The sequence below is a fragment of the Streptomyces decoyicus genome (genome assembly GCF_019880305.1).
Lineage (GTDB): Bacteria > Actinomycetota > Actinomycetes > Streptomycetales > Streptomycetaceae > Streptomyces > Streptomyces decoyicus.
Genome location: NZ_CP082301.1, coordinates 1,710,780 through 1,826,122, shown reverse-complemented (window position 1 = coordinate 1,826,122; position 115,343 = coordinate 1,710,780). Strand labels below are relative to the sequence as shown.

General features: G+C 67.0%; 95 protein-coding genes and 7 pseudogenes (2 of these 102 cut by a window edge). 59 read left to right on the top strand and 43 right to left on the bottom strand.

Annotation, left to right across the window (positions count from 1 at the left end; all coding sequences use genetic code 11):
* Window positions 1-1,026, bottom strand: the start of a protein-coding gene (locus K7C20_RS08025) for a SpoIIE family protein phosphatase (RefSeq protein WP_053208415.1). The gene continues 1,482 nt to the left of window position 1, outside the view; 1,026 of the gene's 2,508 nt are visible here — the first part of the coding sequence; it begins with the start codon at window positions 1,024-1,026; the stop codon falls past the left edge of the window.
* A gap of 195 nt (window positions 1,027-1,221) precedes the next feature.
* Between K7C20_RS08025 and K7C20_RS08020 the strand changes: the two genes are divergently transcribed.
* Complete coding sequence (locus tag K7C20_RS08020) at window positions 1,222-2,418, top strand: methyltransferase domain-containing protein (protein WP_078952787.1); 1,197 nt, start codon at window positions 1,222-1,224, stop codon at window positions 2,416-2,418.
* Between the two features lie 22 nt (window positions 2,419-2,440).
* Here K7C20_RS08020 and K7C20_RS08015 read toward each other — a convergent pair whose 3' ends face one another.
* A complete protein-coding gene (locus tag K7C20_RS08015; RefSeq protein WP_053208414.1) occupies window positions 2,441-3,370 on the bottom strand; it encodes a GNAT family N-acetyltransferase in 930 nt (309 codons plus the stop codon).
* A 295-nt stretch (window positions 3,371-3,665) separates the two neighbouring features.
* Between K7C20_RS08015 and K7C20_RS08010 the strand changes: the two genes are divergently transcribed.
* The 5 genes from K7C20_RS08010 (at window position 3,666) to K7C20_RS07990 (ending at window position 8,143) form a co-directional block, all read left to right on the top strand.
* The gene (locus K7C20_RS08010; RefSeq protein WP_053208374.1) at window positions 3,666-4,055 is read left to right on the top strand and encodes a GntR family transcriptional regulator; all 390 of its coding nucleotides are present in this window, start codon (window positions 3,666-3,668) and stop codon (window positions 4,053-4,055) included.
* 35 nt (window positions 4,056-4,090) lie between these two features.
* Window positions 4,091-4,867 (top strand): dimethylargininase, encoded by a 777-nt coding sequence (gene ddaH / locus K7C20_RS08005; protein ID WP_030078685.1) that lies wholly within the window; start codon window positions 4,091-4,093, stop codon window positions 4,865-4,867.
* Window positions 4,868-4,936: 69 nt separating this feature from the next.
* Window positions 4,937-5,899 carry a pirin family protein gene (locus tag K7C20_RS08000; protein WP_030078687.1) on the top strand — a complete coding sequence of 321 codons (963 nt, stop codon included), beginning with the start codon at window positions 4,937-4,939 and terminating at the stop codon, window positions 5,897-5,899.
* Window positions 5,900-6,289: 390 nt separating this feature from the next.
* The gene (locus K7C20_RS07995) at window positions 6,290-7,045 is read left to right on the top strand and encodes a hypothetical protein (RefSeq protein ID WP_150127150.1); all 756 of its coding nucleotides are present in this window, start codon (window positions 6,290-6,292) and stop codon (window positions 7,043-7,045) included.
* Window positions 7,046-7,171: 126 nt separating this feature from the next.
* Window positions 7,172-8,143, top strand: coding sequence for a reverse transcriptase family protein (locus K7C20_RS07990; protein ID WP_078952785.1), 972 nt, complete (start codon window positions 7,172-7,174; stop codon window positions 8,141-8,143).
* Window positions 8,144-8,206: 63 nt separating this feature from the next.
* Here the strand turns inward: K7C20_RS07990 and K7C20_RS39240 are convergent.
* The 3 genes and pseudogenes from K7C20_RS39240 to K7C20_RS07980 form a co-directional block, all read right to left on the bottom strand.
* A pseudogene (locus tag K7C20_RS39240) lies at window positions 8,207-8,799 on the bottom strand (hypothetical protein); the annotation flags it as partial.
* Window positions 8,800-8,922: 123 nt separating this feature from the next.
* Window positions 8,923-9,801, bottom strand: a complete 879-nt coding sequence (locus K7C20_RS07985) for an aminoglycoside phosphotransferase family protein (RefSeq protein WP_048829061.1) — start codon at window positions 9,799-9,801, stop codon at window positions 8,923-8,925.
* Window positions 9,798-11,066 (bottom strand): helix-turn-helix domain-containing protein, encoded by a 1,269-nt coding sequence (locus tag K7C20_RS07980; RefSeq protein ID WP_048829062.1) that lies wholly within the window; start codon window positions 11,064-11,066, stop codon window positions 9,798-9,800. Before K7C20_RS07980 ends, K7C20_RS07985 begins: the two co-directional genes overlap by 4 nt.
* Window positions 11,067-11,701: 635 nt before the next feature.
* Here K7C20_RS07980 and K7C20_RS07975 point away from each other — a divergent pair.
* The 15 genes from K7C20_RS07975 (at window position 11,702) to K7C20_RS07905 (ending at window position 25,941) form a co-directional block, all read left to right on the top strand.
* Entirely contained in the window at window positions 11,702-12,163 is a 462-nt protein-coding gene (locus K7C20_RS07975) for an ATP-binding protein (RefSeq protein ID WP_048829063.1), read from the top strand.
* A 76-nt stretch (window positions 12,164-12,239) separates the two neighbouring features.
* Window positions 12,240-12,686 (top strand): helix-turn-helix domain-containing protein, encoded by a 447-nt coding sequence (locus tag K7C20_RS07970; RefSeq protein ID WP_030078700.1) that lies wholly within the window; start codon window positions 12,240-12,242, stop codon window positions 12,684-12,686.
* Window positions 12,683-14,551: a glycosyltransferase family protein gene (locus K7C20_RS07965; RefSeq protein WP_053208373.1), complete on the top strand. Its 1,869-nt coding sequence runs from the start codon at window positions 12,683-12,685 to the stop codon at window positions 14,549-14,551. The genes K7C20_RS07970 and K7C20_RS07965 overlap by 4 nt, the downstream gene beginning before the upstream one ends.
* Window positions 14,548-15,504, top strand: a complete 957-nt coding sequence (locus K7C20_RS07960) for a thymidylate synthase (RefSeq protein ID WP_048829064.1) — start codon at window positions 14,548-14,550, stop codon at window positions 15,502-15,504. The genes K7C20_RS07965 and K7C20_RS07960 overlap by 4 nt, the downstream gene beginning before the upstream one ends.
* An 8-nt stretch (window positions 15,505-15,512) precedes the next feature.
* A complete protein-coding gene (locus K7C20_RS07955; protein ID WP_053208413.1) occupies window positions 15,513-17,231 on the top strand; it encodes a carbamoyltransferase family protein in 1,719 nt (572 codons plus the stop codon).
* The gene (locus K7C20_RS07950; protein ID WP_030078712.1) at window positions 17,228-18,280 is read left to right on the top strand and encodes a glycosyltransferase family protein; all 1,053 of its coding nucleotides are present in this window, start codon (window positions 17,228-17,230) and stop codon (window positions 18,278-18,280) included. The genes K7C20_RS07955 and K7C20_RS07950 overlap by 4 nt, the downstream gene beginning before the upstream one ends.
* 96 nt (window positions 18,281-18,376) lie before the next feature.
* A complete protein-coding gene (locus K7C20_RS07945) occupies window positions 18,377-18,889 on the top strand; it encodes a P-loop NTPase family protein (protein ID WP_030078714.1) in 513 nt (170 codons plus the stop codon).
* A 31-nt stretch (window positions 18,890-18,920) separates the two neighbouring features.
* On the top strand, window positions 18,921-19,766 hold the full coding sequence (locus tag K7C20_RS07940) for a class I SAM-dependent methyltransferase (RefSeq protein WP_245170925.1): 846 nt from the start codon (window positions 18,921-18,923) through the stop codon (window positions 19,764-19,766).
* Complete coding sequence (locus K7C20_RS07935) at window positions 19,763-20,527, top strand: phosphotransferase (protein ID WP_053208372.1); 765 nt, start codon at window positions 19,763-19,765, stop codon at window positions 20,525-20,527. Before K7C20_RS07940 ends, K7C20_RS07935 begins: the two co-directional genes overlap by 4 nt.
* Complete coding sequence (locus K7C20_RS07930; protein WP_053208371.1) at window positions 20,524-21,180, top strand: histidine phosphatase family protein; 657 nt, start codon at window positions 20,524-20,526, stop codon at window positions 21,178-21,180. The genes K7C20_RS07935 and K7C20_RS07930 overlap by 4 nt, the downstream gene beginning before the upstream one ends.
* Window positions 21,177-22,013 carry an aminoglycoside phosphotransferase/kinase family protein gene (locus tag K7C20_RS07925; protein ID WP_053208370.1) on the top strand — a complete coding sequence of 279 codons (837 nt, stop codon included), beginning with the start codon at window positions 21,177-21,179 and terminating at the stop codon, window positions 22,011-22,013. Before K7C20_RS07930 ends, K7C20_RS07925 begins: the two co-directional genes overlap by 4 nt.
* Before the next feature lie 37 nt (window positions 22,014-22,050).
* Window positions 22,051-23,046 (top strand): NAD-dependent epimerase/dehydratase family protein, encoded by a 996-nt coding sequence (locus tag K7C20_RS07920; protein ID WP_245170924.1) that lies wholly within the window; start codon window positions 22,051-22,053, stop codon window positions 23,044-23,046.
* 27 nt (window positions 23,047-23,073) lie between these two features.
* Window positions 23,074-24,195: an adenosylhomocysteinase gene (locus tag K7C20_RS07915; RefSeq protein ID WP_030078730.1), complete on the top strand. Its 1,122-nt coding sequence runs from the start codon at window positions 23,074-23,076 to the stop codon at window positions 24,193-24,195.
* A complete protein-coding gene (locus K7C20_RS07910) occupies window positions 24,192-24,785 on the top strand; it encodes an NUDIX hydrolase (protein ID WP_107083310.1) in 594 nt (197 codons plus the stop codon). Before K7C20_RS07915 ends, K7C20_RS07910 begins: the two co-directional genes overlap by 4 nt.
* Before the next feature lie 424 nt (window positions 24,786-25,209).
* Complete coding sequence (locus K7C20_RS07905) at window positions 25,210-25,941, top strand: DUF6461 domain-containing protein (protein ID WP_053208369.1); 732 nt, start codon at window positions 25,210-25,212, stop codon at window positions 25,939-25,941.
* Between the two features lie 62 nt (window positions 25,942-26,003).
* Here K7C20_RS07905 and K7C20_RS07900 read toward each other — a convergent pair whose 3' ends face one another.
* Complete coding sequence (locus tag K7C20_RS07900) at window positions 26,004-27,338, bottom strand: NucA/NucB deoxyribonuclease domain-containing protein (protein WP_150127149.1); 1,335 nt, start codon at window positions 27,336-27,338, stop codon at window positions 26,004-26,006.
* An 869-nt stretch (window positions 27,339-28,207) separates the two neighbouring features.
* The gene (locus K7C20_RS07895) at window positions 28,208-28,621 is read right to left on the bottom strand and encodes a pyridoxamine 5'-phosphate oxidase family protein (RefSeq protein WP_030078736.1); all 414 of its coding nucleotides are present in this window, start codon (window positions 28,619-28,621) and stop codon (window positions 28,208-28,210) included.
* A gap of 452 nt (window positions 28,622-29,073) precedes the next feature.
* On the opposite strand from K7C20_RS07895, the gene K7C20_RS07890 reads away from it, so the two are divergent.
* Window positions 29,074-29,874: a hypothetical protein gene (locus tag K7C20_RS07890; RefSeq protein ID WP_150127148.1), complete on the top strand. Its 801-nt coding sequence runs from the start codon at window positions 29,074-29,076 to the stop codon at window positions 29,872-29,874.
* A gap of 316 nt (window positions 29,875-30,190) precedes the next feature.
* Here K7C20_RS07890 and K7C20_RS07885 read toward each other — a convergent pair whose 3' ends face one another.
* Window positions 30,191-31,564 carry a helix-turn-helix transcriptional regulator gene (locus K7C20_RS07885; RefSeq protein WP_160328688.1) on the bottom strand — a complete coding sequence of 458 codons (1,374 nt, stop codon included), beginning with the start codon at window positions 31,562-31,564 and terminating at the stop codon, window positions 30,191-30,193.
* A gap of 1,359 nt (window positions 31,565-32,923) precedes the next feature.
* Between K7C20_RS07885 and K7C20_RS07880 the strand changes: the two genes are divergently transcribed.
* The 16 genes from K7C20_RS07880 to K7C20_RS07805 all read left to right on the top strand — a co-directional run bounded on the left by K7C20_RS07880 (window position 32,924) and on the right by K7C20_RS07805 (window position 51,446).
* On the top strand, window positions 32,924-33,196 hold the full coding sequence (locus K7C20_RS07880; RefSeq protein WP_063753885.1) for a hypothetical protein: 273 nt from the start codon (window positions 32,924-32,926) through the stop codon (window positions 33,194-33,196).
* A 2-nt stretch (window positions 33,197-33,198) separates the two neighbouring features.
* Window positions 33,199-34,149 (top strand): hypothetical protein, encoded by a 951-nt coding sequence (locus K7C20_RS07875; protein ID WP_030078742.1) that lies wholly within the window; start codon window positions 33,199-33,201, stop codon window positions 34,147-34,149.
* Window positions 34,149-34,859 (top strand): ATP-binding protein, encoded by a 711-nt coding sequence (locus tag K7C20_RS07870; RefSeq protein ID WP_030078743.1) that lies wholly within the window; start codon window positions 34,149-34,151, stop codon window positions 34,857-34,859. The genes K7C20_RS07875 and K7C20_RS07870 overlap by 1 nt, the downstream gene beginning before the upstream one ends.
* A 96-nt stretch (window positions 34,860-34,955) precedes the next feature.
* Complete coding sequence (locus K7C20_RS07865; protein WP_030078745.1) at window positions 34,956-35,549, top strand: WhiB family transcriptional regulator; 594 nt, start codon at window positions 34,956-34,958, stop codon at window positions 35,547-35,549.
* Entirely contained in the window at window positions 35,546-36,568 is a 1,023-nt protein-coding gene (locus K7C20_RS07860; RefSeq protein WP_030078746.1) for a DUF2637 domain-containing protein, read from the top strand. The genes K7C20_RS07865 and K7C20_RS07860 overlap by 4 nt, the downstream gene beginning before the upstream one ends.
* A gap of 103 nt (window positions 36,569-36,671) precedes the next feature.
* The gene (locus K7C20_RS07855; RefSeq protein ID WP_030078748.1) at window positions 36,672-36,896 is read left to right on the top strand and encodes a hypothetical protein; all 225 of its coding nucleotides are present in this window, start codon (window positions 36,672-36,674) and stop codon (window positions 36,894-36,896) included.
* Between the two features lie 269 nt (window positions 36,897-37,165).
* On the top strand, window positions 37,166-37,516 hold the full coding sequence (locus K7C20_RS38115) for a plasmid mobilization protein (RefSeq protein WP_229893484.1): 351 nt from the start codon (window positions 37,166-37,168) through the stop codon (window positions 37,514-37,516).
* Window positions 37,517-37,518: 2 nt separating this feature from the next.
* Window positions 37,519-39,267: a relaxase family protein gene (locus tag K7C20_RS07845; RefSeq protein ID WP_053208368.1), complete on the top strand. Its 1,749-nt coding sequence runs from the start codon at window positions 37,519-37,521 to the stop codon at window positions 39,265-39,267.
* Between the two features lie 76 nt (window positions 39,268-39,343).
* Window positions 39,344-39,736 (top strand): hypothetical protein, encoded by a 393-nt coding sequence (locus tag K7C20_RS07840; protein WP_030078758.1) that lies wholly within the window; start codon window positions 39,344-39,346, stop codon window positions 39,734-39,736.
* A gap of 472 nt (window positions 39,737-40,208) precedes the next feature.
* Complete coding sequence (locus tag K7C20_RS07835) at window positions 40,209-40,661, top strand: hypothetical protein (RefSeq protein WP_053208367.1); 453 nt, start codon at window positions 40,209-40,211, stop codon at window positions 40,659-40,661.
* A 2-nt stretch (window positions 40,662-40,663) separates the two neighbouring features.
* Window positions 40,664-42,850 (top strand): DUF6571 family protein, encoded by a 2,187-nt coding sequence (locus K7C20_RS07830; protein ID WP_030078760.1) that lies wholly within the window; start codon window positions 40,664-40,666, stop codon window positions 42,848-42,850.
* 1 nt (window position 42,851) lies between these two features.
* Window positions 42,852-43,964: a hypothetical protein gene (locus K7C20_RS07825; protein ID WP_150127147.1), complete on the top strand. Its 1,113-nt coding sequence runs from the start codon at window positions 42,852-42,854 to the stop codon at window positions 43,962-43,964.
* 289 nt (window positions 43,965-44,253) lie between these two features.
* Complete coding sequence (locus K7C20_RS07820) at window positions 44,254-44,562, top strand: hypothetical protein (protein WP_030078762.1); 309 nt, start codon at window positions 44,254-44,256, stop codon at window positions 44,560-44,562.
* Between the two features lie 1,511 nt (window positions 44,563-46,073).
* The gene (locus K7C20_RS07815) at window positions 46,074-46,229 is read left to right on the top strand and encodes a hypothetical protein (RefSeq protein WP_160328686.1); all 156 of its coding nucleotides are present in this window, start codon (window positions 46,074-46,076) and stop codon (window positions 46,227-46,229) included.
* A complete protein-coding gene (gene mycP, locus K7C20_RS07810) occupies window positions 46,226-47,446 on the top strand; it encodes a type VII secretion-associated serine protease mycosin (protein WP_078952783.1) in 1,221 nt (406 codons plus the stop codon). The genes K7C20_RS07815 and mycP overlap by 4 nt, the downstream gene beginning before the upstream one ends.
* 10 nt (window positions 47,447-47,456) lie before the next feature.
* Window positions 47,457-51,446 (top strand): type VII secretion protein EccC, encoded by a 3,990-nt coding sequence (locus tag K7C20_RS07805; RefSeq protein ID WP_030078768.1) that lies wholly within the window; start codon window positions 47,457-47,459, stop codon window positions 51,444-51,446.
* 50 nt (window positions 51,447-51,496) lie between these two features.
* On the opposite strand, the gene K7C20_RS38105 is transcribed toward K7C20_RS07805, so the two are convergent.
* Window positions 51,497-51,679 (bottom strand): hypothetical protein, encoded by a 183-nt coding sequence (locus K7C20_RS38105; RefSeq protein WP_229893482.1) that lies wholly within the window; start codon window positions 51,677-51,679, stop codon window positions 51,497-51,499.
* 275 nt (window positions 51,680-51,954) lie between these two features.
* A complete protein-coding gene (locus tag K7C20_RS07795) occupies window positions 51,955-52,182 on the bottom strand; it encodes a hypothetical protein (protein WP_030078773.1) in 228 nt (75 codons plus the stop codon).
* A gap of 792 nt (window positions 52,183-52,974) precedes the next feature.
* Between K7C20_RS07795 and K7C20_RS07790 the strand changes: the two genes are divergently transcribed.
* Window positions 52,975-53,562, top strand: a complete 588-nt coding sequence (locus K7C20_RS07790; RefSeq protein WP_053208366.1) for an SMI1/KNR4 family protein — start codon at window positions 52,975-52,977, stop codon at window positions 53,560-53,562.
* Window positions 53,563-53,630: 68 nt separating this feature from the next.
* Here K7C20_RS07790 and K7C20_RS07785 read toward each other — a convergent pair whose 3' ends face one another.
* The 4 genes from K7C20_RS07785 to K7C20_RS07770 all read right to left on the bottom strand — a co-directional run bounded on the left by K7C20_RS07785 (window position 53,631) and on the right by K7C20_RS07770 (window position 56,674).
* Complete coding sequence (locus tag K7C20_RS07785; protein WP_030078780.1) at window positions 53,631-54,092, bottom strand: hypothetical protein; 462 nt, start codon at window positions 54,090-54,092, stop codon at window positions 53,631-53,633.
* Between the two features lie 464 nt (window positions 54,093-54,556).
* Window positions 54,557-55,426, bottom strand: a complete 870-nt coding sequence (locus K7C20_RS07780) for an SPDY domain-containing protein (protein ID WP_053208365.1) — start codon at window positions 55,424-55,426, stop codon at window positions 54,557-54,559.
* A 70-nt stretch (window positions 55,427-55,496) separates the two neighbouring features.
* Window positions 55,497-55,973, bottom strand: a complete 477-nt coding sequence (locus K7C20_RS07775) for a hypothetical protein (protein WP_048829070.1) — start codon at window positions 55,971-55,973, stop codon at window positions 55,497-55,499.
* Window positions 55,974-56,053: 80 nt separating this feature from the next.
* A complete protein-coding gene (locus K7C20_RS07770; RefSeq protein WP_053208364.1) occupies window positions 56,054-56,674 on the bottom strand; it encodes a DUF4913 domain-containing protein in 621 nt (206 codons plus the stop codon).
* Between the two features lie 111 nt (window positions 56,675-56,785).
* Between K7C20_RS07770 and K7C20_RS39430 the strand changes: the two are divergent.
* From K7C20_RS39430 to K7C20_RS39230, 3 genes and pseudogenes are all read left to right on the top strand, one after another.
* Window positions 56,786-56,998 (top strand): annotated as a pseudogene (locus tag K7C20_RS39430) (helix-turn-helix domain-containing protein); the annotation flags it as partial.
* 713 nt (window positions 56,999-57,711) lie between these two features.
* On the top strand, window positions 57,712-59,964 hold the full coding sequence (locus tag K7C20_RS39235; protein ID WP_342452548.1) for an NACHT domain-containing protein: 2,253 nt from the start codon (window positions 57,712-57,714) through the stop codon (window positions 59,962-59,964).
* Between the two features lie 15 nt (window positions 59,965-59,979).
* On the top strand, window positions 59,980-61,269 hold the full coding sequence (locus K7C20_RS39230; protein ID WP_342452547.1) for a hypothetical protein: 1,290 nt from the start codon (window positions 59,980-59,982) through the stop codon (window positions 61,267-61,269).
* Between the two features lie 215 nt (window positions 61,270-61,484).
* Here K7C20_RS39230 and K7C20_RS07755 read toward each other — a convergent pair whose 3' ends face one another.
* The 17 genes from K7C20_RS07755 to K7C20_RS07675 all read right to left on the bottom strand — a co-directional run bounded on the left by K7C20_RS07755 (window position 61,485) and on the right by K7C20_RS07675 (window position 81,236).
* A complete protein-coding gene (locus K7C20_RS07755) occupies window positions 61,485-62,543 on the bottom strand; it encodes a hypothetical protein (RefSeq protein ID WP_245170923.1) in 1,059 nt (352 codons plus the stop codon).
* Between the two features lie 215 nt (window positions 62,544-62,758).
* Entirely contained in the window at window positions 62,759-63,019 is a 261-nt protein-coding gene (locus tag K7C20_RS07750) for a hypothetical protein (protein ID WP_030078790.1), read from the bottom strand.
* Entirely contained in the window at window positions 63,016-65,667 is a 2,652-nt protein-coding gene (locus K7C20_RS07745; RefSeq protein ID WP_030078792.1) for an SUMF1/EgtB/PvdO family nonheme iron enzyme, read from the bottom strand. Before K7C20_RS07745 ends, K7C20_RS07750 begins: the two co-directional genes overlap by 4 nt.
* Window positions 65,664-66,440: a class I SAM-dependent methyltransferase gene (locus K7C20_RS07740; RefSeq protein WP_030078794.1), complete on the bottom strand. Its 777-nt coding sequence runs from the start codon at window positions 66,438-66,440 to the stop codon at window positions 65,664-65,666. Before K7C20_RS07740 ends, K7C20_RS07745 begins: the two co-directional genes overlap by 4 nt.
* Window positions 66,441-66,702: 262 nt before the next feature.
* A complete protein-coding gene (locus tag K7C20_RS07735; protein ID WP_030078796.1) occupies window positions 66,703-67,893 on the bottom strand; it encodes a DnaB-like helicase N-terminal domain-containing protein in 1,191 nt (396 codons plus the stop codon).
* 342 nt (window positions 67,894-68,235) lie between these two features.
* Window positions 68,236-70,029 carry a type IV secretory system conjugative DNA transfer family protein gene (locus tag K7C20_RS07730; RefSeq protein ID WP_053208363.1) on the bottom strand — a complete coding sequence of 598 codons (1,794 nt, stop codon included), beginning with the start codon at window positions 70,027-70,029 and terminating at the stop codon, window positions 68,236-68,238.
* A 697-nt stretch (window positions 70,030-70,726) separates the two neighbouring features.
* The gene (locus K7C20_RS07725) at window positions 70,727-71,980 is read right to left on the bottom strand and encodes a toll/interleukin-1 receptor domain-containing protein (RefSeq protein ID WP_078952779.1); all 1,254 of its coding nucleotides are present in this window, start codon (window positions 71,978-71,980) and stop codon (window positions 70,727-70,729) included.
* Window positions 71,981-72,232: 252 nt separating this feature from the next.
* Complete coding sequence (locus K7C20_RS07720; protein ID WP_160328685.1) at window positions 72,233-72,382, bottom strand: hypothetical protein; 150 nt, start codon at window positions 72,380-72,382, stop codon at window positions 72,233-72,235.
* Between the two features lie 33 nt (window positions 72,383-72,415).
* Window positions 72,416-73,186, bottom strand: coding sequence for a hypothetical protein (locus K7C20_RS07715; RefSeq protein ID WP_030078800.1), 771 nt, complete (start codon window positions 73,184-73,186; stop codon window positions 72,416-72,418).
* A 28-nt stretch (window positions 73,187-73,214) separates the two neighbouring features.
* Window positions 73,215-73,760, bottom strand: coding sequence for a hypothetical protein (locus K7C20_RS07710; protein ID WP_053208362.1), 546 nt, complete (start codon window positions 73,758-73,760; stop codon window positions 73,215-73,217).
* A 270-nt stretch (window positions 73,761-74,030) separates the two neighbouring features.
* Complete coding sequence (locus tag K7C20_RS07705; protein WP_053208361.1) at window positions 74,031-75,539, bottom strand: ATP-binding protein; 1,509 nt, start codon at window positions 75,537-75,539, stop codon at window positions 74,031-74,033.
* A gap of 21 nt (window positions 75,540-75,560) precedes the next feature.
* Window positions 75,561-76,016, bottom strand: coding sequence for a DUF6238 family protein (locus K7C20_RS07700; protein WP_030078804.1), 456 nt, complete (start codon window positions 76,014-76,016; stop codon window positions 75,561-75,563).
* A 44-nt stretch (window positions 76,017-76,060) separates the two neighbouring features.
* Window positions 76,061-77,530, bottom strand: a complete 1,470-nt coding sequence (locus K7C20_RS07695; protein ID WP_030078805.1) for an SCO6880 family protein — start codon at window positions 77,528-77,530, stop codon at window positions 76,061-76,063.
* 96 nt (window positions 77,531-77,626) lie between these two features.
* Window positions 77,627-79,015, bottom strand: a complete 1,389-nt coding sequence (locus K7C20_RS07690; protein WP_030078806.1) for an SCO6881 family protein — start codon at window positions 79,013-79,015, stop codon at window positions 77,627-77,629.
* Window positions 79,016-79,040: 25 nt separating this feature from the next.
* Window positions 79,041-79,718, bottom strand: a complete 678-nt coding sequence (locus tag K7C20_RS07685) for a hypothetical protein (protein ID WP_053208360.1) — start codon at window positions 79,716-79,718, stop codon at window positions 79,041-79,043.
* Window positions 79,718-80,065: a DUF6112 family protein gene (locus K7C20_RS07680; RefSeq protein WP_222892572.1), complete on the bottom strand. Its 348-nt coding sequence runs from the start codon at window positions 80,063-80,065 to the stop codon at window positions 79,718-79,720. The genes K7C20_RS07685 and K7C20_RS07680 overlap by 1 nt, the downstream gene beginning before the upstream one ends.
* Before the next feature lie 52 nt (window positions 80,066-80,117).
* On the bottom strand, window positions 80,118-81,236 hold the full coding sequence (locus tag K7C20_RS07675) for a C40 family peptidase (RefSeq protein ID WP_053208359.1): 1,119 nt from the start codon (window positions 81,234-81,236) through the stop codon (window positions 80,118-80,120).
* A gap of 609 nt (window positions 81,237-81,845) precedes the next feature.
* Here K7C20_RS07675 and K7C20_RS07670 point away from each other — a divergent pair.
* A pseudogene (locus tag K7C20_RS07670) lies at window positions 81,846-82,593 on the top strand (DNA-methyltransferase).
* 96 nt (window positions 82,594-82,689) lie between these two features.
* Here K7C20_RS07670 and K7C20_RS07665 read toward each other — a convergent pair.
* Complete coding sequence (locus K7C20_RS07665) at window positions 82,690-83,634, bottom strand: DUF5655 domain-containing protein (protein WP_245170921.1); 945 nt, start codon at window positions 83,632-83,634, stop codon at window positions 82,690-82,692.
* Window positions 83,635-83,753: 119 nt separating this feature from the next.
* On the opposite strand from K7C20_RS07665, the gene K7C20_RS07660 reads away from it, so the two are divergent.
* The 9 genes and pseudogenes from K7C20_RS07660 (at window position 83,754) to K7C20_RS39420 (ending at window position 94,957) form a co-directional block, all read left to right on the top strand.
* Window positions 83,754-83,912 (top strand): hypothetical protein, encoded by a 159-nt coding sequence (locus tag K7C20_RS07660; RefSeq protein WP_160328684.1) that lies wholly within the window; start codon window positions 83,754-83,756, stop codon window positions 83,910-83,912.
* Window positions 83,913-84,094: 182 nt separating this feature from the next.
* Window positions 84,095-85,294: a restriction endonuclease-related protein gene (locus K7C20_RS07655; protein ID WP_150127146.1), complete on the top strand. Its 1,200-nt coding sequence runs from the start codon at window positions 84,095-84,097 to the stop codon at window positions 85,292-85,294.
* The gene (locus K7C20_RS07650) at window positions 85,294-88,653 is read left to right on the top strand and encodes a pPIWI_RE_Z domain-containing protein (RefSeq protein ID WP_150127145.1); all 3,360 of its coding nucleotides are present in this window, start codon (window positions 85,294-85,296) and stop codon (window positions 88,651-88,653) included. The genes K7C20_RS07655 and K7C20_RS07650 overlap by 1 nt, the downstream gene beginning before the upstream one ends.
* A 7-nt stretch (window positions 88,654-88,660) precedes the next feature.
* Window positions 88,661-91,525, top strand: coding sequence for an RNaseH domain-containing protein (locus K7C20_RS07645; RefSeq protein ID WP_030078814.1), 2,865 nt, complete (start codon window positions 88,661-88,663; stop codon window positions 91,523-91,525).
* A gap of 88 nt (window positions 91,526-91,613) precedes the next feature.
* Window positions 91,614-91,790: pseudogene (locus tag K7C20_RS38100) on the top strand (XRE family transcriptional regulator); the annotation flags it as partial.
* Window positions 91,786-92,063: pseudogene (locus K7C20_RS07640) on the top strand (NUDIX hydrolase); the annotation flags it as partial. The pseudogenes K7C20_RS38100 and K7C20_RS07640, both read left to right, overlap by 5 nt.
* A gap of 507 nt (window positions 92,064-92,570) precedes the next feature.
* Window positions 92,571-94,280 (top strand): GmrSD restriction endonuclease domain-containing protein, encoded by a 1,710-nt coding sequence (locus K7C20_RS07635; protein ID WP_078952777.1) that lies wholly within the window; start codon window positions 92,571-92,573, stop codon window positions 94,278-94,280.
* A gap of 14 nt (window positions 94,281-94,294) precedes the next feature.
* The gene (locus tag K7C20_RS39425; RefSeq protein WP_052414280.1) at window positions 94,295-94,579 is read left to right on the top strand and encodes a UPF0758 domain-containing protein; all 285 of its coding nucleotides are present in this window, start codon (window positions 94,295-94,297) and stop codon (window positions 94,577-94,579) included.
* Between the two features lie 183 nt (window positions 94,580-94,762).
* Complete coding sequence (locus K7C20_RS39420; RefSeq protein WP_209443836.1) at window positions 94,763-94,957, top strand: JAB domain-containing protein; 195 nt, start codon at window positions 94,763-94,765, stop codon at window positions 94,955-94,957.
* A 9-nt stretch (window positions 94,958-94,966) separates the two neighbouring features.
* Here the strand turns inward: K7C20_RS39420 and K7C20_RS07625 are convergent, their stop codons facing one another.
* The 6 genes and pseudogenes from K7C20_RS07625 to K7C20_RS07600 all read right to left on the bottom strand — a co-directional run bounded on the left by K7C20_RS07625 (window position 94,967) and on the right by K7C20_RS07600 (window position 102,816).
* Complete coding sequence (locus K7C20_RS07625; RefSeq protein WP_150127144.1) at window positions 94,967-96,115, bottom strand: restriction endonuclease subunit S; 1,149 nt, start codon at window positions 96,113-96,115, stop codon at window positions 94,967-94,969.
* Window positions 96,112-97,614, bottom strand: a complete 1,503-nt coding sequence (locus tag K7C20_RS07620; protein WP_030078817.1) for a class I SAM-dependent DNA methyltransferase — start codon at window positions 97,612-97,614, stop codon at window positions 96,112-96,114. The genes K7C20_RS07625 and K7C20_RS07620 overlap by 4 nt, the downstream gene beginning before the upstream one ends.
* A 159-nt stretch (window positions 97,615-97,773) precedes the next feature.
* Window positions 97,774-98,373, bottom strand: a complete 600-nt coding sequence (locus K7C20_RS07615) for a type IV toxin-antitoxin system AbiEi family antitoxin domain-containing protein (RefSeq protein WP_030078818.1) — start codon at window positions 98,371-98,373, stop codon at window positions 97,774-97,776.
* 85 nt (window positions 98,374-98,458) lie between these two features.
* Entirely contained in the window at window positions 98,459-100,957 is a 2,499-nt protein-coding gene (gene hsdR / locus K7C20_RS07610; RefSeq protein WP_078952776.1) for an EcoAI/FtnUII family type I restriction enzme subunit R, read from the bottom strand.
* An 87-nt stretch (window positions 100,958-101,044) separates the two neighbouring features.
* A pseudogene (locus K7C20_RS07605) lies at window positions 101,045-102,281 on the bottom strand (IS701 family transposase).
* Window positions 102,282-102,444: 163 nt separating this feature from the next.
* Window positions 102,445-102,816 (bottom strand): VOC family protein, encoded by a 372-nt coding sequence (locus K7C20_RS07600; RefSeq protein WP_030078820.1) that lies wholly within the window; start codon window positions 102,814-102,816, stop codon window positions 102,445-102,447.
* A gap of 564 nt (window positions 102,817-103,380) precedes the next feature.
* On the opposite strand from K7C20_RS07600, the gene K7C20_RS07595 reads away from it, so the two are divergent.
* Window positions 103,381-103,566: a helix-turn-helix domain-containing protein gene (locus tag K7C20_RS07595; protein WP_052414281.1), complete on the top strand. Its 186-nt coding sequence runs from the start codon at window positions 103,381-103,383 to the stop codon at window positions 103,564-103,566.
* 173 nt (window positions 103,567-103,739) lie between these two features.
* On the opposite strand, the gene K7C20_RS07590 is transcribed toward K7C20_RS07595, so the two are convergent.
* Window positions 103,740-104,867, bottom strand: a complete 1,128-nt coding sequence (locus K7C20_RS07590) for a tyrosine-type recombinase/integrase (RefSeq protein ID WP_030078821.1) — start codon at window positions 104,865-104,867, stop codon at window positions 103,740-103,742.
* Window positions 104,868-104,990: 123 nt separating this feature from the next.
* Here K7C20_RS07590 and K7C20_RS07585 point away from each other — a divergent pair.
* Window positions 104,991-105,155, top strand: a pseudogene (locus tag K7C20_RS07585) (pirin-like C-terminal cupin domain-containing protein); the annotation flags it as partial.
* A gap of 69 nt (window positions 105,156-105,224) precedes the next feature.
* On the opposite strand, the gene K7C20_RS07580 reads toward K7C20_RS07585, so the two are convergent.
* Both K7C20_RS07580 and K7C20_RS07575 read right to left on the bottom strand, forming a co-directional pair.
* Window positions 105,225-105,521 (bottom strand): hypothetical protein, encoded by a 297-nt coding sequence (locus K7C20_RS07580; RefSeq protein ID WP_053208357.1) that lies wholly within the window; start codon window positions 105,519-105,521, stop codon window positions 105,225-105,227.
* A gap of 142 nt (window positions 105,522-105,663) precedes the next feature.
* Window positions 105,664-106,776 carry a DUF5925 domain-containing protein gene (locus K7C20_RS07575; RefSeq protein WP_030074390.1) on the bottom strand — a complete coding sequence of 371 codons (1,113 nt, stop codon included), beginning with the start codon at window positions 106,774-106,776 and terminating at the stop codon, window positions 105,664-105,666.
* A gap of 239 nt (window positions 106,777-107,015) precedes the next feature.
* Here K7C20_RS07575 and K7C20_RS07570 point away from each other — a divergent pair, with 239 nt between their 5' ends.
* The 4 genes from K7C20_RS07570 to K7C20_RS07555 all read left to right on the top strand — a co-directional run bounded on the left by K7C20_RS07570 (window position 107,016) and on the right by K7C20_RS07555 (window position 110,878).
* On the top strand, window positions 107,016-108,257 hold the full coding sequence (locus tag K7C20_RS07570) for a glycoside hydrolase family protein (RefSeq protein WP_342452546.1): 1,242 nt from the start codon (window positions 107,016-107,018) through the stop codon (window positions 108,255-108,257).
* Window positions 108,258-108,582: 325 nt separating this feature from the next.
* The gene (locus K7C20_RS07565) at window positions 108,583-109,293 is read left to right on the top strand and encodes a YoaK family protein (RefSeq protein WP_030074385.1); all 711 of its coding nucleotides are present in this window, start codon (window positions 108,583-108,585) and stop codon (window positions 109,291-109,293) included.
* 242 nt (window positions 109,294-109,535) lie between these two features.
* Window positions 109,536-110,342, top strand: coding sequence for an SGNH/GDSL hydrolase family protein (locus tag K7C20_RS07560; RefSeq protein ID WP_030074383.1), 807 nt, complete (start codon window positions 109,536-109,538; stop codon window positions 110,340-110,342).
* 272 nt (window positions 110,343-110,614) lie between these two features.
* Window positions 110,615-110,878, top strand: a complete 264-nt coding sequence (locus K7C20_RS07555; protein WP_078952773.1) for a hypothetical protein — start codon at window positions 110,615-110,617, stop codon at window positions 110,876-110,878.
* Between the two features lie 308 nt (window positions 110,879-111,186).
* Here K7C20_RS07555 and K7C20_RS07550 read toward each other — a convergent pair whose 3' ends face one another.
* A complete protein-coding gene (locus K7C20_RS07550; RefSeq protein ID WP_053208356.1) occupies window positions 111,187-112,446 on the bottom strand; it encodes a type ISP restriction/modification enzyme in 1,260 nt (419 codons plus the stop codon).
* Window positions 112,447-112,665: 219 nt separating this feature from the next.
* Between K7C20_RS07550 and K7C20_RS07545 the strand changes: the two genes are divergently transcribed.
* Window positions 112,666-114,042, top strand: coding sequence for an MFS transporter (locus K7C20_RS07545; RefSeq protein WP_053208355.1), 1,377 nt, complete (start codon window positions 112,666-112,668; stop codon window positions 114,040-114,042).
* A 595-nt stretch (window positions 114,043-114,637) separates the two neighbouring features.
* Here the strand turns inward: K7C20_RS07545 and K7C20_RS07540 are convergent.
* A protein-coding gene (locus tag K7C20_RS07540; protein WP_030086873.1) for a GntR family transcriptional regulator crosses the window boundary here: on the bottom strand, window positions 114,638-115,343 show its 3' portion. It continues 41 nt past the right edge of the window; the window shows 706 of its 747 coding nt (coding positions 42-747); the start codon falls outside the window, past its right edge; it ends in the stop codon at window positions 114,638-114,640.

Genomic DNA, 115,343 nt, shown 5'->3' with positions numbered 1-115,343 from the left:
ATAGGCGGCCGCTTCCCCGATGGCGACCACGGCCTCGGGGCAGCCCTCGCGGACGGACTGTGCTCCGGCCCGGCGCATGGTGAGCAGGTCCGCCGCATCGAGCGGGCCGGGCGCCGCGTCCTCCCTGGTGAGCAGCGCATCGAGCAGATCGACGGTGACGAAGTCGGCAAGATCCGGAACCGCCGCGTCGGCGAGCTCCTGCGCGGTCCGCAAGACATCCAGCGAGCTGCCGATGCGTTCGCCGGCCTTGTTCAGCAGCGCCATCCGCTGCCGCGCCCGGTAACTTTCCGTGACGTCGAGGACCATGTAGCAGACGCCGAGCACCTGACCGGCTTCGTCCTCCAGACGGAAGAACGATGTGGAGTAGGCGTGCTCCCGTTGCGGATCGGACTGCGGGCGCCCCAGGTATTCGTAGCCGACCGAGGGGATGCCGGTGCTCAGCACCCGGCGCATCTCCGCCTCGATGGACTCCCCGTCCAGGCCCGGCTGGATGTCCGCCAGGCGCTGCCCGAGGCGCTGCGCACGGGTGGTACCGCCCATCTCCTCCAGGGCGTCGTTCAGCCACACGAACTGGAGATCGGCGTTCACCATGGCCACACCGATCGGCGACATGCCGAGAATGCCCTCCAGGAACGAGCGGCTCGCCCCCGACCAGGGCGTCCGCGCCATCTCCGCGGCAAGCACGAGACGTGCGGAGTCCTTCCGGGCATCCAGGAGGGGCAGGACGCGGAACTCCAGGTCGAGGCGGTGCCCGTCCTTGTGCCGTACGGCCTCCAGCCCGCTCCAGCCGTCCGCGGACGCCAGCCGGGTCTGCCACCTGCCGTCCTGCTCGGGCCCGGCGCCCACCCCGGCGAAGAGGTCCGCCAGGGGCCTGCCGACGGCCTCGGAGACCGGATAGCCGAGGAGCCGCTCCGCGCCCCGGGTCCAGCCCTGCGTCACCCCCGCACGATCGGCCATCACCACGGCCGTCCGTGTGAGGTCGAAGACCCCGTCTCCGGAGAAACGGCTGCTCTGTGAGGCACTCATCTGACCGGTTCCGTGCCGGTCCACCATGCGGGCACGCGCTCTTCTCGCGGCGGCGCCATCGCTCCGGACCGGCCCTACAACGGTACTCCCTCACCCTGTCCGGGCGCCCTTCACGGCAGCCGTGGCGGGGCCGTTCGGCACGCGTCCGCAAGGCCTCCGCCCGCCGTTGTCAGTGGTCGCTGGCACCATCGGCACATGAGCACCGATGCGCCCGCCGACCCGGCCTCTCAGCCCTCCACCGGACCTGTCAACCCCCCTGCCGCCCAAGGGGAATCGACCCTGCCGACCGCCGACGCCGCCTACTGGGAAGCGGCCGCCGACTCCTTCGACGACGAGCCCGATCACGGTTTGCGCGACCCCGCGGTCCGCTCCGCCTGGGCCGTCCGGCTGCGTGCCTGGCTCCCGTCCGGGCCCGCCACCGTCCTCGACCTGGGCTGCGGCACGGGAAGCCTGGCCCTGCTCGCCGCCGAGCGGGGCCACCGGGTCACGGGCGTCGACCGTTCCCCGCGCATGATCGCGCGGGCCCGCGCCAAGCTCGCGGGCCGGGACGCCGCGTTCATGGTCGGTGACGCCGCCGAACCGCCCGTGGGGGAGCAGCGGTTCGATGTCGTCCTGGTGCGCCATGTCCTGTGGGCGCTGCCCGATCCGGTGGCCGCGCTGCGCCGGTGGGCCGGGCTGCTCACGCCCGGCGGCCGGCTGGTGCTGGTCGAGGGCCGCTGGGGGGAGGCCGAGCCGGTCGGCATCCCGGCCGCCGAACTCACCGCCCAGGTCGAGCCGTTGGCGGCGCGGACATACGTGGAGAGCCTCTCCGGCGATCCGGCGCTGTGGGGCAAGGAGGTGACCGACGAGCGGTATGTGCTGATCGCCGAGCTCCCGCGCCGGCACACCGAAGTGGTCGACGTCCACCTCGTCCTGCGCCGCGGCGAGGAGGTGCTGCTCGCCCGCCGGGCCGGTACGGGCTATGCGGACGGTCTGCTGCACGCCCCCTCGGGCCATGCGGAGGACGGTGAGGACGTCAGGGAGGCCATGATCCGGGAGGCCGCGGAGGAGATCGGGCTGCGACTGGCGCCCGAGGACCTGAAGGTCGCGCTCGTCATGCAGCACTGCGCCCCGCCCCCGGCGCAGCCCCGGATCGGCTGGTTCTTCGAGGCGGCGTACGGGGCGGGCGGCGAACCGTGGAACCGCGAGCCGGACAAGTGCGCCGAGTTGGCGTGGTTCCGGCTGGATGCGCTGCCGGACGACATGGTCGCGTACTGCCGCGCCGGCCTGGACGGACTGCGGGCGGGACACCGCTTCCTGCTCCACTGGCACCGGCCCGGCGACGCCGTCGCCCATGACCCGTCGGCGCCCTCGCGCGCGGTCACCCTGGACGGGGCGTGGCCGAGCGGGTGAACGGGCCGGTGCCGGTGGCGCGTCAGCCCCGGGCCACCTCCCGCACATACCGCCATGCCCCGGCGAACGGCCGGTAGCCGAAGGCGTGGTTGACGGCGAGCATCGGGACGTTGTCGGCGTCGTTGTGGGTGAAGGCCTCGGTGCAGCCCGCGTCGCGGGCCCGGCGGAGGGAGGCGGTCTTGGCCAGCCGGGCCAGGCCCTGGCCGCGGAAGGCGCGGCGGGTGCCGGTCATGGCCGAGGAGTAGCCGGTGCGGCCGTCGGTGGCGGCCAGTGCGAAGGCGGCGATCTCCCCGTCGACGGTCACCACCGAGGTCAGGTCCAGGTCGATGTGGGGGTGTTCCCAGGTGTGCAGCAGCCAGTCGTCGTAGGCCATGGCGTCGCAGGTGACATCGCCCGGCTCGTCCGCGGTCACCTCCGCGTCCGCCGCGTACAGCGGGTGCGGGTCGGCCTCGAAGTCCGCGCCGGTGTGCAGCCGGACGCCGGAGGGGAGGGCGGAGGGGAGCGGCGGCAGGTCTCCGGCCGTGAGGTCGAGGCGCAGGTAGCGGGCCCGGCGGGTGCGGCGGTAGCCGTGGCCTTCTGCGAAGCCCGTTACGCCGGGCTCGTCCACCGCCCAGGCGAAGAGCCGTTCGGCGCCGGCCGCGACGAGATGCTCCTCGGCCGACATCAGCAGGGCATGGCCCACACCCCGGCCGCGGTGCCCGGGACGGACCTCAGGGGTGGCCGCGGCCTGGCCGGGGACGTCGGCGTCGTGCAGCACCGCAGCCTGGACTGCGCCGACGACCCTGCCGTCCAGCTCGGCGACGAACAGCCGCAGACACTGCGCCGCGGGGGCGGTGGAAACCTCCCAGGCGATGCCCTGCGGGGTGGCGAGCCGGTACGGCACCACGGCCCGTCTGAGGTCGGCGACGGCCTTGGCATCGGCGGGGCGGAAGTCGCGCACGGTAAGCGTCATGACGGCGGACGGTACGCGCCGGTAGGCCGTTGTGCCGCTCTTTTTCGCGTGAGCGGGGTGAGAGGCGCGGGTGTCTCCGGACGGTTCGCGGCCGGCCACGCGACGGCGAGCTCCCGCGGGGCGAGATCCCCGACGCGGGGGACCTCCCGGCACGGTGGACGCTCCTGACGCACAATGGGTGCGACAAAACCGCGCACCGACGGGTACGAGTACGTCACGCATCCCCGGGGACGACCCTCCGGGAGCGGGTCGTCGTGCATCCGCCCGCCCCACCACCAGCACCAGGAGCGCCACCGTGTCCCCGCAGACCTTGACCATCACCATCGATCCGGCCGCGGATGCAGCGCCGTTCGAGCAGGTACGCACCCAGATCGCGGACCAGGCCAGGGACGGCGGCCTGCCGGTCGGTTACAAACTCCCCACCGTCCGCGGTCTGGCCGAAGACCTCGGCCTGGCCGCCAACACCGTCGCCAAGGCCTACCGCGCCCTGGAGACCGACGGCGTGATCGAGACCCGTGGCCGCAACGGCAGCTTCATCGCGGCGGCCGGCGAGGCCGCGGACAAGGAAGCCGCCGCGGCCGCCGAGAGCTACGCCCGCCGCGCCCGGCGCCTCGGCCTGGACCACCGTGCCGCCCTCGCCGCCGTCGAGGACGCCCTGCGCGCCACCTACCGCACCGACGCCTGAGCGCAGCCACCGCGCCCACGCCCGAAAGGAGCCGCATGCCCAGCAAGCAGGCGCTCGTCCGCCGTCCCGGCCCCCGCCTCGCCGAGGGCCTGGTCACCCATATCGAACGGCGCCCCGTCGACCCCGCGCTCGCCCTGCGCCAGTGGGAGGCCTACGTCCAGGTGCTGCACGACCACGGCTGGCACACCACCGAGGTCGACCCCGCCGACGACTGCCCCGACGCGGTCTTCGTCGAGGACTCCATGGTGGTGTTCCGCAACGTCGCGCTGCTCGCCCGCCCCGGCGCCGGCCCCCGACGCGCCGAGGTGCCCGCCGCCCGCGCGGCCGTGGAGGCGCTCGGCTGCTCCGTCAACGAGATCCGGGCGCCCGGCACACTGGACGGCGGCGACGTCCTGAAGGTCGGCGACACCCTCTACGTCGGCCGCGGCGGCCGCACCAATGCCGACGGAGTACGCCAACTCCGCGCCGTCTTCGAGCCGTTGGGCGCCCGTGTGGTCGCCGTACCGGTGAGCCGGGTCCTGCATCTGAAGTCCGCGGTGACCGCACTCCCGGACGGCACCGTCATCGGCCACCCGCCCCTGGTCGACGACCCGGCCGCGTTCCCCCGCTTCCTGCCCGTCGCCGAGGAGTCCGGCTCCCATGTCGTGCTGCTCGGCGGCGGCAAGCTGCTGATGGCCGCCTCCGCGCCCCGGAGCGCCGAGCTCTTCGCCGACCTGGGATATCAGCCGGTCGGTGTGGACATCAGCGAGTTCGAGAAGCTGGAGGGCTGTGTGACCTGCCTGTCCGTTCGGCTGCGCGAGCTGTATGCGTGACGGGGCATCATCCCCGGGCACCTCGTGTGCCTGCCCGGACCGTACCCCGGCCGTGCCTATCGTGGCGCCATGAGCAACCTTGAACTCAGACCCGCGCCCCATCCGTGCGGCGGCAACGGCCGTACGGGTCCGGTCCGTGATGTACAGCCCGGCAAACAGGTACCACTCGGCGAGAGCACCGTCGTCCGCAGACTGCTGCCGAACCTCGGCCGGCGGATGGTCGGCGCCTGGTGCTTCGTCGACCACTACGGCCCCGACGACATCGCCAGTGAGCCCGGGATGCAGGTGCCGCCGCATCCGCACATGGGCCTCCAGACCGTCAGCTGGCTGCGCGAGGGGGAGGTGCTGCACCGCGACAGCCTCGGCAGCCTCCAGTCCGTACGGCCGCGGGAGCTGGGCCTGATGACCTCGGGCCGGGCCATCGCGCACTCCGAGGAGTCGCCGCCCGGCCATGGCCCGTTGCTGCACGGTGCCCAGTTGTGGGTGGCGCTCCCCGGTGAACACCGTGACACCGCCCCGGCCTTCGAGCACCACACCGACCTGCCGGTGATCACCGGCGGCGGCGGACTCTCCGCCACCGTCATCCTCGGCGAGCTGGACGGCGCCACCTCACCCGGCACCACCTACTCCCCGCTGGCCGGCGCCGACCTCACCCTCGCCGCCGGCACGGACGCCCGTCTGCCGGTCGACCCCGACTTCGAGTACGCGGCGCTGGCCATCTCCGGCGAGAGCGAGGTCGACGGGGTCCGCCTGGCCCCCGGCGCCCTCCTCTACCTCGGCTGCGGACGCAGCGAACTGCCCCTGCGCGCCGACTCCGACAGCAGCCTGATGCTGCTCGGCGGCGAACCCTTCGAGGAGAAGCTCGTCATGTGGTGGAACTTCGTGGGGCGGTCCCACGAGGATATCGCAGAGGCCCGTTCGGACTGGATGTCCGGCTCCCGCTTCGGCGAGGTGCACGGTTACGACGGTGACCGGCTGCCCGCGCCCGAGCTACCGCCAGGGCCCCTCAAAGCACGCGGGCGAGTGCGCTGACCAGGTGTTATGTGCCACTGAGCGATTCGCTTCTTATTGCGGCCATGTCTACCTGGTGTGGCTGATCTAGGTGACTTGCCGCGCCTCACAGGAACTGCTCGGAGGGGGCGCCGAGAGTCGCGGGTTTGGTCTTCTGTAACCACCTCTAGTCAGCCTCATGCTGACCCAATGCTGACTTTTCTGATGGTTGGTCACCTCGGGGTGGCACTGAGCGCGCGCTCTGTGATGCATGTCCGGTCCATCAAGCCGCGGGTCAGGGAGTCGACGGCCATAGGGGCCTACCTCGCTAGAGGTTGTCCCGTATGGGTGTGAGTTATCCGGCGAGGGCCAGATTGTGGAGCCGGGAAACGCCGAGCATGGCCTGGTGAACACCATTACTCTTCTAGCCTGATGGCGCGGATGACTTGGCGGCGTTGCGGCATGCCTCATGAAAGGCTACTTGCGGTGAAGCTATTTATGGACGAGTCGGGAAACGGAAACGCTTCCCAGCCATTGATCGTAGGCGCGGTTGAGCTGGGTGACGATGCAGAAGACATCGAGGAAAGAATTCAAGATCTGTACAAACGCCTGGTCGCGAGGCGCAGCTTGACCGGATTTGGCAGCTTCGAAGATTTTCGCAAGGACGGTTTTCACAGCTCGAACGATCCGACAGAGATCTCCGTCCCATTTCGAGAGCTCATGCGGACCACCTTCTTCAGGGCGTATATGGTCGTCACTGATCGAACGAGTTTCCCCCGTAATGCCGAATCCGAGCTAATCGAGTTCATGTACGTAAAGTTGTTGAGTGATTTACTGATTCGGCATCGCCATGAACCCGAGTTTCTTTGCTACATAGAGCAGAGCGAAGAAATGGCGTCGATCATTCGCCGACTTCCCGATGCCGTCGCCAGGCGGGCCCGCAAGAAGGCCGGTAGAGATGCATCGTTGCCACGGCCGAATATTTCAATGGTCGCTAAGCGTGATTACATGTCTACGGCCATCATCGACTATGTCATGGCCGACGTAAGTAGATGGCTCCAAAAGGACCGCACCAAGAACCCGAAAGACTACGCTTATAGAGCATTCCGCGAGATTGAACCGTCCGTTTCCATGCTCTATTCGTTCGAGCTTGGTCGCATTTCCAGTCGAAAGGACCCCCTTCATTGATGTGTGATACACTCACGCCTGAGGTAGGGCCGCGGTCAACGTTGTGCGCGAGTTCGCGTGCGTTGCATGATAGCCCTTGCACGGGAGTGTGGCCCTACCTCCTGACGCGCCACCGCAGGGGGTCCAGTGTCTTTCTCGGTTGATCAGCTGGCTGAGCAAGCTGGCTTATCGGTTGAAAATCTGGAATGGCTATCCGCGCATCTGCCTGCAGGTGAAGGGCGTTTCTATGTCCAGCGGAGGCACCGCAAGAAGCACGGCGGAATACGAGAAGTATTCGAGCTGAAGTCGCCATTCAATGCCGTTAGCAAGAATTTGCATCGGAGCTTTACGGGCCGGTTCTCGTATGAAACTCCCGACCATGTTCACGGATTTGTTCGCGGACGTTCCACGATCAGTAATGCCAGTCAGCACCTTGCGAAGAGGTGTGTATTGCGCATGGACCTTGAGGATTTCTTTCCGTCCATTGGTGCCGCAACAATAAGGGCTTCATTGCGAGAGCAAGACTACGATGAGAAGGCTGCGGAACTTGCTGTCAGTCTCGTTACTATCGGCGGCAAGCTGCCAATCGGACTTAGTACGTCGCCCCTCTTGTCTAATTTGGCCTTCCTGGGCACAGACCGCTCGCTTGCCGAGTATGCGCGGTCGGAAGGTCTGACGTTTACGCGCTATGTGGACGATCTCACATTCTCCGGCGACGTTACTGACCGCCACTCGGCGGATATCGCTCGCATTCTCGACGACGCTGGCTGGTCGGTAAACACGCGCAAGACCGCTTTCATGCGCCGCGGTGGTCCGCAATACGTTACCGGTTTGTATGTCGGAGACTCGGACGGGCCGCGGATTCCGCGCAACCTAAAGCGCAAGATGCGATGGATCTTGCACGTGATATCGAAATTTGGTTATGAGGTCTATATGGCCGAGTTCGGTGGCGAGGACGAGGGGATGTATCGGCGTCGGCTATTGGGCTGGGCATGCTATATCGCCGCAGTCGAGCCAGACGTGGGCTACCCACTACTGCGAGCATTCGATGGACTAGTTCCGGAGGGGGATGACGAGGATCTAGAGGGGTACGAAGAGGATCTATACGACCTGCTCTAGAGGTGAACGCCGTCGCCCTTGAGCCGGCAGTCCCGCAGAATCTTCCAGTTCTTCAGCCGTGACAGGGCGTGCTCGCAGGTCGTGGAACACCTCGATCAGCCCGTAGAAGGTGTCCTCGTCCCATGACTCCGGTGCCAGGGGCCACAGGTCAGGGATGCCGAGGCGTCTGTCGATCACCTCGGAGCGGTCGGACAGGTCACAGGGATCGTCGGCGCACTCCTCGCCGAACACCTCGACCAGGTACCCGTTGTCGGCGAATTCGTCGATGATCCGTGCAAAGTCGCGCCGGGTACTCGCCTGGCAGTGCCGTCATGGGAGAGCCCTCTGCCGTGACGTTGCGGCCAGTATGGCCGCGGCGCTACCGAATGCCGGAGCTCGGACGCACGGTTGATGAGTTCAGCGAACCAGGCGGTCTTGTCCGGCCCGGCGCTTCTGGCAGTTGCCCAAGCATCGGTTTGCCAGTCGTCCGCCTCCTTGAAGTCCGCAACGACGGTTGTGCCGGCCAGCGCCTCCGTCATGAGCCATATCGCGCGGTCCTGCCAGGCGCGGTCGTCGCTGGCCGTTCGGAGTATGCGCTCGCCCTCAGAGACGAATAGCGAGGTTGGCCAGCGGAGTTCGTAGTTGCTCAGGTCCAGACTCACAGCATCATCACCCATCCACTGTCTTCCCTGGCCCTGAGGCGTGGAGGACGGGTATTGATGCGGGCTGTCGGGTGCGTGCTCTACGCGCTGCTTGTCCACCGGCGTCGCGCAGATGACGACGTTGGGCCCTCACACAGATCAGTGGACGACCCAGCTCTTCGTACGGTCGCCGCGTTTCAGAGTGTCCAGCCGGAAGGCGAGCTGGGCAGCCGCCTCCAGGTCACCCAGGTCGGCCCGGCGGATGAAGGAGCCGAGCGTGTGGAGGTCCCGTAGCTCGGTGAGCACCGGGAGCCCTGGCCAGTCGGTGAGGTCGTAGCCGTATGCGTAGGAGAAAGCGCGCAGCTGGTCGGTTGTGCGACCGAAGCGGACGCCCTGGAAGGTGTTGGCGAGGTCGGTCTCGCGGGGGCCGATTGCTGCCTCGTCCCAGTCGCTGAGCCTGGCGGCGGAACCGTCCCAGAGGGTGTTGCCTGGGTAGGCGTCACCGTGGATCAAGCCCTGGCCGAGGGGGAAGTCGAGGTGCGCGTAGGCGTCCAGGAGTTCGTCGGAGCGGCCGAGTATCCACTCGCGGTCGCTGGGCGTGAGGGTGGTGCTGGACTCGACGACGGGGCGCAGAGCCAGGTGGGGGCGATAGGCGGGCAGCTCGATGGGGGGCTCGGGGAGCCGGTGCAGCCGGCTGAGCAGATGGCCCAGGTGCTCCGGGCCGGGAGGCGGGCCGTCGGGCTGCGGGTAGTGCTGCCACACGGTGATCGCGTATCCGTGGACGTCCAGGGGCTGCGATACGTCGAGTGGCTCGGTGACCTCAAGTCCGTGGCCGGCCAGCCACCGGGTGAGGGCGATGGCTCGTTGCATCGAGTCACGCTGTTCGTTCCGGCTTACTCGGACAACAGCGTCGGCGTGGGGGAGTAGATAGACGGAGGTGGCGTGGGTACGTAGGGGCGAGAGCCCGCGCGCCGAGAGCCCCCAGACCGTGCAGGCCCGTTGAGCGGCACCCTGGGGCGTAAGAGATGTCGTGGTCATCGCTCTGACCGTAGCGCGGCCGTGCCGTCGATGACCTGGTAGCCGTGGATGAGGTCCGCCAGCTGCCCGATGGTCCGGTCGCCTTTGAGGTCGGTTCGGCGCATGAGGTTGCCGAGGCGATCCATGGCGCTGCCCAGCTGGCGGATGCGCATCTGCGGCGGCAGGTCCAGGACATGTTGGAGGGCGGTTGTCGCCCCGTCGGAGTCTCCCTGGAGGATGCCGGCGGTGATCAGGTCGATATGGGCCAGAGCCTCGTCCCCGTACGAGCGTTCTTCTCTTGGGCCGCTGCGGTACGCGGCGATGGCGGCGGTGGCGTGCCGGTGGGCCTCCTCGTACTTCCCGAGCAGTGTGTAGGTGCCGCCGAGGTAGTAATCCTGCTTCGCGAGGGGAAAGGTCAGCAGACCGCCGAACTGCTCGACCTCGTCATGGAGCGGTGTCTCCTCCCTGGCCTGCCGCATCCGGTCGATCGCGGCCAGTGCCAGCTCGTGATCGCCGATTCGGGCCGCCGCGCGGGCTTCGATCGCGGCGACGCGGATACGGGCCTCGCCTGCCGGGGCGAGCTGGGCGGCGTGTTCCGTCAGCTTCAGCGACATCCGATTCTGTGGCGACCACTCGGTGATCAGTGCGGCCGTGCCTGCAGCCCACGCCCGCAGGCCGGTGTGGTCCGCCTGCTCGGCGCACAGGCGCGCGGTACGGATCTGTGCCAGCGCTGATGGCTGTTCGCCGAGGTTCTGTGAAGCGTGCGCGAGCAGCAGGCAGGCCGTCCCCGCGAGCATGAACAGCTCGCGGCTCTGCTGGGGGCGCTGGCGGCCTTGCAGGCGGTCGAAGAGTTGATCCCGTACCGCGACGAGCTCGGTGAACAGCGGGAGCAACGGTGCGTGGACGTAGTCGGTGGCGATGCGGGCGAGCGTGAATCCGAACTGCTCCAGCTCGTCTGTGCTGACGTTGCTTGACGAAATGAATTCAGCGAACGCGTTGGAGGACTGCGCCGCTCCGGTGGCAAGCGAGCGCAAATGATCGGCTTCCTCACGCTCGGGCTGCGGCGCCTCGTGCACAGGCGTACTGCCGGAAGCGAGCGGACGGAGCTCGACCGGCACATCCAGCGCGTCCAGGAACGCCTCGGTTTTGTCGAGACGCGTCAGACGTCTGGCTCCGGATTCGAGCTGGGACAGGTAGCCCTGGCTGAGTCCGGTGAGGCGGGCGAGGTCGTCTTGCCGCAACTTGGCGTGTTGCCGTAGGAGACGGCTCACCTGCCCGAAGTCCATTTCCCGGAGGGCTTCTTGGATCCCGGGGTCCGCCCAGATACGGGCCGGAACGGAGCGTGGCTCGGGCGCGGTTGAGGTTGGCGCGGCTCGTGCGCACGCCCCACACAGTTCCCGTTCGTCAGCGTTGTAGCGGCTGAGGCGACACCCGCACTTCAGGCAACGTCGCTCACCGCTCACTGCCCCTCCCGACCTCGGCCGACCGATACGGACGCATGGTGCTCATGCTGGCATTGCAATTGCCATATTGCAGCCCAATTCCCTTATCACTCGGGCGATATGCGATCTCTCACGCCTGGTGGCAGCGTGATCCGCCAGCCGTTGCCGAGACGAACTGACCTCGGCGTGGCAAGGACCTTGGGAGGTATGTCCATGACGGCGAACCACCAGATCGCGTTCAACATTCTCCGTGGGGAAGCGGCGGTTGCTGAGGCTCGGCACCGTGCTGGCGTGGATCCGCATAGCACTGCCAAGCGTGAGCAGCACCCCTCCGCCCAGGCCCGCGCCGTCGCGAAGCGAGCTGCTGCTGCGATGCTGGTGCTGAGGGAGACGGCTCAATGACCGGCCGATCTCCGGCAGGCACGGCGGCCGCAGCCGAGTCCTTGATGGGGTCCGGCGGATGGCGTGAGGGGGCCGGCATGAAGACCACCGCCCTGGCCCTGGAAGCCGTCATCGAGCACGCCGAGCTGCAATCGAGCATCTCACTGTCCTCCGACGACCTGGCTCCCCGCCGGGCCCGGGTATTCACCCGGACGAAGCTCGCCGAGTGGAGCCTGGACGTTCTCGCCGATCGCGTACTGCTCATCGTCAGCGAACTCGTCACGAACGCACGTTGCCACGGAAGAACCAAGCCTGAAGGCCTGTCGGAGGAGATCACACTGAAGATCTCCTACCAGAACGCCGTTGTGGGGATCGAGCTGGAGGACAACTCCCGCCAGCTCCCGGTGCCACGTGAGGGGCCGACCGGCGCACTCGATGGCCGGGGCCTGTGCCTTGTGGCCGCCGAGGCGGACGCCTGGACCTCACGCCTCAAACCGGACGGCACCGGCAAACGGGTCCTTGCCTTCCTGCGCTGGCCATCGACGCCGTCGGCCGTCTGACCGCAGCCAGCGCTCACCACTCCACGCGCCCGATCACATCCTGGAGCTTTCCGTCATGCCCGCACACTCACCGCCTGTGCCGCTGGTCCGTTTGACACCAAGGGAATCCGAGATCCTGGGCCTCGTCGCTGATGGCTTGGGGAACAGCGAGATCGCGGCCCGCATCGGCTTGGCCGAGGACACCGTCAAGACCAACCTCCGCAGTATCCGAACCAAGCTGGGCAGGAGCCGCCGCCCCGCCCTCGCCGACATGGCGTGCCGAGCAGGCCACGTAGCCCGGCCGAAGGGCGTGGAGGCAGCGCGGCCGGAGATCTCTGACGAGGAGACGACCACGCTCAGGCTGCTCGCCCAGGGCGCGGGTGCAAGAGAAGTCGCGAATGCGCAACTCATGTCGCACCACACCGCCAAGAAGCACATCCGCCGGTTGCTGGACAAGATGGGCGCCTCCGACGCCGCGCACGGAGTAAGCCTCGCCTGGAGCTGGCACATCCTCAACAGCGACGAAGGAGCGCGATCCCGATGACGGCGTCCGGCCTCAGGAGTGCCCTCGGCCTCGTCCGCACATTCGTGGGGGAGCAGACCGTGTGGGCGCTCGTCGGGGAAGCGTCCCTGCGGTGCACGACAGCTGCCCGCATCACCACACAGGACCTTGAGGCTTTGCCTATCGACAGAACGGCGGCGGATCGGCACGTCGCGGACATCATGTCCGCCTTGGAGGCGTACAGCTCTCGACGAGCCGAGACTCCGGGCGGCGCCTCGTGGTTGTACGTACAGCACGTTCCCGTACGGCGTCTGGTCACCCAGCTGGTGCGCAAGCTTCTGGCGCTGAGCGCGTGGCCCGAGTTCGCTGAGACCCCCGGGCTCGTGACCGTTGCTCCGTACGAAGGACTGCTCGGGCTGCGGGACAGCAGCTCACGAGAGTACCGCGCGTATACCGTCACCTGGTCGGGTGTCGCGTACGCCCTTGGTGCGCCGGCGCCGCACAATCCGGCGCGCTCCGCCCGGTTGCGCAAGCTCACAACGCTGCACCCCGACAGACGACTTGCACGTGCGCCTACGGCTTCCGCCGCACCCACGGCAGAGATCGTGGCGCTGTCTTGGTCAACCCGGCATGCGCAGACGCTGCTACCGGTGCTGGAAGAGCTCGCAGACGAAGGCCGATCCAGCGTGCTGGTCGACCTCGCCACCGACCCGATGGAGCGCTGTTCTGCTCCCGCGGGCGAGTCCATCACCCTGTGCCGAGCGCCCGCCAAGGCCCTCACCGCCTCGGGCACGGTTCCCGGGCTGCGTCTGGATACCGAAGACCCCGACGGAACCGAAGGCACGGTCCAAGTCGGCGTTCACACTGTTCGGTTGGACCGGCTGGAGCGTCTGGCGGCCGCGCTGCTGGAAGGGGGCGCTGGGTGCACCCAGCCGTCCTGGCGATCCATAGTGCGAGTGGAGGAGTGGCTTCACGAGCTACTCGATGCGGTACGCCCGCACACCGTGCTGCTGAGCAACGACATCAGCCCGCTCGGGGCTCTCGGTGCGCATGCCGCAGAGCGGCATGGTGCCACTACCGTGAACGTCCAGCACGGGGCGTGGATCCCAGGTGCGGTCGCTTGGCCCGCGCTCCACAGCCGTCACATCGTTGTGATGGGTGACCGAGATGTCGCCCCGGCAAGGGCATGGGTTCGGCACCCTGATGCGGCGATCCACGTCCTGGGGCAGCCGCGCTTCGATGCCCTTGCTGGCCTCGGACAGGAAGCACAGCGTCGCTATCTCCAGAAACTGTTCGGAGCGGATCGCGGTCCGGAGCGGATCGCGGTGTGGGCCTGCCAGCCGTTCGGTCCTGAGCGCCTCCAAGCTCAGGCGGACATCATCCTCGACGGCCTGAAGGAGGCCCAGGGACTCTGGGGGCTGGTCATTGCCCCGCACCCAGCCCAAGGGGGTCACCTCTTCGAACGCCTGCTGCGGCGGGACGGAGAGCCGCCAGTGGCCGTGGCCGACCTGTCCGTCGGAGCGCGCGGCTGCCTGGCGGGTGCGGACGCTTTGGTGAGCGTGTCCTCCACGTGCGGCATCGAAGCCGTACTCCTCGACGTACCTCTCCTCGAACTGGACCGCGCCGGTGACCGCACGCTCGGCCTTGCAGAACACGCCATCGCGCACCGCTGCCGTACGGCTGCCGATGTCGCGGATGCGCTCGACCTGGTGAGCAGGGGGAGCGCCCGAGTACCGCGAGAAGCGCGCGATGCGGTCTGTCGCTGGCGAGGGCACAGCGCGGACGACATCGCGCAGCTCATCGTCCGCCAGGCCGAGGCCGGCATCTCGCGCACCGACCCAATCGACCACCACCCCGAGTGCGCCGAGTCCGGCATGCCCGAGGGCGAGGGAGCCACCATCCGATGACGAACCTGACCGCCGACAGCGTCGCCGAACTCTTCACCTGTGCCGTGATGTTGGCCAAGAGCGGAGAGAAGGTCAGCCCGCGCGGGATGGCCACCCGAGAGGTCCTCGACCTCACCATGTGCCTGACCCAGCCCCGTGCACGGCTCCTCTACGCGCCGCCCGCCCGTATCGTGAACCCCGCCTTCGCGGTGGCCGAGACCGTCTGGCACCTTTCCGGCTCCGACGCCCCGTGGATCTTCGGCTACAACGGACGACTGCGGCAGTACGCCGACGATGGCGTTCTCCGCGGTGCGTATGGGCCCAGGATGCGGAACTGGGGCGGGGAGGTCGACCAGCTCCACCGCGTCGTGGAGATCCTCAAGGACGACCCCGACTCCCGGCGAGCGACCATCCAGCTCTACGACCCGGCGCGGGATACCGCCGGCCACAAAGACGTCCCGTGCACACTCGGCTTCCGCTTCCACCTGCGCGGCGGACGACTGCACATGTCGACCACGATGCGCGGCCAGGACGTATGGATCGGCATGCCGTACGACCTGTTCTTCTTCACCACGCTCCACGAGCTGGTCGCCGGATGGCTGGACGCCAGCATGGGTGAATACCACCACCACGTCGGTTCCCTCCACATCTACGAGCGCGACATCGAGAAAGCTGATGCGCTGACCGGGGTGGCAGCGAGCCCGCTGATGCCTGAACTTTCCACGCCATGGGAGGGGTTCGAGAAGCTCCTCGACCGGGTTGAAGTCGGTGGCGAGACGGGGCACCCGGGTTGGGATGCCGTGGCCGAGACGATGCGCAGCTACCGCCTGTGGAAGGGCGGACAGCGCGAGCAGGCGTGGCGTATCGCTGACGCCATCGACGGGCCGCTCGGTGAGGCCCTGACTGCCTGGTACGCCCAGCTGACTCGTCGCGTTGGCGGCACGCCGGCTTCCGCACCGGTGGGGACGAGGTGACGACCGTCGTGGACCACGTTCCGTCCGTTGTCCTGGGCGTGTGCTCCTTCACCCACGACTCCGCTGCCGCTCTCCTCATCGACGGCGAGCTGGTGGGCTTCGTCGAGGAGGAGCGCTTGTCCCAGCAGAAGCACACCCGTGAGTACCCGCGTCAGGCCATCGGGTGGCTGCTGGGGGAGGCCGGCATCACGGCCGGTGACGTCGATGCCGTCGCGTACAACTTCCAGCCGATCCGCTACCTCGCCGAGGCGCCCGCAGCCCTGCGGATGGTCTTGTCGGGCACGACCCGCGCACGAGCCATACCGCGTGCGGCAGGATTCGCCAAGGTCGCCGTGCGTACCCGGCGTCGCCTGCAACTCCTCGCGCAGGGCTTCCCCGACGCCCGCGTCACCCCCGTACTGCACCACCGCGCGCATCAGCTGGCCGCGTTCACCGCGTCGGGCTGGGAGGAGGCGGCTGTTCTCGTCGTCGATAGCCTCGGCGAGCGCCAGACCACCACCATCGCCCACGCTCACCGCGGCGCCCGCCCGCGGGTCCGCATGATGGAGGCGCTCACGGACCCGGCTTCGCTGGGCTACGTGTATGGAGCGGTCACCGAGCACCTCGGCTGGCGCCGCGGCGACGAAGAAGGCACTGTCATGGCCCTCGCAGCGCTCGGCGACCCCGCTCGATTCCGACCCATCTTCACCCGCGCAGTCCGCACCACAGCCACCGGCTTCGTCGTCGACCCGGCGTACTTCCCACCCCGCGTGCTCACCTCCGGCTACCCACGCACCTCCCCTCGGTTCGTCGCCGCGACCTGCCCGCGGCGCCATCCGGACGAGCCGGTCCAGGAGATCCACCAGGACCTGGCCGCCGCCCTCCAGGAGCGCACCGAGCAGATCATGCTGCATCTCGCGCGACGAGCCCGTCTCCTGAGCGGTTCACGTCGGCTGTGCGTGGGCGGTGGCGTGGCCACCAACTGCGTCAGCATCGGACGGATCATCGACGCCGGCATCTTCGACGAGGTCTTCATCCCGCCGGCCCCCGGCGACGCAGGCACGGCGATCGGCGCCGCGGTCGCCGTGCACACCGACAGCGGCAGCCAACGGCCGCTGTCCGGAATCGCCCGTACCTGCTACCTCGGCCCGTCCTTCCCGGAACCGGAGCTGGACCTCACCCCGTGGCCCGGACTGAAGCAGAAGCTCCTCGGCGCGGATGCCGCGGAGCTTCTCGCGGACCAGCTGGCCCACGGGATGATCGTGGGGCTGTTCCAAGGCCGCGTCGAGGCCGGCCCCCGCGCCCTGGGGAACCGTTCGATCCTCGCCTCGCCCCTCGAAGCCGGGGTGGTCAAGCGCCTGAACGCCACGGTGAAGTTCCGCGAGCCCTTCCGCCCTTTCGCCCCCATGGTCACCTCCGCCCGCGCCCGGGAGTTCTTCTCCCTCGGCCAGGACGCCCCGTACATGTCCATGGCCTCCCAGGTGACCGACGCTGCCCGTGAGCGCATCCCCGCGATCGTCCACGCCAACGGAACCGCCCGCCTCCAGACCGTCACCGCGGCACAGAACCCGTTCATGCATGAGGTCCTGGAGGCGTTCGCCCGCCGTACGGGAGTGCCCGTCTTGATCAACACCTCGCTCAACGTCAAGGGAAAACCCATCTGTGGCACCCCGGAAATGGCGTTGGACTGCCTCGCGAACTCCGGGCTCGATGCTCTGCTGCTCGAAGGGCGGTGGATCACCAAATGAAGATCGGATACAGCTTCTGGGGCTTCCTCGGAAACGGAGTCATGGACACCCCCGACGGAGGCCGCAGCCACCGGCGGCCGCTGATCGACGCGCTCCTCGGTCGCGGCCACGACATCGTGTTTCTCCAGGCCGACCGCGATCGCCTCGAAGCCGGAGACGACCTCGGCGGCGCATACACCTTCGACGCCGGCATCCCGGACATCGACGTGCTGTTCCTCGAATGGCGCTGGTCCATCGAAGGACGCAACACCACCGCCTGCGGCACCCAAGGACACACCTGTGATCTCCACCGCCAGGCAGAGCTGCTCCAGCACTACACCGTTCGCCGCCGTACCCCCACGGTGATCTGGGACAAGGACCGGCAACTGCGCGAGGACAGCATCTGGCGACGGACCCGGAACGTCGAGGTGTGCGAGGCCGCTCTCACGCCCACTGCGGGTGCCCACCGTCTGCTCTTCCCCGTGGCCGACGCGCTCCTGGACGGCGCCGACCCCATCGCCCTGGCCAGCGAGGACCGGAGGACGCCGCTCGGTTACGTCGGCAACCAGTACGACCGCGACGACGCATTCGACGGCTTCTTCGCTCCAGCCGCCGCCCGCTTCGAGCACCAGGTGGGCGGCAAATGGACCGACACCGCGCGCTGGCCACACGTCACCTTCCTCGGCCGAATCCCGTTCAACGCCGTCTCCCGGCTCTACAGCAGCACACTGGCTACGATCCTGCTCCTGCCTGAGCGGTACGCCGCGGTCGGACAGATGACCCAGCGGATCTTCGAGGCAGTCCTCGCCGGATGCCTGCCGCTGGCGCCGGACAGCATCCGGCACGTCGAGCGGTTCCTCCCCGAGGACCTGATGGTCAGGTCCGGCGACCAAGTGATCCAGCGGATCGAGGCCCTCCAGAAGATCGCTGGCAGCCACCAGCACGCCGAACTGATCTCGGAGTGCATCGGCCGACTGGAGCTGTTCCGCCTCAGCCACCAGGTCGACGCGCTGGAGACCGTGCTGGCCGTAGCTACCGCCGCAGCGTCGCCGAGGCAGGGAGCCGCGTGACGAACCGCCTGGTACGGGCCAGCAAGCCCCGACCATCCGTATGTGTTCCGGCGGCCGAGCCGCCCGGGCACCCGAACACCTCTAGGCTGGAGCACCATGAAGAAGGTTGCCATCGTCGGCTGCGGAGGCAGCGGCAAGTCGGATCTTGGCCGCAAACTGGCCGAGATCCTGGATGCTCCGGTGACGCACCTGGACGCCGCGTTCTACGACGACGAGTGGAACGCCCTGCCCATGGAGAAGTTCGCCGAGGTGCAGCGCGGCCTGGTCGCGCAGCCGACGTGGGTCATCGACGGCAACTACAACTCCACGCTGCAGATCCGGCTCGAAGCGTGCGACACCGTGGTGCTGATGGACGTCTCGACACCGGCCGCACTGTGGGGGATCTTCTCCCGGCAGCTCCGGCACGGCGCCGGGCACAAGGGCAACGGTGTGCACAATCGCATCACCTGGGGCGTGATCAATTACGTCGCCACGTACCGGCGCAAGATGCGACCGCGGGTCATGGCCAAGATCGAGGAATTCGCCGCCGGCCATGCCGAAGTGGTGCTCCTCACCAGCCGCCAGCACACGCGACGCTGGCTCCAGCAGGTCGCCGCGAAGCACATCTGATCGTTCCGCGCCCCGAGCGGGGGTGCGGCTCGTGATCAACAACCCGTTTCTCGACCCCGGCCGCCAGGGCGAGCTATACGGCAAAACCGCCCGACTGGCCCGCCGCTCCAGCGCACTGATGCGGGCCAAGATCGCAGGACGGCCCGTCCCCGAGACGATCGTCCAGCTGGCCCAGGCACACCGAACCGAGTCCGATCGCCTTCCCGGCCTGGTAGCGGACATCGGATGCGGCCGCGGAACCAGCAGCTGCGTCATTGCCGAGCAGCTGAAGCCGCAGCGGCTCGTGGGTATCGATGCCTCTCCCGCCTTGCTGAATGCCGCCCGAAGCCGCGCCGGCCGTTACCCCGGAACCCAACTTGCGTTCCTCCAAGGGGACTTTCACCACCTACCTCTGCCCGATGACTCGTGTGAGCTGGCCGTTGCGGCGTTCTGTCTCTACCACTCACCAGCCCCCGGGCGGGCAATCGCGGAAATCGCCCGCACCCTGGCCGCAGGCGGACTCGCCGTGCTGGTCACCAAGGCGCTCGACAGCTACAGCGACATGGACGCCCTCATCACCGCCGCCGGTCTCGACCCGCACGCCGACCGGCACGAGAGCCTTTACGCCACCGCGCACGGAGGCAACCTCGCCGATCTGGCGCAGTCGGCCATGGACGTGGTGACGGTCGAACACGAGGAGCATCGCTTCGAGTTCTCCGGCCTCGACCATGCCGCCGAGTACCTCGCCACCAATCCCAAGTACGACCTCGCACCAGGCCTGTACGGCAACCCGGGCGCCCTGGCCGCCGCGCTCCATGAGTGGCACCCGGACAAGCCGATCAGCAGCACCTCGGTTATCACCTATGTCGTGGCCCGGTCGGCGGGAGGTCGGACGTGACCCCCTTCTACTTCACCAAGCACTACGAGACCCCGGCGAAGGCGACTGCTGCCGCCCACAACTACGGGTGGCTCGCCACCCACGTGAAGCCACTACGGCAGCCGGCGCTAACTGTGATCGGGCCGGCCAGTCTGACCTTCGAGCACATCGACGGTCGTCATGCGCAGGAGGAGGACTTGCGGTCCCTGGCCGCGCTCCTGGGCGATGCGCACGGTGCTGCCTGGACGAGCGACCTGCACGAAGCACGGCTGGACGTGTCGCACGAATTTCGGGACGGCAGCCTTCTCGCGGGTTTCCGGTCCTGTCGGGAAGTAGCCCTGAGCAAGCGGCTGGAGCAGGGCTTTCTGCCCGACACAGCCGCATTGCACGCGATGCTGACGCTGCTGGAGCGCTCCACCGAAGGGCCTGCCGCCTTTTACAAGGACAGCAACCCGCGGAACTTCCTGATCACCAAGGACGGCACGGTCTTCTGCGTCGACACGGACGACCTCACCCTCGCGCCGTTCGGATACGACCTGGCCAAGTTGATCGCGACGCTGATCATGACGCACGGCCCGATTGAGCCACCCGATATCGAAGCGGCCCTGAACAGCTACAACCATGCCGCTGCCCGTCACGACGCCCAGTTGGGGGCGACAAGCCGAGAGCGCCTCGGCGATTTCCTCGCACTGCATGCCGTGCTGACCGCGCCCTATGCCGGGCGTCACGGCTACCGCTACGGCTGGCTGCATCAGCGCCCACAATTCCAAGGCACCTCATGATCACCACAGAACTCGTCTTCGTCCGCCACGGCGAGGCCCGGTGCAACGTCGACGGCCGCGTCGGCGGACCCGCAACCTGCACCGGGCTCACCCACCTCGGGTACCTCCAGGTCCAGCGGGCGGCAGCCCAGCTGGCCGCCGAGCACCGAGGCCAGCCCTTCACCGCGCTCTACGCCGGCCCCCGCCTGCGCCTCCAACAGAGCGCACACATCCTGGGACACGCTCTCGGCCTGGAGCCACTTGTTGAACCCGGCCTCGATGGACCGGTTCACGGTGAGGCCGACGGCAAGCCCTGGCACTACGTGAAGACCGCAGCCAACGGCGGACCGCACGCTCACCCAGACCAACCGTGGGCCACAGGATCCGACACCTGGAACGGCTACCTCCAGCGAGCCGAGGCGTTCCTCCACGACCTCATCACCCGCCACGAGGGGGGCCGACTCCTGTTCGCCGCCCACGGCGAAACGGTCCTCGCCGCACACGCCCTCCTGCTGGGACTCGGGCCGATGACGGAAGCCGGCTTCACCGTCTCCCACGCCTCCGTCACCCGCTGGCAGCACCACCACAACCGGCTCGGCCAGCGCCGCTGGATGCTCGACCGGCACAACGACACCGCCCATCTCGCCGCATTGGCGGCCGGAGCGACGCCATGAGCGAGGCTCACAGCGATCCGCGCATCCAACTCGCGTGTCAGACGATCGGAGCTGTCAGCGTCGTCGCCGACCGGACGCTCCCGCCCCACCTCCTGCAGCTCATCGACACCCGGGGCAACACCTACTTCGCAAAGCAGCACAGAAGCCAGGCGCGATACGGCCAAGAGACGCACGCCTACCTGCGGTGGAGACGCCATCTCCGCAACCAGGCCCCTGAGTTGGTCGGCCGCCAGGACTCGACGCACACCCTCCTGCTGACCGCGGTCTCCGGTCGGAGCGGCGACGCACTGCCACCCGGTTCGGCCGAGGAGGAACGAGCGCACCACCACGCCGGAGCTGCACTTCGCACTCTCCATCACGCAACGAACCGTCGTAGCACCGAAGACATGGGAGACGAGCTGGCAGGCCGTCTCCGAAGCTGGGTTGCCAGGGCCGATCTTGCGGAGCTCCTATCAGGAAGCGAGCGGCACCTCCTCCTGCAGACCGCGGACGAGCTGGCCGGCACCTGCATGGACAGCGCCATCTGCCACCTCGACTACCAACCCAGGAACTGGCGCGTCGGAGACGGGTTCTGGACCTTCGACTTCGAGCACATGCGACGCGACGCCCGCCTCAGGGACTTCGCCCGCCTCGAATTCCGCCACTGGCAGGCGGCCCCTCAACTGCGCGAGGCCTTCTTCACCGGATACGGCAGTCGCCCCACGGACACCGAACAACGGCTCCTGGAGCGCTTCGGCGCCATCGAAGCCGTCACCGCGCTCGTCCGCGGCCACGAACAGGACGACGTCCTCCTGAGCGCCCACGGCCGCACCGTCCTGTCCCAACTGAGCTGACCACCACCCACCCGCCAACCCACCTCTGGAGAGTTCCGTGTCAGACAGCCCCTCTGCCGCGACCACATCGAGCCCTCGGCGCGCGCTGGTGACCGGCGCGTCCGGCTTCATCGGATCCCACCTCGCCCACGCCCTGCTCCAGACAGGAACCACCGTCATCGGCGTCGATCGCCGCGACCCCGCAAGAGATCAAACGGCCGCCGCCAACATGGCCGCGCTGCACGGTCTCCCTGGCTACATGCACATCACTGCGGACCTCCTCACCTGCGCGATCGATCCGCTCCTCATCGACGCAGACGTTATCTTCCACCTGGCCGGCATTCCCGGCGTACGACCCTCGTGGGGACCGCAGTTCAGCGAGTACGTCAACTCCAACATCCTCGCCACTCAGCGGCTCATGGACGCCGCCACCCGCATGCACGTCCCCCGGCTCGTCGTAGCCTCCTCCTCCAGCGTCTACGGCCCCACCAACGGCGGCCCCAGCGTCGAAGGTGATCACCCCCGCCCGGCCTCCCCGTACGCCGTCACCAAGCTCGCCGAGGAACAGCTCTGCCTCGCCCACGCCTCCCGAACCGACTGCCCCACCAGCGTCATCGCCCTGCGGTACTTCACGGTCTACGGCCCCCGCCAGCGCCCCGACATGTTCACCCACCGCGCCCTCCGCGCCGCCATGAGCGGGCAGCCACTGCGGCTGTACGGAGACGGCCACCAGCGCCGCGACTTCACGTACATCGACGACGCCGTCGCGGCCACCATCGCGGCCGCCGGTGCCCCGATCGACACCGGCATCGTCAACGTCGGCGGCGGAGCCAACGCCTCCTTGCTCGACGTAATCAACATCGCCAACCGCCTTGCCGGCCGAGAAATCCAGATCCACGCCGACAACGCCCGCAACGGAGACGTACTGACCACCCGCGCTGACCCTCGCCGTGCCCAGGCCGTGCTCGGCTGGCAGCCGACGGTCGACCTGCCCACCGGCATGCGCGCACAGATGCAAGCCCTGACCCAGCCCGCGTATCGAAAGGCCGCCTAACCACATGGCGACCAGAGAGGAGTTGCTGTGGAGAGCCCAGAAAGGGCCCGGCTGGACGCCTTCTTCCGACGAATTACCGAACGCTTCCCCGCCGCTGGTCAGACCACCTCACTGATCATTACGCACCTGCTCCCCGAACGCCCGGCGTTCCTACGCGCGATGGCTCGCACGACCACCGTCGCCGCCGTTCTCCCCAAGCCGAAGTCCGTGACCGCGGAGGCCCTGGCAGAGGTCCGCCGCACACACGCCGTCCATGCCCTCACCCGTGAACTGTTTGCCGATCCGACCAGCGCCCTGGAGTACCTCGAAGACACCGCGCCCGGTCGCGACGTCATCCTCCTCGACATCGGCGGCTACTACGCCCCCAGCCTCCACACCCTGGTCGACAAATTCTCCGGCCGCATCCTGGGAATCTTCGAGGACACCGAAAACGGCCACCAGCGGTACGAGGCGCTCGGCCAACTGCCTTGCCCCGTGTTCTCGGTGGCGCGCTCTCCGCTGAAGGACTGCGAGGACCACCTCGTCGGGCGATCCATCGTCTTCTCCACGGACGCCCTGGTCCGCACCCGAGGCGACATCCTCACCAGCCGCGATGCCTGCGTCATCGGATTCGGAAAGGTCGGCCGCAGCATCGCCCAGACCCTGCGAGCCCACGACCTGCGCGTCGTCGTCTACGACAACGATCCCGTCAAGCAGGTGCAAGCCCACGCCCAGGGCTTCCGCACCACCGCCACCTGTACGGAAGCGATCCGCGAGGCCGGCCTCGTACTGTGCGCCACCGGCAACCTGGCCCTGCGTCAGAGCGATTTTGCCGCCCTGCAGAACGGCGCGTACGTCGCCTCGGTCACTTCCTCCGAGGACGAACTCGAACTCGACGCGCTCGACGACCTCTACCGACGCACCCCGACTGGGGACCAGCTGACTCGCTACGACGTGACCGGCCACTACTTCTACGTGCTTGCCAACGGCAACGCCGTCAACTTCCTGCATGGCGCGGCCGTCGGCACCTACATCCACCTCGTCCAAGCCGAGATACTCGCCGCCACGTCCGCCCTCAGCCGGGGCGCGCACGACCCGAGCCTCCACGAAATGTCCGCAGACGACCGCCAGGCCATCGCCAGCGCCTGGCTCGACCACTTCGCCAGGTGATCCATATCCCCCCGTCCCGCAGCTACATCCACCACACCACCGAGGCATACCTCAGGCGCCACCCCGAGGAGCGGAAAGGGCTCGCGCCTCTCCTGGACGCCCTTTCGCATCCCGAGGACCCGACCAGCCGCAAGACCTACCACGGCCACATCACCTGCGGCGCCATCGTGATTGACCGGTACGACCAGGTGCTGCACATCCACCACAAGATCCTGGGGAAGGACCTCGTGCCGGGTGGCCACATCGAGCCTGACGACGCCGCTCTTCCCAGTGCCGCCCTGCGCGAACTCCAGGAGGAGGCCGGCATCCCGCACAGCACCGTGGTGCCACTGGCGGGCTACGAAGGCATCCCGCTCGACATCGACGTACACGACATCGCGGCCAACCCCGATAAAGGCGAACCGGCGCACCAGCACTACGACTTCCGGTTCGCTTTCCGGCTCCTCGGCGAGCGGAAGATCCACCTCCAAGCGGAGGAAGTCACGGACTACCGGTGGCTGCCCGTCGCCAACGTCACTGCACCGACCATCGCCGCCAAGCTCGCTGATGCGCGTCTGCGCTGCGAGACGGGGCGACGTGACCGATCCTGAAGCGACACAACCACCGGGGCATGCTCCCGGCGGGGGCGCCACCGCCGCGGGGCACCACGTCGGCGCAACGCTGGTCTGACCGCAACCTCGGCCACGGCGGTTGCGGCAAGGCAGGGTTCCTGCAAGGGGAACCAGGGCAGCGAAGTCACGAAAGCCAACCTTCCTCGCCGCCCGCGCGCGTAAGTCCGGCTACTCATACTCCCGGGCCTGTCACCGAACCGGAATCAAGATCGCTCCGTGACCTCTGGTTCCCCTCCCTACAAGCCCGCAGCGTTTCCGCCGTTCTCACTCTGGTCCCACAGGGCGCTTGAAGCGGGATCTCTGAGAGTTTGTGCAGCGTTGTCTCTGCTAGGGGCCACCGGTCTGTCCTGGCAGCGGTCGCGTCCAGACTTCGTTACTCACCGGCGCAAATTCGAGGAGATGCATGACAGGCGTGAACCCGCTGGCCTGGATCGCTGACGGTTACCCCGCTCACTGTTTAACGCTGGCCCGCGACCTGACCGGGCGAGACCTCCTGAAGTGCTTGGGAGCCAAGGACGAGGAGATGTTCTTCCCTGCCGACGAGGTGGAGGCCGATGAGTTCGTGTGGGCAGGGATGGAGGACTACTGGGCTTGGGGGGCTGCACGCGCTGGAGAGGCCGGCGGGTGGGCGTTCGCACTGGAACCGGCCAGCCTCTGGGGCAGTATTCCTGAACGGCTCCGACGCGCGTCCACCGGTACGGAGGCGATCTGCTGTGCGAAGGCAGACGGCATGGTGAGCATCGCCTACTGGCAGAACGGGGCTCTGGTCACCCGGTTCGAGGTCACCGTGCCGCAGATCAGACCGGAGGGCGCCGGGCCGGCCTTCGACCGGCTTGTGCAGCAGATGGAGCTCGTCGGTTTCGACGATGATGCCGTCCCCGCTGGTCATCGTGGGCTGGCCCTGCTGTACGAGGTGACCGGTGCTGCCTTGTCGCTTGAGCAGACCGTCTCAGCCGTATCGGCCAAACTGCCGGCTCAAGGACTCGGTCCGGAGGGCCCCCATCCGGCCACAGGTCCTGCGCCTTTGGCTGATAACCCGTTCGGCACGGCGACAGGTGGGGCGGTCGGAGTGCCGTCGGCGCCTCGGGCTGCCGGTTCAGCCAAGACCGTACCGGGCGCCGGCGCTGCTGGCTGACGGAGCATCAGCGCGCAAGCGGCCGTCGGCCCCGGAAAAAGGGGCCGACGGCATCGTGCCGATCAGCGGACGGCGAGCCAGAACTTCTCGTCATCCAGGACGCGGTTGTTCTGATAAAAGATGGACAGTGATCCCCCAACGGAGCCGTTTTCTCCGTTGGGGACGTGCCCGATGGTGCAGCGTCGGTTGGCGGTGTTGTTCACGTAACTGACCGTCCAGCGCCCGTTGGCCGGCAGGTCGGGCCGTATCTGGGCGCAGTCCTTGCCCGTGAGCCCCAGCTGGGCACCGCTCTGGTTCGTTGCGGCGAAGGGGAACTCGTCGCAGCTGTCATCGGGGACCGTGGCGTCCTTGGTGAAGGTGCTGTCGCAGACCTTGCCGCGGTTGTCGTTGATGACCGAGTCGTTTGCCTCTCGTGTCAGCGGGCTGCCCTTACCTTCCCAGCCCCAGTGATCGGTCAGGCTCTGCATCGACCAGGCGACATTGACGTGCCCGCGGTGGTTGAGCGGCAGTTCCAGGGTGGGTGTGAAGGACGGGAAGACGCAGCCGACGCTCTTACCGCTCGCCACGCTGTCGCAGCGGATCGTCATCTTGCCTGGCGGCGTAAAGGATGCCGGATACAGCAGGATCTGGCCCGCTCCGGTGATCGTCACCGTCGTCTTGGTGTTGAAGCCCTGCGTGCTCTGCCCGGCCTTCCAGGTGTGCGTGGTGGTGCCGTCGAGCACCTTGCCCTTCGCGATGGGCAGGGAACCGCTCCATGCACTACTGGCCCCGCATGCACCGTTGGTGCATTCGGTCTTCCACGCAGCTCGTAGCCCCTTGGCCGCGCCCCAGGCCGTGTTGAGCGTCAGAGAATCGGCGGTGTGCCACACACCGCTCCTCGCAGCCAGCTGGATCTCCTGGTTGGCTGTGAAGGTGGCCCCGCCGATCGTCTTCTTCGTCCGTGTGTCGAAGACGTCATACTTCAGCTGGAGCGAACCGCAGGCATCCAGGCGGGTGTAGAACCACTGGCCCATCGTGACCTTGCACCCTGGTGCCGCGCTCAGCTGCTCTTCCACCGCGCGTGCGGATACAGCCGCTTTCACAGCGGACCGCGCCGCTCGCTCCGTCGACTGGGGTGCTTCGACGGGCTGTTGCTCAAGGCAGGAAACCGAGTCGATGCCCTGGGCGGCATAGCCGTCCAGTTCCTGCTGGACGCTGTCACAGCTCGGCTGATCGGCCAGCGTGACCGCGCCGGCCGACTTGGGTGTCGGGGCCTCCCCGGCCGGCCCCACCGTCTGCAGCGGGCCTGAGCCTGAGGGGGCTGGTGCCGCGGGTGCCGAGGCCGGCGCCAGAAGCGCAGCGGCTAAGGACAGCCCTGCTCCGGCTGCTGCCAGGGCTATGCGTCTGCTGGTGTGCACGTACTTCCTTCCATTCGGCGCATATCGCCCCATGCGCCATCAAGGCAGTAATAGAGGTATATGCGGATTGACACGTCATGTTCCCCTGGAACATTTCATTCCGTCAAAAGTGATTCCAAAAATGGCCAATACTGATCAATCGATCGTCACAGGGTGTCCGGTGCGGCGGCAGCGCGCGGCCTTGACGCCGCCTCCAACTGTCATGCCATGGGGGCTAAGACCGCAGCTCAGTCATGTGCGCTGAGGTGCCGACGTCCCGAACTCCCGCCATCAAGCTGGCTGATTTCCGCACCGAAGGTGCGCTGGCCAACTGGCGCCGGTCACGCCGGAGTTCACCAGGCCCTCTGTTCAATGGGGGCAAGGTCACCGAAATCCATCCCGAGTGGGTCATCTGGATGGCGTGCGACGTGTTCGCCTACCTCTCGTCGAACGAGACGTCGCATGAGGCTCGGTCGGATATCCAGGGCGTCAGCCAGGCCGGGCCGGCTCGGCCGCACGGCCTCCGCCAACGACCAAGACCTGGCCTGGTTCCTCGAAGCACTGAACCGCGGAGGCTCACGCTCCCGCAGGACGAGCCGGGCCCCAGAGCCACGAACTGCCCCTCTGTGTAGAGGTCGCCGACTGGCTCGCCTCCCGCGCAGTCCGTAGCGCGGAGCAACTGCAGCGAGCACCGCCGAGGGCCCGTACTCCGCAGCTCCTGTACGCGCAGGCCTCGGTCATGCGGCTGGAGCCGTGGCCCGACGAGCTGGGCGCCAGCCCGGATGCGCATACGCCAACGATCGACGGCGGGCGGATGCGCCGTGTGGCGGTCGTAGTTTCGGTGCCCGGAGGGGAATGCCGCCGTCTGCGGCGGCTACTGGTGGTTGGGGTCACCAGCCCGAGGGCTTCGCTGTGCCCATAGCCCGGGTGACCGTGATCTCGATGACTACGCGTTCAGGGTTGGGCCGCGGTTGCTTGTACCGCTGGGTGTAGCGCGCTTCGGCGTCTGCGACGGATTGCGGGTCGTCTTTGATGACAGCGGTTCCCTCCAGCGTCGACCAGCGGCGCCCCTCGGCCTGGCTGACCGCAACGGTGACGTCCGGCCCGGCGGCAAGGACGTTGCGGACCTTCCTGCTGGTACGGCTGCTGATGACGCGGGCGATGCGAGTCTCCGGGTCGTACATCACTCCGACCGGGACGAGGTGCGGGGTGCCGTCGGGCCGCGGAGTGGTGAGGAAGCAAATGCGGCGTTCCTGCCAGAAATCCAGCTCGGTGTCGGACTGTGAAGGAGGTGGTGCAGCCATACGGCCATCTTGCCTGGTAGCGCCGACGTGGTTGGCCAAGGGGCAGCGTGCGCGACGCCTGTGGCGCTACTCGACGCGACGGCGCACGTGCACCTTCTCTCCAGGCTCCGAGACCTGGCCTTCGGCCACTGGGACTGACCCCGGGGAGGGGGCTTCAACCTCTCTCGGTGGCCCATGTGGCAAGCACGCGATGCAGCAGCGGAAGCCTGTTTCCTCCTGCATCCGTGACCGTAGGGCTGCTCCCCACAAACAGCGTCCCGCGGTGTCCGTGGCCAAGTGATCGAGTTCCGGCTGCAGCTCGATCTCGCACCCCAACATCAACAGCACCACCATCGCGTTGCTATTTATCACTTTTCGGGCAAAGTGGACTTATGTGCGCGTCGGGCGTCAGGGAGGCAGGCGATATAGCGGAGCGCCTGCACCGGCGACCTGCGGAAAGTGACTTCCGGCGCTTGCCAATCACGGTGCGTGAATATCGAGCGGGATCGATGACGCCGGCGCAGCGTACCGATGCCGCTCGCGCGGTCCTGGAAGTGGTGGTTGACCGGATCGGACTGCCGACGCTGTACGGCGGAGACGCGTATGGGCCGAACATTCGCTGGCGTACGGATGAGCGGACACTGCTGCTGAACCATGGTGTGGAGGGCTTGCAGTTGTCCGTCCGTCGTACGGCGGAGTTGGAGCAGGCGGAGTTCGCCCGCTTCGAGCGTGGCGTGGGTGACGGCCCTGAGCAGGTTTCGTATGCCAGCAGCCTGCCGTATCTGTGGCAGCTCTACCGCTCTGGTCCCGGCAGCCCTCCCGAGGTCTACCCCGCGGGCTACGTGACGCCGGACTGGGAGCGGCTGGAGGAGGCGCTGGAGAGCCTGCTGCGGGCGTGGGGCGAACAGCTGCCGGCGCAGGTCGGGGATGACACGGCTGCGTTCAATATCGTCAATGGGGCCGACAACGGCCGCGCTGTGGGGCTCCTCTGTGGACGTACCGAAGGTCTGACGGTGCTCGTCGACGACCGTGGCGTGCCCGGCGGCACTCCGCCGGACGAGATGGAGGGCCGGGGCTGGCAGGTGCCCCTCATGGGGTGGTGGGAGGCGAATTTCGCGGAGCTGGGGTGGGAGAGTGCTGCGACAGCGGCACAGATGGCGGTCGCAGAGCTGCGTTTCCGCGGAGCGCGCTCTCCCCGGGAGCTCGGCCTGGATGATGTCAGCTGTGCTGATCGAGGAGTGCTGACCTTGCCTGGGCTGGGCATAAGCGGTTGAGGCGGTCGTCAGCGGCACCGATCGAGGCCGCTGTGGCCACGTGGCGGACAGCCAGCTGGCGCTCCCGACGGCCGGAGGATCCTCTCTGGGCTGCCACACTTGTGAGTCCGGCCTCCTCGCGCGTGACGCCCACTGCGGGTCATCCCTCACGGTCGAAGGTGACCCTCGCGCTCGCCGCGACGCGGAGGGATTCCTCAAGGCAGGCGTAGGCGCAGGCCGCTCCGACGAGGGTGCCGCGCACGGTCACCTGCTGGGTCCCGCTGGTGGACAGAGCGTGGGCCTGGGGGAGGCCCCCAGCGGGAGCCGCACCGGCTATCTAGATCTCGTCGACCGGGTGCCAGGTGTAGGGAACCCGGTCGCGGTCGGCTTCCCACTCGTCGCGGTGGATCTCTTCCAGAACCTCGATGCGCCGGCGCAGCTGCGCGGTCATCTCCTGGATGCGCTGTACCGCGTCACTGGAGTCGATGGGCAGCAGAGCCCGAGTGAGCAGCTTGTACTCCTCGGAGGCCCCCTTGACGTGGATCGCCTGCGGCATGCGGACGATGACGGTGTACGGGTTGACCTCGGCGACGTCCCAGCGGCCGTCGTCCTGCCGCGTGGCCCAGATGACGGTGCGGGTCGAAGGACCGTAGGTCAGCCGGCAGCCGTGCCCCATCAGTTCGCTGAGGATGGGCAGGGCGACGGCACCTTCGCCGGCGTACGTCGCGGCTTCGGCGGCCGTGGCGACGCTGATCTGCCCGGGGAGCTGACCGTTTGACCTGCGTGCCAGCTCCCCGCTCTCCGGGGCCTGGCCGGACACCTCTCTGGCCTGCCGCTTGGAGTTGTCGGCGTGCAGCCAGGTCATGATGACCATGCGGCAGTCCGGCAAGGCTGCCGGGAAGAGTGTCTGAGACTCCAGCTCGACGATCTCGAAATTGTGGGCCGGCAGGGAGCCCCGGTAGTAGAAGGCCTCCCGCGCCTCGGTGACATCGCAGCGCTCTTCCCACAGCCGTCGAAGGTAGGCATCTGCGTTGATGATCTCGGCGACGAGAGCACCGATTTCGGCATCCTGCGGGTGCTGGAGTACGGAGAAGCGCAGCATCGCCAGCCACTCGATGGCGTGCTTGTTCCAGTCCACGAAGACCGTCTTCGCCTCGTCGCTGAGCAGCGACCACCGCATCAGGTTGGCACCGGGATCCATGACCCACGGGCACCAGGTCTTCATCGGGTCGTTGTACCCGACGATGTTCCACTTCGAGTCGAGAAGCCAGGCCGGATTCGTCTGCTGGTCGAGCAGGGCCTGCACCGCACGACGGGTGGGCGTATCGAACGCCGGCGCCGGACCAGCAGCGACTGCGCCACCCATGCTGTAGAGCAGCAGGGCCTGAAGCTCGTCGCGACCTAGCATGAACAGCTTTCCGATGGCCTCGCACTGCTCGCGGGTCAGCCGTGTTGCGGCGCCGGTTTCCAGATCGCGGTACCAGCGCACCGAGCGTTCGCAGGCTTCGGCAACTTCCTTCTGGGTGATCTGTCGGCCGAGCCGTTCACTGGCGACAGCTTTCCAGGCCCGCAGAAGACCGGCGAGGCCTACCAGCTGCGCTGGGGTGACTGGCTGGGTCTCTTCCTGCCCGGCCTCTGTTGCAGCCCGTTGACCGGAGGGCAGCTTGTTGCCGCTCCGCTCGGGTCCGCTCTCAGCGGTTCCCCCGCTCATCGCATCCTCCGTGCTTCGTTGCCTGCACCAGGGCCACCGCAGGCTTTCCGGCATAGAAAAGGGGGAGGCCATCGGCCTGCCCCCTCCCCTGGGTCTTCCGTACATCAACGATACGGAACTCAAATTCGATCTTGCCATCCTTACATGATCGATAGAGCTGGAATTGTGGGCCAGAACACAGTTGAGATGGGGAGTTAATTCAACGTTCTACATCACGGTCCGGGCAAGGCGGTATCTACGGCTGCGATTCGGACATGACGAGCGGCAAAAAATTGCCGCTCACGGGAAGCGGCAATTTTTTGCCGCTCGCTTTTTATGCGGTGCATCGGTAAGTGCAGGCAAGAGGGAACCGATATTCCGCTACGCGAGGATGGTTCGTCATATTGGGCTCTGGTAGGGCGAGTTGAGCTCGACACGCCCCTTGACAGGGGTATTGGATGTCCTGTTCTACGCGCATCAACTCGGGCTTATGGCTACTTTGACTAGGGGCTTAGGTGCCGCTTAAATCGCTGCACGAGTCAGTTCGGCCATCAGTTGGTCCGGGATTCCGTCAGGGGAGGAGTGGGCTTTGCAGTCATTCGCAGCGAATCGACCCGCCCGCTGTGCGCGTTTACGGCGGGGCGAGATGGCGCCACTCTCCGCGCTGTGATGGAAGCCTCAGCAGTGCTCAGCCCCCGTTCCGTCAGGGCGCCACACCGTGTCACTAGAAGCTGAGTCGTCTCGGGATCTTCATTCCAGGTGTGCTTTGTTTCTGATGCTCCGCGGGCGGCAAGTCGGTCGGATCACCACGAACGAGGAAGACGTGAGCGCTCGCCGCTCCGTTGTCTGCCTGAGCGTGATGTCAATGCAGGGAACGCCGTTCATGAATAGCCCTCGGCTCGGAATCGATGTGGGATCACCCACCCAGCAGTCCACCGGACCTTTCCGCGGGCCGCGCCGGGGTGGCCTTGGCTCACCGGGGAGTCATATGTCGAGTTGGCGTCGAAGTGGTTCAGCATCCGCTGTGCGCTGGAGTGTTGGCAGCGCTGTGCATATGTTGCTGGTCCCTCGGCGAAAGCGCCGAATCGGAGACCACATCAGGAGGAGAGTCAGAGGTAACGCCCAGCGTCAAGCCCCCAATGTTCAGGGGGAAATGAAGTAGGCGCCCAGAAGCTAGCAGCTTCCGGGCGCCGACCCCGCCACCCCGAAGGGTGCGGATTCATAACCGGGATGGGTCGGCTGACCTTTTCGACGAGAACGGCCGTCCCACCCCACCTACGAGTGAGGAATTGTTGCATGCCCAAGTTCCGAGGTGGAAGGGCACCCGCTGTCCAGTCCGCCAAGGCTGTTGAACCCACTGCCGGAACCCACCGACACCGCTTGGCTGCCCTCATCGCGGACATGATCCCCGGAGCCCGTACCCTCCGCGTCTCGCAGCGCGAGCCCGGCCGGAGCTGGCCGAGCCCCTACGCCCGCACGTACGACGCACAGGGGCAGCTCATAGCGCTCAACCGAGCCCAGGGCATGACGGCCGCACGCTGGGTGATCCGGGCCCACCCCGACGTGACCTGGGAGGAGGCGTACGACCTCGACTTGGCCACCGGCACCCTCCGGCCCGCCGGAGCATACGCCGCCACGGGTGGGGGTCGCTGACCGTGGCCAGGATCCGCACCATCAAGCCCGAGGCGTTCGCCTCCGAGTCGCTTGCCGCCGTCTCCATAACCGCCGAGCGGACCTTCTTTGGACTGCTCACCCAGGCCGACGACCACGGCCGCTTCCGCGATCAGCCCGCGGTCCTCGCCGGCCTGCTGTGGTCCCTGCGGCCTCAACACGGTCCTGTCGATGTCGAGGAGGACCTGACCCAGCTCGCCGGTGCCGACCTGATCTGCCGCTACGAAGGCGACGACGGCAAGAGGTACCTGCACATCGTCACCTGGCGGAAGCATCAGAAGGTCAACCGTCCGAGCGGCATCCGACACCCACCCTGCCCGCAGCACGACGAAGAGCAGGCCGCTCCCGGCGCACTGCAGCCTCACGGAGTGGTCACGGACTCCTCCGTGAAGTCTCACGGAACCATCAGCGAGCCTTCAGTGAAGGCTCTTGGAGGACTGACGGAACCCTCCAAGAAGTACAACGCCGCAGGTCAGAGCACACTTCCTGAGCCCTCACTGAGCCCGCACGGAGCATTCAGTGAGCCTTCCGGGAGCCCTCACGGTCCGGATCTAGGACCTAGGAACCTGGATCTAGGAACTACTCCTTCGGGGGGCGCAAGCGCCCACGTACCGCAGACCGTCTCGACCAAGCAGCTCATGGACGAGTACGCCGCTGCTTGCACACACCGCCCGCCCAGCGGCGTACTCGGCCACCTCGGGCGCGAGACCGCCAAGCTCCTCGCCGAGGGCATCGCCCCCACTCACATCCGCGCTGGCCTTGCCCGCCATCGAACCAAGGGACTGCACCCGAGCACCCTGCCGAGCCTGGTCCACGAGGCCATGAACTCCACCCCCGCTGGTTTGGTGCGGACGGAATCGCGCCCTAACGTGCCCGATCACCGGGCCTGGGCCAACCCCGCCGATCCTGCCGCCGCCTACGCCGAGGAGCTGTGATGCGCGACCACGACGCCCAGCCCGTCGGCGGCATCGCCCGCCGCTTGGCCAGCATCCTCACGGCCCGGGGCATCGACCCGGCCGCCAGGCTCACCGACCCGGCGGAGCCCATCCCTGCCCTCCAAGCGGCACAGGCCCGCATCCCGGCCCGCTACCAGGCCGCCGTCGCCGACCACCCAGCCGTCGCCGCCTGGGTCCGCGAAGTCGCCCAAGCAGGACGCCCCGGCCCGGAAGGTGCGCCGGGCATCGCCCAGGGCCGCTCGCTGCTCATCGTCGGCACCACCGGCACCGGCAAGACCCACCAGGCGTACGGCGCGGTCCGATCCCTGCTCCTGGCCGGCGTTCGGCTGCGCTGGAAGGCCACCACGGCCGCCGACCTGTACGCGGAGCTGCGGCCGCGCCCCGGGCACGATGGCGAGCGAGAACTGATCGACCTCGCCCGCTGCCCGTTGCTGATCATCGACGACCTCGGCGCGGCCAAGAGCAGCGAGTGGACCGAGGAGATCACGATGCGGCTGATCAACCGCCGCTACAACGAGATGCTCCCGACCCTGGTGACCACCAACCTCGGCATGGCCGACCTACGCCAGCACATCGGCGACCGCGTCGCCTCCCGCCTGACGGAGATGACCGACAAAGTCATCCTCGACGGTCCCGACCGCAGACGGTCCCTCGCAGCCGAGCGTCGCCGCATCGCTGCCACCGCCTGATCCCCGCCGCGACGGCCGTCACCGGCCCGCCTCCTTCACGTACCAACTCCCGGGTCACACCTGTCCGAACGCGCCCCGGGCCACTGGAGACGCCCCATGAACAACACCGACAACCAGACGCCGCGCACCCTCGGCGACCACACCTGGCACGACCGCGCCGCCTGCCGATCCACCACCCACCACCAAGTCGACCCGGACCTCTTCTTTCCCGAGCCGGACGAGATGGACCTCATCCGCGCCGCCAAGGCCTTGTGCGCGCAGTGCCCCGTCCGAGGCATCTGCCTCGACGCCGCCCTCGAAAACGGCGACCGCGACGGCATCCGCGGCGGCATGACCGAAGAGGAGCGGGACCCCCTGCACCGCAAGTTCCAGCACCGCCTCAACTACGGCCGCGTCAACGCAGCCTTGGCGGGCCGCGACATCCATCTCACCGACGCAGAGCGCCAAGCCGTCGTCCGCGCCGCCTACCAGGCCGGCACCCCGGCCGAACGCCTTGCCCGGCTGCTCAAGGTCACCGACGAACACGCCCAGAAGCTCTACCGCCGCACCCGTCGGGAGATCCGCAACCGCGCGGTAGAGCAGCAGAAGCATGCGAACAAGGGAAAGGACAAGACCAACAGGCAGTTCACGGCGATGAAGGAATCCACGGCCAACATCCCCTCCCGCGACGACCTCGGGACGGCCGCGTGAGCGACGTCGCGCCGTTGCCGACGCGGATCACCGGCTGGGACCGGGCCGCCATCGTCGCCCTTGGCGGCGCCGGGTGCGCTCTCTCGTACGACGCCCTCCAACAGATGGCCACGGCCATCCACATCCGCGGACTCCTGACGTACGTCTTCCCTCTGGTCATCGACGGCTTCATCGCCTACGGCGTGCGCGCACTCTTGGTCCTGCGCAGCGCACCGCTTGCCCCCCGCTGCTACGTCTGGCTGCTCTTCGGCACCGCGACGGCCGCCAGCATCTGGGCCAACGCCCTGCATGCCGTGCGCCTCAACCAACAGCAGCCGCAAGGTTCGGGGCTTCGGCTCGGCGACGTAACCGTCGGCATCCTGTCCACCCTCGCCCCGCTCGCCTTGGCAGGAGCGGTCCACCTGTACATCCTCATCGCCCGGCGGGTCACCAAACCCGGCCTCCCCGGACAGCAGGACACCTCCAGGGTCCGACCTGACCGGGTCACCGCTGACCGCCGGGACACCCCCGTCGGCCGGGGCGAGCACCGGCTGGCACCGGTCACCTCAGGACACCCAGCTGCGCCGTCCGCCCCGGAGACCAACCGGCCGGTGGTCAGGGCCGGCCGTGACAGTAAGGAGACGGCTGCCAGGGCCGACCTCTCCCGACAGCAGGAGGACTTGGCCGAGCCGGCGCCTGAGCACGATGGCCGCACCGCTGACCTGGGAGGACAACCGGCAACCAGATCGGCCTCGGTCACCCGCCTCCACCTGCCAGCCCTGTCCGTCGCAGAGCCGGAGAACCATCCGGACGCTGCTCCGGAGACCTCGGACAACGGCGCCCCGGACACCGGTCCGGTGACCGACAACCTCCTGCTGATCGCCCGCCAGGCGGTCACAGAGGCGGGCAAGATCACCCGCCGGGTCGTTGCCGACGCCATCCGCGGACAGAACCTCCCGCTCGCCAACGACCGACTGACCGCCCTGATGCAGCAGCTCCGAACTGAGGCCAATAAGGGCTCGGGCACCGAGACGGGCTGACGAACGAGCCACGTCGAGCGGCTGGCCCGGCCGACCTGTACCGCCGGGCCACCCGGCCCCATGCATCACACCATCGACCTCTCCAGACCGCGGAGTCATCACGATGCGCACCACATCGGCCACCCACGCCGAGGCCGACGCCTGGATCACCGTGCTGCGCGACCACGGGCACCTCCACCGCGCCGAATCCGGGCCCGACGGGAGCTGGACCGTCCAGCGAACGCCCACAGGCACACCCCGAACCCTCCACCACCCAGTCCTCGCGCTCGACTACGTCGCCGAGATCCTCCGCGACGTGCGCGGCCACACCGCGGAGACGCCCCGATGACGCCCTCCGAACCGATCGGCGCCACCCCTGAACTGCAGCATGACCACTGCCCGACCCGAGGCCGAGCAAGCTGTACCTTCCGAAACTCCTCCGCTGCCACGGGCTGCGCAGGAGTTTCGGACGGGCTCGCCCCCGCCCCAGAGGGAGCGGGGGAGGCCCGGCACCAGGGGGCACCGGGCTCTGGGATAGCGACCGAGGGCGGACCGCAGCCGGAAGGGGAACCAAACACACCCGCCGCGCCACGCACGCGTCCGCGCCTTCGCCAGAGCGTGCATCGCGACCAAGTCCGCAGCGTCCGTCTGACGCAAGACGAACTCAACACCGTCAAGCGCGCCGCCGAAGCCGTCGGTTTGAAGACCGCCGGATTCCTCGCCGACGCCGCGGTCACAATTGCCCAGGCGCAAGGAGGTCCGAAGACATGGCTGTTGGACCAGCGCGGCCGGGTGGAAGAACTGATGGCCGCCAGCGCGCAGCTCGCCCGCGCCGGCAACAACCTCAACCAGGTGGCCCGTGTCCTCAACTCCGGTGGCCAGGCTCATTACGCGGACGAGGCAGTGGCTCGAGTCCTGCGTGCGGCTGCTCGCGTCGAAGCGGCCGCCATCGAGATGGCAAGGCGTTGACCGTGGTCCCTGACATCTCCATTGGCAGCCGCACCTACGGACTGCTCAACTACCTTTACGGCCCTGGCCGCAGGGACGAACACACCGACCCACACCTGGTCGCCGCCTGGATACCGGAACTCGCCCCCGACCCAGGACGAGACCCAGCCGCCACCCTCAAGCAGCTCACCGACCGACTCGACCACCCGGTCCTCGCCCTTCCGAAGAATCGCCGACCGGCCCGGCACGTCTGGCACTGCTCCGTACGCACCGCACCCGGCGACCGCCACCTCACCGACGCCGAATGGGCCGAAGCCGCCCGCCGCATCGTCCATGTCACCGGCATCGCCGAAGACGGCGACGACAAGGCATGCCGCTGGGTCGCCGTGCGTCACGCCGACGACCACATCCACCTCGTAGCCACCCTCGTCCGCGAAGACGGACGACGACCCCGCCGCCACCAGGACGGCATCCGTGCCCAATCCGAATGCCGCAAGGTTGAAGCCGAGTTCGGCCTGCAGATCCTCAACGGCGGTGACCGCACCGCCGCACAGCGCCCCACCAGCGCCGAACGCTCGAAAGCCGAACGCATCGGCCGCACGGAAACGCCCCGCGAGACACTTCGGGAATCCGTCCGGCAGGCCGTCGCCGGAGCAGCTGACGAAGACGAGTTCTTCCGCCGCCTGGCTGAAGCCGGCCTCCGGGTGAACCGACGCCTCGCCCCCTCCGGCGACACCCTCGGATACAAGGTCGCCCTCCCCGGCGACCGCAACCGCGAAGGCGATCCCATCTGGTTCGCTGGCTCGAAGCTCGCCCCGGATCTCTCCCTGCCCAAGATCCGCCAACGTTTCGACGCCGGACCGCTCAGCGACGAGCACGAGCACACCAGTCAGCCGGGTGAACCATTGTCTTGCCCAGCCCACGCCCGCCGCGAAGCGGCGCATGTCGTCGAGCGGGCAGCAACCGTGCTTGGCGGAGATGACGACAAAGGCGCCGCAGCGCAACTGGTGGGCATGGGCGAACTGCTCGACGCGGTCGCCCAGACCTCCCCAGCATCCACCCGCAAGGAACTGGGCGAAGCCGCCCGCGCCTTCGAACGAGCCACCCGCTCCCACATCCGCGCCGAGCGCGCCGACAACCGAGCAGTGCGTTCCGCCGCCCGCGGCATCGTCCGCGCGGGCAACGCCCTCGGCAAAGGCGAAGACGGCGGCGCCACCGCCATGCTCCTGTCCACCATGGTCCTGGTGGCCATTGCCGCCGCGCGCTGGCATTCCGCCCGCGGTCATGCCCAGCAAGCAGCGGCCTCGCAGCTGGCCGTCCAGCACCTGCGCGCCGCCTACCGCGCCGCCGCCACCCTCCCCATGAACGCGATGCGCGAGCACGGCCGCCGACTCCCCGAACCCACGCGAAGGCGATACACCGGCACCATCACGACCACCCTTCCCGACCAAGCCGACCGCATCCGACGCGAGCCCGGATGGGATGCCCTCGCCGCCACTCTGGACGAAGCCAAGCGCGCCGGCCATGACCCCGACGCACTCCTCAAGGAGGCGATCGAGTGGCGAGAGCTGGACACCGCCGACCGCGTCACCGACGTACTCGTCTGGCGACTGCGACGTCTGGGCAAGCTGCCTGCGGCCGTGACCCCACCAGGTGCGCGTGACGCTCGAACGACGCCCCCGGCCGAAGTCCGCTCGGTACGGCCAACGCCGAACGTGCCTCCAACTCGTGCGGCGCAGCCCGATCCGCGTACGCGCCCGCCGAGGCGCTGACCTGCGAAGCAAGGGCTGGACACCAGACCCGGTCCCTGCTAGTGCTGATCGAAGAGGCAAGAAGGAGATGATGCGGATGCTGAGCGAGGACGTCCGAGTCCACAGAACCGTGCTGCCGCCGGCTAACCCTGACAATGATCCGCTGCTGCGCCTTCAGGCCGAAACGCAGCAGTCCGGTGAAGTACACCTCCGTTGCACTACGCACCCGGAGGAACTTGCCATCACCGGGATCACCGTCATGTGCCCGCGATGCAGTGCCCGACGGGACTGGATGGTCATCTGCGATCGCAACACCGTCAGCATTCGCTGCCGTTGCTCCCATCAGTGGGTCGAACGCGAAATCAGCCGGCAAGACTTCGAGGGGTTGATCGACTCCGGCGGTGAGTACTTCCCGAGCCTCGAAGCGGCCGCCCAGTCCGCAGGCTACGACGGCACGCTGGCCGGAACTTACCTGGCTGAGCGGCGGTAGGGCACAGGCAGAGCCACCCAGGAGCCTTTGCGCTCTCGATATCGTCGAGGCAATCAGCACTCCGGGCCGGTGCGGCGCCAACCATGCAGCTAGGTTCGTCCGTTGACGGCACTGACGACAACATCGCTCACAAGAGGCGCCATCGCCAGCCCATGCCAACAGCATGTCGGCGTCCAGGGCGCCCTGTGGAAGCCGATGAACCCGGCCACGACGTAGGCTGGTTGGGCCGCAGAGCCAAAGGGCCCCGTTGACTGGCCATCCACCACACCTCCCCCGGCATCTCGCTTCTCAGGAGCGAATTGGATCACCTTCGGTGGTAGTTGCACCCACGTCCGTTGCCGTCCTTTCCGCAGGTCAGCCCCGGTGCGGAAACAAACCGCTGGGTTGATTGCTCCCGCTCACTTGACGTCGTAGGCTCCTTCCGCTGTGTGTTCATAATGATGATTGGCCTGCATCGCCACGGGGGAAGCGCATGACCTATGACCAGGACTGGGACCGCCGGCTCAATCCCTTCCGCTACAACGCGGACGGAACGCTCACGGACGCTGCCGAGAGGCAGAACGTGACGATGGAGCTCAACTCCGCTGGTGGGGGCGCAGGCCGCGGGCATGGTGGCCGGCAGACATCGGTCCGTACGGCCGCGCTGACCAAGGCAGCTAGGGCACTGGAGGACCTACGGGGCGACACCGACAAGGTGGATCAGCACGCCCTGTCGGAAACCGATATCGCGTCGAGTGCACTGCACGGCTGGCGGACCGCCGACGCGCTGGGCACCATGCACCGGCGATGGGCAGACGAAGCAGTCAACCTCAGCAAGCTGCTGTCCGACGCCACCATGAAGCTGCACAACACCAGCAACTCGTATGACGAGACCGATCACGCCGAAAAGTCCAGGATGGACTCGCTTGACGGCGGGAGGAACTGACCATGGTGACCTTCTCCGACCTCCTCCACGCCGACCTCGGAAAGCTCCAGGCAGCGGCGGACGAGTGGAAGCTGCTGCCGAAGAAGTACCAGGGACTACAAGAGCTGTTCGAGGCCCGAGTCACCAAGCCCTTGAAGTCCGACTGGCACGGGAACGCAGCCGACCAGGCGCAAAAGTCACTCGCCGAGATCAAGAAACAGTACGGTGCCGCGGCGGAGGAGGCACAAGCCATCGCGACTCTGCTGCTCGATGCCCACGCCGAGTTCAGTAGCGCACAGAAGAAGCTCCGCCGGATCATTGATGAGGAAGCGTCGGCCGAGAAGCTCGAAGTGCTGGACGGCGGCACGGTCATCGATGCCGATCTCGACAACCAAGGTCTTACCGACGCCTATCGCGACACTTTCCTCCCGGAACGCAAGGCCAAAATCGAGGCCATGCAAAGGCGCATCGAGAAGGTGCTGCGAGATGCCACCGCAGCGGACGAAGCCGCGGACTGGGCGCTACGCCAGGACTCCAACGGCAAGAACAGCGACTCGTTCAACAAGAACATCTACACCTCCCTGGATGCGGCGCGAGGTGCCCAGAAGGACACCGCCGAGGCGCTCAGGCTCGCCAGTAAGGGTGGCGAGAACTTGTCCAACGAGGAGTTGGACAGGTTGGGAAGCATCCTCGCGAAGCGCAAGAACGACATGGTCTTCGCGGAGAAGTTCGCTACCACGATGGGACCGAAGGGCGTACTCGAATTCTGGCGTGAGGCATCAGGGCCGAACTCCGGAGAGCGGGGCAGCGAACGCAATGCCGCCCTCAAGCAGCTGCAGGCCGGCCTCGGCTCCACACTCGGCATCGCCACACAGAGCGACAGCGCGGCGATGGACGGGTGGAAAGAGAAGATGCTGGCACTCGGGCCGCAGACCATCGACCCGGGCGACAGCGGCGGCCCGAGCGCCAAGGGCTACCAGTTGATGAGTAGCCTGATGCGCAGCGGTGCCTACGACACCGACTTCCTCAACGACTACGGCCGAGACCTCGTGAAGTACGAGCAGTCCAGAAGCCCAGCGACCCCCAGGGAGCTGTGGGCTCCAGACTCCACCATGCCGCGGATCGACTACTCAGGAGACGGGCCGGGCGCCGATCCCATGACGGGGTACATGGACGCGCTGAGCACGAATCCGGAAGCCGCTACCCAGTTCCTCGACCCTGGCGAGCCTCGTGAGAACGGTAATCTCAAATACCTTGTGGATGACCGTGAGTGGGTGAAGGACGGGTTCCACGAGAAGACCGGACAGGGTTCGTTGGCCCTGGCCATCGAAGCCGGCGCCACCGGGCATCAGCCGGGTCACGAGGACGCTGTGCGCGAGCACACCGCATCGCAAGCCAGGATCATGCGCGACAGCATCAACATGCTTGACGGTGGCATGGAGAACAAGAAGCTTCCTGACGGCATGCATCGCCCGATCGCCAATGCGTTGGGTGACTACGTTGCCGATACGCATCACATTCTTACCAGCGTCAACGACAAGGCCTCTGGACACTCTGCGGAGGACAGCTCGGGCGTATGGAATGACAAGAAAACGGGTCAGTTGCGGATGGCCGTTGACAGGGGTTCGTTGATCCGGGTCATGCGCGGGGTCTCGGAAGATCCGGCGGCGTATCACGTCATTCAGTCGGCGGAGACCGTGCATGTGGCACAGCAGTTGGCTGACATCGCACCGAGTGCAAGTGCGGACGAAATCAAGGGTGTCATGTCTAATTCTGCCAAGGCGATGGGAGCTATCGACGCTGTCCAAGGTGACGTTATCCTCGACGACCGGGATGGCAAACTAGGGGCTCACAAGTGGGCTATAGGTAAGGCCGGATACCACACGACAGCGGGGATCGTTACCAAGTTCCCCGTCGTTGGCGACATCGCGGTACGCCTTACAGATGCGGGCGCTACGGCCTGGCAGGAGCATATGGATTCGGTTACCAAAGCACGCGCCGCGGAAGACATCGAGGAAAACGTCCTTGGTGAGGTCGACAAGGGCGGACAAGCCGGCGTCAATGCGATGGTGGCGAAGTGGTACGAGACGCACGGGCGCGACTCCGATGCCCCGGATGTCGACTTCGCCCAGAACGATATGCAGGGCTTTTACCAGAACGGCCGCAACAACACTCAAGTTGCCCTCGGTCGCGGCGGAGAAAACAGCTGACATGACGGAAGCAACGGAAACTCGCCGGATCGGGGATCCAGATCCCCGCGTAAAACGCTTGAACCGCAAACGGCTATTGATCACGATAGTTGTTTTGCTCATGGTTGCCGCGCCCGGAGCCTTCTATTTCAGTGGATCGTATGACCGCTGGCAGGATGGTCGCAGTCTGGCCGACACCTGCAGGGGCAGCGTGGACACCTCGGAGATAAAGGAACTGCTGGGCGGTGACCGCCTGCGAGGGCACGACATTGAAGAAGGTGAAGGCGTCAGCCCTCGTGCGGGACGTCTCCACAAGTGTTCCGTAGGTGTCCCTGATGGGGGTTCCTGGGTGTCGGTGGCGCTCGACTGGAATCCTGATGCCGCAGGCCCCCTCCACGACTTCGGCGGCTTCACACCCTATGGTGACGTGGGCATGGCGATTCCCTTCGGTCACGGCTGGCAAGGCGTGATGGACCAGATCCCCATGACCAACGACCTTGTCGCCATGGTGAACGTGCCCTGCGCAAACCGCGGCAGTGACGCACGGCATTCCTCACTGATTGTCACTGTGCAAGGGAATGCCATGCGGTCGATGGAAGAGGCTGTCCAGCGTGCCCGGTTTGCGCGTACATCCGTAAAGACTGCACAGAACGCAGCTAAGGCGTGGGGCTGCGAAGCCCAGACTGGTTCGGCGATCGACCGAGTGCCGGTGAACACCGCCCACGCTGAGGTGAAGCCAGGTGCCGCCAAGGGGACCTGCACGGGCATCAGCACGACTGTTCGCGAGAGTGCAACCGATCCGAAAGCGCCGATCGAAAACTGCTACCTATTGCCCGATTCCGGATCTTCGCACTATCGCCTCAGTGCCTTCTATGGCCCCTTTGTTCAGGCGCTGCCGGCGCAGGCAGGCTATGGAGACGAATTCGATCCGGAGCAGCCTTCCGGTCATAAAGGAAGTGCGTTCTGGGCTTCGGCCGAGTGTTCTTCCGGCGGCCCGGCGTTGTACATCGCGACCAGCGTTCCCGACGGGGATCGGATCTTGTCGCCGGATGGAAGGCTTGCCAAGACCGCCCTGAAGGAATTTGCCACCAGGTCAGCAAAGCGCCACGGCTGTACGGGTCTCAAGCTTCCGTGACGGCACTGCCGGTGCGGTGAGGGCCTCAGCTTCACCGCACCGGCAAGCGGCACATCGGTCGGCTACCGATGTGCGGGTATGCGCCCTACGGGTATGCGAGATGAGTTGGAGAGCCGTCTTCCAACGTCCCGTCGGCCAGATCCGCGTCACTTTCAGGACAGATCCGTGGCGCCTTGGCTCCCAGCAGGTAGCCGGTTGACCTGGTGTTCTGATGGAGGGTTACATGGGTCTGCTGTGGGGCTTCAGGGCCAGGCAGCAGACCTATGCGTGACACCGGGGGGAGTTACAGATGGCCGAGGAATACCGAGTCGATCTGAGCGCACTACAGCAAGCCATCACGCGGCTCAACTCGCTTGTAGACACCATGGATGGGGTCGGGACCACCGCGGAGTACAAGACGGAGCTGCCGGAGGGGTATCTCGGTCAGGGGTTCGCCGAGGAGGCCGGGCTTCGGAATGCGCACGGCAGGATGAAGCGGGAGATCGCCGAGATGGTCGCCGAGCTGAAGCACATGATTGCCGACGCCGGCAAGAAGACAAGGACCGTTCACGACGGCTACGACAGCCGTGAGCAAGAAGTCCGCAAATCCATGCGCTGAGGCGAAGTGCCGCCGGCTTGCTCACGTGAGCTGGCACAACGGGGAGGAACGAGATGGGTAGCGGGGGCGGGCACACCACCAATTTCTCAAGCCATACGCTTGAGGCACTGAAAGCCATGGTGCGCGACGCACAGCCGGACAAAGTCGATGAGATCGCCGACCACTGGATGTACGTGCATGACCAGCTGGCCGGCGATGCGCCGGACGGCAGTGTGCGGGATCTGCTCGAGAAGGCCATCGCAGATGTCCGTGAGTACTGGCATGGCGCGGCGGCAGAGGCATTCGAGGCGCGTGCGAAGGTGCTGAGCACGAGCCTCAAGAACGGCTCTCTGTACGCGAAGAATACGTCGCACACCCTGAAGTCCGCTGCGATCGACCTTCGCAATGCTCAAAGGGCTGTCACAGCCTTGCAGGACTCCGAGTCCGATTCGAAGGGCGGCAACGTCCTCCAAGCCATCGGATCGAAGATCCAGGACGGTGCGGACTGGCTGAGTGATTTCGGTGCCCGCAGCGATGACGGCCTGAAGCAGGACCTGGCCAAGGGCATGGGCACCGGCGATGCGCTGGAGAAGAACCGGGGCACGCTGTCCCGTGGGCGGGAGATCGCCTTGGAGGCGGCCGCCTATATGGAGAGGCTCGGGGCCTCGTACAACGTCAAGGCGCAGACTTTGCAGGGGCCGAGGAAGAGAGAACCGGATGCGCCTGTCGCTGCGCCGGACTCGACGGTGCCACCGCCAGATGTTGCAGCTGGCGTGATGCCGGTTGTGGCGAGCCCCCGGAAGGCCGGCTCGGGTTCGGGAGGCCGGCAGACGGTCGGCACTTCGACGTCGGCGGGAGGAGCTGCTTCGCCCCGTCCAGGCCACGTGGGTGGTGGTACGGACAGTCCCGCCGAACCGGGAGCGCGCACCTCTGTGCCGAAGGCCCCACTTCCGGGTACGGCATTGGACGGCGTCCGTGGCGGTGTGCCCACTCCGTCTATCCCTCCTGCCCCAGGGGGCGGAGGACCTGCAATTGGCGGAACCCCGGGGGAATCCGGTTCGGGCCCTGGTGGGCCAGCTATGCCTATAGGCGGCAAGCCATCGGCCGGTGGCCGTGGCCGGTTCAGCAGCAGAACAGCACGCCCTGGTGCGCCTGGCGGTCCCAGCACGCCCCCCGGCGCTCGTTCAGGGTCGGGGAAGTCCGCCATTCCAGGTTCCCCCGGTCAGCCAGGACGGGCCGGGCGACCTCCCATCGGAGGCGTCAGCGGCTCAGGGGCAGCGGGGAAGGGGGCTGCGGGTGGCCGCCAAGGAGGGCTGGCTCGGCGTCCGGGCGGTGTCATCGGTGAGCCGGGTAAGCCCGGAACACCTGGGCGCGGAGCACAGGGTGGTTCTGGCCTGCACCGTAGCCGCGGTGGCAGTCTGAGCGGCGGTTCGGGGACGACTTCTCCCGGTCGGGGCACGATAGGCGTGCCGCCCGGCGGACGATCGGCCCGGGACGAAAAGGAGAGGCGTCAGCGGTCGAGGCCTGACTACTTGGTCGAGGACGAGGAGACCTGGGTTTCGCAGCGCGACACTGTGCCCGAAGTCGTCGGGGTGACTGCCCCTGTCGAGAACGCCGAAGTTGACGTGCCTGAACAACAAGGCGGCGAGGCGGAAAAGGATCGTTCGGAAGGAAGCGGCAAGGCGTGACGTTCAAGCGAAGGATGACAACGGCGGTTGGGACGGCGCTGCTGTGCGTGGCCGGCCTCGCGCAGCTGACTCCCCCTGCAGCCGCGGATTCCATTCGCGATCGTCAGTGGGCGTTGTCGGCATTCGATGCGGACGCGATTGAGAAAGTGTCTACAGGTCGGGGGGTGACCGTCGCCGTCATTGACAGCGGCGTCGACGGCACCCATCCGGATCTCGTGGGGAAGGTGCTACCCGGTAAAGACTTCCTTGAGGGTGGTCGTGCGGACCGTGAGGGGGATAGTTCCCATGGCACCGGCATGGCTTCGCTGATCGCTGGGCACGGCCATGGGCAGGGAGGCACTGCGGGCATCAAGGGTCTGGCGCCGGTGGCAAAGATCCTCCCACTGCGCGCCATTACGGATAGTGACCTGCAAATGGGCACCGCCAAACCGGTGTCACAGGCGATCCGCTACGCCGTCGATCACGGCGCGTCTGTGATCAACCTGTCACTGGGGGACAACTTCAAGAACCCGGACATGGCCGCCGCTGTCAGGTATGCACGGCAGAAGGACGCGGTCATCGTCGCAGCAGCCGGGAACGACGGAGTTGCGACGCCGGAGTATCCCGCGAGCTTCCCCGGAGTGATCTCGGTGGGCGCCGTCGACTCCTCTGGCAAGATCTGGGAGAAGTCCAACTACGGGTCGAACACCTTGCTCTCAGCGCCAGGCGTGGACAACTACAGTGCGGGACTGAATCACCAATACCAGCACGGTACGGGTACCTCGAGTGCCACCGCCTACGTCTCAGCCGCCGCCGCCCTTCTCCGCTCGAAGTTCCCAGACCTCACGGCTGGCCAGATTGCCAACCGCTTGGTGAAGACAGCTAAGTTGCCGGATTCCGTGAAGGGCACAAAGCTCCCGGACAAGCACTATGGCTACGGCTTCATCCGCCCCTACAGCGCTCTGACGGAGGACATCCCCGAAGGCTCGAAGAACGGCCCCCTGCCGGCGCCGTCGCAGGCGTCCGCAGCCTCAGCGGCTCCCACTGCCCCGGCCGACGGGTCCGACGCCTCCTCCAGCCAGGACCGGTCGGCGTACGTCATCTGGGGTGTCGTCGGCGTAGCGGTGCTGGGGCTGGTGACGGTGCTGGCCGTGGTCATCGTCAAGCGCCGGCGCCCCGTCGTGCCACCGCCTGCCCCGTTCGGCCAGCAGTCGCCCGGCCCTGACTTCCGGTCGTAGCCGGCGCCCCTTGGCAACCGTCACCATCAAGCGCCCTCCGCGCGCGACGCCCCCTGACTACCCCAAGGGCGAGTTGCAGCTGAAGGCGCCGCCCGCGCTGCCGGAGCACAAGAGCGAATCCGTTGTCCTGACACTGCTGCCGATGATGGCCATGGGCAGCACCGCGGTGTACTTCTTCCTCCCCGGCTCACCGCCGATCATGAAGATCATGGGCGGCATCATGCTCATCTCCGCGGCGGCCATGGCCGTGGGCCAGTTCGTCCGTGCCCGGCGCGGGTCGTCCTCAGGAGTGCGCGCAGCGCGTCAGGAGTACCTGAAGTACCTGGCCCGCACCCGCGAGGAAGCGCGGGCCACCGTACGCGCCCAGCGCCTGTCCGAACTCCGCACCTTCCCCGAGCCGGCACAACTCTGGGCGGTGATCGCTGAACGTACGAGACTGTGGGAGCGTCGGCCCGGAGACGACGACTTTGCCCAGGTGCGCGTCGGGCTGGGGCCACAGACCCTTGCGACCCGCCTCGTGGTACCGCAGCCGGGGCCTGCAGAGAAGTGGGAGCCGCTCTCCGCGCATGCGCTGCGGCGTTTCGTTGCAGCGTACGAGTACCTCGACGGGATGCCTTTGGCGCTGTCCCTGAGGGCGTTCCCACGGCTGACGATCAGGGGCGATGCGGACACCGTCCAGGGGACCGGCCGGGCGCTGGTCTGCCAGCTGGCGGCGCTGCACTCGCCCGACGACCTGTGGATCGCGGTCGTTACCGCACCAGGAGCAGCTGCTGAGTGGGACTGGATCAAGTGGCTGCCGCACGTCCGCCCAGCCCAGCGGGGAAACACCGGTAGTCGGCGCGGTTCCCGACTGCTGATCTATTCCTCGCTCGATGCCTTCGAGGAGGGGCTCGCCGAGGAACTCTCCAGCCGCCCTTCCTGGGAACGGGATGCCCAGCCTCTGCTCGACCGACCTCACGTGGTGATCCTCCTGGATCCCGGTACCACTACGGCCTTCCTGTGGCCATTCGACCGAGACGAATTTCTGGGCGTGACCGTCATCGAGCTCGAGTCGGCCATCGCCTCAGACCATCAGCGCCGTATGCGCGGAGGCGGGCCTCATGGACTGGATCGCCGACCGGGCCTGGCTGTCGAACCGAATACCCTCAGCCTGGTCTCCAACTCCGGCTCCGTCTACACAGGCATGCCGGACAACCTGACCGCCGTTGAAGCCACGGCCCTCGCTCGCGCCCTGTCACCCTTGCGGACCAGCGACGACGAGGACGAAGACCCGCTGTTGGGCAACCTCGGATTTACCGACCTGATAGGTATCGACGACCCAACCACCTTCGATCCGCCCTCGACGCAACGAACTCCGCATGATCGCCTGCGGGTCCCACTCGGAGTGGACAAAGACGGCAACGCCGTCGTCCTCGACCTCAAGGAAGCGTCCCAGGGAGGAATGGGACCCCACGGTTTGTGCGTCGGCGCCACCGGATCCGGCAAGTCCGAGCTGTTGCGGACCCTGGTCCTCGGCCTCGCTGCCACTCACAGCTCCGAGACACTGAATTTCATCCTGGCCGACTTCAAGGGCGGAGCGGCATTCGCCGGCCTGGCTGACCTTCCCCACGTGGCCGCGTTCATCAGCAATCTCGCGGAGGACCTCACCCTCGTTGACCGCATGCAGGACGCTCTCGCCGGTGAACTCCTGCGTCGTCAGGAACTGCTGCGATCCAGCGGAAACTTCGCCAACATCGGCGCCTACGAGAGGGCACGGACAGCGGGGGCACCACTTCAGCCGTTGCCCACCCTGCTGATCATCCTGGACGAGTTCAGCGAACTGCTCACGGCCAGGCCCGAATTCATCGACATGTTCCTGCAGATCGGACGCATCGGACGCTCGCTCGGTGTGCATCTGCTGCTTGCCTCACAGCGAGTGGACGAAGGCCGCCTGCGGGGCCTGGACACCTACCTCTCCTACCGGCTGGTGATGCGGACCTTTTCTGCGGAAGAATCCCGCATCGCACTCGGTGTCGCCGACGCATACCACTTGCCCAACGTCCCTGGCGTCGGCCTCCTGAGCCACGGAACAGAAGCCCCGACGCAATTCAAGGCCGCATACGTCTCCGGCCCCTACCACCCCCGGCGCACCACGGACGCCAGGCATCGGATCGACCTTTCACCGGTGCTGTTCACCGCCGAGTCCGCCCTCGCAGATCTCGACTCAGCCGTCCCTGACCAAGAGGCACCTCCGGAAGACGGTGACGGAACCGGCCCTTCCGTACTGGATGTTCTGGTGGAGCGGCTCCGGGACCAGGGGCCGCCGGCACAGCAGATCTGGCTACCTCCGCTGGAAGATTCCCCTTCCCTCGGTGATCTGCTTCCCCCGCTCACCATCACGGCCGAACGCGGCCTGCAGCCTGCCGAATGGCGGGAGATGTCCTTGGTCGTTCCGATCGGCATCGCAGACATTCCGCTGGAGCAGCGTCGGGAAATCCTCAGCCTGGACTTTTCCGGTGCGCAGGGCCATGCCGCGGTCGTCGGCGGTCCGCGTTCGGGGAAGTCCACCCTGATCCGCACCCTCGTCACAGCCTTCGCTCTGACGCACACGCCTCGCGAAGTGCAGTTCTACTGCCTGGACTTCGAGGGTGGCAGCCTGTCGTTCCTCGCTGATCTCCCACATGTCGGGGGCGTCGCCACCCGGCTGGACGCGGCCAAGGTACGACGGACGATCGCCGAGATGCGGGACATCCTCGACGAGCGGGAGGAGTTCTTCCGAGCGCACAACGTCGACTCCATCCGGACGTACCGCGGGCGGAGGGCCGCGGGGCATTACGCCGATCACCTCTTCGGTGACGTCTTCCTGGTGATCGACGGCTGGGGCACCTTCAAGCGGGAGCACGAGCAGCTCATCCCGGACGTTGAAGCCATGGCCATCCGGGGCCTTGCTTTCGGAATCCACCTCGTCCTTGCCACCGGCCGGTACAACGAGATCCGCCCCGCTCTCAAAGACCAACTCAGCACCCGCCTGGAACTCCGGATGGCTGATCCCCTGGATTCCGAACACGACCGCAAACGCGCCCGCAACGTGCCAGCCTCCCGGCCCGGCCACGGCCTCGCCCGCGGCGGACTGCATTACGTGGCCGCACTCCCGCAGGCCGATGGCCCCGATGCCACGCAAGACCGTACGGATGGCGCCGCGAACCCTGCCGCCGATCTGATTGCGGCCATCGCGTCCAACTGGTCCGGCCCGGTGTGCCCGCCAGTGCGCATGCTTCCGGACCGCCTGCACGCCGATGCCCTCCCCAAGGCAAGCGAAACACCCGAACTGGGCTTCGCCGTGGGCTTCGACGAAGCAGCCCTCGCCCCGGTCTACGTCGCCTTTGACGCCGATCCGCTCCTCGTCATCTACGGCGAAGGCGAATCCGGGAAGACCGCGCTTCTTCGCCTGCTCGCCCGGCGTCTCGCCGAACGGCATCAGCCCCATGAAGCCCTGGCGATCATCGGCGACTACCGCCGTGCGTTGCACGGCCAGCTTCCTGAGGACCACGTGCTGCATTACGCCCCCGCGTCGGCATCTCTCGCAGATGGCCTCAACCGCCTCGTTCCGCTCCTACAAGCCCGGATGCCGACCGCTGAGGTAACCGCCGAGCAGATGCGCGCCGGCAGTTGGTGGCACGGCCCCGAGATCTTCGTCATCATCGACGACTACGACCTCGTCGCGCTCCCCTCCGGCAACCCCCTCGAAGCCCTGGCCGAGTTCTTTCCCTACGCCCGAGACATCGGCCTCCGGATAGTCGTCGCCCGCAACACCGCCGGCGCCGCCCGCACCTCCTTCGACCCGGTTACCCGACGCCTCAAAGAACTCGGAGCAACGGGCATCATCCTGTCCGGAGACCCCGACGAAGGACCACTCATAGGCAACACCAGGGCCATGGCCATGCCACCCGGACGGGCCCAACTCATCACTCCTCGGCAGCGGCCCCGCATCATCCAAACCGGCTGGTACGCCCCCAATTAAGTCAGTGGGGGCAGAGCCAGCCTCTCGATGGTCTGGGGGAACGGTACGGGTCAGGCATCCGCCAGACGGTTCGCGAGCTGCAACGCGTCGGTCGCTACGGACAGTGCAGCGTGAAGGCCGATGACCTCGTACACGGTGGGATGTACGGTCTGACTCCAGTCGCCCTTCAAGCCGGGCCAATTGGCCAGGACGACCTCCATGGAGACCAGACCGAGGTGGGCTGTGACGTCCATACCGCCTTCGGCAGCGGGGGCCCAGCTGAGCATGACGCAGCCAGGGCGGATTCGGTCCGGTCCTCGGTGTCCGGGAAGGCGGAGGCGCGAACTCGTGATGGGAACCCAGGTCGTGTGTAGCCCAGGGCCGGGAACCGGGAGGACCGAGCGGACGAGAGCGCCCCGCACGCCCTCGGGCATCGGGTGTCCGACAAGATCGCTCAATGCGGTGAGCCGTGGGGAACGGGCTGACGGGGCGGACCACTCCGAGGCTCGGTGTGAGCCCGCGGAGCCGGTCATACGGCCGTCCATCCCAGTTCCGTGCGGACGTTGGGAGGCAAGATGTCCTCCTGGCCGTCCTCGGCTATGTAGATCGCCGGCCCGTTCAGACCATGGCCGACGACGACGCGGCCTATGCGGTGGGCGTAGGGCCAGTCCGGATTGATGGCGAGGTACGCAGGCAGATCAGGGTCGAGAGTCTGGAGCTGGTGTATCAACTGGCCAGCCGTGATGTGTGTCGACATGTGGCCTCCTAGGCGAAAGGTCATTGGGCCGCGTGCTCCGCGGTGACAGTTATCGAGTGGAGGGGCATTCGTGACCTCCTGGTTGGACGGGCCGAGAATCGGGAACCGGCATTCGTTGGCCTCGTAGGCGCGAATCAGCCGCGGTCGCGCTGCCACTCGCGCAGCCCGGGCTTGGCGCGTGGAAGGTCGACGGGGCTTGGAAGGGAGCGCTGGCGGTGAGCGTTCACGAGCGGCAAACCCTTCTTTGACCTGCGGTGTTTCCCGGCACCCGTACGTTTGCATGGTCCTGGGCGAGGTCTCCAGTCCGTTGCTGGCGGTGTGCGTCTGCCGTGGGCGAACTGGGGGCCGCAACAGCGATTAGGAGGACGAAGGGGAGAGGAACAGCTTGTACGGCGAAGAGATCCGTACTACGACGAGGCTGCCGATGATGCTGCAAGGCTGCCTCGCTGGGCCGTTCCCGGATGGCTGACGGTCGGCGAATCGAGCTGAGCCTGGAGGAGCAGGTCCAACTGGGGACAAGGCATGGGGCCAGGAAACGGAGCCGGAGCTGGCACGGCCTAGCAGTGTGCCCCTCGGCGGGCAGGCGGACGCCGTCCGCTGCGACCTCGACCCCTTACAGCACACCGATCTTGGCGAGATCCTTCTCGCGGGGAAACCTCCGTTTAGGGCCCGTCCGATGGGTCGAGTGACCGGTCCAGCCTTCGCGTCAAGCCGCGGGGCGATGGATGTCAGACCCATGTGCTGTCGTTGACGCAGTGATGTTCGACCGGGTGCGACGCGAAAGGGCAGTGCATGAACCGCGAGCAGTGGCGGCCGTTCCTGAAACTCTGGAGCGAGGAGTGGATCGTCAGGCACGACCCCGAGCGGGACGCACCCTTGGATGACGAGGTGGTACGGGACAGCTGGCTCGGGTTCGCCCCGGCGACCCCGGACGAGGTCACGGCAGCCGAGGCCCGCCTGGGCCGGACCCTGCCGCCCTCGCTCCGCGAATTCCTGCTGGCCACCAACGGGTGGCGAGACGCGGGGTGCTTCATCTACCGGCTCGCGGGCACCTCCGAGCTCGCCTGGCTCGCCGAAACCGAGGACTCCAGCTGGATCGAGGCATACAGCGACACCGAGTTCGCCGACGAGGACGAGGGCGAAGAGCCCGAGGGCGAGATCCTCGCCCGTTCCCTGCGTCTCTCTCTTGAGGGCGACGCCGCGGTCATGCTCCTCGACCCCAAGGACATCGACGAGCGCGGCGAATGGGCCGGATACTGGCTCGCCTCGTGGTCAGGGATGGGACCGGAACGCTTCGACTCCTTCTACGACCTGATGTACGACCAGTACTCCCGGTTCCACAGACTCCGTCGGCCAGAGGCCGAGACGCGCGACCGCTAGGGGCTGTCCGACAGGGCATGGATTGATTCGCACGGTGAGCCCGTCACCCGACCGTCCGGTCAGCACATCTAGGGCCACACGGTCCGACCGTCCCGAACCCTCAGCGGATCGGGACGGTCCGCCTCGTAGAACCTGATCCAGCCGATGTGGACGGAGCCGTCGAACGGCCTGTGTTGATCACTGGCCTTGGTCGCCAGCCAGTTGAGCAGTTCACCGAGTCGGTCGTAGTCGTCCGGGTGGATTTCCTGCCGAGCGGTAAGTGCCCAGCCCTGCTCCCGGCGGACCAGCACCGAGGTGAGGGCCCCGCCCACCTTCCAAGCTTCGCCGTGGCAGCCCAGGAGCGGCGCAGGGGCGTCCTTCGTGACGAGCTCGCCGAGGCCGTTCTCCACCACGATCGGAAACTCGGGCACGATGCTCAACCGTTCCGGCTCCGGACCCAGCCCGAGATGCCATTGGAGTTCGGCGATTTCCGCCTCGGAGAGGTCGTCACGCAGGTCCATCGCAACCGAGACTTCGTAGATGTCCGCCATAAGGGCACCGTACCGACGGGGCACGGTACTTCAGCCCATGCAAGCGGTGCTGTGAGGACGACGGGGATGCCAACGGCGTTCGCGAGGGCCGGAGGGCACAGCAGTTCCCCAGCCTTTGGTGGACTGGTGCCGTTGAAGAGGCGACAGCCGAGCGTCGCCGGGTGGATCGCGAACGGGCTGCTGCAGACCGGCGGACATCGAGAGATGTGGGTACTACCGAGAGCTTCCAGAGCGTGTTGTCCTCATCCTCGGTAAGTAGCTCAGGCGAATCGGCTGCTCGATGATGTGACGAAGACGTTCCCCGTCTCGTCGTGGTGGAGGTGTCAGTCTGGTCGAGGAGAGGTTGAGGGAGGCGTCGCCAGCGTGCGTGTGGCCGGCCAGGTACACCGGGGGTTGTGTAGGTGCCTCCGTCTGGGGCGGCAGAGGTGGGCATGGTGGGAGTCCGGGACAGTGACGACGGTGTGTCAGCGCTGCCGGCGCGAGGTAGCGGGGACGATCGCTGGGGTGAGTCCCGCAACTGGTGCGTGCGGGATGACTGGGGTCTTGCCGGGGAGAGAGGCGTGAGGGCTGCGTGCCAGGGCAGCCGCGGTGCACGGGGCTAGCTTGGCACGGTGCGGGAGTTGGACGTCCACGAGGAATCGGTGACGGTTAGGGATCCGCTGTGCCTGGCGGACCACGGGGGTGGTGTCGGTGAGCGCGGCGGCCGAGGCGGCGATGAGATGCTCGGGGGTGTAGCTGCTGAAGTACGCCTGCCAGCTCGGCTCGGAGATCGGGTCTGGGCCGGCGGACATGCGCCACAATGACTTCTCGGGGTTGAGCAGCTCGTCGTACTCGTGCACCCAGCCACTGCGGATCCGGTATGCCGCGTGGCCGTCCGGGGAGACCTGCCGGTGCGGTCGGGAATCGCGAGCCGCCTCCCAGCCGTGCTCCGCGAGCATCGCGGCCGGGCTTGCGCCGGTGTGATGCTTGCCGCCGTTCAGATAGTCGGCGAAGTGGCTTTCCAAGCCCCGTACGAGGGCTCCGGTGAACGCTGCGACGACTTCGTCAGGGGTGTTCCGGTCAAAGGTCGTGATCCAATCGGGGACGCCGAGTGGGTCCTCGGCGTAGGCGATGGTCCAGCCGCCATAGTGGCTTTCCAATGGATGTGCGATGCGGACGCGTTGGCATGGGCTGGTGAAGTACGTATCGGTGCCGAAGGCGATGACTTTCGTCCATCCTTCGGCGTGGTCGAGGGGCTCCGTGACGGTGCGGCCGTCGTCGGCACCGGCGAGGTATACGGGCCCGACGAGGACTTCGGTGCCCGGTTCCAGGGCATGCGGATCGGTGGTTTCCATGCGGGGAGTGCCTTGGGTATGCGGTGGGTCACGGGCGCCCGCGTGGCTCATGCGTGAGGCTGCGGTCGCCCTACGGGCGTCGTGACAGGCAGAGGGCCCGACCGTGGCGCTCATGCTCATCGGTGCCTCGACGGGTGCCGTGACGGGAGAGAGCTTGGACGACGTCGGTAGTCCCCTTGAGACGCAGACACCCCAAGGCGTCCTCGACGCGCTGGGCTTCGGCCATCGGCTCACCGTTTGAGAAATGCGCCCGATGCCAGGCCGCGAGTGTCCGGTGGACGTTCTCTGCGCTGCGGCCGAGCGGGGATATCTCATAGATTCCGTGCCCTTGGCGATCGACGAGGCAGTCCTGGTACATACGGCTCAGTACATGGCGGACGGTTTCGATGGTGGTCCACGGCATGGCTTTGGCCATGTCTGCGGCGCGCATGTGCTTGTTCTGCTGAATGGTTTGCAGGGCCCAGGTCGTCCATCGGGGCGCCAGACGGTCGAGAGCTTGGTTGATGGACTGGGCATTGGGTGTCGCCGGGGTCATGACGTCAGGCATGGTGTGGGCTCCGTGGGTGGGACGAGCTGGGGCAGCGGGAACGCGGCGTCAGGAGACGTGGGGCGTAGCCGTTGGCCATCTCAGGCTCCGGCAGGCTCGGGTGAGGCGAGGAGGCGGTGGTTGGGCCGGCCCGGGCTGGTGGTGCACGCGCCGAACGGGCCGTCCGGCATCCGCAGCTGCATCCAGGTCGGGTCGAGGTGATCGCGGTGCCACGTGGAGGGGCCGGTGAGGCCCGCCTCAATGTCCGTGAGCTGCTGCCAGGCGAGCCAGAGCGCGTGCAGGCGGGCGACGGCCTCGGGATGTTCCTGCCACTGCCGGCACCAGGGGCGGCCGGTGGTGATCTCCCGGCCGTAGACGGGGAGCAGGAGATCGTGCACCCAGCGGGTGAGGGCTGCCAACTCCTCGGCGTACGCCTTGCCATCGAGCGCTAGGATGAAGACGGACGACGGGCCGTCGTCTTGGGAGGCCCCCAGGTCCTGGGTGTCCGCGCTCCGGCTGCTGACCGGCACTGCGCCGGGCTCGGCGGTGGGTTCCCCAGGCTCCTGCAGCTCCACGGCCGGCTGGTCGTCGGTGAGCCGGGCGAGCGTTTCGCTCTGCTTGCGGCTCGCCGCGACCAGCCGCGTGACCGTGCACACCAGGTCATCCAGATCGTGATCAGGTATGCGTACCGACTCGTCGCCATCGTGGCCGGGTCCGGACATGGCTACCCCTCCGCAAGATCGGGTGGTTAGGGGTGTCGAGGGTCCGGAAGATCTCAGGTTTGGCCCGGCCGGAAACCTGCTGTAGCAGTACCGCTCAGAGCGCTAGGTGTTCTGTCCGGGGAGGTTGTGGACGGGTGGAGCCTGCGCTGGGCCGCGGAACCCTTCCAGGTCTCGCCCACCACCGTTCAGCGATGGGCCGACCGCTACCGGGCCCTGGGCGATGCCGGTATGGCGAACCGCTCCAGCCGCCCGCACCACTGTCTCCTCCGCACCCCGACCCGCACCGAGCGGCGGCTCATCAAGGTCCGCCTGACGTGCCGGTGGGTCTGGCCCGCACCGCTCACCTGCGGCGACGAATGAGCCTACGCACAGCCATATCAGTCAGAAGCCGATCGACGAGCAGCCTTCCCGCGATGGCTGCACACCTACAATCACCACCGCGAATACACCGTGCTGAAAGGCAAACCACCCGCCAGCCGCATCCCCAACCTCGCAGAGTGACCCACAAACTGGGGCAAGCAAGATATGCACGGGCCGATTCGCGCCATGAACGAACTCGTTAAGTTGCGTTGCGAAAGCGCTGATGACAGCCACCCATTGATAGTCGCAGCTACTAGGGGGATCTCGTAGCGAACGGCTTGTCGTATTCCGTGACCGCGGCCTGGGACACTTGAGCTCGTTGATCCCGCACTCCACCGTGTGGCGCGGCACCGGCCGAACTCCCGCATCCGGTGACAGTGACATCCCCCGGGCCCCGAGTTGTCCAAGAAGTGGACGTTGGGCAGATTCTGCGCAGGCTCACAGTCGTGTTGCGGGGATCCCGGGGCGTGGTTCGATAGAAGTACATGCGCTGACCGGCGCGGACCCGAGGACGGCGCTGAGCTAAGGTTCCCGCCAGGTGGAAGCCGCTGAGCACTTGTTCACGTACACCGGGGCGGGTGCCGCACCCGGGGCGCCTTCCAACTCAGAGTGTGGGGCTCTCCGCCCGGCCGCTCACACGCATCCCCCGAGCCGAGCTGTCGGAGGGAGCAGGCACGGTGACGAAGGTCGTCCGGAACCCACCAGGCAAGGAGCGGCAGCGCAATGCCCCGAGGCTGACTTTGCCGCCGAGTCGGGCATTCGCCTGGTGCAAGCGTGGCGCCGTTTCACGCTTGCACAGACATACGATTCGTTCGGAGGCGCGCCGCAGCGCCACGCCGCCCAAGAAGTGGCGCATGTGGAGCCCTTACGCCTTCATGACGCGCATCTGGTACTTTCTGGCCATACCTCTGATCCTTTTGTTGATCATGCCTTTCCTCGAGGCACGGCTGAAGTCCAACGCGTGGTTTGACGTCCTCGCCCGCTTCGCCGGTCCGGTACTCACCGCCGGGCTCGCCGCCATGTTCTTCCTGGCCTGGTGGTACTGGTGGACGAAACGACGCTACGTCGCGAAGGCTCGGAAGCATCCAGACGAACTGGTCCTCACCGCCGGGCCGAACAACGCTCAAATCGTCGGGCGCGAGGAGGTCGCCCAGGTCATCGCCGAGCGGCTCCGTGAGCGCAGCACCCGCAGGCCGTATCTGCTGGTTGGCGGAGTGGGCGTCGGAAAGACTGCCGTGCTGGTGCGACTCACGGAGATGTTGGCCCGGCAGAAGGCCGTTCCCGTGCCCATCCGGCTGCGGGACGCTGCTAACGAGTCCGAGCTGAACTTCGAGCAGATGGCCAAGCAACGCTTCTTCGAGGAGGCGCCTCAGGGCGTCCTGGCCCGGAGCAAAAATGAGCGAGTCTGGCAGCAGCTGCTCGCGAACGATAAGGCGGTCGTCATCGCGGACGGACTGGAGGAGGCCATACTCGACGAGAAGCTTCAGGATGACCGGGACAACATCATCCGCCGTGCCATCGAGCGCGCCTACGACCAGAAGCTACCCTTGGTCATCGCTTCGCGGCCGCATACCCCCCTGGAGGGGACCCGCGCTGCGATCATCGAGCTGGAACCGCTCAGCGCGGAAGCGGCGCTCCAGTTTGTGGAGGCGCATGCCCCCGAGGCGGATGAGCGCCGCCTCGACTGGATCGTGGAGACGGCGGAGGTTGCCGAGTCCCCGATCTACCTGCAGATCGCCCGGGAACTGCACGACCACGGGGTCCTTGAGCGCGATCGCCCCCGGCAGGACGCCCAGCGGTTGGACACCCGCAGCGGGGACCGCTCCACGCTGCGGTTGTGGCTGCTGGAGACCTGGTATGACGCCTTGGTGGAGGGTCGGCTGAAGGGCGACGTCCCCGTGGCCTCGAAGGGCCGTTCTGACACTCTCGAGGTCGTCTCGGCGCTGGCGTGCATCGGACTGCTCCAGGACAAGCTCGAGGTCTCGTTCGCGGACCTGCTGGGCAAAGACGTCCATCCCGGCCTGCTGCGCCGGGCGGGGACCAAGGTCGAGCACCTCTGGGCCGAAAGGCCCGGGCCCGACCAGTACGGCAAGCGCGGGAACGTCTTCTCTGCGTGGCACCGCGAGCAGATCTGGAACCTGCTCTGCCGCAGGCTCAGGAGCGAGGCGAGCCAGCCTCTGCGCCAAGGGAGCATTGACCAGTGCCACGCCGCGCTCGCCCAGTTCGCGGGCAACGCGGGCATGCTCCAGTTGGTGGAAGGGTTCGAGGGGAAAGTTCGCTTCCCGCACAGCATCATCCAGGCGTACCTCGGCTCCCGCATGCTCGGGTACCTGGGGGAGCGTGGCGCTGGTGGGCTCATCGAACACGCACTGCGGCCGCCTGGGCCCGGCCGCGAGCTGCTCATCGCCTTGGTGCTGTTGTCCCGTCGGCAGGTGGCTCTGCGGGCAGCCGGGGGCGGCGGCGTCATGGCCGAGGTGAAGAAGGCCAGCCAGGAGCTGCGGCGGCAGAATCGAGTGAGTGGCCGGCCCCTCGCCGTGCGGCTCTGCGCTGCCGCATGCCGGCGGCCGGACCCGAAGGCTTTCGACCTCTACGCGGCTGCCCTGGAGATCGAGAGCATGGAGAACAAGCCGAGGCTGAAGACCATCACTGACGAGCTGGAAGCATGCTGGCAGAGCATCGCGGGGGATGAGCGGACGCTTGGCGCGGCGAAGCTCGGAGTGGTGAAGCAGCTTGGCGCGGCTCTGCGTGCGGCCACCGAGAAGGCCGACACCACGCCGCTGTACGAGCAGCTCTTCAAGCTGGGCATCGGGGAAGAGTCCTACTCCATCCGTCTCGCTGTCGCCCAGGAGTTCGGCAATGGCGGCGATCCAGCGTTCGCCGTGATTCGCGATATTGCCAAGATCAACATCGACCCGGTAGAGGAATATTAAAAAAAGATCGAGAGGATGAAGTACGGCGAAAGGAAAGAGTACGAAGAGTTGGACGCGCCGCAGGTGCTGCCCACCTGGAAATCCGGGCCCTCCCAGACCGCCAAACGGCAGGACATCCACCGGCACTACCAAAAGAAACAGACTGTACTCTGGCGAGAGTTCGTCATGCGGGCCTGGATGATCCCCATGCTTCTTGGCTCCGTCAGCGACGACTACCGCGACGAGGCACGGCAACGTCTCATGAAGTGGCTTAGCCACCTTGACCCGGAACAGTCCGGCGGCACGCCCGACCTGCCGATCTCCCTGGAGAATGGTCTGGCAAAGGGCTTCAAGTTCGCGGCCAACTGCCGGAAGCGCCACCCCTCTACCTACCCAGGCGGCCGTACGGACCTGATCCGGCATGCGGAGACGATGCTCCAGCAGACCCGGTGCTGGTACTCGCAGCTCAGCCTTCTCCATGCGCTGTGCCTATGGGAGCTCCCGGACAGCTTCGCCCGCGATGAGCAGGGCAGCGTCACGGCAGCATCGCAGTGGGACATCCGCGACGGCGCACGCGAGCAGTCCGACGACTCCCGTGGTACGAGCGTCGTGGAGACCGTGGGACGCTGGCTGTCGATTGCGGGCACTGCCCACACTGCGGCCGCCCACGTTGCAGGAGACGGCGCCGCACCCCGGCAACCCCTGCACCCGTTCGTCGCCGAGGCAGGCGACCTTGCGGCCCTCGCCCTGGAGACCAGACGGCCCGAACGTTTCATCTGGATCGATGAAAAGGGCGTCGTCGACAACATCGGCTCTCGCACCACCGGCCCGCAGTACTACCGCAAGCACAACTTGTGGATCCCACCCTCGGTTGGGTGGAGCACGCTCGACGGGCGCGCCCAGCGCCTCATTGCCGACGTGGTGGTCATGCTGAATCTCATCGAGCGCGACGGGCAGTATCCGGACGAGGTCGAGGACCGGCTGGACCACTCGATGCAGCCGGAAATGCCACTGCCGCCCTGCATCACCACGGACCGTACGCCACTGCACCCCGAGCTGTCGGTAAGCACCACAGACCCGCCGGCACCGGGCAGTGCCTGCCTGCCCACTTGCGGGTTCAAGTTCTGCCCTTACCCACCCCGAAACCCGCGCCCTCGGGCCGAGATCCGCGAGCCCTTCTGCCGCCAGCAACAGGCCCTGCTATCCGGACCCGTGCACCACCGCATGCCCACAATGCACAGGAAGACGCCTCACTGGGTTGGCATGCCCGTCCGAGAACTGCACCAGTTCTGGGAGAGGATGGCCGACCGCCGCACTCGCAACTGACGGCCTAGAGGCGATGCGGGCAGCCATGCGATGAAACCGGCCCACAGAGACGCAGGCCGGCAGTGGGCTTCCGGCCGCGGGAGTCGGCGGTGGTACTGCCGCTGTTCAGCTTCTCGTGACGGCTTGCGGGATGAGGTGACGGTGTGGCTGCGGGTGGTCCGCGAATCCGATGAGGGGCTCCCCCTCAATGCTGTTCGCCAAGTGCGGCTGTGCTCTTACGCGGGCGGCTCAGGGCCCGCACCGCCCCGTAGGGAGGAGATGACGAGGCGTCCATAGCGGGTGGTGAGGGCAGCGGCGGTGGCGGCGATCGACAGGCCGAGGGCGACGAGCAGGTGGGCGGCGGACTGGTCGCCGAGGACCTGGAGGACGCTGAGAGCCGTGCCGAGGGGAAGGCCGAGGATGGTGAGAACTCCGAGAGCGCCGCTGATCTGCTGGCTCTCCAGGTTCTGGACCAGTCGGCTGTAGTCCGCGGCCTCGGCCAGTATCTCCGCGAAACGCTCGGGCAATCGGTACTGAGCCTGGAAGGCAAGCAGTAGCTCGTTCGCCGGACCATGAGCGGTCAGGTGCTGGCGCCAGTACGTACTGCGGAAGAACGCGATGTTCCTCTCCAACGAACCGACCTGGGCAGAAAGGTGCGGGCCGTCGAATACCCCGGAGAGTTCGTCGGTGAGTCGGTCGATGTGGTCACGCTGGAGCGTGCCGAGTAGCAGCGCGTCGAGGTAGACCGTACGGGCGTGTAAGGCCGCGAAATCGTAAAAGTCGCCCTGTCCGGCGTCGGCGCGATGACCGAGGAATGCGGCGCTGTGCCGCAGCACCAGAGCGCTCCAGTCGGCGGAGATGCGCACAGCCTGCTCGAATTCGTCCGCGGCGGTCTCCGGAGCGAGAGGAAAGTCGCGTGGTGTGGAACGGGATGCCAGCTGCCACAGCCACTGGTCGGCGGTAGCCGGAAGTGCGGCCGTGGGCTCAGACCGAAGCGCGGGAGTGTGGCAGGTTTCTGGGGTGAGGAGGGCGATGGTGTACGGGCGGACCATCGCGAACGCGTCGGTGCCATCGCGGACCTCGGCCACCTGTCCGAAGAGTTGCTGCGGCGCGAACGGGCCGGTGAGCGGGTTGGGGCCGGCATCGGGCCGTTGACCGATCGCTCGCAGTACCGGAAGCAGCGGTCTGTCCACGGTGAAGTGCAGCACCGCCAGAGCATGTCCGTGGCTGCGTCCCGTGGCGGTACGCAACAACTCCATGCCGTGCAGCCGCATCCCGTTGTGGACGATCGGCATTGTTCGATGCCAGCGACAGGGGCGCCCAGGCGACCCGTACAGCACTCTGGCGGAGGCAGGCGCGAAATAAGTCGCGCGGGTGGCTGCATCCGTCCGTCTGTTGCCGACCTCGAACGGGAAGGGTCCCTCCGGCCAGTCCGGAGTGCGCAGCAACCGTACCGGGAGCACAGCCATGAGGATCTGTCGTGCCCCGGCGATGGCCTCCAGCTCCACGGTCACCGGTAGTACTCGGCAGGGTCGGGCTGGTCGAGCCTGACCACGAACTCCGCGCTACCGGGGCGGTCTGCGGCGGCATGGAACCGTACGCGTTCGCCAGTGCGGATGGTGCGGAAGCCTTCGGTGACGATCTGCGTGTAGTCGAAGGTGTAGTAACGACCGTCCGCTTCGTCCTGGACGATGAAGGCGCCGACGGTACCGGTCAATCCTCCGCCGGTGGGCCGACGGTCGACGATAGTGCCGTGCCGCGCGTCGCTCATGAGGTGACCGCCTCAGGGTCGGTGATGTCCTGTACGCAACGGAAACCGACTGCGTTACTGCAGCCACGTTTGCGGTAGATGCCCTTGCTGCTCGCTTGTACGGCGCGCAGCGGATTGTCGTAGCTTCCACCGCAGATGACCGCTTCGCCGGCGTCATCCAGGCTGGTAGAGGTCCACTCCCAGACGTTCCCTGCCATGTCGGTGATGCCGTACGGGGAGCGGTTCGCGGCCCTCTCGGTGACCGGGGTGACCCAGGCACTGCGAAGTGCTTCTTGGGCGAATTCCTGCTGCCAGGCATGGAAGGTCACCACGGGATGACCGACCCACGTGTCAGCGCAGTTGATCGGCGCGCCGTCCGATTCGTCACCCCAGGGAAAGAGGCGGCCGTCCGTTCCGCGAGCGGCGGCTTCCCATTCCAGCGCGGTGGGCAGGCGCTTGCCCTCGAAGGCTGCGAACGCGAAGGCGCTCCACCAGCTGACGCAAATGGCAGGGTGGTCGTCGAACCGGGCATTGCGGTAGTAATCCGATTCGCGGAGCCGGTCGGTCCAGGGGGTGTGGGTGACGTTTGCTGGTTGGTCGGGGTGGTCCCAGGGTGAGGTGCCGTCGGGCCTCAAGGCGTCGAGGAAGCGGCGGTAGCGGCCGACCGTGACGGCATGGCGGTCGAATCGGACCGCATGTCGTACGCGGCGCAGCAAAAGCCGTTCAGCCGGCCCGACGAGGTGAACCCCGGCGGGAAGTACGCAGTCGTCGGTAGAGGCCATCGTCGGTATGCGGGCGAGGAAGGCTCTCACCTGCTCGGTGATGAAGGCACCTCCGGGCAGCTCTGCCGCCTCCTCACGACCGCTCGGGGTGGCGAGGTATCGGGCAGCCAGCAGCTCCTGGTAGGCGGTGTGCACGAAGGCGACCCGGTCCGGGCCGGCCGGCCGCAACAGGGGGGCGAGCACGCAACTGTCGAGTTCGAGACGACCGTCGGTGAAGGCGCCAGCGCCAAGGTCGCGATGCAGGTCGAGGAGGGAGAAGACCGTCTGGTCGGTGAGGAAGGCTCTACCGAATACTCCAGGTAGCCGCTCTTCGGCATCGGCCTGACCGTGGTCTGCCAGAGTCTTCGTGATGTGTGCGTCGAGCAACGCGTCGAGAGGTTGCGGGGAGGCGGGTTGGAGTAAGGCGGTCAGCCGCATCTCCAGAAACGTGGCATCGGGCTCCGCGAGCCGAACGAGATGGAAGTGCGGTACTCGTGTCGGGTCGAGTCCGTTCGCGTACATCTGCTCGACCAGCTGCTCGGATCGAGCGGTCCCGCTGTCCAACAGCTGGCGGATTTGCGGGGAGTCGGCAAGGAACGACACCCGCGAGCTCATGACCACAGTGGACTCGGCGGAGAGCACAGGGGCCAGATCCGCGAAGAGTCGCAGGAAGCCGGCGGGGCTGGCCTCGTCCACGCCCTCGTCAACCGCGTCCAGGACGCACAACGCAGATCCGGACCGGATCAGGTAGAGGAACAGGTCGTACGCACGGGAGCGGTCCGCCGTCATGCACGGGGACAGCAGGCGTGCCGCGTATTCGGGGAAGGTCTCGTCCCTCGGCTTGAGGCCGAGGTCGAAATAGAAGCGGAAGCGGCGTGCACAGGCGTCTGCGGCCAGTGTTCGGAGCAGCGTGCTCTTGCCGCTGCCGGGACGACCGGTGATCAGAATGTTTGCTTGGCCACGTGCAAGGCGGCCGAGGAGGGTCGCTGCGTCCTCGGCTGTCTGGATGAGAGGTTCTCCAGTGCGGGCATCGGTTGACAGCACAGTGGCAGTGACGGCCGTGCGGGGCTCGGCGCACTCCGCGGAGGTCATGTCGGCCAGGTGGGCGTCAAGGTCGACGTGCCTGTCGATGAAGCTGTCGTAGCGGACGAGCCGGTAGTCGCGACCGAGCAGTTCACGGACGGGGCCGGGTAACTCCTCGTCCTCACCGGCCTCGTCGAGGATGACGAATCGGGTGAGTTTGGGCAGACGGGTGCGCAGCAGTTCACCGCCGTTGGAGGTGAGGACGGCGCGCAGGTCGTCCACATCCTGCGAGACCATCAGCTCGACGTACTCCAGGCGCATGCCCGATTCACGGCAGAAGAGCTGGTAGACCGTGTCGGAGGTAAGGACGAATCGCTTGGCCTGCCGGTAGCCGAGGGTGATGTACAACCCGGCGAGGAACTCGCAGCGACGGGCGACCTCGGGAGCCATGTGGGGCTCTCCGCCCAGCAGGGCGGAGCTGCTGGTACTCGTGAACCAGACCAGGACGTCCACGAGTCGACGTACGGCCAGCAGGCCGTCCTCGTCGGAGATGTCGTAGCCGTCGTGCGTGGACCGGTTCCGCAGGCGACGGATGTCATCCAGCGCATTCAGGACGGTGCTGCTGCGGATGTGCGGCTGACACCGCTTGACCAGGTCGTTGAGGGCACGGCCCGATGGGTCGCCCTCGATGCCATGGTGCCGCCAAAGCTCCTTGAGAAGCTTCTCCGTCAGCTTGCCGACGAGAGAGACAGCGTTCTCCGGATAGCCATCATTCAGGCTGCGCAAGGGACGTTCGAGGTCCAGACCGAGGCGGTCAGCGACACGGGAGTGGTCATCGAGCTCGCTGCGGAGCCGCTGCAACCGTTCGTCCACCACCATGCTCATCGCCCTTCACCCGGCTTCACGCCCAGTAAGAAGGCGAAGCGGTCGGGGAAGGCGAGCACCGGCTCCGGATGCGCGGCTCTCATCTCCTCGATTCCCTTCTCGATCTCGCTGTCACAGAACGTGGAGAGCACTGACATGTAGCGGGCCCGCACCATCCCGATGTACTTCTCGCGATCGAGACGTAACTCGTAGTCGACGTAACGAAGTGTGGTCTGCAACCCGGCCGCCCGTAGATTGTCGACGATGAGTTCGGGGTTGGGCTGGAGTTCCGTGAAGCGGTCGAGCGCCGCCTGGAACAGCGGGTACTCGATGCTGGTCGGCAGCATGACCACGAGTAACCGACCGCCGGGAGCAAGCCGAGCGGCCAGGCCATGCAGGGTGGTGGCGGGATCGGCGACGTGATGCACCGACTCCTTCAGCCAGGTGGCGTCCAGTTGCCCGTACGGTAACTGGACGCGTCCTACGGCGATGTCTTCCGCCGAGGCTACGACCGGCGTCAGGGCGGCGGGTGGTGGCATACCGATCTGGTGCAGCATCGCCGGCGACGGGTCCGCGCAGAGGATGGCATGCTGCGGGTTGACGATCCGCGCCACCTCGCGTGCGAACATCCCTGTGCCACAGCCGATGTCGGCGATTCGGTCAGCGGAAGACAGGCGCAGCGTCTCGGCTATGCGTGCCGACATCCAGGTGATGTAGTGCGGCCCGTATACCCAATGCTCGTCATACTCGGCAGCAAGCCGCTCGTAATGCCCTTGAACATCCCGCCGTTCCACAGTCCCCCCACCCGGGTCTACGGCTCTGCTGGCCCGCCGTCAGGCTACTCCTTCGGTAACTCCATGGAATTGCTCAGCCACAGTTTCAGCCAGAGTGCGGAGGCGTCGATCAGTCGCCTGGCCTGAGTGGCGACGTTGGGCGAACCTCAAGTGAGATTGCGGTAGTTGTCGGCATCCGCGGGTGCGGGGCGCCTCTCGCGCAGGCTCTCGAACTCGTTGGCCATGGCCATAGGGGCTTGGCGGGTGTCGTCGTTGGAGGCGTTCACGCAAGGCTCCGTCGGTGCGGGCGGTCCTGGGCGGAGGGGCGTGGGGCTGTGGTCGATACCGCGGGCTGGGCGGCGACGGGGCGGTGTGAACGGCTGCGGGACCGGGCGGCATCGATTCGTGCAGCGGGCGGAGGGGCAGGTGGGTGACTTGCGGTACGGCTGAGCCCTGGTTCGGCATCCGTTCCGATGCGCCAGCGGTGGCGGACCTCGTCCAGCGGGCCCAGCGCGTGGAGCGCGTAGTTGATCAGCCCTCCTGGGGCCAGTGACTCGTCGTCGGCCAGGGCCCTTACCTTCCGGGCCGAGGCGGCTGCGGTGCGTACGAGCGAGGCTTGGACCACCTGCTCGCCGAGGTGCTCCGCCGCTCCCGCGAACGCAGAAGGGCCACAGATCCGCCGTACTCGCTCGACATCGAGGGTTCGGTCGGCCAGAGCGCCCCGACGCTGTGTCTCCCACAGCACGGTCATCTGATCGATGGGCTCACCTCGGTGATGCAGCGCGCCCAGGGACCGGTAGATCTGCTGGTGGCCGACGTCGGCGAAATCGTCCGGGCGTAGCCAGCCCACGACAGCTCGCAGCTGTTGGGGACGCGCGCTCAAGCCTCCCAGCAGCAGCTCCTCGTCGGCAAGGAGGTGCTCTTCCACCGGCTGCGGATAAGCGGCAGTTGGTGGTGTGACGGATGCCGGGGGTGCCTCGGCCCTGGGCTCGGTTCCCCAGCGGCGCGCGAGATCGGCCAGCACTTCGTACAAGACCTCGGCGTGGTGGATCGTTTCCTCTGCGCCGCCGCGGATCGCGTCGGCACGGGCCGCTTGGTGCAGCCGGGTGGCGTGCTGGGCGACGCTGCGGTGGATGGCGCCCTCCAGGACCATCCGACCGTAGACCACCGCGTGCTCGGGGCGAGGACAGGCCGAGACCAGGGAGTGCGCGTACGAGGCGGTGAGGCCTCGGGTGCGGGTGCTCGCCTCGGCAACCGCGTCGGTCACCCAGGCCAGCGGGACGGGCTCGCCGGCCCGTGTCTCCGTCGCCGGGTGGCCGTCGGCCCGGAGCTTGAGCATCGCGGCATAGGTGGCCGCGTGGACTGGCCGGTGGAAGTGATGGGGGCGGAGCCAGGACGACAGGCGGTTGAGCTGGCCCGGCTCTAGGAAGACCGCACCCAAAACGGCCTGCTCGGCTTGGACCAGTGGGTTCAAGGACGTGCCTTGAGCTGGAGGCTGAGTTCAGCGACGGCCCGCTCAGCGACAGCCATGTCAGCTGCGAAGCGGTCGAGCTCGCCGGTGAAATCCGGGTCCGAGACGAGCAGGGAACCGGCCGTCGTAGCGAGCCACCATTTGGCACCGCGACGTACGACGGGGGTGCCGGCAAGCCGCTCGGAGGCACGTACGGAAACGAAGGGAGGAGAAGGGCGGGACATGGGACTCCCTAGGAAAAGGACACACGATGAGGGGAGGGGCGGCATCGGGGACGCCGCGCAATGAGGCGGCTGGCGGCTGCTCGATGGCCTCTCGGCCGGGGACTGTGCAGCAGCGGGCTGGTCATGCTGCTGGACCGAAGTCGTCCTGGCGCAGGGACTTGGCGAGTGCGCGATTGGTGATTGCCGCGGTTGCCTTGGCGGAGGCGGCGCTGAGCCGGTCGGCGTTCCGGCCCTTGTACCAGGGCTTGAGGTCGATGAGGGCTGGCCGGATGCCGGTGGCCAGCAGGTAAGCCGTCCCCTTGGGCAGCGCGCGGATCGCGTCCGGCGGCAGCACTCGCTCCTGACGCATCGAGACCGACGTGGACTTGCCGGACTCGCTGGTGGAGACGGAGACCGTGCGCACGTCGTGGTCGCCGGCGAGGCGCGAGAGCTTTTCGGCGAAGTCGGCGTCGTCGGTGCCGGGACCGATCAATTTGATCGTGGCGGCGGAGAAGAGGGCGTGCATGCCCGCTTCGCCCCAGACCCGGACGCCCTGCTGGTAGGACTGCAGGATCGTGAACGGGATGACGCCGCGGGAGCCGAGGTGGGAGTAGAGGTCGGGGAGGTCCGCGATCTTGCACACGTTGGCTGCCTCGTCCAAGATCGCGAGCAATGGCGCATCGAGGCGACCGCCGGCTCGTTCGGCTTGGATGACGGCGGCCCGCATCACCGAGTCGGCGGCTGCGGCGATGATCGCCGAGGCCGAGCCCCCACCGTCCTTCGACAACAGGAACAAGGTGTCGTTGCTGGTAGCGAAGGCTTCCGGCTTGAACTCCCGTAGCTTTTCCCGGCTCTTGGGCGGGGTGACCCACGAGGCGATGCCGGGGTCGAGCAGGCAGCTGGCGTACTGCCGAGCCGTCTCGAAGATGCCGTCCCGGGTTTCGACCGCACCGGCCACTGTGCCCTGGAGCTGGGCGGCAACTGCGTCGAGCCCAGCGTCCTGGAGCAGGTCGATCGGGGTGCGGTCGGACGGAGAGGCGAGCCAGGCCAGCACCTCCGTGATCGGAAGTCCGGCGTGGGCGGCGGCCAGAAAGAGGGCGGTGAGGGTGTTGGCGGCCGCCGTGGACCAGAAGTCGCCCGCGCTCGACTCGTCCACGGAGGCGGTGACGAAGTGTCCCGCGAGCCGTCGGGCCCCGGCGAGATCACGGGCGTCGGCGAGGATGTCCCACCACATGGTCTGGGGGGCGTGGGCGATCTGCTGCGGATCCACAGTCCAGACGGTCCCTACCTCGGCGCGGGCGTCGAGGGTAGCCGTGTAGGCATCGCGGGCCGCTTTGTTCGAGGTCAGCAGCACCGGGCCGGGGGCGCGCAGGATCGCGGGTATCGCCAGTGCCGAGGTTTTACCGGACCGCGGGGCCATGACCGCCAGGAGGGCGTCCTCCCAGGAGGCGCGGAGTTCGTCCTTGCCCAGTTTCAGAGTGCCGAGCAGTACGCCGCGGTCGTCCGGATCGATGTCCTTGGGCTTGCTGCCCTTGAGGCTGGGACGGAGGTCGATGGCCTTGGCGGCTATCTGCTTGGGCAGCAGCGGAGCCAGCTCTCGTGCGGTGGCCAGCCCCGAGGAGCTGCTGCGGAAGTACAGCCACGCCTTCGCGCAGAGGACGGCGGTAGCCAGGAGTATGAGGGTGGGGAGTACGTAGCAGCCGGTGATGACGGCGGGCCGAGCCATATGGGGCCACACCTGCTCGGGGTGCATGAGCGCGGCGGTCGGCTGGAAGGCGGCCCACGGGTCGGAGCCGGCAACGGCGTTGGCAAGGTTGCCGAACAGCCAGGCCAATGAGCCTCCTCCCATGCCGAGCCCGGCGAGGGCGATCAGGAGATAGAAGAGAACGTCGGTGCCGGTGGTGGTCGAGGGTGTGATGGTGCGTGGTGATGACAAGGAGAGTTCCAGGGGTGCGCGGCGCGAAGGGAGGGGACCGGGCAGCGCGTTCTTCTGGTGATCACGACGTGCTCCTAGCGGCTGAGGCGTAGGCGGGAGTCCTGGGGCTGGCGGCGTGGCGGTCTCATGACCGCCCGCAGGCTTGTGTTGGTGGCAGGGCTACGTGGCCGTGTCGGGCTGTGCGAAGCGGTGCTCGTGAATCTCGTCCCATGCATCGGCGCGAGCTGGACTGCGGCTCGTGTGGAACGGGCCTTCTTCTCTGTCTCGCTGAGGCCGTCGGCAGACGGTGCCGGCGGGTTGAGTCCTGCACTGGCTCGAAGCCGTAGTCCAATGGTGCCTGGCCGACCCGTCGCCGCGCAGCCCTGCAGCCGGAAGCTAGCTTGCTTACGGCATCAGCGTCAGGTCCGCGCGAAACGCCGCACTCGGCGCTTGCCACCGTCCTTCCCGCACCTGTCCTCGCCGACATCCTCGGCACGCACACCACCGCCGCCGTCCGATGGGTCGCCTACGTGCGGCGGGACTAGAGGAGTACCTCGCGGCCCGAACCGCTGACAATCCACACAGCTACGCAACTGAGGAAGCCCCATACGGAGGAATAGCACAGGTGGAACGAGTGCTCTCGTTAGTAAACGAGGCGGCCTAACTGCGGCAAATGCGATGCGAACATGGCAGTGAATAATAGATCTCGTGACCTTGATTATGAGTGACTGCTTGAACGTCTTGTGAGACGTTCAATAGCCTCGTTGAGTGAGACTGAGATCTCGGCGCTACTCAACCCATTCGATTCGATCCTGAACAAGTCGCCAATGACTGCGGGGACCGGGGTGTCATCAAGCCGGACAATTATGATTGGGATTCCTCGGTCGGTCAGGGCAGCTGCAGCTGCTTGCCACTCTCGTGTCACCCCAACACCACTTAGGCAGGCGCGGGACCAAAAAAGCACGAAGTGACTCATTTCCTCAAGCCCAGATGAAATCCCTCCCCAGAGAGAATCTGACGGAATGAGTTTATCCCTGTCGAGCCATACGGCGATTCCCTTTCTCCTGAGCTCTCGCGCCACCTCCCCAACCATCGCTTTGTCCGATGACCTGTGTGAAAGGAAGAGCAAGTGTGGCGAACGGAAATGAGAGGCGGTGCGCTTTCTGTCGGATGCGACCTCCCGTGAAAGGACGGATCCGATATTTTCCACCCATCGTACGTTCCCGGGGCAGCGGTCCACCCAGGCGTCCGACGATACGAGTCCTCCTATGGTGACCGTATAGCCGTGGCCATAGTTGTGGACTGAAGCAAAAGGGCAGCAATCGAATTCATCGATCCACTGGTCATCTTGCAGCGTACCCGTGCTGCCTTGGTTTCCTGATGCCAGTATGTGTCGCCAGAACTCAAGGCGGACTGGTAGGCCGGCCATTATCTCAGGAATGCCATCGTAGACGGGGCGCAGCCATTCAGATAGCACCATCTTCTTGGGTTGACACACTATTTGGCGAGGGTTCAGCCATGACGACTCCTGATCCACGCCGTAGACAGGTGACGTTCTGTCGAACTGGCCATAGTCGAACAGTGCGCCAAGGAACGTTGACGCTTTGCGGTATTGCGTCTTGTATTCGTGGAGTTGATTTATGTCAACATCCGCAACAACTAGCACGCTTCCATTCGAGACGAAGTGCTCCGCGATTGGTTGAGCCATCCTCCAGAGATCGTCATCTAGGAATAGGCCGCCCTCTAAGTAGATGAAGTTCGGATCGAGTTGGTCGACCAGATCCTCCGATATGATGTCGTTATTAATATCTTCATTTTCGAGGTGGGCCGCATCTTCCCTTTTTAATACGGCGTGAGCCAATAGGCATTCCTCCGACACCTCGCTGAGGTGGTCAAAGAGTCGGCGCCCAGCCAAACTGTTCCTGCCATTTACGCTGAGCATTCGCTGCAGATATAGAGTGCGGAGCGTCATGGAATATCACACCTTGTGATTGATTGGCGGGTGATCACCACAATGGAGACGCCTGCGTCGGGGCTCGTTGTCCACTCCGTCCGGCGTGCCCATGGAACATGCCCTCCGCTTCACCGTAGGCCCTAGGAAAGCCTCCGGCAGAAGTTGCTGCTAGCCGGGCTTTTGGTCATCGGCCATTGGGATCGTGGAGAGTCATGGCAAGGCGGCCCCCGCTTCTTCGCCACCCACTCGGCCTTCGACTCGGCGTCCTCGTCACGGGCGGTCCGCCAGCAGTCGATGCAGTCGCGTCCGGCCGGCCAGCGGGGTAACCGGCACGCCGGTCGGCCGGGCGGTTGGAGAGGTCTGCCCGGTGGTGGTGTGCCCGCAGGCGCGGTCGATGGTCCAGAGCTTCTTGACGGCCATGAGCCGGACTCCTTCGGCGAGGGGAATGGTCGGTCAGCGTGTACGGCGTGAAGGGGGTGCCGCCGCCTGGGGCTGGGCCGATGCTCGCGCCGCCGGGGAGACGTCGACGGGGGAGTGCGGAGAGGACGACACGGCCGCGCGAGAACGGGCGGTGTGCGTGACGGGAAGGAACTCGTGCCGCTCTGGGAGCGGCATATCGGCCAGAGGTGGGGCTTCCTCCGGCGTCACATCCGTCATGACGGCCAGGTCGAGTTGGGCATCGACGAGCTGGTCGCCGAGGAAGGCCACATGGTGCGCGATCGTGCGCAGGCGCAGGCTTAGCTCGCGGCCGTTGGGCGTCTCGAGCCGTTCGCACCACGCGGCAGCGGTGTCGATGAAGTCCTCCAGGTCGCCGACGGCGCCTTGGTGCTGGTCGAGGATCTCCTCCAGAACCTCGGCAACGTCTGCCGAGTGCCGGAGCCCGTGCAGCTGACTGGTCAGGGCGGTCAACGACTCGCCGCGGGCTGGCTCCCGGGCGGGGACATCGTCCGCTGTGGGGACGGGCGGAGGCAGCATGATGCGCGGATCAGCGGCGACGGAGAGGCCGGCGTCCTGGAACTCCCGGGTGGCGCGGGCCACCGTACGGACCGCTGTGTCGTGCGGGGTGTCGTCCGGCAGGAGATAGATGTCCAGGCCCTGGCTGTAGCGGAAGTGGTACTTGCGCAGGGTCTCATCCAGGGAAGGGCGGTCGACCGCGACGGCCGCGGCCACCCCGAGGTCGGGGTGAACTCCGAAGGCGACGTCGGGCTCGTGTTGCAGAGTCATCGCGAAGGCTCCCTTCGGCGTGGGCGGTTTAGCGGGCGTGGACCGGCTGCTGGCCGGGGGAAGTCAGGCCGTACGCGACTTCGGCTGCGGGCTGCAGCGGTGCATAGACGCCTGCGCGGGCTGGGGAGACGGCGGTGGCCGCCCGGGCCCGGGCCTGCTGAGCCGACGGGGTCAGATCGGCAGGGCCGTTCCCGCGTATCTCGGAGGAGGCGTCGACGGCACGGGCGGATGCGAGTGCCGCCTGCTCGACGCTGGAGACCTCTGGGGCAGGCCTGTTTTCCAGCCGATCGAGGAGGCCTCGACCGGCGGTGATCCGGGCGTAAGGCCTGAGGTCGTACGCGGCGTCGGATGCGACGCTGTACTGCGCGGCCCGCAGAGACTGGACCGCCTGCTGGCCCCGTCGGGTCGGGTCGCGGTTGGGCTCGCTGAGGGCGTACAGGTGGCTGTCGGGCAGTCGCTGGAAGCCCACCAACCGGAGCGTGTGGTCGGCGGCGTGGTGGTTGTGCGAAACCGCTGCCACGACGCCGTACTCGTCGTGGTGGCTGACGGTGATGTGCGGACGTGATGCCGCCACGAGAGATGCACCTCGCAGAGATCGGGGCCGGCGGAGGACGAGGATGTGGTCCGAAGACGGATTTGGTGGGGCTGGCAATCTGCGCTAGCGCGAGAGGGGCAGGCGGGGCCGTACCGAGCTGGCCGACGGGCGGCATCGGAGCCTGTGCCGCCCGGCACTGCCTCTCGGGGCCGCGCCGTAGGGCTTGTGCGGCTGAGTAGGAAGGGAGACCGGGGAGCCGAAGTGTGGCTTCGGCTTCCTCCGAGTTATGCGGTCGGTCAGGGGCGGCGCTCAGGCGTGCATACGGGCGTCGGTGTCGAACAGTTCGAGTTCCCGCGGATGGAGGAGGTGTTGCGTGATGAACGACCTGCCTGCGACCTTCCACAGTCCGCGCCCTTTGGTGAGGGCGGAGACAGCCCGGGTCTCGACGCCGGTCAGTCCCAGCAGGGCCGCGGCGGAGCCGAGCTGGTCGGCCTCCTGGCGGTAGATGATCCGGGTGGAGCAGTCGGTGAGCAGGCCTTCGGCCAGTGCTCGGCCCCGGGAGCCGGCATCGCCTGCGGTCAGCAGGTCGCTGAGGCGGTGGATGACCATGAGGTTGGCGATGCCGAGGCCGCGTGAGAGCTTCCACTGGCTCTGCATCCGTTCCAGGAGGGCGACGTGCCGCATGACGCGCCATGCCTCGTCGTAGATCACCCAGCGCCGTCCGCCCGTGGGGTCGGCGAGCGCGGACTCCATCCAGGCCGAAGCGCAGGTCATCGCCAGGACGAGTGCGGTGTCGTCGCCGGCACCACCGAGACGGGAAAGGTCGATAGAGAGCATCGGCGTACTCGGGTCGAATGCGACGGTGCTGGGTGCATCGAACATCCCCGCCAGGTCGCCGTGCACGAGCCTGCGCAGCGCGTGGGCCAGGTCTTCGGCGGCGTGCCCGAGGCGGCCGGACGGCTCGCCGAGTGCGGAGTCGAGCCGCTCGGGGGAACCGAGTACGTGCGCGACGTCGCCCAGTAGCGGGGGCGTGCCGCGTGCTGCAGCGTGGGCGACGGTCTGGTCGAGCGCCACGTCGAGTGCGGTGTGTTCCATCGGATGCAGGTCCCGCCGCAGGACCGTCTTCGCGAGTGAGCCGAGGAGGAGCAGACGCCGCTTGCGGACCTCATTGGCCCAGTCCTCCTCGCTGGCGCCGTGCGGCCTGGCGGGCGCGTCCAGAGGGTTCAACCGCCCTGGGAGGCCGGGGCCGAGGGCGATGGTCTGGCCGCCCAGTTCCTGGGCGACGACGGTCCACTCGCCCTTCGGGTCGCACGGTACATATATCCGGTAGCCGAAGGCCACGGCCCGCACGGCGAGGGACTTGGCCAGGGCGGACTTGCCCATGCCAATGATTCCGGCGAGCAGGATGTTCGGATTCGTGAACCCGTCGAGGCGCCCGTACAGCGCGAACGGGTCGTACGTGAACGCCGCCTCCGCATGGACGTCACGGCCGATGTAAATGCCCTGCGCGCCCAGGCCGCCCTCGGCGAGAAAGGGATACGCACCGCTGGCGGTGGCAGTCGTCATGCGGTGGGAGGGGAGTTTGAGACGGCCGCCGCGGGCGGAGAACGGGCCGGGCCGGCCAGCGACCGGGTAGGTGGCCCGCAGCTCGGGGGCGACGCCAGATTCGGCACGGCGGGCTTGGGGGCGGGCGGCGTGGCGAGCCTGGTCACGGGCGGCGGCGAACTGGTCCCGGGCCGCGCGGGCAGTGCGGCGGTCGGTCTTGCGGGGGACGAACAGCGGGCTGGCGCTGGCGCGGGTGCGATTGCGTGTGGGCATTAGGGATGGTGCTCCTGGCGGTCAGTGGCGGATCAGGCCGGTGAACGGGTCACGCAGATCGGCCGGAGTGTGATTACGGCGGACCTGTGCGGCAGTGCCCAGGTGGCGTCGGCAAATGGTGAGTTCGGGAGTCCCTTCGGGGAGCCGGGCGCGGCACGCCTTCCGACTGGGGAGGCGGCCAGTGCTCGGGTGAGGGGCTGCGTGATAGGCGGCGTGGAGGTGCTCGGCGGCCTGCCACAGCCGGATCCGGCACGCTCGCAAGTGATCGCTCTCGGCCTCTGCCACCGGGCCGGTCCGGGCCGTATGGGCATCGAGCAGCCCGTACAGAGCGATGACGTGCGTGTGGAGAGAGTCCAGCTCGGTGCGGTTTGCGGCCACGGGTCCGGCAGGGAGGTTGATCGCCCGGTGGAAGTCGAGGGCGGCGGTGGCGGAGGGGACGAAGTCCGCAGCCAGATCGGGCAGGGGAGCGGTCGGCATGAGAGGGGCCCTTCGGTAGAGCGCGTTCGGTGGAGCTGGGTGCGCTACGGGCGGGCCAGCGGGAGGGCGGCATTGGTGAAGGCTTCGGCCTGCTGCCAGGTGAGGAGGCGCAGGTCGATGAGGGCGGATACGGCGGCGGTTTCGATGGCGGCGCAGGCGGCGTTGAGTTGCTCGTCGGTTTCGGCGCTGACGGTGAGCAGGCCGGTCAGGGCGACATCGGCGTGGCCGGCGATGAGCTGGCGCTCGCGGTTCTTGATGTCGGCGTACTCGACCGAGTCCTCTTCTGAGTCGACCTGGCCCTTACGCTGCCGCTCGGCGGCGTCCGCGATCACCGTGGCCTTCTTGCGCTGCACGTCCTTGAGCGCTGCATCCAGTCCCTTCGGCGCGTAGGTAAGGGACAGGGTGCGGCGGACACCGGAGGTGAACAGCAGTTGGTGGAGGAAGCCTGGGGAGGTCTCGATGCGCGGCCAGTTCTCGATCCAGAACGTGGCGTGGTGGGCTGAGTCGGTCTGGATGCGGTCGGCCTTCTCGACCAGGACGACCGGGCCGGCAGCCGCGGGATCGGCCTGGGGGCGGCCGGAGTCGGACCACTGATCCAGCGACGCGGACGCCTTGGGGTCGTACGCGGTGCGGATGACGGCGGCGACCTCGTCGGCGGCCAGCCAGCCGGCGGGTGTGAGACCGGAGTTACGGGCGGCTTGCTCGAAGGTCGAGGTGAGCTGGCTCAGGACGGCGCAGCCGCCCATGAGGCCGCCTCCGGCCTGGTTGATCAGGCGCCGGGTGGCCTTGAGATCGAGACCGAGCGCGACATACGCCTCGTGCGGAGCTGCGGCGGGACCGGCGGCGGCCAGCAGGTCGCTGTAGATGGGCCCAGCCAGGTGGGTGTCAGCGTTGCCGTGCTCGTGCCAGTAACGGTTGAGCGCATCACCCGAGTCGGGCACGGTGCGCTCCAGGACCTGGACGCGGGCGATGTGCCCGGTGCGAGACAGGGCGGCGAGAGTGCGCCCCCAGCCTGCGACGTTGCTGGCTTGGGTGGCCGGATCGAGCAGGGCGAAGGCGCGGGATGAGACCTTTACGACGGCGGTCAAGGTGCCGTGGTGCGGATCGTGCACCGCGCCGAACCGGCCGTTCGGGGAGGTGACCACCCGCAGGGAGGCGGCAGTGCCGGGCAGGTGCAACAGGCCCTCGCGCCGCGGGCGGCGAGAAGGACGGACGAGCCAGATGAGCTGGCTCCGGAGACGCCGCAGCGCGTAACGGATCGTGATGGGAGCCCAGTCGGCGAGAGAGCGTCCGCGATGGCGCACGAAGACGGCCGGCAGGATCACGGCCCACAGGGGTATGAGCTTGAGCGCGCCGGCCACACCGGAGGTCACGAGCACCGCGAGCAGGAGCAGGCCGGTGAGCGTGCCAACGGTCAGCTGGGGAACGGAGAGGCCGAGCAGCACGCCGCGGCGGGAGCGGTGCGGGAACTTCACGGTGGGCGGGCCGTCGGCCTGAGGGGGGTCGGAGAGCATGGCGAAGCGGTCCTTGCAGCGTGGAGAGAACGAGGAAAGAGGGGGACGGGGGCGGGCCGGCCGAATGTGAGCTGGACCGCCCCCGTCAGGCGAGGGCTACGAGTCCGATCCACTCGGCGGCTCGGGGTAGACCCACCGCTGCGGCGTAGTGCCGCCTTGCGGGGAGGGCCCACTGGCTGGGGGCGGCCCACTCCGCCGCGGTGCCGGCGGAAACATCTGCGTGACCTGCGGCGATACCGCTGACGCGCCCTGTGGCTGCGGTCCGGGGGAGACAGGTGCCAGCTCGGCCGTGTCCGGTCCACCAGCCTGGCTGGGACGCTGAATCAGGGGCTGGCCGCCGTCGCCGTCGGTGGGAGGCCGGCGGATGAGCGCCTTTCCCTTGTCGCCTGCGGCGTTCGGATCCTCGCCGAACCGGAAGCGGGTCGGTTTCGACTGACTGCTGCCGCCGGCCGGGTCGATCCCGGAGGCGACGCCGTCCGAGCCCTGGCCCGGCACCTTCGCCGGCCCCTGCGGAGCAGGCGTTCCGGTACCCGCCTGCATCGCGAGCTGGGCCGCGGTCTTGGCCGCGCCAGCGGCCACCGTCACGCCGGCGATGCCGGTGCGGTGCAGGTCGTCGTGGCCGCCGCCGTCGGCTGCCCAGTGCACGAACTTGTACGTGGCGTACGGGCAGAGCATCACCAGGATCATCACGACGATGCCCGCGATCGCGTCCGACAGGGCACTGAGGCCGTCGTGCGCATTGCTCTTGCCCATGGCCGAGACGCCCAGCAAGAACACGATCGTCATCAGAAGCTTGCTGACGACCAACGTGCTCGTTGCCTCGATCCAGCCGCGCCGCCAGCGCTTGGCAACCTCCCAGCCGCCGCCGGCACCGGCGAAGACGGCCAGCGTGACCAGGACCAGGATGCCAACCTTGCGGGCAACCATCACCGCCCAGTAGAGGAAGGCTCCGACCGCGCAGCCGAGGGCGATGATCGAGGGGACGCCCCAGCCCAGGCCGTACATCGCCCCCAGCTCGTTGACCTTGATCATGCGGCGGACCGCGTCGTCGACGGAACTGTTGGCGGCCTTGAACAGACCGGCACTGAGAGCGTCGACGACGGTGATGGCCACGGTGGTGCAGGAGATGGCGGCGAAGGCGAAGAAGACGCCGACCATGGTGCCGAACGCGGCCTGGACAAGGGCGCGTTCGTCCCTGCGCCAGGCGGCGCGGGTCAGCTGCAGGCAGAACGTGCCGACGGTCAGGATCAAACCGATCGGCAGGAGCAGCTCGTAGTTGTTGCGGAACCACTCGGCGTTCAGGTCGATGGCAGTGGTCTGGTCGACTGCTTTGGATGCGAGGTCGGCCGCGGACTGTGCCACCTCGCCCATCGACTTGGCGATCCAGGCACCGATGCCGTCGGTGACTGCCTCGCCGGTGGAGCTGAGGACGCCGCCGACGGCGTCGCAGACCGAGTTCATCAGGGGAAGGTCGCAGGCTCCCATCAGTGCATCTCCTTTCGCGGGGCGATCACGGGGCGACGCTCGGCAGGACTCCGGCCAGGGCGCAGTGCTGGTGCGGCCGGCACTGGACGGCGAGCGTGGTGGAGCGCGCCTCGGCTCCGGCTCCGGAGCCCTTCCAGGCAATGGACTGCTTGCCGGTGACCGTGACGGCGTAGATATAGGCGTCGGTGATCGCGCCCGGGTCAGCAGCCAGAGCCGACTTGAACGCCTGGGGGAAGTGGCCTTCGCCGACGGTGGCGCTCGCGTGCTGGTGGTTGTCCCGCATCCGCGCCCACAGCACCGCACTGGGCACCTGGCCAGTGATCGACTTCCAGTCGGCGTACTTCTTCTCGTCCGTCATCCACCGCTTGAGGTCCGCGAGGTGCTTTTCCTGCGAGGAGGAGCGAGTGTCATACGTCCACAGTGCCTTCGTGGCCGCCTTGGCGAACGTGATCGGATCGCTCGTGCTCGGCGGCGCAACCGACTCGCCCCCGTCGGAAGGCGCCTGCGGGGATGGCGATGCCGGGCTGGGCGCCGCGGATGCAGAGCCCTTGGCCGCGGCCGTGCTCTCTTGACGCGTCAGAAACGCGAGCAGGCCAGCGATCGCCGTGAGTATGGCGAGGAGAATGGCACCGATCAGAACTCGGCGAAGTGGCGAGCCGGTACGGCTGCCTCCGTCCACATCGGAGAAGCGTTCTTTCCGCATCAGTGGACCTGCGTCCCCATGGCGCTGAAGAACGCGACGATGCCGTTCGCGGCGCCGAGCAGCAGCGCGCAGCCAGCTGCAACGACCGTGCCCTTCTTACCGTTTGCCTCCGCCTGGTGGCCACCGCTGTGGTGGCCCCAGGCCCAGACGACTGCGGAGATGACCAGGGCCCCAACCGCGGCAATGATGCCGAACAGGTTGATGCTGCCCATCACGTTCTTGAGGACGTTGATGCCGGGCAGGCCGCCGCTTTTCGGCGTCACGCCCGGGTTGTAGGCGAGGTATTGGACGTGCTGGATGAGCTTCAATTTCAAACTCCAGTGCTTTTTGGGCGCGCAGAAGCCCATGGGCGCGAAGGCCCGTGGAAGAGGCGGAGCGAGGGGAAGGGGGAGGGGCCGGTCAGACGACTCGGCGGGCGGCGAGGATGTCCGGCCGCCATTCAGCGAGGGTCGAAATCTTGACCACATCGCCAGTCTTGGGCGCCTGCAAGATCAGCCCTTCGCCAATGAACATTCCGACGTGTTCCGGCACAGCGGCCGTACCGCGGGTGAAGAGCAGATCACCCGGCTTGAGGGCGTCGACGCTGACGGCCTCTCCTTCTTTGACCTGGGTGTATGTGGTCCGGGAGATGGAGATGCCGCCCGCCTTGTAGGACGCCTGCATCAGGGACGAGCAGTCGCACCGGTCCATCGGGTCCTGACCGCGCGGATGCGTGCAGTGCCCGCCCCACTGATAGGGCGTGCCAAGCTGACCCAAGCCCCAACGGATCGCCTTCCGGACCGCCTTGGGGGCATCGGCCGGAATCTTGTAACCCTTGGGGACGGACCCGGCAGGGATCGGGCTGAATTCGCTCCCGTTGCCTCCGGTGCCGCACCCGCCGACCGGAGCCTCCTGCTTGGTGTCCTTGCCGGACCCACCCTCTTTGGGGAGGTCCTTGGCGATAGCCTTCTGGAGCGCCGCGGCCAGCGGTTCCCACTTGGCATAGGCATCTGGGAACCCGCTCGCTTGGACCGCCTGCGCCGCCTGGGCGACGGTCATCGACTCCCAGCCCGAGACCTTGAGCAACCCCTCGTAGAACTTCGTCGAGGCGTGCACCGGATCTCGGACCTGCGCGGCGGTGCCCCATCCCTGGCTGGGTCGTTGCTGGAACAGACCGAGGGAATCCAGGTCGCCGTAGTCCAAGTTCCGTAGTCCCGACTCCTGTAGAGCTGTCGCCAGCGCGACGATCTGTCCGCGCGCCGGTACCTTCATCGCGAAGCCGGTGGCCTGGATCGTCTTGGCGTTCGAGATCTGTTCCTTGGGGTCGTCCAGGCCTGGAACGGACACCGCCCCATTGCCGTCGCCCTTGAGGATCGATTCCACCTGCTTGGCGACCGCCGCGGTGTCCACAGTCTGCGCATCGCCATCGGCGCAGGCCGCCTGCGCATTGCTCGCACCCGTCACCGCGATGGCAACGGGCGGGATCAACAGCAGCGGGCTGAGCGCCACAGCTCCGGCTATGACGGCGACCTTCTTCATTGCCACGCCCCGACCGCCGTACGGCGTATCCGGGAGACCGGTGCGGGAGATGGGCGTGCCTGGGCATGCTGCATAAGCAGCTCCTTACTCGTAGGCAGCGTGGTGCCGGCGTTCTCGTCAAAAAGGCCACCGGCACCACGCCGGCTAAACATCCGTAATCCCTGAGGGGAGGGACCGCGCTTACGGAGCTGCCAACTCACAAGCGCCAGTTCCTTATCGAAATGCGGCAGCCAGCCGCGCTCGTAATCTGAGTCGCCACAAGCGGATTCCCTCTTCTCCACATGAGCCATGCCAGCGGTGCTGGACGTGTTGTCCTGGATCGGACATCACGCATCAGCACAGCTCAACAGGCCGGGATCAGGCCCGGTCCTGCGAACATGGCGAGACTGTAGAGATGGAATCCGGCCGTACCAAATGAACCGCGATCATGAAATGAGCGACCACTGTCGCCTCATTGGGTGTGGCCGGAAAGAGTGCTTAACCTCCAGTGCTGTACCCGCCCGAGGTAGCTGCGTACGCAACTGCCTCAAGTCCCCCCCCCGACGCGCGCGCATATCCTGTTCTGTGGATACGTGCGCGTGCTGCCTTCTGGATAGAGAGATTCACGTAATGCCGTACACCTTGCACCGAGGTGATGCGCTCACCGTCCTCAAGTCCTTCCCGGACGAGAGCGTCGACAGCGTCATCACCGACCCGCCGTACAACTCCGGGGGGGCGCACGAGCTCCGACCGCACCGCCCGCACCGCACGGGCGAAGTACACCAGCGGCGACGCCCGGCACGACTTGGCCAACTTCCCCGGCGAGAACCGCGACCAGCGCTCCTACCGCAGCTGGCTCACCGAACTGCTCACCGAGGCCTACCGCGCGAGCCGCGAACACGCCGTCGTCATGGTCTTTTCGGACTGGAGGCAGGAACCGACTACCTCGGATGCCCTCCAGATGGCCGGCTGGACCTGGTCCGGAACCATCCCGTGGATCAAGCCCGCCTCACGCCCCCGCAAGGGCGGACCGAAGCAGGACTCCGAGTTCATCCTCTGGGGCGTCAAGGGCTCACTCGACAAGACCCGGGACCTCTACCTGCCCGGCCACTTCATCGCCTCCCAGCCCCGCAAGGACCGTGTCCACATCACCCAGAAGCCCGTCGAGGTCATGCAGCAGCTCGTCCAGGTCTGCCCGCCCGGCGGCACCGTACTCGACCCGTTCACGGGCTCCGGCTCCACCGGGGTTGCCGCGTTGAAGGAGGGGCGCAACTTCGTTGGCGTCGAACTCTCCGAGCACTACGCCGGCATCGCCGAGGAGCGCCTCCGAGGCGTCCTGACCCAGGACGACTTCGAACTCGCAGGGCCCGAAGAGTGAGAGCGAAGCGCGCCGGCAGTCCGGCCCGGAAATGCAGAGGGGGGCGGGTGCGTCATCGGACCCCCATGACGCACCCCCCCTTGGTCTTCCGACGAGTCAGCCTGCATCGACGCTTTGCCGGATGAGGTCACCGGCCCGCGCGAGATCCTCGTGTGATCTGATCCGCAGCTCGACGCCGTCTCGGATGCCCAGGCACCCCAGCCCACGGACGTCCCGGGAGAAACCCTCGTGCAACTCCACTATGTCCGGGTCCAACTTCAAGTTGACCACCAGCATCCGGTTCCGCGGTTGGACGCGGACCGTGGCGACGTTCTTGATCCGCCGGTACGCGATGTAGTGCAACTGCGTCTCTTTCTGCACATCGCCATGCGACAGCAGCACTTCGTCGAGATCTGCGAACAGTTCCTGAAGATCCCGCGGCGACTCATCCAGGTACTGCTGAACCGACTTCGGCGAGCCCGTACCCGTGGCGCGCGACTCGCTGGGTGCCTTTCCCCGAGCCGGAGACGAGGAGCCGGAGACAGAAGCCACGAGCTGCAGGGTCAGCACGTCATCGAAGACCCGGTAGCTCACCAAGTCCATACGGCGGCCGATCACCTCGATGGCCTTTGGATCGTGATCGGTGAAGTCCCCCGCGATGCAGACGAGCCGGGGATTGCTCCAGTCGATCGTCTCTGCATGCTCGGTGCCGAGCTTCTCCTTTACGAGGCTCTCGAACTCGTGCTGATGATCAAGGAGCCACGACAGGTATGAGAGCGCTTGACTGATGACGTTCTGATCGCGGGAGCGCTTGTACTCCACGATGACCGGAGTCCCGTTCTCATCCAGCCCGAGCGAATCGATCCGGCCCCGATGCCGACCTGTCGCGTACTCGGTGGCTAGGAATCGGATGCCGAGCATCGCCTCCATGTTGGCCTCGATCAGCGTCTGCAGCTGCCGCTCCAGAGCCACGGACGAGCCCGGGATCTCCCTGACCTGTCCGTCGACCACCCGGAACGCCTTCAGATCTCCCACTTCGTTCGCCCCCGCTATCTGTGCCAACTCCTGCGAACGAACAATCGAGGAACGAAGCCGGTTATTCCACTTCCCTCCGAAACGGCTGACACAGGGGCGGAAGTTTGCTGGACCGAGCGGGGACCGTTCGGTTCGAATTCGGCAGGTTGTTTCTGCCTGAGTATCTGGGAGAGCGGACGGGCGGCACGCATGTCGTGATCAAGGAAGGGCGGCACGACAGCGGTGCGCTCGGTGCCGGTCAGCTGAACAAGGTGTTGGTCAGGAGCGACCGTCAGTCGGAGCCGGAGGCGTCCTGGCCTGCCTGAGCTGAGCGATCCACAACCACTTGCGGCGCCTGGATCTTGGCATCTGCCAGCGGGCCGGAGAAGACAGTACGGCGGGCTCTGCGAGCGACCGGTCTCAAGGCGTGCTCAGCGCGCACAAAACGGGAGGGTGGTTACTTTGCGCTATATTCCCTCACTGAGAGTTCTCGTCGAGGGTATGGTGCATGCTCAGCCGAAATGTAGTGCCAGGTGAGTCCGCGCGTCTGGCGCGCTTGAGTAAGGTGTCGCCCGACCTGTCGGACGACTACATGACCCTCCAGCTGCTCGCCGCGGGGCTGGCACGGATCCAGCTGACCCAACAAGGTGCTTTGTGGAGCACGCCGTCCCCGGTTTCAGATCCTCTCGGCCTCCCGGCCGCCTGGAACGCGGGCGTGACTCGACTGTGGTGGAGAGCGCTGGAGCGAGGGCAGAGTGAGCTGATCAGCCACCTGGATGTCTTTCGCTGGTGCCGTCTCCCGCTTGGTGAATGGCCGCTCCCACTGCAGATCACCACCAGTGACGTTGACCTGCTGCTCGTCGAGGACGGACGTCCCTCGGCCTTCGCTGATCAAGCAGCCCGCCTGGTTCTGGCGAAGGACCCCGAGGCGGAACTCGTGGAGAATCGCTGCTACGAGTTGTTGATCACGACCGCTGAGCGGAACGCCTCGCGAGAGGAAGAAGTGCAGCAGAACTACGTGTATCTGCGCGGCTTCTTGATCGCCAACCCGCTCGCCACTGACCTGCAGTTGCACGAACTGATTCGCCGTTTCCGGGCCAAGGACAGCAATGGGCAGCCGTGGGTAAAGCAATGGTTTCTGCAGGCCTACCAATCCAGACCGTCTGCTGGCGCGGTGAGGATGAAGGTGTGTGGTGGGTGCGGCAACCCTCTTGCCCGCTATCGGCCGCCTTGCGGAACTCCCGGGTGTGTCGGGCAGCCAGCTATGCGAACGCTGGAGACGATGTCGGAGTACTACGTGCAGCGGCGGGCTGTACGACGCTTCTTCCACGACCCAGGTCTTTCCGAGCAGCGCATTCTTGACGCGGTGATGCCGGTGCTGGGGAATCGGCTGCATGCGTGGTGGGGCATGGACGCTGTTGACGCGGCTATCGACTTCGACGGCACGGGGCGGATGGGGGCCGGCGAGTGGTGGGCAGCAGATGTCAAGGATCACGCCAGCGCGGCGCTGCTGGGCCGGTCTTTTCGTTGGGATCCGCGGGCTGATGCCCGGCGCCGGTTTCTGGTTCTTGCCCAGCACCGGTTCGAACGTCCTGGGTACGTCGACGATCTGGTCCGTGAGATGGAGGGCCGGGTGCGGGGTGTGGAGGTCGTCAGCGAAGCGTCGTTCATCGAGTCAGTGTGTGCGCGGGCGCGGGAGCACGGCTGATGGCGCGGGAAGTCTCGGCGTGGAGTGACCACCTGGTGGCTGAGGCCAAAGCCACTGGTGCTGATGCACTGATGCAGCCCCTGGCAGTGGGCGAGTTCTTCCGTTTGGAGCTGGGGCTGTTCTTCCTGATGCGGCACATGCCCGGCCAGTCGGCCACCGTGCTGCGCAAGGTGCTCGATGGGTACCTCATCGCCGGGGAGGAAACGGAGCCTCTGGTCCGGAACCTGCGTCGCCGGATGGGGCCGACGGCACGTAGTGGCCAGTGGCGGATTCGGCTGAATGAATACTGCAAGCTGCCGGCGCACCTGCGGATGTTCGAGCTGGAGAGCCCCTCGGGCCGGCGGGTGGTGTCGGGAAGCGTCTTCCTGCCGCGGGGCAGCGCCCTGCTTCCGGGGCGCGAGGATGCCTACCGTGCGGCGCTACGCGATCCCGTGGAGTACGAGCTGCGGACCGTACGTGAGCCTGCGTCGCCGGGGGCAGCGCTGTGGTTCAGGCGCCGTGACAACAGCACTGCGACACTGCGCGTGCCGGATTGGGTCGACACGCTGCGTGAACCTGCTCGGCTCCACCCACGATCGCAGCGTGCACGTGCGCCATTCCCGGACGTGACCGAGGACGATGCGCGGCAAGCGGCCAAGGAGATGGACCTCTTGCTGCGTGATGATCCGCGCTACTGCCGGGAGGACTTCTCCGGACGCCTGGAGAACATGGTCTTCGCCCAAGTCGACCGCGAAGCCGGGCAGCTGAGAGAGGGGCTCGGAGTCTTCAGCATCGACGGCGTTGCGCACGTTGTGGGTCTGATGAACGCAGGAAAGACCACTTTCAACGACATCCTCGTGAAGATCGCGGTCGACCGAGGCCTGAAGGTGGGCTATCTCGTGTCCTCCGTGGGGAACGCGCTGGCCAAAGTGCGCTTCTTCAAGGCGCTGGGTATCCGCGCGGTGCCATTGATCGGCCGCTCCACCCGCGCCGAGCACGTGGCGCGGTACTGGGACGACCTTCTGTACGCCACCAACCAAGGCCAGGTGGCAGACCTTCCATCGGAGGCAGACGCAGCAGCTGAGTTCACCACCGACCTGTGTCCGTTGGAGACACTGCTGGATCCTTCCGGCCCGGTGGCGGAGCCATTGGCTGGAGATGAGCGCCCGTGCAGGGACACGCTGCATGTGACTGGTGCGAAGAAGAACGCGAAGCTGGTCGACTGCCCATTGCTGTCGGTATGCCCCGCCCAGACCGCCTCGCGGGGGATTCCGGACGCACAGGTGTGGGTGGCTACGCCTGCAGCGCTGCTTGCAGGTGGGGCTGAGCCTGCCACGTACACCGCTCGGTGGATCACTGCCGCCCAGCACGAACTGGACTTCCTCGTGGTGGACGAAGCCGACCAGGTCATGTCCCAGTTCGACACCAAGTTCCTCCACCACGAGCCGTTGACCCACCCGGACGGGTGGAGCAGCCGAAGCGCGGTCGCCTGGCACGACGGGCTAGCCCGCACCTGGTACCGGCCGATCGCGCACAAGCACGGCCAGCGCTACCAGCAGTACTCCACGTATCACTCCCAGGCGCTTGCAGGCTTGTTGCCCCTGCTGATGCTGCCATCCGGGGACTCAGCAGACGCGAAGGCGGCGGGCAACGAACTGCTTGCCGAGATCGTGGAGGAGGGGCCGTTCAGCGGGCATACCTTGCTGACTCAGCTGGCGCGAGTGCTCCATGGAATCGAATCGCGCAGCGAGCGCGAAGAACACTCCGCACTGTGGGAAAAGGCGGAACAATACTTCGAGGAACACTTCGCAGAGCTGACGCTCAGTCCATTCGACGCTCCTCCGAAGCATCTGGCGCCACTCATCGACACGATGACCGCCGGCTACACCGCCGAGCAGAGCGCGCAGGAAGCGGCTGAGGTCTGGCTGAACAAATATAAGCCGCCGCAAATGCCGGCCCACCTAGAGCAACGGCAGGGGGAACTGGCGCGGCTGCTGCTGGCCGGATGCTGGAGCACGCGGGTGACGACGTCGTTCTTCGAGCTGTCGGCAATGCAAGAGGCATTGCAGGCACTGATGCCGCTGGGGGAGACCGGCAGCATCCTGGCCCACCAGCCCCACCCGGAACTGCGTGCGCTAGTACCGGAATTGCCCATGGGCAACATGATGGCGCTGCAATGGACGCCCAGCCAGAAGGACAGCAGCGGATCGTTGGACGTGGTGTGGCTGCGCGGTGTCGGAAGGTGGCTGCTGTACCACCTGCACGACATGCTGGCTTGCGAGGGCGTCGAAGGCCCCAACGTCCTGCTGTCCTCCGCGACCAGCTGCAATCCTCACTCTGCTCGCTACCACATCGACATCCTTCCCTCGTTGATCCTGAGGGAGCCGCCCAAGTGCACCCAGGCCCTGCGGGAAAGCCGACTTCTCTTCCGGCCACGGCGACGTCCGGGGCATGAACGCGGTGTGTACGTCTCCGGAGCAGGGGGCCGCGAAGCCCGGCAAGAAGCCGTGCGTGTGATGACCGACGCGGTATGCACGCCGGATCCAGGCGCATCCCTGTCGTTGCTGGAGCAGGTGCGTCAAGGCGTCGATGAGGATCGCCGACAGGCACTCTTCGTCGTGCTTAGCACCCAAGACGCTGAGACCAGTGCCCACTACATGAACACCCGCACCGACGTGCGTGCCCTGCACGTGGTGCCCGATAAGCGGGCCCCTGGGCCGCAAGGACTCTCGCACCGACGCCTCGGCGACTTCCCAGCCACGGGAGCCGACGTTCTCGTCGCCCCGGAAGGCTCCGTGGGGCGGGGCCACAACATGCTCAACGACCGGGGCGTGGCGGCCGTTTGTCCCATCTTCTACCTGGCCCGTCTGCATCCTCCGGCATCCGACCTGTCCTTCCCCCTGGCGGTGCTCAACTCCCAGGCCATGACGAAGTTGCTGAATCCTTACCGGTGCGATCTGCCTGGGGCCAACCCGGCCAGGGAAGTGCGCGCCTTGGTGCACGGAGCACGCACGACTTGGGCGACGATGATGGGCCGCCCGATGACGTTCCGCACCATGACGCTCGAGTACCTGCGCCGTGCGTTCGTCGCTGACCTGCTCAGCTCGCTCTACCAGACAGGCGGACGCGGTATCCGCGGCAACGTACCCGTCCGCATCTACCTGCTGGACGCCGCCTTTGCGCCGCGCGCGGCCGACCCCCGCGAGCGGGCTCTGGACACCGAGCGCACCAGCGTACTTGTCGCTGGCCGGCAGCTGATGCGCGAGCTGCTGACCGACCCTGGCCCCCACGCCGATGCCGATAGGCGTGTGAAACACCAGATCCACACGGCGGTATGGGGGCTGCTGGGGAACTTGTTCGAGACCATGGATTGGGGATAAGCCGCCAGTGGGCAACACAGAGAAGGACACCGGGAAGAAGAAGCTTCCGCCGCCCCGGTACGGGCACATCCTCGCTCCCGGCTTCGCTGCCGCCCCGGAGGCCCACCTGACAGTAGAGGTACACAGCGCGCCCTTCCCCCAAGGGCTACTTCCGAGGCTGCAGCGAGCGTGGAAAAGCAATCCCGACGCCCGCTCCCCCTTCCTGCCCACCTATGCGCTGCGCGAACTGGTGGAGTGCGTGGAGCCCGGCGTGGTCGCCGTCGACAGCCGACTGGAAGAGGGCCCGTGGCTGCACGCCCTGCAGCAGCCCCACAATGATCTACCACTGCAACTCGCGCTGGAGACATGGATCACCACCCAGGTTGCGCCCCACCAGGACGACGTGGACTGGTTCACCCTGATCAAGGCTGCCACGCCTCTGGAGTGGAGCAGCCAGAAGGTGAACCTGCTGAGGCGCGGGCGGCGGCCCAACGGCACCGTCAGCCCCCACCGGTACGCATACGACCTGCTGGCGTCCTACCTCGCAGGGCGCTGGGTAGATCAGAAACTCACTCTGCCAGGACAGAAGGCAAAGGAGTCCGCTGTCCTCGGCCCGGTAAGCGGCCGCGGAGAGCGCGCCGTCTTCCTGTGGCCGCCGCGGGAGCTGACTGACGAGGATGCCTACGGCCTGTGGACGCACCAGACCACCTTCCGGGTGGTGACCATGCCGCACGACGATCGCCTGCTGCTACGGGTCATCCCGCATATCTCCCGCTTCGGCGGAACACCCCCCGCCTACATTCCGCGTCGCAGTTCGGACAAGCTGGCAACCGCGACTGTGCTCTTGCACATCCCGGATGGTGTCCTTCGCGATGTTGAACGTCCGCTGCTGTTGCGGGCCCCGGTTACCGTGACAGGACGCATGGGCGAGATGACCTGGCGCTGGCAGCCCGGCATCTCCCGCATCTTGCCTTCCCTGCCCACCAGCCACCTGTATCCCGACCCGAACATGGTGCGCACCGCTCCTCGCACCTACAGCGGGCTGCACCGCGCCGAGGTGCACCAGTCCGATCCGGTTGCGCTGTTGTGGCATGCCGCCGGCTATACCTATCTGCCCGAGGAGCCAGGAGATGGCGTCGCGCTGACCTCGCACCACAGCGGCAAGGACACCTCGGCTGACGAAGTGCGGGACACCAACGCTGAAGCGAGGCGACCGCGTGCACACGGCCATCCAGCTGACACCGGACTGCAGCCCATCGACCATCTGCTGCTATTCGAGCAGTTGAGTGAGCCGATGGCCGCCTGGGGGTTCAAGCCACTCGACTGCCTCGAGAAGATCTCCCAGCGCCGTGCGCCCCGCCTGAGCCCAGCAAGCCCTGACGCCGTGTACCACCTGGAACTGTGGCACGCTGCTCCGGGAACGCAGGACGCGGTGCACCTCGCCTTGACCCGTGTGCTCGGCTACACGCGCACCTCCGTACGTACCGACGGCACGGACCACGTGCACTGCTACCGCGGCGAATGCGAGATCCACCTGCGACTCCGAAATCCGGGCACCCTCACCTCTGGCCTGCCACATCCCACCATGCGTAAGTCGGATGAGCGCAGCGCATTCCGCCGACGCCAGCGGGACGAGCGGACGACCGCGCTGAAGGAGGCTTTTCCAGCAGCTGAGCAATTGACTGGTTGCCTGATCGAAATCGGCAAGCCAGTGTCCTTCGCGGCAGCACACCAGGACGATCCCAAACCACTGCTGAAGAAGGTGCTGCCGTCACTCAACCGCCACGTCCAGTGCATGCATCCTGTAACCCGAACCGCGCAAGCAGATGCGAAGCAGGAGGGCGCGAAGCCCTTTGAAGGCACGAAGGTACGGTGCGACGACATCGAGCGCGCAGTTGCCTCCGTAAAGGACATCCTCCGCTCTCTGGGTCATCTGCCCCGCCTGCCCGCGCCGAGGGGCATCGATGGCCCCTTCGAGCTGTCCACCGTGCACATCGCCCGCTCCAGAGGGGGCATCGTGCCGATGCTGCTCCGCATGCACACTGACGGCCACACCACTGCACAACTGATCGCCACCCCGGGCCATCCACGTGAAGACCCCATGCCTCTGAGTGAACTCCCCCGCGCTCTGACCGCTGGGCGCGGCCGGATCCGACAGCGCGACCGTGCACAGCTAGCCGACTTCCTTACCCAGGCTCTCGCCCTCGACTCAAGCATGAACAGGCTCTTCCTCGCCCGGACGCAGACCCTGCGTAATAAGGAAGTGTGGCCCTGGCTGCAAAACGACCACATCATCCCCGACGCCCTGTTGCTCCCCGGCACCGACTGCGCCAGCCCCATCCGCAGCGCACCCCGCACCCCGACAGATCTGCCTGGTCTGCGCATCGTGCGGCTCAACGACGATGTCGGCGAGATTCCGCTCGCCTTCGGGGTCAACATCACCGAGACAGCGCAGTCCGAGGAGGCTGCCCCCAGCAGTTGGTCCGAAGAGGGTCAGGGGGCCGTCCTCCCCGAGGGGGCCGAGGAGGGCTGCCCGACCGCGAACGGCGATGACCCGACGGCAACTAACCCGCTGCCATACGAATGGGGTCGGTACTCCGGCGTCGTTCCCTGGAATGAACACACATACCTGGCAATCAACCCCCGGCCCGACACCCACCAACTACCCAAGGGCGTGTCGAAGTACAACGGAGCCGAGAGGAACGCCACCCGGCACGGCGCAAATCCCACGTCGCTGGAGATCCACATGTCCTTCCTGCAGCCCACGGACAAGGCGGCGGACCTGGCTTCGTATGTGAATAACCTTCGCCGTTGTCATCTGCACACCACGACCCCCACCCGCTTGCCGCTGCTGTTGCACATCGCGCGCCTCATGGAGGAATACATCGACTGAAACGGGAAGTGGTCGATCGCTGGACGGTCACAAGCCGACAAGGGCGTCAACCCCGCGGGGGCAACGTGGCTGCCTGGATCTGGTGTGCCACCTGCTGGTCAACCCGCACGTCCGGGGTCAGCCGGCAAGCGCCAATCCACTCCTTCGCCTCAAGAAGGCTGACACCCAGGGTGGTTCGACGACTACGCTCAAAGTTTCGAAGCATTCTGGGCCGGGCGCACGGCCCTGGACCCCCGACAAGGAGGGCATCGCCGCACACGGGTAGGACTGAGTACTACAACGATCCCACCGCCCGGAGGCGAACACCCTCATCCCCGCCAGCAGTCTGCTCGTCGTCGACGACGGCGCGATTTTGCTTCAGCGCCGTCGTGATACGGGCCAGTGGGCCCTGCCTGGAAGCGCCCAGGACATCGGGGAGACCGCGGCACAGCGAGGGGTGCGCGTGCAGCCGGCCGAACTGGACCAATACGACATCCACCCCAGCATGCGCCAGCAGATCGGCGACTACCTCGCCGGTACATACCCCTACCTCGGCTGAACCGTCAACGCCGCATACACCCGCTTCACAGCGGCGAAGATCTCCGGCGACGTGCGACCCCTACGGAAGGCGTCCACTGCCTAGGAAGCACAACACTGAGATCTGCTTCGCCCACGCACATCGCCCAGTCAACCATCGACCTGTCCATGGCTTGCTGTGTGCCCAAGTGAAGCGCACCTATCACCGCGAGGACAGCTACGTTCGATCTCTATCGTCGGCTGTCCGGAGCGCTCCGCCCGCCGTGGTGTTGTGCGCAGCGAGTGCCTCGGGTTGGCGTACCGCGATGAGACCGTTCTGGCCAGTGGGTGTGGCGGCGGACCGGGAAGGGGGAGGAGCTGGCGCAGCGAAGTCGAAGCTCCAGTGCCCGCAAGGCCACCGCTGCGTCACCAAAACCATGCATTGAGGGAAGGACCAACGCAGCGGTGGTACAAGGTCTCACTGAATTGTCAGTGGCGGCTACTACGATCGTTTCTGAAGCTGTCGGAGCGGGGCGATCAGGGGGCTGGCATGGGAAGTTCGCAGGTTGTAGAGGCACGAGTCCGGGCTCCAGAGCCGACGATCGCACCGATCGCCTCGCTGGCACAGCGGGTTCTGTCAGGAGACGTCGTGCTGCCGAAGTTCCAGCGTGGGTTTGTTTGGACTCCGGAACAGGTGCTGTACCTGCTCGACTCGGTGCGCCGTAACTATCCCGTCGGAAGTCTGCTGATGTGGCGCACCACAGCGAACCTTGCCAGCGGGCACGAAATCGCCGGCTTGAACACTGTGCCACAGCACGAGGGCGCTCCCGTGCACTACGTACTCGACGGGCAGCAGCGTCTCGCCAGCCTGGTTGGTGCGCTGCATGGCTCCGGGCCGCTGTGGGACATCGCATATGACTTGGAGAAGGAGGAGTTCCTGCACCTCTCGGAGGCCACTCCTGCAGGCCCGCACATCATGCCGATCCGACACGTCAACTCCGTCGGAGCGATGCTCGCTTGGGTCAGGAAGCACTCTCCAGATCTGCGGTTGCAGAGCAGGGCAGAGGCGTTGAGCAACCAGTTCAACCACTACCAGGTCCCCGTAGTGACTCTGCTGGATGTGTCGGAGGAGGATTCGGCCCGCATCTTCGAGCGCATTAACAGCACGGGGACGACGATGGACATCGTGGACCTGGTGCGTGCAGGGACTTGGGCGCGGGACTTCGACCTGAAGGAAGAGATCGAGCAGCTTCTCCAGGTTCTGGACGCCAAGAAGTATGGGCGGGTCGATGCAAAGACCATGTTGCGAACAATTTCTGCCGCCTCCGGACTCGGATTCTCAACCAAGGACATCCACCGGTTGCGTCAGCTTGACGCTCAGTGCCTGCGTGAGGCCGTCTCCGAGGCGGGCAAGGCTGCTGAGCGGGCGGTTGACTTTCTATACACCCAGATCCGCACGCCCAAGGCGGAGGCGCTGCCGTACTACAACCAGTTCGCTGTCCTGGTCGAGGTGTTCCGTCAGCTGCCGAAGCCGACGACGGCCCAGTACGACGCAGTGGCACGATGGTTTTGGCTGACGGCCAGCGGCGAGTACTTCAAGGGCTGGCGCGAGTCCCAGATGGGCCCCGACCTCCAGGCAGTTACGGCCTTTGCGGAAGGCCGGACGCAGGAGATCGAGACGGGCGCAGCGCTGCCCCGTAGCGTCCTGTGGCAGCGGTCCCCGTTTTCCCGGCAGTCCGCCCCGAGCAAGCTCCTCGTGCTTCTGCTCTCGTACGAGGACCCCATTGACCTCAACACCGGGCGACGCATCGACGTCGGAAAGGCACTGTCGTGGCAGAACGACAAGCAGTTCCACCATTTCTTCCCTCGGGCCTGGCTGCGGAATCAGGGCGTGAGCGCGGCGCGGGCGAATGCCTGCGGGAACCTGATCATGCTCACCGCACTGAGCAACAACTGGATCTCCGACCGGGCTCCATCTCGATATCTGAAGGACCTGGCGGAGCTGAACGGCGAGGACGCACTGCGCGCCCGCCTGCGGTCCTGCCTGGTGGAGGAGGATGCCTACCAGGCTGCCTTGCGCGATGATTACGACGCGTTTCTTCGGGCCCGGTCAGAAGCACTGCATCGGCGGCTGAAGGGCCTGATCGGTTCGGCCGCCGAGGGGAGCGGCATCGGCCAGGCCGAAGGTGTGACGTTGGAGGAGCTTGTCATGGACTCGGCCCCGGATGATGGCCCGGTGGACCGGGACTCCGTTGACTGAGAGGCGTCGACCGGATGCCCATGCGCGATGTCCCCGAAGGAGACCGACCCCGGGAGCGCCTCCTCACTTGTGGAGCGGAGGCACTGTCTGATCGCGAGCTGCTCGCACTGCTCTTGGGGGCGGGAGTAGCCGGCCAAGACGTGGTGGAGCTGGCCCGGCGTCTGATTGCCCATCATGGCGGGCTATACGAGTTGTCGCGCATGCCCGCACATGAGGTGGCTGTGGGCCTCGCCGGAGTCGGCCCCGCGAAGGCCGCGAGGATCTCAGCCGCGTTTCAGCTGGGGTGGCGGGTTGCCTAGCTGGGATCACAGGTTCGGCAACGGGAACGAGGATCCGGTGATCTGGCAGTGGTCGCCGCACCGCTTTTTTCGAGGGCTTCGCCATGAGCGGGTGGTCGTGGTCGCCTGTGACGGGGCGGGCGCTGTCCTGCGTACGGCCGTCCTCACCGAGGGCGTGTGTGACCGAAGCCTGATCCGGACGTTCTGGCTCTGGTCCTCGCGGTACGGGGAACATCCTTCGGTGTGGCCCACAACCACCCCACGGGCCGCGCCGATCCGAGCTCGGCCGACCGCCTCGCCACTGCCCGCCTCGTGGCGGGCGCAGAGACGGTCGGCCTCCGGTTCTTAGATTACGTAGTGGTCACGGACAGCGGGTGGCGCCGGCTATCCCCCGACTGACGCCGAGGGCTACAGCTGCCCGGAGAAGGCGGCATTAAGAAAAGCAGGGCGCAGAGAGGTCAGCAATTCAGCACGATGCTGCTGAAGTTCGTCAAGCCGTCGGGCGTTCTCTTCGAGGCCCTGAACATCGGCGATAGCGCGCTCATGATGCTCGGCCGGAATAAAGGGAATATCCATGGCCAGGAGGAGGCCGGACCGGAGCCGAGGGAGCTGCAAATTGTGGGTCGCGTCGATCACCTTGTTCAAAGTGGACTTACTCCGCAGACACGCTGCGATAAGCTCCGCAGGCATCTGGCCGTTGGGGCGTAGAACGTACTGTTCCACGCTGCAGAGCCCATGCTGGTCTGCGTGCCACACTTTGTTCAAGTACGGCCGCAGGTACCCGTAGAGTACGTCACCGGGCGCAAACCGGAACTTCCGTCCTTTCTCGTCGCCGAGAGGACGCGAGCCAATCCGTCGGCCGAAGTGAGGGCTAATGTGCTCCAGCCCGACGAACTCCTTGGCGTGCCCATGGTCCTGCCCTGGGTGGACGGTGTCGTTGACCAGGGAGCACACCTGGTCGACCCTGGTGGTGCCCTCTGCCCACCGAGCCAGGACTCTGTCCAGGCCGGAGATGGCTAGTTGCCGTGCATGTTCTTGTGAAGGCATGACGCCAGCTGTGTAATTGACTTTTCCCATGAACGCGTCGAGTTTATCGGCAACGCGGCGCTGTTCCGCAAAATCAGGCAGTGGAACCTTTGCGTTCTCGAGGTTCCTCGGTGAAACGGTTTGGTTTCGGGTTACGGTACCCGTTGACACCGACTTGATTAGTGCCCGACCGTCAGCGCTTTGAAAATAATAGTTCAGATATCGCAGGTCCACATCACCTACCGCCTGATAACTGAGGAATCGAGAAGACCCTACGAACCCCTGCTCACTAGTGCCTGAGATGGCGATTGCCCCTTCCCAGGCCATGATATTGCTGACGATGAGGCGGCCCGGGTGTACCTCGAAGTACTTGAGCTTGCTCAGCTCGCTACCCAAGCACGGGTCTCTGTGGAAGATGCCATTCCCGAATGATCTAATGCCGATCTGGGAGTACTCCGCATCGGGATCCACATCAACTGCGATCCGTTCCAGTTGGAGTACTTCGCCAAGCCGCACCTTCTGCAGCTTCATCGCTTTTCCTCCAGTCCCGCGCCCAGGTCTTTAAGCAGCCCGAGAATCTGCATCTCCGTCTTGATCAGCTCGTCCACCAGCTCTTCCGGTGTCCGGTGAGCCAAGTCGTCGCCGATGTGGGGGTTGGCGATGTCCAGGTTGAATCCGGAGGCGGTGACCTCCTCGGCCTGGACCTTCCACGCATACTCGCTTGGCTCACGGCCCTCGCGCTTCTCACCGCCCCACCAATCGACACACCCAGCGAACTCTTCCAGCTGCATGGGCTTCGTCTTGGTGTAGCTGCGGCGGCCGTCAGGGAGCGGCACCTCGTAAAACCAGACCTCCTTCGTCGGCCCGGTCTTCTCGAAGAAGAGGATGTTTGAAGGGATTTGCGTGTAGGGAGAGAAGACGCCCTGCGGAAGGCGGACGACGGTGTGCAAGTTGCAGTCCTGCATCAGCTTCTTCTTGATCTTCGCGCCGATGGAGTTCTCGCCGGTCGCGAACAGGCTGCCGTTGGGAAGGACGATCGCGCAGCGTCCACCTCGCTTGAGCTGGTCCAGGATCGAATACAGAAAGAGCCAGGCCGTCTCCTGCGTTTGGTATCCCGCGGGAAATGCCTTGACCACCGATGACTCTTCTTCGCCGCCGAATGGCGGGTTAGTGAGTACCACGTCCACCCGGTCTGCCGCCGTCGAGTTGCGCATTTCGAGCAGTGCATTTGCCCTGTGAACCTGGGGAGCATCGATTCCATGCAATAGCAGGTTCATGCTGCCGAGTAGATAGGGCAGGGGCTTCTTCTCGATGCCTCTGATATTCGCATGCAGCCGCTTGCGTTCGCTGTCCGTACGGACCTGGTCCTTCAAGTCCTCGTACGCCTGAACCAGGAATCCGCCTGTTCCGCTGGCTGGGTCGAGGACCGACTCACCCAGTTTGAGGAAGGATTGCTGGACCATGAACCGGTTGACTGGGCGTGGGGTGTAGAACTCGCCGGAGTCGCCAGCCGCGTCCCGCATCTCCTTGAGGATCGACTCGTAGACGAACGCCATGGTGTGGATGTCGTCGGTCGACACGAAATGGATATCGTTGACGATGTTCACCAGGTCCCGCAACAGGGTCCCGGACTGCATGCGGTTGGTGACGTCCCTGAAGATGGTCGAGATGACGTTGCGTGGATCGTCTGCGTGGTCACCGACCAGGCCGGCCAAGTGCGGAATGAGCTTCTCGTTGACGAATGTCTTCAATTCGTCACCGCTCAGGTCGGGGTCGGTAGCCCAGTCCTCCCAACGGTAGGGAGCTGCGATGGCCCGACGGTAGCCATCAGGGTCGAGAGCTTCGCCCTCCTGCTCGACGCGTTCGTCGAACGCCTTCAGGAACAGTAGCCAGGACAGCTGCGGCAGCCGGTCCAGGTCGCCATTCATCCCGGCGTCCTTGCGCATCGTGTCACGCGCGCTCTTGATCAGGGAGGCGAGGCGGGTTCGCGAGGTACCGGGGGCCGCCGGCTTCTTCTTGGTCGCTGCCATATCAGCTCAACCGGTCTTTCTTGTTAGGAGTGTTCTTGCAGTTGCAGTCATCGTGAGTTACCGCAACCCAGAAGCCGCGCACCGAGGCGACGGCAGCGCCTGTTTGAAGTCGAGCCTCTAGCGCTCGGCGCAGTGTGACGGCGTCAGGGTAGTGGCCGGTCACGAGGCCGCAGCCAGAGCCCGCTCCACGCCTAGCTCGGCGCGCGGGCCGACCTGCTGGGCGGCGTACAAGAGCTTGGGCTGTGTCACGAGCCCCTGGCTCAGCGCCTTGGCCATGGCGATATCAAGCGCGTTCTGGTCTTCCCCGACCGCAGCACATTCCACCAGGGCCCGCAGCGGGGTCGTCACTCGGTATCCCACGCGTTCTTCGACGTCTCCCGCTGTGAGTTCCGCGCGGTGCAGGATCAGCGCGTCAGTCTGCTGCCGGAAGTTCCGGGGGACGGTCATGTGGATCCGGGATGGGCTAGCTGTACCTAGGTCATGCATCGTGAGCGCTGTGGCATGGGAGACGACAGCCCGTCCCTTACTCCAAAGTGACCAGCGCACAAGCTGCTCGTCACCCTCCGCTGGGAGGTCGACGAACTCCCGGAAACGGTAGATGGCTCGGTCGACCAGGAGCCAGTTGCCGTGCTGCGTGTGGTAGCGCTGAGCCTGATACGAGTACCCAGCGTCCTTGGCTTGCGCAGCGGTGAAGTACCCGCGCTGCACGCTGGCAGTTCGCCAGAGTTTGGCGCGGGTATCCGTACGGTCTCTCAGCACGCCACTACCCTAGCAAAGGCGTAGAAAACAAAGACCACTTTAGTTTCGGTGCGCATATTCGCATAAAACTGAAGTTTTCTTGTCACTATGAGACGCTCAGCAGGCGTGACGCCAGCTCGTCGAGCGCCTCGTGCGCTGCTTTCCCTCCGCCGAACCGCTGCGTTAGTTCCACCACCCGGCCCATGTTGCTAAACGGAGGCACCTTCAGCGTCTCAGCCTTCAACTGCGGCGATCCTGACTCCGCGAACTTGAGCAGCATGCCCTCCAGCACTTCGCGCGCCTGTTCCGTGAACGATCCAAGAAAGCTCCGGTGCTCCTTGCGAAATCGGACTAGCCGCTCATCGCGGCTGACCAAGGGTAGCCCCCACGCTGCGTTGAGGAGCAGGTCGACGGGGTCAACGTCGGGGTTGCCCATCTCGGCTGGCAGCATCTCCGCGTTGATGTCGCTTTCCTTGAGGGCTTCCATCAATAGCCCGCGGCTCTTGGCCCGCGCCCACTGTGTGCGCAGCTCCCCCGGTTCGAGGCTGAGTTCCAGCACCCTGTCGTGAACCCATTGCTCGATGCTGACGAGTCGCATCGAGCGTCCGTCGTCGGCCAGTTGATACCGCCGCTCACCCCACTTGTAGACGTCTACGTCCTTAACGGTGTAACGGCGTCCTCGCGCGCGGATGCGGTCCACCTCGTCGGGGTCGGTGACGGTGTCCGCCGTGCCGTGTAGGACGTTGAGACTGCCGCCTTCTTCCTGGTTGTAGGGAGATTCAGGCTCTGCCACCGCCTCGGCGTCAGGCTCCTCCGGCTCCTCGGCCGGCGGCGTAACATCCTCGGAGTCCACGATGGTCCCCTGCTCGTCGGCGGTGTCCTCAACCACTCGCAGCGCCGGCCCGTCGAAAGCCACATCATCAAAGAGCCGGGTCGCCTCCACGAAGTCGATGATGTCGAACGATTCCTTGCCGATCTCCGGGCAAAGACGGGTGCCGCGACCAATGACCTGCTTGAACTCGGGCATGGACGCCATGCGCCGGAAGATCACAATGTTGCGTACAGCGGGCAGGTCTACGCCTGTGGAGAGTAGCTTCGACGTTACGGCGACGACTGGTTGGTTGGAGTCCTCCTTGCGGAACTCCTCCAATGCAGCCATGCCGGGATCCCCGTCGGCGTTGGTGATCCGCACGACGTAGTCGGGGAGTCTGGCTACCTCCTCTGAGGCCGCGTTGAACAGGGCGTCGCGCATCCGGCCGGCGTGGTGATTGTTCTCGCAGAAGACCAGGGTCTTGCCCTGAAGCCCGTCTTCAGCGGTAGCTCGGAGGTGGTCGAGCACGTACTGGGCTGCCACCTCCGTGCGTTCCAGGATCACCATGACCCGCTCGTAGTCTTTCGGGCCATAGACATCGTCGGGAATCACACGTCCGTAGATGTCCTTCTCGCCAGGCTTGGGGCGGTATCCCTCCATATCCACGTTCAGTCGTAGCCTGCGCACCCGGTAGGGCGAGAGGAAGCCGTCCTGGATGCCGTCCCTGAGCGAGTACGTGTAGACGGGGTTGCCGAAGTACTCGTATGTGTCGGTCTTCTTCTTGTCGTCCTTCACCGGCGTCGCGGTGAGACCGATTTGGAAGGCAGGAGAGTAGTGCTCCAGTACCTTGCGCCACCGGGAATTGCTGCTCGCGCTGCCGCGGTGGCACTCGTCGACGATGACGACATCGAAGTAGTCGGGCTCGTACTGGCGGAACAACTCCGCCTCGGCCTCACCCTGTTCCAGCGATTGGTAGAGGGCGAAGTACACTTTCCGGCCGCGCTTGGCCTCGCCGCCACCAATCTTGTGGACGTCGTCCTCTCCAAAGACTGGCAGGAAATACCGGTCCTTGGGGTCGTCGACCAGCATGTTGCGGTCCGCCAGGTAGAGGACACGCGGTTTGCGTCCTCCGAAGGCGCCAGGGGCGTTGGACAGCCGGGCTACCAGTTGGAGGGCGAGTAATGTCTTACCTGTCCCCGTGGCCAGGACAAGCAGGATGCGACGTTCGTTGCGGGCGAGCGCCGCAAGGGCCCTCGTGACAGCGACTCGCTGGTAGTAGCGTGGGCGCTTGGGCGTGTTGTCCGTATTCCGCAGCGTGTAGTCGTAAGGTGCGGAGAGCAGCTCCCCACCTGCCTTGGTGCCGAGGACCCCTTGTTCACCCAGAAAGCGGGCCCACAGCTCGTCAGGTGTGGGGAAGCGCTCCAGGTTCTTGATGGTGGGCTTCTCCCCGCCGAAGCTGATCTCGACGATCTCTGACCCGTTGGTGGCGTACGCGAACGAGAGCCCGAGCTTGCGTGCGTACCTCCGGGCTTGCTCTACTCCGTCATTGACATTGCGCCGGTACCGCTTGACCTCGACGACGGCAAGGGGGACGTCCGGTAGGTACTCCAGGACATAGTCAGCGACGAGCGCCGCACCCCGCTTGTGACGCCGACGAGTTGGTACCAGCCCGCCATTGTTGATCCGGTACTGCGAACGGATCTGCTTCTCTCCCCACTTCGAAGACGCAAGGGCGGGTAGGACGAAAGCCCTGCAGGTTTCGTCCTCGTTCATCTTGTACGCATCGCTCCCCATGCATATAGGTGTACTGCACTGGACTGACAAGCGCGGCTGATCTGCGGAATCTCTTTGGCCTAGTACTCCAGCCGTAGTTCGTGATCGTCATGCTTGAGCGGCTTGTCGTTGGTAGTGGCTGGCTTGGGCGCGGGCTTGGTGGCGGCGTCGCCAGTGGGACCAGCCGAGCCGGTGGGCCGTGTCGTGGACGGGTCGGATGACGAGGGTGATGAACAGGCGCTGGATTTCGTTGCAGGTGAGCGGTATGAGGGCGTCTGGTGCGAGGTAGCGGGCGTGTTCGTCAGCACGGACGACGGCGAGGAAGGCATGCGCGAGCATGGCCAGGGTGACCCATCGGGACCAGGACGCGTAGCGGCGGACCTGGTGCTCATCCAGTCCGGCCAGGCCCTTGCCGGACTGGAATTGTCTCTTCCACCCGCCACCTTGATCCAGCGACCCGCACCAGGGTCGTCAGGGGCACGGGCCGGGGTGAGTAGCAGCGGTAGTAGGCGAGTTCGCCGGTGGTGCGGTTGCGGCGGACCAGCAACTGTCGGCTGCCGGGGGCGGGGGCGGGCAGGTCGATGGCGGCCCAGTCGTAGATGCGGTGCCCTTTCGCCCCAGCTCCGGCAGACAGCTTCTGCCAGGCCCGCTTCGGAAGCTTCCTGACCAGGGCGTCCGCGCGGAACTTCCCGGCTTTGGTGATGACTTCGGCCGAGCAGGCCACGGCGAGCACGTAGCCGGTGGTGCGTTCCTCCAGCGCGGCCCGCAGTTTCGGGTTGCCGCCGTAGACCTCGTCGCCGGCGACCCACGGTGCGTGGTGGCCGGCGTCCAGGAACCGGGTGATCATGCGGGTGGCCAGTTCCGGCTTGGTCGCGAAAGCGGTGTCCTGGTCGAGTCCGGCATCCCGGCAGCGGTCGGGATCGGAGGTCCATGAGCGCGGGACGTACAGTTGCCGGTCCACTGCCGCGTGCCCGCGCCGGCCGGCGTAGACCTGATAGACGGCGACCTGGGCATTTTCGATGCTGCCCGCGGTGCCGGTGTACTGACGCTGGACGCCGACCGTGTGCGTGCCCTTCTTCACGTCGCCGGTCTCGTCGACCACCAGCACCGCTTGTTCGTCGTGCAGGTGTTCCACTATGTAGTCGCGCGTGTCGTCGCGTACCTGGTCGGCGTCCCGCTTTGCCCGGCCGAGCAGGTGCTGTATGCCGTCCGGGGCGGTCTCCCCGGCCCACTCGGCGATGGTCCAGCAGTTCTTGCGCGGCAGGTCCGACAGCAACCCGAGCACCAACCGCCCAGCTCGGCGCCGGGGTTCGACCCGCGCGAACCGGCCCGCTATCCGGCCCATCAGGCCCTCGAACGCCCCCTGCCAACGGGCGGGGTCTACGCTGTGACCTACGGCCACCGCATGATCTTCAGTCTTCACACACCGATGATCAACGATGGCCGCACCCGTCTCCCCGCCGGGAAGCCGGCATCGCTGGGCGAAAACGGTGCTCCAGCACTCCTCGTCAGCCCCGCAGGAGGCAGAAGGGATGGCCGGCCGGATCTGCGAAGATCCTCCAACCGCGGGTGTCGACACGGAGCAGCGTGGCACCCAAGCCGAGGACCTGCTCCTGGGCCCGGTCAAGGTCGGGGACATCGAGGTCCAGATGGAACTGCTGCGGGTACGTGCTGTCCGGCCACCGCGGCGCCCGGTGATCCTTCACTCGCTGGAAGGCAAATACCAGGCCAGAGCCCGTGTGAAGGGTCGCAAAGTCGTCGCTGACTGCCCACCTGCGATCGGGTTCGTTGAGCGCACCGCCGAGGAGCGATTGGTAGAACCGGGCGAGTTCAAGGACATCCGGACAGTCCAAAACCACGCACTGCAGCTTGCCGATCACCGGTGATCCTCCAACAGCACGGGCCCCTGGCTCTGGTGAGCCACGGCCCGACGCTCAGGAAGGCACTGCGTAGGACCGCCGAGCGCGTAGACCCTAGCCGCATCTTCCGCCCCTCGTCCGTCACATCACGATCTACAGCTGGAGTACTAGATGCCCCGCGAGACCTGGCGGTTTTGCGCGACGGAACTACTCACCTGTGAAAGGCGCCATGGCCAAGTTCGCTGAGGAGAAACGCCAGCAGCACACCGCTGCGCGAAACCGTAGTGTCCCGTGCCGGCCTCCGCTCCCGCTCGGATTGAAGGGCGGGGGCGCCGGTGGCTTGGCGGGAACGTGGCCGCGCTCGGGCAACGGACACATCGCGCAACTCTGCGCCAGCCTCCGAGGGAGAACCACAAGTCGACTCGTGGTTCTCCCTCGGAGGCTGGCAATCGGGTTTCGTGTCCGTAGAGCCTGCCCGTATAGCGGAAGAATTCGGCCCAGCCAAATCGATTGCCCTCCACAGACTGGGGATGCCCGAGCGATCTCGCTCGGTCGTGTAATTGTGCGACCTCTGGAGTGCGGCTTATGCCTGAGAAGTTCATGGACGTCAAGGAGACCGCGAAGTTCCTGAATATGTCGGTGACCTGGGTGTACAGGGATGCGCCCAACCAGGGGCTGACTCCCTATAAGTTCGGGAGTAGCCCCAACGCGAAGATCCAATACAAGATTTCGGAAGTTCAACAGTGGATCAAGCAGCAGAAGTTGGGCTAGTCGAGCTGATGGCCGTCGTACCCCTCCTGAGTCGACCGACGTGTACGACCATCCCATTCTTTATGCTTGGTGCGGCCAATCCAGGCGGTGCTGAATTCGCAGGAGACGGCGACAGGTGAGGACCAGGGGAAATAGCCCCCGCTTTCCTAGGTGGAAGCGGGGGCCTTCGCGTTTCAAGCAGCCAGACCCAAGTCCAGAATCTTGGCGGCCTTACCGATCGACCCCGGCATGAGATGTCGGTAGATCTTGAACGTGATGTCGAGGCTCTTGTGGCCCATCCACTCTGCGACGTCGGTGATCGGGATGCCGTTGGTCAGGCAGTTCGATGCGAAGAAGTGCCGGAAGCCGTAGAGGACCATCCCTTCTGGGATGTCCACCTCCCCGGCATGCTTGATCTTCTTCCACTGGTTCGAGAGGTAGTAGTGCGGGAACGTCTTGCTGGGGTCCTTCGGGTGCCGGAGCAGGTACCCGTCGACGGTGCCGTGCTTGTTGGCGTACCACTCGATGGTGTCCTTTACCCGCGCCGGAAGGGGGACGTCGCGGTAGACGCCGACCTTGCGGTGCTTGAGCCGGCCGTACTCCTTGGTGGTCTGGTTCACCTGCTCGGTGATCCGGTACACGTCGTCGGCCACGATGTTGTTGATGTTGACTGCGGCGGCCTCCCCGTTGCGCATGCCGCAGCCGCTCATGAGGTCAGTGATCAGGAGGAAGGCGTCGTCGCCGGCTGTGCGTATCCCGCGAAGCTGTGCCAGTGAGGGAATGACGGCGCGCTCCGGGTCGTACTGGGGTGGCTTGACGCCCTCCAAGGGGTTTTCGCTGAAGAGGCCCAGCCGATGGGCGTCGAGGAGGATGGCTTTGAGCTTGTCGTAGGCGTTGGACTGTGTGGCGAGGCCGGCGCGGTTTCGCTCCATCGTCTGGATGAAGCTGTCCACGACCTTGTGATCGAACGTGTTCATCCGGCGGCTGCCGAGGGCCGGGAAGAGGTGGTGCTCCAGGAGGGAGTCGAGGTGCCTGACGGAGGCCGCGGCCAGGTCGCGTTGGCCGGCCTTCCATTCGTTGGTGTACTCCTCGAAGCGCATCGCCCCGTACTTCTTGATGCGCTCGGCCTTGGTCTGGCTTTGGGGAGTGGCCTTCTTCTCGTTGTAGATCTCCGTGAGCCGGCTGATCGCCTTGTCCTGGGTGGCGAATCCGGCTTCCTGAGTCTGCCTCCCGGCAGCGTTGCGGTACCTGATCTTGTACTCGTGGGGGCACTTCGACCACTTGGACTGGGGGTGCTCGCAGTCCTTGAAGAACGTGCCCATGCCGCGGGCCAGGGTCTTGGTCGCCATGGTGGTGCTGACTCCTCGGGTGCCGATGCTGACGGTTTGCTGACCGCCGATGGTCCGAGACGTCTCTGACCTGCACGAAGCTGTGAATCGTGTGGTATGTGGTGGAACTTCGTCGGGCGGTCACAGGAGGAGATCGAGGAGGCGCGGGCGGACTGGATGGCGGGGGCGCGATTCGGCCGGGTGAAGGGGTACGACGGGGGGCCGCTGCCCGCTCCGGAACTGCCTCCGGTGCCGCTGAAGGCGCGGGGGAGGGCGCGCTGACCTGCGGGGATCCAGGGCGGCCTCCGTTCGTTCCGGGTCCGGAGCGGACTGTTGACCTGCGCGGACCGTTCACATGTCCGGATGGTCGGGTACGGGGGAGGCGGCGATGGCGTCGTCGAGGATCTGCTCCCGCCCCGAGATGATCAGCCTGTTGAGGGCGGCGGCCAGGGGGAGGATCTCGCCGGGCCCGCTCGGGGCGGTGATCCGGGGGGACGACTCCTCGAGGAAGGTCATCGCCTTCCGCATGAGGCCGTGCGCCTCGGGAGTGGTGGGAAGCGCGTCGGCTCTGATCAGGTTGAGCATCGTCTCCAGTGCCTCGGCCAGCTCGCGGACCGTTTCGCGCATCTCGGTTTCATCGGACTCCATGCCGCATACGATCGCGGATCGCGGGGGGATACGCCATGCCGCCGCTCCGGGCCGCAGGGCAGCCGCCGCCGCACCGCGGTGCGGCGGCGCGGCAGCGGTACGGCAGTGGTACGGCCACCTTCCTCAGGAGCTCCGGGCGCGGTCAGAGGTACAGCCCGGCATCGGCTCCCGCGTCCTGGGCCGGGACCGACGTGGGCCGGATGCCGCGGCGCAGCGCGTACAGTTCGGCGAGCGAGGCGCCCTCGCGTCCGATGCCCGCTTCCGTGCCGAGCCACCGCACGGCCTCCGCGCGGCTCAGCGGGCCGACTTCGATACGGGCCAGACAGCGGCCGGGGCGGATCACCGCCGGATGCATCCGCTCCAGATCCTCGTTGGTGGTCACGCCGACCAGGACGTTACGGCCCTGGCCCAGCAGCCCGTCCGTCAGATTGAGCAGCCGTGACAGCGCCTGGCCCGCGGCGTGTTTGGCCTCGCCGCGGATCAGTTCGTCGCAGTCCTCCAGGAGCAGCAGCCGCCAGCGGCCCTTGCCGGTGCTGTCGTCCTCGCCGATCGCGATGTCCATCAGATAGCCGACGTCGTTGAACAGCCGCTCGGGGTCCAGCACGCAGTCCACCTGGCACCAGTCGCGCCAGGAGCGGGCGAGCGTGCGCAGCGCGGAGGTCTTGCCCGTGCCGGGCGGGCCGTGCAGCAACAGCAGCCGGCCGGCGATCTCCTCGGGCGCCACCTTCATCAGCCGGTCCATCGCATCGGCCACCGGAGCGGTGTAGTTGGGCCGGATCTCCTCCCAGGTGCCGGCCGAGATCTGGCGGGACGTGCGGTGCGGCCCGCGGCGCGGGGAGAAGTACCAAAAGCCCATCGGGACGTTCTCCGGCTGCGGCTCCGGTTCGTCCTGCGCCCCCTCCGCGGCCTGCGCCAGCACCTTCTCGGCGAGCGCGTCGGTGACGGCGGTGACCGTCACATCGGCGCCGCGGTTCCAGCGCGAGACCAGCACGGTGAAACCGTCGCCCTCGGCGAGCGTGGCGCTGCGGTCCTCGTCCTTCGCCGAGCGCAGGATCCGTGCCCCCGCCGGCAGCAGCGTCAGCCCCGACTTCACCCGGTCCAGGGACCGGCTGCGGGCGTACGGCTGCTCTCCCGTGGCGAACCGCCCCAGGAAGAGCGCATCGACGACATCGGAGGGCGAATCGCTGTCGTCCATGGTCAGCCGGAGCGGAAGGGACTCCTCGGCGGCGGACGGTTGGACGTGATCGGCACACATGCCGCCATGATCTGTCACAGTGGCCCGTCGCGTACACGGATTATCCCGGCGTTTTCCCTGTACCAGAACAGAACTGTTACCCAGAAAGCCGGGCGTAACGGTTCCTTCGCTCGCTAATCTGCCCAATGTGCGACGTCATGGTGGGGAACGTCAGGGCCGGGTCCTTGCGATTGCGGCCGGGGTGGCGGTGCTGGCGATAGTGCTGGCCCTGTGCTCCCTTCCGGGCGACGAGGGCGGGGATGCGAAGCGGCCCGCGCGGCCGCGGGCCGCGGGCCGCGGGTCCCGCCGTGGGCTGGGGCTTCACCCACACCCAGTTCAGCGCGGACCGCGGCACCGACAAGTCCACCGCACGGGCCGCCCGGCTGCTGGCCGCCCACCCGATGCCGCAGAACCAGCATCTGATGGGCTGGGGCGCGGACAACCCGGAACCGAGTCCGGGCCGCTATGACTTCGCCGACCTGGACCGCCGGCTCGCACTGATCCGGCAGACCGGCGGCACACCCGTCCTGACCCTGTGCGGCGCACCGGACTGGATGAAGGGCGGCGAGGCCGGCCACACCGACTGGAGCACCCTGGAAAAGGCGCCCGACCCGGCGCATTACGCGGACTTCGCCGCCCTCGCCGGAAAGGTCGCCGAGCGCTATCCGGACGTCCGGCACTTCGTCGTCCGGAATGAATTCAAGGGATTCTTCGACGATGCCAAGGGCCGCTGGAATTACGAGGGATACACCCGCCTCTACAACCTCGTCCATCGCGCGCTGAAGAAGGTGAACAGCGCCAATCAGGTGGGCGGGCCCTATCTGGTGATGGACAGTTACGTCCCCGGCGACGACACCTACGCGTCCGACCTCAAGGGCCCCTGGGGGAGCATCGACCGGCGCACCCTCGACGCCTTCGCGTACTGGAACCGGCACAAGGCGGGCGCGGACTTCCTGGTCGTCGACGGCTCCAGCTACAGCAAGGACGACCGCTACGCTCCCGACCCGTTCGCCGCCGCCCGGAAGTTCGCCGATGTGGGACGGTGGCTGCGCAAGGAGTCCGGGCTGCCGCTGTGGTGGGCGGAGTGGTACGTCGAGATCGCGGACGGGAAGGACGACCGGGCCGGCTGGAACGAGCGCCGACGCACCGCCGCGCAGGCCACCGCCCTGATCGAGATGGCGGCCGGCGGCGCCACCAGCGGGTTCTACTGGAACCCGGAGAACGAGGGGGCCGACTGCCCCGGGTGCCTGTGGACCAGCGCCGAACTCGACGACGGCGGACGGAAGCTGCCGATGCTGGACCTGCTGGCCCGGTTCTCCGGCGCCTTTCCGCCCGGGGGCCGGCCGCATGACCTCGACACCGGCGGGACGAAGATCCGGGGACTGGCCGATGAGCGGACGGCGCTGCTGGTCAACACCAGGGACCGCCGCGCCGTGGTGACGGTGGACGGGAAGGAGGTCACGCTCGACGGGTACGCGGTGCGGTGGATCGACCGCGGCTGAAGTGCTCGGGAAACCGCCTCTGAGCCGCTCCCGCACCGGTTCGGTGCCGTCCCTGCCCTCGCCCCCGCCCGGCTCCTGAAGGCTCCTGAACGGTCTTCCGAAGCTTTGCCCCCCATAAGCGCCGGATGCCGGGCCTCAATGTCGCGCAACGCTCGGAGCACCGTCAAGACACGAAGAAGACCGGAAACCTACGCAACCGGGCACGGGGGCGGGGCCCCGGCGGGCCGCCCTCGGACGGCGCAATGGCGGCGGTGCGGGCCGGCCGTCCGGAGACTGGGAGGACGTGCCGGGAGGCGGGGCGACACCGCTGGAAGGAGCCGCGTCCGTGGAGCCGCCGAGCGGAACCGCCCTGACGGTGATCATGGTAGGCCTGACCGTGGCCACCGGAGTGCTCGACGCCGTCAGCTTTCTGGCGCTCGGTCAGGTCTTCACCGCCAACCAGACCGGCAATCTGCTCTTCCTCGGCTTCGGGATCGCCGGGCAGGGCGGGCGGCCGGTCCTGGCGACGGCGGTGTCGCTCGGCGCGTTCGCGGTGGGCGCGGCGCTGGGGGCCCGGTTGGAGTCGGCGCTGGCCGCACGGCAGCACCAGTGGTTCCCGGTCGCGCTGACCACGGAGGCGGCACTGCTGGTCGCCGCCGCGGCGGCCGCCTGGGAGTCGGGGCCGTCCCGCGGCCTGCCGCCGGGCCGGCGCTGGGTCGTCATCGGGCTGATGGCGGTGGCGATGGGCATGCGCAATGTCACCGCCATACGGGCCGCCGTGCCCGACCTCACGACGACGGTGGAGACCCGGGCGATGACCGCCCTGGTGAGCGGGTCACCGCTGGGGCGCGACAAGAGGCTGGGGTACGGCGGCCATGCCGGGGGCCGCCGGCTGTTCTCGGTCGCCGCGTTGTTCGCCGGTGGCCTCCTGGGTGCCGGGCTGCTCGGCCTGGGGACCCGTCCGACGCTGGTGATCCTGCTGGTGGCCGCGTTCATCGCGGCCACCGCCTTCCTCGTGCCCGGCCTCGCCCGCCGCCGGCGCACCACCGACGGCTGACGTGTCCGCCGGCTGCCCGCGGGTGTCAAGATCGCCCCCACCGCAGGGGCCCGATCAGGCCGCCCCGCTTCGGCCGTGATGGCCCTCGCCGCCCTTCACGCCGGAGCAAGAACGCGCGGTGAACATCCCCCCGGAACGGCACATTTGCCGTGCATTACCAACAAGTTTTGGCATGGACACTTCCGGCTACCGGCGAGTTTTGGTACGACAAAAGTGGCAGAGATCCTGCTAAGGGAGGTTCCATGAGACTGTCCCGGTTTGCGGCCTTGACGTCCGCCTTCTTCGTCACCACGGCGCTCGCGCTCACCGGCGCGAGCGCCGCCGCGTCCGCCCAACTCCCCACCGCCACGGGCTATGTGGCCCTGGGCGACTCCTACTCCTCCGGTGTCGGAGCCGGCAGCTACGACAGCGCCAGCGGCTCCTGCAAGCGCAGCTCCAAGGCCTACCCGGCCCTCTGGGCGGCCGCGCACTCCCCCTCCTCCTTCCAGTTCACCGCCTGCTCCGGCGCCCGAACGGGTGACGTTCTGAGCGGTCAGCTCGCCCCCCTCAACAGCTCCACCGGCCTGGTCAGCATCACCATCGGCGGCAACGACGCAGGTTTCGCCGACACCATGACGACCTGCGCGCTCCAGGGCGAGAGCGCCTGTCTGTCCCGGGTGGCCCAGGCCAGGAGCTACATCGACAACACCCTGCCCGCTCAGCTCGACGGGGTGTACAACGCCATCTCCCAGAAGGCCCCGGCCGCGCATGTGGTGGTCGTCGGCTACCCCCACTTCTACAAGCTCGGCGGCAGCTGTATCGCCGGCCTCTCCGAGAAGTCCCGCGCCGCGATCAACGCCGCGGCCGACGACATCAACGGCGTCACCGCCAAGCGGGCGGCCGACCACGGCTTCCGCTTCGCCGATGTCAATGCCACCTTTACCGGCCATGAGCTGTGCTCCGGCAGCGCCTGGCTGCACAGCGTGACCTTCCCCGTCCTGGAGTCCTACCACCCCACCGCCACCGGGCAGTCCGGCGGCTATCTGCCGGTGTTCGCCTCCGCTGCGTAATCATCCGCCCGCGGGGCGCCGGGGGGAGACGGTGAGATTCCGGTCTCTTCCCGGCAGCCCTGGCGGCCCGTCAGACGTCCCGCAGAGCTTCCGCCGAAGCCCGATGACGCTCAACTCGCCCTGGCCCATGCGGTGTACGTGACATTCCGTATGGTGTTCGTCAACGTCAAGGCGAGGCAGGTGAATCCGTTGACCGGTCTGCACGCGTGTCCTCCAAGAGAGATAGGGTTACCCTGCCCGGGGCCGGGTGCCCTCGTAGGGTGGGGAGAGTCATGGAACAGATAACAGTGCGTAGCAGGGCGCGAGTCCCTGCCATCAACTGCGGGAGCAGTGCGTCCAGTGCGCGTCTCGACCGCCATCTCGCGGTGCTGGGTGGCCCCGCCATCCCGCAGCGTGAGTCGGAGGGGGCGACGCTGCTGATGCGAGAGCTCACCAAGCGTGATCATTCGCGTACGAGGAACGGCCGCGGCGCCAGGGTGTCGCTGTTCGCGCCTCTGCGCAGGCTGCGGCGCTCGCTGTTCGGGGGTCACGGCTGAGCCGCTTCTGAAGCGGCATCTCGGGCGATCACACCGTCCCGGCGCGGCACTGCGGTCCGATCGCTCGTCAGGCCCAGGGCGCCGGCAGCTCGTCGGTGTGCTCGCCGGGGCGGATCCCTCGCTCCGGAGGTGCCGTGCGGCGCCCGCTCTTCGCCCGGCCTCGTCCCCGCCCGGCCGGTGCACCACTCCCCACCACCCGTTGCTCCGCGGCGGGTGGGTTTTTTTTGTCCGTGCCGCCGCGCCGCCGGCCCTGAGCGGTGGAGAGCACGCCGCCGGGCGGGCACGGGCAGCGGCTCGGACCGGGGCGCTCACAACAGCGCGAACTGCCCCTCCGGGCCCTCCTCGTGATGATCGAGCACGGAGGCCGGGCGGTGCGCGGGGACCGGCGCCGGGAGGATGCCGGCCGCGCGCAGTGCGCCCGCCGTCAGCTGCGGACCGTCCTTCGCCTGCTTCCGCAACTCCTCGCACTCCGGACGGAGTTCGTCCAGCAGCGCCAGTACGGTGATCAGCTCCAGCAGCTCCGACGTCCACTCCTGCGGCCAGTTCGCGGGGCGCAGCGCGGCCAGCGAACCGGCCTCGGGCGTCTCCGCTCCCGCCGCGGCGGCGCCGGTGCGCTCGGCCAGCCACGCCTCCAGGACGCGTACGCCGCCCGCGTGGAAGTCCCAGGCGCCCCGTGGCACGGGGGAGATCCGGCCGCCCCCGAGCAGCAGCGCCTCCTCCTCCGGGTCGTAGCCGAAGTCCTGGGGCAGTCCGCGGGCCGGGAGCGCGGAGCGTACGTACGGGCGGCGGCCGCCCGGCATCCGGGGCCGTCCGCCGCCGCTCCCGCCGGCTGTTCCGGGCGCGTAGGCGCCCCGGGTGCCGAGCCACAGCAGCCGCTCGCCGAGCGCGACGCCGCGGTCCCAGAGTTCCGGGGCGGCGGTGAGCGGCACCGTGCAGCCGTCGGGGGAGTGCTGGGCGCTCACGGCGAGCCAGGCGAGCAGATCCGTCGGGCCTGCCGGGCGGTCCAGGCGCCGGGCGAGCAGATCGAGCAGGCCCGGGGCGAGATTCGGCTCCTGCCCGCCGGGCCGCCGGTAGAGCGGATGGATCCGTCCGGGCCGGCCGGCCGGCGAACGCCCGTCGGGCAGCAGCGCGGAGCAACCCACCGCGGGGCCGGGCACCTGCGGCACCTGCCCCCACTCGACGACGAACAGCTGCCGGGCGTCCGCCACCCGCCACAGCTCCGGGCGCGCACCGTCGATCAGCCGGTGGTCGGGCAGCAGCCACTGCTGGTCGAAGGGGCCGTGCGCCACCCGCACCGGCTCGGGGCACGGCCCGCTCGCCCGGTGGAGCCGTTCGGTGGGGGTGGCCTGGCCCGGCAGCTGGCCGACGGCGGAGTGCAGGGTCCGGGCGCGGGACGGCCGGAACAGCCGTTCGCGGGCCGCCGCGTCCTCGGCGTCCACCAGCGCCGCCCAGCGGGCGCGCAGCGTGGCCGGATCGGGCGCCAGTACCCAGGAACGGCCGAGCCGCAGCGGCGCCACGGACCACGGCATGAGATCGGACAGCCGTGGCGCGTCCTGCTTCGCCGTCACGCGGAGCCCCTCCCGGACCGTTCGGTTGACCCCGGCATGGTATCCACCGGCCCCGCGCCCGTACCGAATCCGCAGGTTCTGTCCACCGTCCGGGGCGGGCGGGCAGGCGGTCTTCCGCTTGCTGATCTTGAAGGAGTACGGTCCTGGCCGTACGCCCGACCACGCGGTGCGGACCTGGCTCCGCCCTGTGCGCCGGGACCTGCTCAGGGGAGGACCGCCATGACGGACACCACCTCCTCCACGCCTGAACGGCGCGGGGGGACCCCCATCGGCCACCGGGCCGCCGCGCGGCTGGACCGGCTGCCGCCGTCCCGGTGGCACCGCCGGATCACCCTCATCGTCGGCCTCGGCGCCTTCTTCGACCTCTACGAGATCTTCCTCGGCGGGGTGCTGGCCGCGGTCCTCGCCGAGCACACCGCGAAGTCCTGGGTGATCGCCGCCGGGTTCCTCGGGATGTTCGTCGGTGCGAATGTGCTGTCGGTGCTCGCCGACCGCTTCGGACGGCGCCGGATGTTCATGATCAACCTGGCGGCGTACTCGTTCTTCTCGCTGCTGTGCGCCTTCGCCCCGGACCTGTCCTGGCTCCTGGTGCTGCGCTTTCTGTCCGGCCTCGGGCTCGGCGCCGAACTCGTGCTGGTGGACACCTATCTCGCGGAGTTCCTGCCCCGGGCGGTGCGCGGGCGCTATATCGCCCATGCGTACACCTTCGGGTTCCTCGGCGTTCCGGTCGCCGCGCTGCTCGGCGCCCGGCTGGTGGCCGAGCAGCGGCTACTGGGCGTCGAGGGCTGGCGCTGGCTGCTGGTGGCAGGTGCGCTGGGTGCCGCGTTCATCCAGCTCATGCGCCGCCAACTGCCGGAATCACCACGGTGGTTGACGGTGCGGGGGCGGGGCGAGGAGGCCGAACGGATCGTGGCCGGGCTGGAGGAGCGGGTGGCCCGGGAGAGCGGCGGCAGCCTGCCGTCCGTACCGGAGGCGGAGACCGTCCCGGAGCGGAAGGTGCCACTGGCCGACATGTTCCGGGGCGACCAGCGGCGGCGCACCGTCATGTGGTGGATCTTCCAGGTGCTCCAGACCGTCGGCTACTACGGTTTCGGGTCGCTGGCGCCGGTGGTGCTCACCGCGAAGGGCCACACCGTCACCGAGTCGCTGCTGTACGCGGCGCTGAGCTTCTGCGGCTATCCGATCGGCTCCGCGCTGTCCGTCCCGCTCATCGACCGGATCGAGCGCCGGACGCTGATCATCGCCTCGGCGCTCGGTATCGCCGGCTGCGGTCTGGCCTTCGGTTTCGCCTCCGCCACCTGGGCCGTTGTCACCTTCGGCGTCCTGCTGACGGTGTGCAGCAATGTCTTCTCCAACGCCTTCCACGTCTACCAGACCGAGATCTTCCCGACCGGTCTGCGCAGCAGCGCGATCGGCATCGCCTACTCGCTGTCCCGGCTCACCTCGGTTCTGCTGCCGTTCATCGCGCTGAGCGTGCTGAACGACCTCGGTGCGGCCGCGGTGTTCACCGGCTCGGCGGGGCTGATGCTGCTGCTGTGCCTGGATGTGGCGCTGCTGGGGCCGCGCAGTACGGGGCGGAGCCTTGAGCGGATTTGAGCCCACGTTTTTGGCTTTCCCGCCGTTCCGCTGCGCTTTGCTTTGCGCCCGACGTTTTTGGCTTCCCCGGCGCGGGGTTGTTCGCCGTTGCGCCTGCGGCGGGCGTTGCCGCTGCGCGGGGCTGTCGGGTGCCGGTGACGGGCCTGCGCGGGTGGGTGTCCGGACTGCTTCGCTTTACGTCCGGACACCCACCCGCTCCGGCCCGTCCCCTCCCGTTGGGGGGTGGGAAAAGGCTGGTGGGGGTGAACGTGGGTGGTCCGGTGCACCTCGTGGTCACATCGAAATGCCTCGGTCATCACGGAGCGACCAAAGGGGCCGCACGGCCATGCCATTGGCCCGCCCCCACCCACGTTTCACTCATCCACTCACGGGAGGGGGCGGGCCGGAGGGGCCGGTGTGTGGGACGTAAAGCGAAGCAGTCCCACACACCGGCCCCGGAGGCCCGTCACCGCACCCGACACCCACCCGCCCGCCGCAGGCGCAACGGCGAACAACCACCACGGCGGGACAGCCAAAAACGTGGGCCGGAGGCCCAGCGCAGCGGAGGCGCAACGGCGACAAACCACCACGGCGGGAAAGCCGACAACGTGGGAAGTCACGCCTCAAGCGTCACCGTGAACGAGAAACGGTCGCCGCGGTAGTGGATCCGCGCGACATCGACCGCGCGGCCGTCCTCGTCGTAGGTGATGCCCGTGTAGTGCAGGATCGGGCTCAGTAGCGGGACCTGGAGCAGCCGGGCGGTCTCCGGGTCGGCCAGCCGGGCCTCGACGGTGTCGGTGATCCGGCTGATCCGTACGCCCACCGCGTCCCGCAGCACCTTCGTCATCGGCGAGCGCAGCAGATCCGCCGGATCGATCAGCGCGGCGACGTCGGGGCGTACGTAGTTGTGTGCGTGGTTGGTCGGCTCGCCGGTCTCCTCGTCGCTGCGCAGCCGGCGGAATCCGGTCACCTCGGCCAGGCCCGGGAAGTACTCGGAGAGTTCGGACGGCACCGTGGTGGGGCCGTGTTCCAGCAGCTCGGTGGTCATCCCGGACTGCTGGGCCACGATCGCGTCCACCGAACCCAGGAGCCGTACGGGCGCACCGCGCTGGGCGCTCGGCTCGATGAAGGTGCCCCGGCGCCGGTGCCGGCTGATCAGGCCCTCCGCCTCCAGTTCCTTGAGGGCCTGGCGCATGGTCAGCACGCTCACGCCGTAGTGCGCGGCGAGCGCGTCCTCGGTGGGCAGCCGCAGCGGCGCCTCGGGGGAACGGCCCAGTATGGAGGCGCGCAGCGACTGCGAGACCTGGTACCACAGCGGCAGC

Coding starts and splice junctions, on each gene's coding strand:
- K7C20_RS08020 (WP_078952787.1), top strand. CDS start 1,222: ATGAGCACCGATGCGCCCGCCGACCCGGCCTCTCAGCCCTCCACCGGA.
- K7C20_RS08015 (WP_053208414.1), bottom strand. CDS start 3,370: ATGACGCTTACCGTGCGCGACTTCCGCCCCGCCGATGCCAAGGCCGTC.
- ddaH (WP_030078685.1), top strand. CDS start 4,091: ATGCCCAGCAAGCAGGCGCTCGTCCGCCGTCCCGGCCCCCGCCTCGCC.
- K7C20_RS08000 (WP_030078687.1), top strand. CDS start 4,937: ATGAGCAACCTTGAACTCAGACCCGCGCCCCATCCGTGCGGCGGCAAC.
- K7C20_RS07995 (WP_150127150.1), top strand. CDS start 6,290: ATGGCGCGGATGACTTGGCGGCGTTGCGGCATGCCTCATGAAAGGCTA.
- K7C20_RS07985 (WP_048829061.1), bottom strand. CDS start 9,801: ATGACCACGACATCTCTTACGCCCCAGGGTGCCGCTCAACGGGCCTGC.
- K7C20_RS07980 (WP_048829062.1), bottom strand. CDS start 11,066: ATGGACTTCGGGCAGGTGAGCCGTCTCCTACGGCAACACGCCAAGTTG.
- K7C20_RS07975 (WP_048829063.1), top strand. CDS start 11,702: ATGAAGACCACCGCCCTGGCCCTGGAAGCCGTCATCGAGCACGCCGAG.
- K7C20_RS07965 (WP_053208373.1), top strand. CDS start 12,683: ATGACGGCGTCCGGCCTCAGGAGTGCCCTCGGCCTCGTCCGCACATTC.
- K7C20_RS07960 (WP_048829064.1), top strand. CDS start 14,548: ATGACGAACCTGACCGCCGACAGCGTCGCCGAACTCTTCACCTGTGCC.
- K7C20_RS07950 (WP_030078712.1), top strand. CDS start 17,228: ATGAAGATCGGATACAGCTTCTGGGGCTTCCTCGGAAACGGAGTCATG.
- K7C20_RS07945 (WP_030078714.1), top strand. CDS start 18,377: ATGAAGAAGGTTGCCATCGTCGGCTGCGGAGGCAGCGGCAAGTCGGAT.
- K7C20_RS07930 (WP_053208371.1), top strand. CDS start 20,524: ATGATCACCACAGAACTCGTCTTCGTCCGCCACGGCGAGGCCCGGTGC.
- K7C20_RS07925 (WP_053208370.1), top strand. CDS start 21,177: ATGAGCGAGGCTCACAGCGATCCGCGCATCCAACTCGCGTGTCAGACG.
- K7C20_RS07905 (WP_053208369.1), top strand. CDS start 25,210: ATGACAGGCGTGAACCCGCTGGCCTGGATCGCTGACGGTTACCCCGCT.
- K7C20_RS07895 (WP_030078736.1), bottom strand. CDS start 28,621: ATGGCTGCACCACCTCCTTCACAGTCCGACACCGAGCTGGATTTCTGG.
- K7C20_RS07885 (WP_160328688.1), bottom strand. CDS start 31,564: ATGAGCGGGGGAACCGCTGAGAGCGGACCCGAGCGGAGCGGCAACAAG.
- K7C20_RS07870 (WP_030078743.1), top strand. CDS start 34,149: ATGCGCGACCACGACGCCCAGCCCGTCGGCGGCATCGCCCGCCGCTTG.
- K7C20_RS07865 (WP_030078745.1), top strand. CDS start 34,956: ATGAACAACACCGACAACCAGACGCCGCGCACCCTCGGCGACCACACC.
- K7C20_RS07855 (WP_030078748.1), top strand. CDS start 36,672: ATGCGCACCACATCGGCCACCCACGCCGAGGCCGACGCCTGGATCACC.
- K7C20_RS07840 (WP_030078758.1), top strand. CDS start 39,344: ATGCTGAGCGAGGACGTCCGAGTCCACAGAACCGTGCTGCCGCCGGCT.
- K7C20_RS07835 (WP_053208367.1), top strand. CDS start 40,209: ATGACCTATGACCAGGACTGGGACCGCCGGCTCAATCCCTTCCGCTAC.
- K7C20_RS07830 (WP_030078760.1), top strand. CDS start 40,664: ATGGTGACCTTCTCCGACCTCCTCCACGCCGACCTCGGAAAGCTCCAG.
- K7C20_RS07825 (WP_150127147.1), top strand. CDS start 42,852: ATGACGGAAGCAACGGAAACTCGCCGGATCGGGGATCCAGATCCCCGC.
- K7C20_RS07820 (WP_030078762.1), top strand. CDS start 44,254: ATGGCCGAGGAATACCGAGTCGATCTGAGCGCACTACAGCAAGCCATC.
- K7C20_RS38105 (WP_229893482.1), bottom strand. CDS start 51,679: ATGGACGTCACAGCCCACCTCGGTCTGGTCTCCATGGAGGTCGTCCTG.
- K7C20_RS07795 (WP_030078773.1), bottom strand. CDS start 52,182: ATGTCGACACACATCACGGCTGGCCAGTTGATACACCAGCTCCAGACT.
- K7C20_RS07790 (WP_053208366.1), top strand. CDS start 52,975: ATGAACCGCGAGCAGTGGCGGCCGTTCCTGAAACTCTGGAGCGAGGAG.
- K7C20_RS07785 (WP_030078780.1), bottom strand. CDS start 54,092: ATGGCGGACATCTACGAAGTCTCGGTTGCGATGGACCTGCGTGACGAC.
- K7C20_RS07780 (WP_053208365.1), bottom strand. CDS start 55,426: ATGGAAACCACCGATCCGCATGCCCTGGAACCGGGCACCGAAGTCCTC.
- K7C20_RS07775 (WP_048829070.1), bottom strand. CDS start 55,973: ATGCCTGACGTCATGACCCCGGCGACACCCAATGCCCAGTCCATCAAC.
- K7C20_RS07770 (WP_053208364.1), bottom strand. CDS start 56,674: ATGTCCGGACCCGGCCACGATGGCGACGAGTCGGTACGCATACCTGAT.
- K7C20_RS39230 (WP_342452547.1), top strand. CDS start 59,980: ATGAAGTACGGCGAAAGGAAAGAGTACGAAGAGTTGGACGCGCCGCAG.
- K7C20_RS07755 (WP_245170923.1), bottom strand. CDS start 62,543: ATGCCGATCGTCCACAACGGGATGCGGCTGCACGGCATGGAGTTGTTG.
- K7C20_RS07750 (WP_030078790.1), bottom strand. CDS start 63,019: ATGAGCGACGCGCGGCACGGCACTATCGTCGACCGTCGGCCCACCGGC.
- K7C20_RS07745 (WP_030078792.1), bottom strand. CDS start 65,667: ATGAGCATGGTGGTGGACGAACGGTTGCAGCGGCTCCGCAGCGAGCTC.
- K7C20_RS07725 (WP_078952779.1), bottom strand. CDS start 71,980: ATGACGCTCCGCACTCTATATCTGCAGCGAATGCTCAGCGTAAATGGC.
- K7C20_RS07720 (WP_160328685.1), bottom strand. CDS start 72,382: ATGGCCGTCAAGAAGCTCTGGACCATCGACCGCGCCTGCGGGCACACC.
- K7C20_RS07715 (WP_030078800.1), bottom strand. CDS start 73,186: ATGACTCTGCAACACGAGCCCGACGTCGCCTTCGGAGTTCACCCCGAC.
- K7C20_RS07705 (WP_053208361.1), bottom strand. CDS start 75,539: ATGCCCACACGCAATCGCACCCGCGCCAGCGCCAGCCCGCTGTTCGTC.
- K7C20_RS07700 (WP_030078804.1), bottom strand. CDS start 76,016: ATGCCGACCGCTCCCCTGCCCGATCTGGCTGCGGACTTCGTCCCCTCC.
- K7C20_RS07695 (WP_030078805.1), bottom strand. CDS start 77,530: ATGCTCTCCGACCCCCCTCAGGCCGACGGCCCGCCCACCGTGAAGTTC.
- K7C20_RS07690 (WP_030078806.1), bottom strand. CDS start 79,015: ATGGGAGCCTGCGACCTTCCCCTGATGAACTCGGTCTGCGACGCCGTC.
- K7C20_RS07685 (WP_053208360.1), bottom strand. CDS start 79,718: ATGCGGAAAGAACGCTTCTCCGATGTGGACGGAGGCAGCCGTACCGGC.
- K7C20_RS07680 (WP_222892572.1), bottom strand. CDS start 80,065: ATGGGCTTCTGCGCGCCCAAAAAGCACTGGAGTTTGAAATTGAAGCTC.
- K7C20_RS07675 (WP_053208359.1), bottom strand. CDS start 81,236: ATGAAGAAGGTCGCCGTCATAGCCGGAGCTGTGGCGCTCAGCCCGCTG.
- K7C20_RS07655 (WP_150127146.1), top strand. CDS start 84,095: ATGCTCAGCCGAAATGTAGTGCCAGGTGAGTCCGCGCGTCTGGCGCGC.
- K7C20_RS07650 (WP_150127145.1), top strand. CDS start 85,294: ATGGCGCGGGAAGTCTCGGCGTGGAGTGACCACCTGGTGGCTGAGGCC.
- K7C20_RS07635 (WP_078952777.1), top strand. CDS start 92,571: ATGGGAAGTTCGCAGGTTGTAGAGGCACGAGTCCGGGCTCCAGAGCCG.
- K7C20_RS39425 (WP_052414280.1), top strand. CDS start 94,295: ATGCCCATGCGCGATGTCCCCGAAGGAGACCGACCCCGGGAGCGCCTC.
- K7C20_RS07625 (WP_150127144.1), bottom strand. CDS start 96,115: ATGAAGCTGCAGAAGGTGCGGCTTGGCGAAGTACTCCAACTGGAACGG.
- K7C20_RS07620 (WP_030078817.1), bottom strand. CDS start 97,614: ATGGCAGCGACCAAGAAGAAGCCGGCGGCCCCCGGTACCTCGCGAACC.
- hsdR (WP_078952776.1), bottom strand. CDS start 100,957: ATGGGGAGCGATGCGTACAAGATGAACGAGGACGAAACCTGCAGGGCT.
- K7C20_RS07595 (WP_052414281.1), top strand. CDS start 103,381: ATGCCTGAGAAGTTCATGGACGTCAAGGAGACCGCGAAGTTCCTGAAT.
- K7C20_RS07590 (WP_030078821.1), bottom strand. CDS start 104,867: ATGGGCACGTTCTTCAAGGACTGCGAGCACCCCCAGTCCAAGTGGTCG.
- K7C20_RS07580 (WP_053208357.1), bottom strand. CDS start 105,521: ATGGAGTCCGATGAAACCGAGATGCGCGAAACGGTCCGCGAGCTGGCC.
- K7C20_RS07575 (WP_030074390.1), bottom strand. CDS start 106,776: ATGTGTGCCGATCACGTCCAACCGTCCGCCGCCGAGGAGTCCCTTCCG.
- K7C20_RS07570 (WP_342452546.1), top strand. CDS start 107,016: ATGCGAAGCGGCCCGCGCGGCCGCGGGCCGCGGGCCGCGGGTCCCGCC.
- K7C20_RS07560 (WP_030074383.1), top strand. CDS start 109,536: ATGAGACTGTCCCGGTTTGCGGCCTTGACGTCCGCCTTCTTCGTCACC.
- K7C20_RS07555 (WP_078952773.1), top strand. CDS start 110,615: ATGGAACAGATAACAGTGCGTAGCAGGGCGCGAGTCCCTGCCATCAAC.
- K7C20_RS07545 (WP_053208355.1), top strand. CDS start 112,666: ATGACGGACACCACCTCCTCCACGCCTGAACGGCGCGGGGGGACCCCC.